A 115,343-nucleotide genomic window follows, 5' to 3' on the forward strand; every position below is an offset into this window, starting at 1 on the left:
TTCGACCTGCCAATTCTATCAAAAAACACTATATTTTAAGAGTTTTTCTACAGCCAGAACGCCCACGGCAGGGGCGGCTTACCTTATGCGCTTTTTGCGCGAAAATGGGAGCGGAGCGACCCGCGCAAAACGTGCATAAGGTAAGCCGTCCCGCGGAGGCCCGAAGGGCCGGAGCTTCACTGCCCGTGATTGTTATGAGTTTCACCGTGGGAGGTACCAGAAGTACACATAGTACATTATCGGCTTTGGTATGCGACGCCTTGCATATGACTTAGGGTTTTTCTGAAAATCAGCTCTGAAGCTCTTTAACTCCTTTTTGCCTTTCAGGGCTTGCATGAAAATTAAGCTAGAAAACAAAGCGACTAATACCGACTCAGTGTCTGGGGCAAACAATGATGTTGGCACCATGATGAGTGCTAAAAGGCCAAATAGGCCAGAAGAAATCTGATGGGCCAATAGCGACCGGTTTAACTCCTCGTACTTTCGACTCACTTCAGCAATACTTGCAGATCTTCTCATTGTTCTGACCTTGCTGACTCATAACGCCGCGCTCAGGCGCAGCTTACTTTGTGTGCCTTTTGCGCGAAAATGGGAGTGATAGCGACCTTGCAAAAGGTGCACAAAGTAAGCTGTCGGTCTGCAGTGCCTTGTTAACTAGGCCTACCTCAACAATTCTGATCGTACCAATCATAGATAGAGGTAGGTCTATTATTGAACACACCACCAGCCCTAGTGCCTGAACAAGTTTCACCCTGCCCCCAGCAATCCTCATGAATTAGGACATGCCCACCATCCCGGACTACCGCATCAATTGTCCTCACGCCATCAATTTCTCGGGCATAAATATCATATTCTCCATTCCTTGAGCCTTGAGCATAACCTGGCCCATTTCGTAGCAAACATTCGTAAACTTCATCAAATGATGGCACAACTTCTTTCCTCTCTTTATTTAGTTAACGCCGTGCGCAGCGGCTTGTAAAAATGGCGCTTGTTTTGCGGTCTTTTGCGAAACAAGTGACAGTTTTACAAGTCCGTTGCCGCACCTTGTTAGGCATTTAGTTCGCCTTCGAAATAAGCCACCATTTTTTTACACAAATTACTCATTGCTTGAGTATCAAGTGGAAAAGCATTTGAGGCTTTAGCTTCAAAAACTGATGACTCAATATAAAATTTTCTTCCAACCTCAACAAGAACCACAAAATGACCACTTGTATCGATAGGCATAATTTCCAGTAAGAACTCTCCTGGACTTTCTGAACAAAGGCTAGCTTTACCTTTCATTGTTTCGTCTAGGGATCTTAAGTCAGTTAAGAATCCTTTCATATCAGCGCCGTCTATCCAGCATGATTTTGTATGGCTTGAGACTTCCGACACTAGCTGAAACTCGATTGCACAATCATATGGAATTCCTACAGTACCTTTCTGTACTACAGAAATTTCTAGAATGTTGTCTTCTCCGAACTCAATACGCACTATCTATAATTCCCATGCCTAACAGTTTATTCAAAGGACGCGTCTTTATATCCAGACGTCGTGTATCTACAGAGCCGAGACGCCGAAAATTTATAGAATCACCCTTAATATCAAAGGGTTACAGCCTCCTCGGCAATAGAAAGCTACGGAATAGCACGACGCGTCGCTTGAACTAGCCTGCATCCCTGTCAATTGATCTTACGGGCCACTCCTTTCAAGTCAACGAGTTAGAGCGCTTTTTGCGCAGATAGGCGACGCGTCTCGTAATCCTGGCGCATCCGGGTCTCGTATCAGCAGCTACTTAATACCGCTCCCGTGCAAAAAACAACCGTGTATAAGCAGGCGGAGACAGTAATGGGCGTTGAGGCAGCTTTCAGGGCATCACTATCGGAGTGAGCGTGGCACCTTTGCTCGAACGAATCTTATTCAACAGCCACGAGGCCGGCTGTCGATTGCCGGAATGACATGGCTTTCTATCGGGCGGGCTCACCGGGTGCTGGTGACTGGGGACGGTGTCGGAATGGATAAGGGGGAGATACAGGGGGGATGACGCCAATAAAAAAGCCCCGCAAATGCGGGGCTCTTCTTGGGGTTTGGCCGGAAAGGCTGGCTTACATCATGCCGCCCATACCACCCATGCCACCCATGCCGCCCATGTCCGGGGCAGCCGGCTTCTCTTCCGGGATCTCGGCGATCATGGCCTCGGTGGTGATCATCAGGCCGGCGATAGAGGCAGCCGCCTGCAGTGCAGAGCGGGTTACCTTGGCCGGGTCCAGGATACCCATGTCCAGCATGTCACCGTACTCGCCGGTAGCAGCGTTGTAACCGTAGTTACCTTCACCCTGCTTGATCTTGTCGACGACTACAGAAGACTCGTCACCAGCGTTTTCGACGATCTGGCGCAGCGGCATTTCCATGGCGCGCAGCGCGGCGGCGATGCCGTGGTTCTGGTCTTCGTTGTCACCGGTCACGGAGATGGCCTGAACGGCGCGCACCAGGGCAGTACCACCGCCGGGTACCACACCCTCTTCCACTGCTGCGCGGGTAGCGTGCAGGGCGTCTTCAACGCGTGCCTTCTTCTCTTTCATCTCCACTTCGGTGGCAGCACCGACGCGGATTACCGCAACACCGCCAGCCAGCTTGGCTACGCGCTCCTGCAGCTTCTCCTTGTCGTAGTCGGAGGAAGACTCTTCGATCTGGGCGCGGATCTGCTTGACGCGCGCTTCGATGTCAGCGTTGGAGCCGGCACCGTCAACGATCACGGTGTTTTCCTTGGACAGGGTCACGCGCTTGGCGGTACCCAGGTGCTCCAGGGTAGTGGCTTCCAGTTCCAGGCCAACTTCTTCGGAAATCACGGTACCACCGGTGAGGATGGCGATGTCCTGCAGCATGGCCTTGCGGCGGTCACCGAAGCCCGGTGCCTTGACGGCGGCAACTTTCACGATACCGCGCATGCTGTTCACAACCAGGGTGGCCAGCGCTTCGCCTTCCACGTCCTCGGCAACGATCAGCAGCGGCTTGGAAGCCTTGGCTACCTGCTCCAGCAGCGGCAGCAGGTCGCGGATGTTGGAGATCTTCTTGTCTACCAGCAGGATGAACGGGTCGTCCAGCTCGGCGGTCATGTTCTCCTGGTTGGTGATGAAGTACGGGGACAGGTAGCCGCGGTCGAACTGCATGCCTTCAACCACGTCCAGCTCGTTCTCCAGGCCGGAACCTTCCTCGACGGTGATTACACCCTCTTTACCTACCTTCTCCATGGCCTCGGCGATGATGGTGCCGACGCTGGCGTCGCTGTTGGCAGAGATGGTGCCTACCTGGGCGATGGACTTGCTGTCTTCGCACGGGGTTGCCAGGCCGGCGATGTGGTCAACGGCGGCGATTACTGCCTTGTCGATACCGCGCTTCAGGTCCATCGGGTTGAAACCGGCGGCCACGGACTTGAGGCCCTCGGTTACGATGGCCTGGGCCAGTACGGTGGCAGTGGTGGTGCCGTCACCGGCGGTGTCGGAGGCCTTGGAAGCCACTTCCTTCACCATCTGGGCGCCCATGTTCTCGAACTTGTCTTTCAGCTCGATTTCCTTGGCTACGGATACACCGTCTTTGGTTACGGTCGGGGCGCCGAAGGACTTGTCCAGCACCACGTTGCGGCCTTTCGGGCCCAGGGTGGTTTTAACGGCGTCTGCCAGGATGTTTACACCGGCCAGCATCTTCTGGCGGGCGTCGTCACCGAATTTAACGTCTTTTGCTGCCATGATTCTTTTTCCTCAAATTCTTTGTGTGCGTATCGAGTGCGCTGGGCTTAGCCTTCCAGCACGCCGTAGATGTCGCCCTCGCTCATGATGATCAGCTCTTCGCCGTCCACCTTGAGGGTGTTGCTGTCGGCATAACGGCCGAATACCACAACGTCGCCTACTTTCACAGACAGTGCGCGCACGTCACCGTTGTCCAGCAGCTTGCCTTCGCCCACGGCGACCACTTCGCCCTGGTTCGGCTTTTCTTTGGCAGCGCCCGGCAGCACGATGCCACCGGCAGTCTTTTCTTCTTCTTCCTTACGGCGTACTACGACGCGGTCGTGTAAAGGACGAATTTTCATGGATAGGCTCTCCATTGAGTCGTTTTTAGGGTTTCCAGACCGGGGACCCTTGGTCCGCTCGACCTCCGGCCCCGGGTGCCCGCTCCTGTCGCCAGGATCGGGACAAATTCTCAGGGTGCTCCCTATCTATGGGCGGCAAGGGAGATTTCAACAGTCTGGGGTAAAAAAATTGCCGACAAGTGTCGGCAGGGAAACTCGCGAGGGCCGGCCTCGGTAGCGGGAGACCGGTCTGCTCATTTTTTATTCAAGGCGATCGCGATCACGAGTCCCGGGCTTCTCGCGAGATCCGTTTCCCGCGTCATCCCGGGAATAGTCCCCCTCGATGATGTCGTCATCCCCCGGCCGTCGGTAGGGTCCTGCGCCCGGGCCCCGGGGCCCGTAGGAGCGCACCACGATCACCCGGTTGAGGAAGCGGCCCAGTAACAACTGGCGCAGGCCCGGCACCAGGCAGGCAAAGCCCAGCGCATCGGTGAAGAACCCGGGGGTCAGCAGCAGTGCGCCCCCCACCGCCAGGAAGATTCCCTCGGCCATTTCCCGGGCGGGCAGTTCGCCGGCCTGCATCTTCTGCTGGGCGCGCATGACGGTGGAAAGGCCCTGGCGGCGCAGCATGGCCAGTCCCACCACCGCGGTGAGCAGCACCAGGCCGATGGTCGGCAGTGCGCCGATCTGCTGGCCAACGGTGATCAACAGCCACATCTCGATGATTGGGACGACAATAAACAGCAATAACAGCGGGCGCATAGGGCTCCTCCGGGCAGTTCGCTTGAGGGATTCGGCGAAACTGCTATTTTCGATAGAGTCAGGGTATCGCATACCCAACCGTTTAAATGCGGCCTGTCGCGTGATTTCTCAAGGCCTGCGGGTCCCGGGGGACCGATAATCGAATAACAACAGCAAGGAGGCACTGATGGGGAGCAACCAACAGGATATTGTGGAGGCGCCGGTGCTGGCACGCAGACGTCACCTACTGGATGAGGCCCTGGCAGGGGCCGGGGTGCGCATCAACGGCGACCGCCCCTGGGACCTGCAGCTGCATCGGGAGGAGGCGCTGGACGAGATCCTCGCCCGCGGCAGCCTGGGGCTGGGGGAGACCTATATGCTGGGGGACTGGGACGTCCAGGCACTGGACCAGTTCTTCTGCCGGATCCTGCGCGCCGACCTCACCCGCCTGGTGCGCCCCTGGCGCAACGCCCTGCGGCTGCTGCGCAGCTACGTGGTCAACCTGCAGAGCCGCCATCGCGCATTCGAGGTGGGCGAACGGCACTACGACCTGGGCAACGACTTCTACCAGGCCATGCTGGATCCGCGCATGGTCTACAGCTGTGGTTACTGGCGTGCCGGTGCGGAGAACCTGGAACAGGCCCAGGAGGCCAAGCTGGACCTGATCTGCCGCAAACTGGGGCTGGAACCGGGCATGCGCCTGCTGGATATCGGTTGTGGCTGGGGCAGCCTGGTCAGCTACGCCGCCCAGCATTACGGTGTGGAGTGTGTGGGGGTCACTGTGTCGCGGGAGCAGCAGGCCTGGATCCACCAGCAATACCCCGACCTGCCCATCAGCGTTCACCTGCAGGATTACCGCAGCCTAGACCTGAAGTTCGACCGCATCGCCAGTGTGGGGATGTTCGAGCACGTGGGCCACCGCAACCACCGCACCTTCATGAAGGTGGCAAAACGCTGCCTGAAGCCGGACGGCCTGCTGCTGTTGCACACCATCGGCAAGAACCAGCGGCACTCCGCCACCGACCCCTGGATCGAGCGCTATATCTTCCCCAACGGCGAGCTGCCTTCGGCGGGCCAGATCGGCGATGCGGCAGACCGGCTGCTGGTGACCGAGGACCTGCACAACTTCGGCAGTGACTACGACCACACCCTGATGGCCTGGCACACCAACTTCGAGCAGCACTGGGACCAGTTTGCCGATCGCTACGGCCAGCGTTTCTACCGTATGTGGCGCTACTACCTGCTGTCCTGCGCCGGCGCCTTCCGCGCGCGGCATATCCAGCTGTGGCAGTGGATGTTCTCTGACAGGGTGGAAGGGGGCGTCGCCAGGGTCTCCTGAGGGCCTCGCGGGCAACGAAAAGGGCGGATACAAGATCCGCCCCTACGGGTCCTGCCGCACCCTGCTCTACTGTAGGGGCGATCCCTGTGATCGCCCGGCCTGACGGGCAACGAGAAAGGGCGGACACAAGGTCCGCCCCTACGGGTGTCGTCGCTCCCCGGTTTCAGGGATCGTGCCTGTGGCAGTTACAGGCGTGCACCGCCGTCGATTTCCAGTACACGCCCGGTGATGTAGTCGTTCTCGAGGATGAAGGCCACAGTGGAGGCGATCTCCTCCTGCTCGCCGAGGCGGCGCAGGGGCACCTGCTTGACCAGGCCCTCGAGAATTTCGGGGCGCATCTGCGCAACCATATCGGTATTGATAAAGCCCGGCGCAATACCGGCCACCCGAATGCCGTGGCGGGCCAGCTCGCGGCCCCAGGAAACCGTCATGGTGGCCACGCCCGCCTTGCTGGCGGAGTAGTTGGTCTGGCCCATGTTGCCCGCGCGGGACAGGCTGGAGATATTCACGATAACACCGCCCTGCCCGCTCTCGGCCATGATGCCGGCGGCGGCGCGGCCACACAGGAACACACCGGTCAGGTTCACGTCGATCACCGACTGCCACTGGGACAGGGACATGCGGTCGGTCACCTTGCCGTCTTTCACCTTCAGCAGCATGCCGTCGCGCATGATACCGGCGTTGTTTACCAGCACGTGCAGCCCGCCGAAGTCATCGCGGATACGGGCAAAGCCCTGGTCCACCTCGGCTTCATCGGCCACGTTGATCACATAGGTGCGCACATCGGCACCAAGCTCACGGCAGGCCTCGGCACTCGCCTGCAGGGCGTCCTCGTTCACATCCACCAGCGCCAGCCGGGCATTCTGTTTTGCCAGGTGTTCTGCCATGGCACGGCCCAGGCCCTGGCCGCCACCGGTAATAACCACAACGCTGTTTGCGATCTGCATGGGTAATCCTCGTCTACTGTCTCGTTATTCTTGGTTGATTATTATTTGCCGCCCTACCACTGGTAGCCGACACCGATGGTCAGTTTGGTGTCTTCCTTTTCGCTTTCCAGTGAAGGTGTATTGTCGTACAACCAGTGCTGGGCGATCTCCATCATCAGGTTTTCCATCAGGGGCGTGCGCAGGCCAAGCTTGACGTTGGTCTGGTAGTCCTCGCTGCTGTTCACTGACTGCAGGATTTCCTGGTCGTAATAGATCTCCGGCCCCAGGGCGAACTTGTAGCGATAGTTGATCGCCGCCCGTGCCGCTGCGTAGCGGTCGTCCTGGGATTCACTCAGGTCGGTATTGATAAAGTTTTCCTGCAGGCTGCTCACACCGCCCTGGACGGAGAGCGCCGCTTTTTCGGTATCAAAGAACAGGTAACCCAGGCCCAGACCGACGGTGGTACCCAGGTCCAGGTTGCGGGCCTCTTCCTTCTCTGCGGCCGTGTTGGCGGCGGCGAACCATTTCTCGGAAAAAATCCAGCGCAGGTCGTAGCCCAACTGGTACTTTTCCAGTGAGTCCACCTCCTGGTTGCTCTGGCTCTGGTAGAGCGCATTCAGCAGGTGATGAAAGTCACCGTGGCGCAGGTCCAGGTTGATGTTGACGTCCAGGTCCTCGCGCTCGCGGTTGCCGTGCTCAAATACACCGCCGGCGCTGACGTTGCCATGCAGGGTGTAGGGCTTGCCGATGTAATTGATGTAAGGTTCAGCGCGGTTGATCGCGGGAAAATCCATGACCCAGCCGCTGCCGCTGTCACAGTAAAGCTCCCACTGTTCGCGGCGGTGGCCGGCAAGGGCACAGGGTTCATCGCGGCCGGCGATCTTCAGGTCCTGGTCAGTGTCGAGAGACAGCACCTTGGCTTTCTCAATCCGGATTTCACCGAAGTTCTCGGACTGCCAGACCACGTGGTCCTGTTCCACTACGACCAGCTGGCCGTGGATCCTGTCACCATTATCCAGTGTCAGCACGCCGGCCAGGGCTGTTGATGCGACCAGAGGTGCCAGGAACAGCAAAAATATGGGCAAGCGTTTTATTACTACAAGCACAAATAGACCTTGTTGTTAGATAGGTTGGTTTCGGGAGAATTTTTTAGTGGGGAACAAAGCGCAAAATCATGACTATGATGCCATATCGAGGATCTGCCGTGTACTGGCGGAGATTCCCCGGGGGCGGGTCATTACTTATGGGGACCTGGCAGAGATGGCCGGGTTCCCCCGCGCGGCGCGGTTTGCCGGCCAGGCCCTGCGCCGGCTGCCCCAGGGCAGCAAGCTGCCCTGGCACCGGGTCATCAATGCTCAGGGCCGGATCTCGCTGCCCGAACCCGCTGCGCAGCGCCAGCAGGAGCGGCTGGAGCGGGAGGGGGTAGTATTGATTGGTGGGCGGGTAGACCTGGGCAAATACCGCTGGAGTCCGTGAGCCGCGGCCCAGGGGACACCAGGGGTCTTTATCCCGCGCCGGTAGAGGGCTCGACCGACTGCAGGCGGGAGTCACGCCACCAGATATAAGTGGCCAGCAGGACGGCCGGTATGCCCAGGATTGCCGCGTAAACAAAGAACTCGGCATATCCCTGGGTGTCCACGACGATCCCGGAGAAGGCACTGATAAACTTGCCCGGCAGGGTCATTAGTGAACTGAACAGCGCATACTGGGTGGCGGTGTACTCCTGGTTCACCAGGCTTGAGAGGTAGGCAATAAAGACAGTGTTGGATATCCCGGCACTGACGTTATCCGCACTGATCACCAGCGCCAGCCACGCTTTCTCCGGGCCGATCAGGGCCAGGTTGGCGAACAGCAGGTTAGTTGCAGCCACCAGTATCGCACCCAGGATCAGCGGTCGCAGGATGCCGTAGTGCACCACCAGCAAGCCCCCCAGGTAGGCCCCCAGGATGGAGAAGAAGAAGCCGTATACCTTCACGATCTGGGCGATATCCGTCTTCGAGAACCCCAGGTCCAGGTAAAAGGGGTTGGCCATCACCCCCATGGCCAGGTCACTGACACGGTAGATGCCGATAAACAGCAGCAGCACCAGCGCAAAGCGGCCGTTGCGCTGGAAGAACTCCAGGAAGGGACATACCACCGCGCGGACAAACCACTCCTTGATCGGCCCGTGCGTGCCACTGCCCATGATCCGGTCGACCCAGGTGTGCTCGAACGGCTCGGCCAGGTTCTCCGCGCGGGTATGGTCCGGCTCGGCGATCAACAGGGTGGTGATGATGCCCACACCCATCAGGCCCGCCATGCTGATGTAGGAAGAAGACCAGTCCCAGATATCCGCCAGGAATAGCGCTCCGCCACCAGCCACAAGCAACGCCACCCGGTAACCGAATACATAATTGGCCGCCATGGCCCCCTGCAGCTCTTCCCGCACAGACTCGATCCGGTAGGCGTCGATCACCACATCCTGGGAAGCGGCGCAGAAGGCGATGACCACCGACACCACGGCAATCTTTACCAGGGCCAGCTGCGGATTGATCTGGGACAGCGCCAGTAAGCCCAGCGCGACCCCCAGTTGCGACACCACCATCCAGCTGCGGCGCTTGCCCATCCAGCGGGTAAGGAACGGCAGGCGGAGGTGGTCGATAACCGGTGCCCAGGCAAACTTGATCGAGTAAGTGAGGCCCACCAGGGCAAAGAAACCGATGGTGGTCTTGCTGACACCGTAATCGGTCAGCCAGGCAGAGAGGGTGGAAAATACCAGCAGGAACGGCAGCCCGGCAGAAAAGCCGAGGAAAAACATCGCCAGCACACGGGGTTTGAGGTAAACCCGCATTGCCTGTCCCCAAGAAAGCGTCTGTTCTGGCATGCCGCTGCGTTGTCCTTGTTATCCGTTAATTCCCGGTCGACTGTTTCCTGCAAACCAACTGATCCGGTGCCGGCACTAACCGTTAGCGCCCCCAGACCACTTCCAGCTCCGCCTCCGCCAGCTTGTTGGCGTTCACCTGGAAACCCACCTGCGCGGGCGTTGCATCCTGGTCGAGGGGCAACTGCTCCACCCCCAGCGCATAGATACGGAACTGGTAGCGGTGGTCGCCGTCGCCCTTGGGCGGACAGGCACCGCCGTAGCCCGGGCTGCCGTAATCATTGCGCACCTGGATTGCCTCCGGCACCAGCCCATTCTTGGGGGTACCCGCCCCCTCCGCCAGGCTGGTGGTGCCAGCGGGGATATTGAACATCACCCAGTGCCACCAGCCACTGCCAGTGGGCGCATCCGGGTCATACACCATCAGGGCATAACTCCGGGTTCCCTCGGGCGCACCACTCCAGCTCAGCTGCGGAGAGAGGTTCTCCCCACCACAGCCATGGTACACATGCTCCATGGGCATGCGTTCACCGGGACCGAGGCTGTCCGAAGACAGTACCAGCTCGGCGGCGGGTACTGATGCGGCAAACAACGCCAGGATGGCGGACGCCACCAGTTTAGCAGTCCGCACCGGCTGGATGCGGCGCTGCGATGAAACAGCTTGGCCAGGTTTCATGATTCTGTTGCCTCCTCTGCAAATAGGGACGCCGCGCGTTCCAGGTCCATATTGCCGCCACTCAGTACCAGCACCACATTTTTGTCCCTGAAGCGGGCAGGATGTTCCAGCACCGCTGCCAGTGGCACTGCCGCAGACGGCTCCACCAGTTGCTTGGTGCGTGTCCACAGCAGCTGCATGGCATCGACGATGCCCTGCTCGCTTACGGTAACTATATCCTTCACCGTTTCCCGGATCAGGGCAAAGTTGCGCTGCCCCAGGGTCGTGCGCAATCCATCGGCAATGGTATCCGCAGTCTGCGAAGTGACATGGGTGCCGCTGCGCAATGAGCGCTGGGCATCATCCGCGCCTGCGGGCTCGGCGCCCAGCACCAGCACTTCCGGTGCCATGGCTGCCATGGCCAGCCCGGTACCCGCCAGCAGGCCGCCACCGCCGACCGGCGTGAGGACGATATCCGGGTTGAAACCCCGGGCGCGACTCTGCTCAATTATTTCCAGTGCCACCGTGCCCTGCCCCGCGATGATGCGGCTGTCGTCGAAAGGCGGCACAACATGGGCGCCGGTACTTTCCACCACTTTGCGCAGCGCTGCCTCACGGTCCTGCAGGGTCGGGCCGCAGAGCACGATCTCGGCGCCGTAACCCGCAACCGCCGCGCGCTTGGCCAGCGGCGCCGTGTCCGGCATCACCACAGTACAGGCCAGGCCGCGCGCAGCCGCTGCCCAGGCCAGCGCGGCGCCGTGATTCCCGGAGGAATGGGTCGCCACCATACTGGTCCCCGCGGGCAAATGGCACAGGGCGTTACTGGCACCGCGGGCCTTGAAGGCACCGGTCTTCTGCAGGTGTTCACATTTGAAAAAGAGATGAGCGCCACAGATACGATCGATCTGCGCACTGGTGATCAGGGGCGTGCGGTGAATCCGCTCCGCAATCGCCTGGGCAGCGCTGAAAATGTCAGCGCTGCCCGGCAAGTCGAGATTTTCATCAGGCATAGCAGGTACGGGAAATCCAAGTCTCTGAATAGTTTACCGCACCCTGCCGCGGCCGGGCGCTCGGCGCAACCTTATCGAAACGTCAACGCAACCAGCGCAAGAGCTTGAACTTGCGGGCGGTGAACGGGGCATAGCGCAGGTCCAGGTCAAAGGCATAGCCGCGCTTCATTACCGCCTTGTAGTGGCTGAAAGTCCGGAAACCATGCTCGCCGTGATAGGCGCCCATGCCACTCTGGCCCACGCCGCCAAACGGCAGTTCGTGCACGGCCATAAACATCATGCAGTCATTCACACACGCGTTACCGGAACTACAACGCGCCAGGATGCGATCGGCAGTGGCACTGTCATCGGAGAACACATACAGGGCCAGCGGTTTCTCGCGCCGGTTGACGAAATCCTCCGCTTCACGGAAATCGTCCAGCTCGATCACCGGTAACACCGGGCCGAAAATTTCTTCCTGCATCACCTTGGCATCGATGCCGGTACCGCGCAGCAGTGTCGGCGCAACATAGCGGTCAGCGATATCGACCTGGCCGCCCCAGGCAACATTACCCTCCGCCACATACGCCGCCAGCCGCTCGGTATGGCGACGATTGACGATTCGCCCGTAGTCAGGGGACTGGCGCGGGTCTTCGCCAAACATGCTGCGTACTTCCGCCTCGATAGCCGGCACCAGTCGTTCCGCCGTGGCACGGGTACAGAGCACATAGTCCGGGGCGATACAGGTCTGCCCGGCATTGGTGAACTTGCCCCAGGCAATACGCCGGGCGGTAACCGTGATGTCCGCGTCGTCGGCGACAATACAGGGGCTCTTGCCCCCCAGTTCCAGGGTGACGGGAGTCAGGTGGCGGGCGGCCGCCTGCATGACGATCTTGCCCACGCGCCCGCCGCCGGTATAGAGAATATGGTCCCAGCGCTGCTCCAGCAGGTCAGTGGTTTCCGGCACGCCCCCCTCAACACAGGCGAAGGCATCGCTGTCGAGGTAGCGTGGCAGCAACCCTGCCACCAGCGCTGACGTGGCCGGCGCCATTTCGGAGGGCTTGATTACCGCGCAGTTTCCGGCGGCAATCGCGGGGACCAGCGGCGACAGCAACAGCTGCAGCGGATAATTCCAGGCCCCGATGATCAGCACCACTCCCAGTGGTTCGGGCTGCACATAACTGCGCCCCGGCTGTGCTACCAGTGGTGTCGATACCCGCCGCGGCTTCACCCAGTTTTTCAGGCGCTTGAGTGCATGGTCGATGTCCCCGCAGGTAGCGGAGACCTCGGTCATAAAGCCTTCCTGGGGAGCCTTGTTCAGGTCTTCCCGCAGTGCCTGCAGGAATCGGGATTCATTCTCCACCAGCATTTTGCGCAGCTGGCGCAGCTGCTGCCGGCGCCAGGACAGGCTGGATGTGGTGCCGCTGCTGAAATAGGTGCGCAGGCCCCCAACCAGCGCAGCGGAATTGGGGGATGGGCCCTGGCCGGATCCATCGTCAGAGCCCAGCCGGGGCTCAAGGGTTTCAGCTTCCATCTAGATTTGCTCGCCCTTCATCAGTGTTGTCATTGTTTTTCTATCGGTACAGAGCAGTTTGTGCACAGCCAACTGGTGTCCATTACGCTCGCCTTCAGGCGGCAATATCCGAGCCCGCCCGGGGGCAAGTCAAGGCACAAAAAGGAACAAAGTTCTAAACTAGGCACCAGTTCACCAAAACCTGTTCCAGCCTTGACAGGCCAAAATCAATAGCCGAACAGCACCGCCAGGGCCAGCACTGTCACCCACAGTAGCAGTGAGCGCGACAGCAGCGACTGCAGGCCCTCGAGCTGGGCTCCACAGAATCTCTGGGCCTCTGCCACTTCCCCGCCAACGCTGCACTGGCTGGCATCGATACCGCCGAGCGCACCTTCCAGATAGGCTTCGAGCACCTCTGCGGTATCACGCTCGCGGCAGGTCAGGCACTGTCGCCAGGCCTGGTAGCAACCGGCGAAGTTGCCCACGATGGCAAAACTGAACCCCATTACCCTGACCGGCAGCCACTCCAGCAGCCACAGCCAGCGTGACGCGGTGGCCTCGTCAGCGGTACCCCGCGTCTCGTCGGCGTAGAGCGCACTCAACCGGAACAGTAACGCCCCGGGAATCCCCAGCAGCAGGAACCAGAACAGCACGGCAAACAGTCGCTCGAACGCCAGGTAGGCGGAGCCACGGAAAACCTGTTCATGCAACTGCTGCGGGCCACCTGGCTCCTCGTGCAGGTCACGGATCAGGGGGGCCGCAGCCGCCCGGGCCTGCTCCAGGTCGCCGCGGTACCAGGCCCGCAGGTAATCGGACAGCATTTCGTTGAAGTTGCCCCGGCCGAGGCAGTAGAGAAGAAGGATTACGCCGAGTGCCAGCGTACCCAGCCAGCCCATGGCGACTTCTGCCAGTACCATCAGCACCGCCGCCAACAGAACCGCCGGATATACCGTCGCTGCGAGGCGCAGGCCCGCGTTCTGTTGCATGGCCTTGCGGCCGGCAATGTTTTGCCGCCAGCGCGCGAACCAGCCGTCATGGTGAACCGGCTTCCCGGAGCCCCAGAGTTGCACCAGGGCCAGGGTCAGTAAAACGATGATCAGTGCCATACGTTATTCTCAATATAAGCTCTCCCAGAGTCAGAGAATAACGCCATGGGCGAGCAGAAAAAACCTCCCCGGCCCGCCAGTGCCCAATCCGGGGGAGATCAGCCGGCTGTCTGGCGCAGCGTCTCCACCTCGGCCAGGTATCGCCGCCAGTCAAACCCCGGGCCCGGGTCGAGCTTGCGACCGGGAGCTATGTCGGAGTGGCCGGTGATGGTTTCCGGGGTAATTCCCGGGTAGGCACGCATGATCGCCACGGTGGCACGCGCAAGGGAGTGGTACTGGGCGTCGGTATAGGTATCCGTATCCAGGCCTTCCAGCTCGATACCAATGGAAAAGTCATTGCACCCTTCCCGGCCACAGAAACTGGATTGTCCTGCATGCCACGCACGCCGGTCGAATGGTACGTACTGGGTTACTTCGCCGGTACGGTTGATCAGCAGGTGCGCCGAGACTTTCAGCTCGCCGATCTCTTCAAAGTAGGGGTGGGCCGAGGTATCCAGGTGACCCTGGAAGAAGTCGTCGATCCAGGAGCCACCGTACTGCCCCGGGGGGAGGCTGATGCAGTGGATTACCAGCAGGTCTATGTCGCCCCCGGCGGGGCGCTCGTTACAGTGGGGGCTGGGTACCCGGCGGGCGCCGCTAAGCCAGCCGGATTCTACCTGTTGGTCCACGCCCTGCCCTCCTTCAAACACTGGCACTCCAATCGCGGTTGCAGGACATTCTAGGGAAGCCCCGGGAGCATTGCCACAAGGCTTGCCCGCGGGGCAGCGGATCCCTTTTAACTCACCGGCTCCGCGGCGGGCTCATCCACCTCGACCGCAATCTTTGTCTCGCCAATATTGCCCATCACATAACGCAGGGCCCGCTCGAACAACGGCCCATCCTCAAGGGGCTTGAGGTTACCGCTGCGCAGCGCATGGGCCAGCTCCAGGCGCGAGTACACCGCCACCTTCACGCCGCTGCGGTTTACAAACATAAACTGGTCCAGGTCGCGGATGATCGCCGCCAGGCGGCAGCGGGTTGGGTGGCTGTCCCCAGGCTGCAGCATGAACCAGCTGCCCTTCAGGTGGTAGGTCTGGCGCCAGTGCTCATCGGTGTTGGCGATGGCTGGCAGCTCCTGTTGCGGGGGAACCACCGCCTCGCGCGACAGGCGATCCAGCTCTTCCGGGGCCGGCAGGTCCGTCTCGCTGTCCTCCAGCTCAACATTGTCCGCACTGGCAGCGGCTTCAGCCCCAGGGTGCGAGTCCGGCTCACGGTCGGGCAAGGGAGCCTCTTCCCCCCCCGGCTGCACCGCCGGGATTTTCATTACGCTGTCGGCCTCGCGCAGCAGCTCTTGCACCAGGCGTTCGCGGGTACGGCGCTCCCGCTCGGACTCGACCCGGTCGGCCAGGCTCTGGCGCTCTCGGTAGAATGTATCCAGCCCACCCAGGAGACGCTCGAGCTCGGTCCGGTTAATGGACAGGGATTCCGCCCCGTCCTTCAACCTCTGCCGTAGCCCGGGCAGCAATTGCTGCATCTTGAAACTGCTTTCCGGCATCGGGGCGACGGCGCTCCAGACCAGGTCGCGGGCCGTCAGAACACTGCGGCGCCAGCTCTCGCTGTCAGTCCCCTCTTTCAGGCAGGCGCGGAACAACACATTATTCCAAACCCGGTTGAGCCAGATATGGACAATCCTGGGCAGCTGGCGCTCAGCAGTCAGCGCGTCGAATACTGCGGCGACACGCGCCTTGGCCGCCTCGATGCGGGCCTTGCCCTGCACTTCGTCGAGCGTGCGCTTTTCCATGATCCGCGCGCGCACGCGCTCGCGGGAAACAAAGGTATCGAAATCCTGGAGCAATTCCTGGAATACGCCCTCGTCATTCTCGAACTCCTGCAGGACCCGCTCGACAATCTGGCAGACCTCGCGATAGAAGCGGTCCTCGCGGTAATTATCCCGCGCCTGCCAGCCGATCGCCGCATCGGCCAGTGCGTTGAACAGCCGGCGCGCCGGGTGCCCGCCCTTGCTGAAAAAAGTCTTGTCGGCCACAGCCAGCTTGAGCAGGGGCAGCTGCAGGCGGATCAGCTGGACCTTGATCGGCTCCGCGAGGTTGCGGTCTTCCAGCATGAAGGAGAACAGCATGTCCACCATGCGGATGACTTCAGTGTCCAGTTCCTCCAGCGAGGCTTTCTGCTGCGCCTGCACCAGCCGCTGTTCCAGCAGCGTATTGACGTTGAGCACTGTGCCGAGGGAAGAGGCTTCCATCGGTACAGTTACCTGCAGCTCACCGAGATGCTGCAACAGGTCCGGGGTGGCCAGCGAGGCTACACCGGGGGCGGCAGGGACCAGGCCGTAGCCGCCAGCCCCCTGGGCTCCGGGAGCATGGCCGCCACCGACAGGGGCAGCACCAGTCCCATGCGCTCCGGATGCATGGCCGCCGGCGGCGGGGACACCCCCTGGAGAATTGGATTGGTAACCCGGGAAGCCCGGTGATTGCGCCCCGGCGACATCCCCCTGCCCATCGGGAACCGGGCCTGCTGAAGGCTGGGCCGGTGTGCTCCGGCTGCCCGGCGGCGCCACCGGAGTCCGCGAGCCGCGGGACTGCGCGCGCCGCATCAACAAGGGGTCTTTCAGGTCCGGCAGCACACCTTTCTCGACCAGTACCTGGTTACATTTCCCGTAAAGCTCACCCAGTCGCACGGCAAGCAGCTTCTCGAACTTTTTCAGGACGATCAGGCGCGCCCGCAGGTGGATATCCAGGGGCTTCAGGGTCTTGCGCAGGGCGCGACAGATGGCCACAGGGGCCAGCGGCATATTGCCGTCGTAGACTTTCACCGGCAGCAGGGTATCCAGCCGCAGCGACATTTCCGCAATGGGACTGGCGAAATCCCGCCGCGCCGCTGCGATAATGCCCTTGAGGGCCACCTGCTGCTCCAGGTCTTCATCTTCCACCAGCGCCAGCCCGGGCTCAGCCGGCTCTTCCGCCTCCTCCAGCGTACTGTCATCGGCCCCGGCCTCGGGGATCTCGGCGAAGCCCTGCCCCACCAGGTTGACAAAGCGGTCGATCAGGCGATGCCGTTCGAGCCTCAGGCTACGCAGGGCCTGGAAAATACCATCCTGCTCATCCTGGCGGTTCACCTTTTCCGCCGTTTCGAACAGGCTGTCGTCAACCGCCGCGAAAACTTCTTTCATACGCGCGAATAACCAGCTTACGGCGGTGTCCCGTACAGCGCTCACCTCACGGGGAAGCGTGACCGGGCGGGTATTGCTGGGGCCTGGGCGGCCGCGGGAAAAGCTGACTACGCGGGGAAATTCATCAGTGCTCATATAAGCCTCAAATCGTCGTCCTGACTCAGGCAAATTCCGTTTTATCGGCGATTCGGGGGGAATGCCGGCTTGTCTACATTTTGTTCATTCTGGTTATTTCGCACCGGTGAAATTCGCTTGGCCGTAGGTTATCGCATGACGTTTGTGCGAAAATTGCACGGTCAAAACCTGACGAACCTCACACTTTTTATGACTATTGGTGCGCTTTTGAAATATCCGCCACTGGCGTCTTGTTGGCAAGGTCCCGGGGCACACTTTTACGCCAAGTTAGTCGATTTTTTTCTAGGTATAGAATTAAAGTCAGTTTTGACAATCAACTGAAACGCCAACTTAGTACGTTAGCACCGATTAGACAGGGGGAATCAGGGGGTAAAAGGGTATCGGTCCGCCGCCGCCCGGGCGGGCCAGGCTACCGGAGCTGACTGCGGGATTGGGTACAGGGAGTCACCCCGCTACCGGGGAGGTAGCAGCCCCCGCGGATGCCTGGCCTGGCCAATGGGCCTTCAACATCAACCCTGGTCGTCACGCTTGCGCCGGGTACTGCCAATCACTGACTGCAGCGCGCGCTCAAATAACATACCGTCGTCCATGGGCATCAACTGGCTGCGTCGCAGTGCATAGGCCAGCTCCAGGCGCGTGAACTCGGCGACTTTGGCACCGTTGCGGTTGACGAAAATAAACTGGTCGATATCGCGGATCACTGCGGCCAACCGACAGCGAAACTGTTCACTTTCACCGCGCTGCAATTCAAACCAGCTGCCCTGGGACAGGCGGAAGGTCTGCTTCCAGTGGGCGTCATCTTCGGGCAGCGGGGCCATCTCTTCGCCGACCTGCTCCGCTACCGGATCGACAGCCGCGGCAGCCTGCTCGAGTTCCTCGACCTGGGGCAGGACATCACCACCACTTTCCTCCCGGGAATCCCTGACTTCGCTGCCCGCACTGCCCGGGGACTCGCCGGGCCCGGCCGTATCCTCCCGCTGCTCTACCGCTGCCCGCGCAACATCAAACTTCTGTCGGTAGACCTCCTTCAGGTCCGCGAACAGTCGCCGCGCCTCAAACGGGTTGAGGGACACCGCCTGCACGCTGTCGCGCAGGCGGACCTGCAGTGAGGGCAGTAATGCCTGTAACTGCCGGGCATACGCAGGCATCGGCACCTGCACACTCCACACCAGGTCGCGGACGGCGCGCACTTCGTTACTCCAGGCCTCGCTGTCAGGTCCCGAATTTACGCAGGTGAGAAACAATGCGCGGCGCCATACCTTATCCAGCCACTCCCCCACCACCGGTGGTAGTTCGCGGTCGGCGGTGAGGGCTTCCATCACCGCCTCCACCCGCGCCCTGGCGGCCTCTGCCCGGGCACGGCCGCCAGCCTCGTCAACGATACGTTTTTCCAGCACCTGCGCTCGCTTGCGCTGGTTGCGGACAAAACTGCGGAACTGGTCCAGCAATGTCTCGAACAGGCCAATATCCCGATCGAACTCGGCGATCACCCGCTCCACCACAGAACGCATCTCCCGGTACAGCGGGTCTTGCCCCACGTCGGAGGATGGATGCCAACCGGTGGCGGCATCGGCAAGTTCATTCAGCAGCTTGCGTGCCGGGTGCCCGGCTTTACTGAAGAACGTACGGTCGGCAATGGCGACTTTGAGCAACGGTAACTGCAGGCGTCCCAGCAGGGATTTTACCGGCGCAGCCAGATTGCGATCCTCGACAATAAACGAGAACAGCATCTCCATCAGCTTGATAACGTCGGTGTCAGCCTTGGCCAGCGAGGCGGCCTGGTCGGCGTCCTGTAATCGTTGCTGTAGCAATGCCGCCACGTCCAGCGGCTTGAGCTCTGCCCCGGCCTGGCCCGGCACCTGTTCCTGCAGGACGCCCAAATGAGTAAGCAGGTCGGGCACCGGCATTGGCGCGAGACCAGTGCCGGCAGGTACCAGTCCCGGCTGCAGCCCCATGGCGCTGGCGGAGACCATCCCCCCGCCGGCTGCCATATTGCCAGCCCCGGAAGCAGGCCCACCGGTACGGGGTTGTGGCGTCGGCGCCGACTCTTTCTTTACCCTTCGTTGCTGCTGCAGGTCCGGCAGTACGCCCTGCTCCACCAGCAGGCTATTACAGCTCTCGTACAGGGGGCCAAGCCGCTGCATCACTTCCAGTTCGAATTTCTTGAGCAGGGTAAGGCGGGCACGGATATGGATATCCAGTGGCCAGATGGCAGCGACAAAGGCATCACAAAGAGCTGCCGGGCCGATGGGCAGGTTCTTCTCGTAAACCTTGTCCCGGTACAGCGTATCGAGGCGCAGGCACAGCTCGGAAATCAGTGAGGAGTAATCGCGGCCGGCGTTGTTCACCATGGTGTCGACAGCGACCAGCTGTTCCAGCTCGTCGTTCTGCACCAGGGACAGCCCGCTGCGGGAATCGGGTTCGCGTTCCGGCGTAGTGACACTCTTGAGGCTGAAAGTATCGGCAAGGTTCTCGCCGAAACGCCGGGTGATGCTGCGCCGCTCCACCCGTAACAGCCGCAACGCCTGGAACAGGCCATCCTGCTCGGCCTGGCCATGCGCCCTCTCGGCCATTGCGAACAGCGAGTCATCCACGCGCCCGAACAGGCTCTTGAGCTGCTCAAGGAGCAATTCCCGCGCACGTTCATGCAGCGAATCGAGGATCGTCTCGGGGGGCCTGGATTTAGAGTCGCCCGGGCGCGGCTCTCCCGCCGCAGCGCGATTCCGGGCCAGCTCGAGAGAGAGCACCTTGTCCGGTTTTTCCATTGGCACGTCGCTTAACATCCCTGGCTCCCTCGCGGCCTCACGCCGGGGCGTGCGGGCCGGGGACCGGGCCAATCGTCAGTTTTCGGATTCCGGGTTTGTTTCGGGCGATGGCTGCCATAGGCCCAAACCACCGCGCGATGATTTAGCGGCCATTCTAGCGCGCGGCTTTGGGAATAAAACGGTCATTGACCTGCATTTGCGACCCCAGTCACAGTTGACGCCGATTAATTGTCGTACCCGGTAAGGCAGTGACAGGCGCCCCACGGCGACCGATTTTGTTAAACTTGCGCCGTCAAGATTGAGGTTCCGCCTATGCACCCGAAAGATACCGCCATCCCCAACCTCCTGGAGGATTTACAGCAGCTGGTTGCCTTTGCCCTGCGCGAGGACATCGGCGATGGGGATATAACGGCACAACTGATTCCGGCCGACCGGGACGCCCGTGCAAGGGTCATCACCCGCGAGGACTGCATCCTGGCGGGCCGCGCCTGGGTAGAGGAAGTTTTCCGCCAGATCGACCCGGCACTGGACCTGGACTGGCACTTCAATGACGGCGACCGCGTGCCGGCGGAGGCGGTGATCTTCGAATTGCAGGGCAATGCACGTTCTATCCTGACTGGTGAGCGGGCCGCACTGAATTTTCTCCAGACCCTTTCGGGCACCGCGACCACGGCAGCAACCTACGCGAAGCTTGCCGGAAATTCGGGAATCCGGATCCTCGATACCCGCAAGACTATTCCCGGCCTGCGCAGCGCGCAGAAATACGCAGTCCTGTGTGGCGGCTGCCACAATCACCGTATCGGGCTCTACGATGCCTTCCTGATCAAGGAGAACCATATCGCCGCTGCGGGCGGCATAGACCGGGCGGTGAGCCAGGCGCGAGTCATCAAGCCCGGTGCCCTGGTTGAAGTCGAAGTGGAAAACCTGGAGGAGCTGGAACAGGCGCTCGACAGTGGCGCCGACGTGGTGATGCTGGACGAGTTCTCGGATGCGGATACCCGCGCAGCCATCGAGCTTGCCCGTGGCCGGGCGAAGATAGAAATCTCCGGCAGTGTGGACAGCGAGCGCCTGGAAAAGCTCGCCGGGCTGGAGGTCGATTTTATTTCCTCGGGCAGCCTCACCAAGCACCTGAAGGCCGTCGACCTGTCCCTGCGCATCGATATGTAAAGACGATGCACACCGGGGCCGGCCTCGCAGGGCCGGCCCTTACTGCGATACGCTATTTCATCCGGTCGCGGGCGTGGTCGACTGACTTCTTCAATTCATCCCAGGCCTTCTCGACACCCCCTTTCACCTCGTCCCAGGCCGAACCACTCTTGCTTTTCATGTCATCCAGCTTGTGGCGAAGGTCGTCGCGTTTTTTGCGCACATCATCCAGCTGTTCGCGGTACTTGATTTTGGCATCCGCTTCCGCCTTGTCGGCCTTGGCCTCCAGCTCATCAATTTTCGCGTTCCACTCTTTCAGCTGTGCGGCGACCTTTTCCTCGAAAGCGCTTTTATCGTCTTCCTTGCTCATGGCAAACCCCATTTATCCCTGTTGACCAGCACAGTGTAAGACGGCTGCGGAGCGCTGACGCCCCCGGGGAGGAGAATGGCGCCGGAAATTGGCGCTGTCGAGCGCGCGGGAATACCGCCGGCACGGGGTATCTTTCCTACCATTTACCCATACCCGGTCAACTCATGATCAATGTAACTGCGGCCGTTCCCGGACGGGACCAACCCACCTAATCCATCGGAGACTACAAAGTGAGCCAGTGTGAAACCTGCGGCAACGAGTACGACAAAGCCATGAAGATCACGATCGGCAATGAGGATCACACCTTCGACAGCTTCGAGTGCGCCATTCAGGCCCTGGCGCCCCGCTGTGCCCAGTGCAGCTGTCGTATTCTCGGCCATGGTATGGAGGCAGGAGGGGATTTCTTCTGTTGCGCCCACTGCGCCGCGCGCGCGGGGCACGACGAAATTGTCGACCGGGCCTGAGAATCAGCTGGCGGGCACAGTACAGTCAGCGCGGCCGGGTGCTATTGAGACGACTCAGTGATGATGGTGGTGTCCGCCACCATCCTCCTTGGAAGGGGCCGGGGATTCCATATTGGCGTGGGCGCCGTGCCCTCCGTGGGGCAGGCCACCCCAGATGGTCCAGACGCCAAACAGCAGGATCAGGCCGGCAAATACCAGGCGCACCGACGGCCGCTGCACCAGCCCCCGCACCCGTGCCGCCGCCGCACCACTCGCCACCACCGCCGGCACTGTACCCAGCCCGAAGGCAAACATTGCCAATGCCGCGCGCAGGGCACTGCCCTGGGCCAGGGCAAATGTGAGCGCGCTGTAGACCAGCCCGCAGGGCAACCAGCCCCACAGGGATCCCAGGGCCATTGCCTGGGGCGTGGAGCGCACCGGCAGCAGGCGTGCGGACAGCGGCTGGACATGGCGCCAAAGGCGCGCACCACCCTTTTCCAGCCACACAAGCCCGCGCCACCAGCCGGCCACGTACAGCGCCATGGCAATCAGCATTATCCCCGCGAACACCCGCAGCGGTCCCAGTGCAGGCAGCACCACTGCGCCCAGTGCCCCTGCCAGCGCCCCCATCAGCGCATAACTGGCCAGGCGACCTGCCGAGTAGCCCAGCAGCCGGCTCCAGGCTGGCTGGCCACCGGGTACGGCCATCCCCAGCGCACCGGAAATACCGCCACACATGCCAATGCAGTGGCTGCTACCCAGGAAACCGATTGCCAGGGCCGCCGCCAGGAACCCCCATTCTCCCGTCAACGTCCGGACTCCTTATCGCTTTCCGGCTGCCTGTCGGGCTCTGCGGGCACCCGGTTCGGGTCGAGCGGGTCGTCGTCATCAAACAGGATGCGTCGCCCCTCGGTCTCCAGGTCGTCGTACTGGCCATTGTTGACCGCCCAGAAATACAGTTTTACCGCGACAGTCACGAATACGATGGCGATGGGAATCAGGTAGTACAGGCTGTCCATTGGTTTACCTCGCGCTGTCCATCACAGCTTCAGGCCCAACCCGGGCGCCCACCGCCGGGGGTTGCCACCCGGACAGGCGCAGCGCGTTGAGCACCACAATCAGCGAGCTGGCCGACATGCCCAGGGCCGCCACCCAGGGCGGCACCAGGCCACAGACGGCCAGCGGCAATGCCAGGGCATTGTAACCCAGCGCCCATGCCAGGTTCTGGCGCACAATGCGCCGGCATTGGAGTGCCAGCTCCAGTGCCTGTGGCAGCACCTGCAGGTCGCCCCGCAGCAGGATGGCATCGGCACGGGACTGGGCCAGGTCGGCGGCGGACATCAGCGCCACCGAGGCATCCGCGCCGGAGAGTACTGGCACATCATTGAGCCCGTCCCCAACCATGAGTACGCGCTCGCCGGCGCGTTGCAATTCATGCACCCGCTCCAGCTTGTCCTCGGGGGCAGCACCCGCACGGTGCTCATCGATACCTGCCGCACCGGCCACGCGGGCCACCTCTGCCGACTGGTCGCCACTCAGTAACTCCACATCCAGGCCCCGGCTTCCCAGTGCCGCCACAGCCGGCGCAGCCGAGGCGCGCAGGCGATCGCCGATGGCGATCCAGGCGATGGCGCCAGTGTTATCCCCAAGCAACAACCACTGGCCCTCTCTCCCCGGCGGTTCCTCACCCCGTCCGGCAAAATCGGCGCGCCCCAGGCGCAGCCGCTGGCCGCCCACAATGCCCTCCAGGCCGCGCCCGGTGTGAACCTGTACACCAGAGGCCACAGCGTTGCCCCGCCAGGCACGAAATGCCCGGGCCAGCGGGTGATTACTGTGGGATTCCAGTGCCGCCGCCACATCCCGCACCCGCTGCGCATCCCAGTCGTCGCGCCGGCATTGGATATCCAGCACGCGGGGCTCCCCGCGGGTCAGGGTACCGGTCTTGTCGAAGACCACCCGGCTGATGCGCGGCAGCGTCTCCAGCAGCCCGCCGCCCGCTACCAGCAGTCCCAGCTGCTGCAACCGCAGAGTCGCCGCGGCCAGCGCCGCCGGCGTGGCCAGGGACAGCGCACAGGGACAGGTCACCACCAGTACCGACAGGGCAATCCAGAATGCCCGCTCCGGTTCCACCTGCCACCAGAACAGGAAGGCGCCGCCGGCTGCCAGCAACACTGCTGCCACGAACCAGCCCGCAACCCGGTCTGCCAACGCCACCTGGTGCGGCTTTTCCAGCTGGGCCCGCTCCACCAGTCGCTCGATCGCCGACAGGCGCGTCGACTCCCCGGCGGCAGTGACCCGCACCACCAGTGAGGAGTCGCCATTCACACTGCCGGCGTATACGCGGCTGCCGGCCTGTTTCGCCTGTAACGCGGACTCGCCGCTGAGCAGGGATTCATCCACGCCGCTGCAGCCCTCCAGCACCTCTCCGTCAGCCGGGATGGTATCGCCCGGGCGCAGCAGGATGCGGTCATCCGGGTGCAGCGCGGTAACTGGAACCTGGATCTCGGTATCACCATCGAGCCGGGTGGCGGTAATCGGCAGTAGCTGCGCCAGGCCACCGCTGGCGAGCCCGGCACGGTGGCGCGCACGCATCTCGATCGTGCGCCCCAGCAGCAGGAAGAAGGTAAACATCGAGATGGACTCGAAGTACACCTCTCCCGTATTGAATACGGTGGCATAAAGGCTGGAGACGTAGGCGAGGCCGATAGCCAGGGACACCGGTACGTCCATGCTCAGGTGGCGGTTGCGCAGGCTGCGCCAGGCGCCACGGAAAAAAGGTTGTGCGGCAAACAGGACCACCGGGGTCGCCACCAGCAGTGACACCCAGCGGAAATACCGTTCCATCTCCGCCTCGATCCCGGAGCTGCCACCGAAATAGAGGGCGATGGCGAACATCATCACCTGCATGGTGCCCAGCCCCGCAACGCCCAGGCGCCGCAGGGCGGTGCGGCGTTCACGCAGGAGTAACTGCTCACTGCCGGCAGCGGTGGCCGGTGCCGGCCGGTAGCCGATATCCGCCAGTGCCGCAAAAAGCGATGAGGGAGTCACCTGGCCAGGGTCGAAAACCAGCTGCGCGCGATGGGTACTGGCATTGACCGACACCTTCTCCACGCCGGGAATGGCACCCAGGTGCTGTTCGATCAACCACACGCAGGCCGCACAAGTGATTCCACCCACCAGCAGGCTGGCCACCCGGCGGCCGTCCTCCCAGTCGCGTACAAACTCACGCTGTACTTCGGGCAGGTCATAGGCGGACCAGCGATCTGCCGGGGGCGCGGTTTCGGGGCGCTCACTGCTGGCATCGCGGTAGCGATAGAAATTATCCAGTCCCCCGGCGGCGATGGCGCCGGCCACGGCCTCACAGCCGGGGCAGCACATGGGCTGTTCGCTGCCGTTGATCACCACCGAGTGACGGCTGCCGGCGGGCACCGGCAGGCCGCAATGGAAGCAGGATCGGGCGGTCATCAGCGGGCGGGAGTCAGGGGGGCGGCATCCCCGAGGTCAAAATTGATCTCCCCCTTCAGGCGCCACTCCGCCTGCAGGTGCTGGCCGGGATCGGTTTCGGGCATCAGGCGCAGGTACCAGCGGTGTTTCAGCGGCTCTGGCAGGCTGGCGCGGTAGCGCCCCGGCGAGACAGCCTCCAGTAGGATGTGGCGGTCCATATCCGCTTCCACCGGATGGCTCAGGGTAAGCAGCAACTGTTCCGGATACTCCAGGTCACCGTTCAGCTCCAGAGTCACCAGCTGATCGCCACTGGCAAATTTCACCAGGCCGGCCAGGCCCAGCGCTTGCGCGCGGCGATCCTGCTCCTCGCTGAAGTGATACATGCGGCTGTCTTTGTAGTAGGTATCGCTGACAGTGTCGTCAGCGAACCGCACCGCAATGGAAACGAAAACAGTGGAGGCAATCACCACCAGGATCAGGGGCGCCAGGACCATCCACGCCCACGGCTCGCGATACCAGGGACGGGGAGAGGATTTCGGGGAATGTTCAGTCACGTTCACGCTCATGTTGAATCAGGAAATACTGCCGGTCTTCCCGACCTGGGCCCGCAATATCAGGGTTTACTGCTTGGGGCCGATAAAGACAGTGCGGTGCCGGTCAACCAGTTCCGGCTTGTCCACCGCCTGCACGATAATCGAGATACTGTGCTTGGTTTCGGTGAGCTGCTCCTTGGGGACGCTCACGCGGATAGGCACCGAATAGATCTCGCCTTCCTGCAGGTAAATCTCCCGCGGCATCCGCAGGGAGTAATCGTACCCTTCCTCGCCCTCGACGCGAATGGTGAATTCGTGACCGGCGCGGTCCATGTTGTTGATTTTGACCGTATAGACATTCTGGATATCGCCGCGGTATTCACGGTACATCCGGGCACCGCGATCGCGCAGGACTTCCGCCTCGATCGGGCTGCGGGTCACCACCTGCTGGGTAAAGAGGCCGATCATGGCCAGCAGGACAAAGGCATAGCCGAACAGCCGCGGGCGGAAGTAATTGGTCTTGCCGGTCTCCAGCTCATCCTCGGAAGTGAAGCGGATCAGCCCCCTGGGATAGCCCATCTTGTCCATCACGCTGTTGCAGGCATCCACACACAGGCCGCAGTTGATGCACTCGTACTGCATGCCATCGCGGATATCGATATCCACCGGGCAGACCTGGACACACCAGTAGCAGTCAATGCAGTCGCCCATACCCTCGGCCTTGTAGTCGACGCCCTTCTTGCGCGGGCCACGGACCTCGCCGCGGTCGGCATCGTAGTACACCGCCAGGGTGTCCTTGTCGTACATCACCGACTGGAAACGGGCATAGGGGCACATGTATTTGCACACCTGCTCGCGCATAAAACCGGCATTGAAATAGGTAGCCAGGGTAAAGAAGGCGGTCCAGAACACGCCCTGTGGATGGGCACTGAAATTGGCCAGGTCCACAACCAGGTCGCGGATACCGTAGAAATACCCCACAAATGCCAGCGCCGTGGCAAACGAGATCAACAGCCAGATAAGGTGGGTCCCGCCCTTGCGCAGCACCTTCTCCACCCCCCAGGGAGCGGCATCCAGTTTCATCCGCTTGCTGCGGTCGCCCTGGCAGATCCGCTCGCCCCACATGAACATCATGGTCCAGACCGTCTGCGGGCAGGTGAAACCGCACCACACCCGGCCGAGCCAGGTTGTGACCGCAAACAATGCAAACGCGGCAATGATCAGCAGCCAGGCCAGCAGGAAGCCGTCCTGGGGACCGAATGTGCTCCAGAGAATATGGAACTTTCGCTCTGGCAGGTCAAAGTGGACCGCCTGGCGCCCCTCGATGTTCAGCCACGGGATAAAGAAGAACGCGGCCAGCAACGGCAGGCCGGTATATTTGCGCACGCGGGTAAAGAAACCGCGGATATGGCGGGTGTAAACTTTGTCTTCGGACTCGTAGAGCATGCGATAGCGGACTTCGCCATCACCTTCCTGCTCTTCCCTGGTCGGTATCAGATCGCTCACGGAACCTCACTTATACCCGGATGCCTGGGTGGACTGGCACTCTGGTCTGGTAACAAACGATGAGGCTTTTCTTTTTCGTCCCTGTGGCGCCCGAGTCCTGAATATGCCCCGCGCGGAGGCGGGGCTGGATTATGGTTACTTGGTAGTTATTGCGCCGCTTCCTGCTGGCGTGACAGGCTGTAGACATAGGCCGCCACCAGGCGGATCTTGTCTTCGCGCAGCTTGTCTTTCTGGGCGGGCATCTGGTTGCTGCGGCCACCCCGGACAGTGTGCTGGATCTGCTCGCGGCTGCTGCCGTAGAGCCAGATATTGTCGGTCAGGTTGGGAGCGCCCAGGGCCTGGTTGCCCTTGCCGTCCATACCGTGACAGGCCATGCAGACGGTGCCGAACACCTGCTTGCCAGCCGCTGCCATTTCGGCGTTGTGCTCGAGACCATTCATGGACAGAACATACTCGGTCACATTCTTGACGCCCTCTTCGCCGATGATCGGGCCCTGCGGCGGCATCATGCCCTGGCGCCCCTTGTACAGGGTCTCCAGGATTTTCTCGGGCGTACCGCCATACAGCCAGGCTTCGTCAGTCAGGTTGGGGAAACCGTAGTTACCGCCACCGTCCGCGCCATGGCAGACCGCGCAGTTGTTGGCAAAAATACGGGCGCCCATTTTCAGCGCCTCGCGGTTGTCGGCGATCTGCTCGATGGGCATTTCAGCGTACTTGCCGAAGGTCTCGTCAAACCGCTCGAGGGCTTTTTCCTGGCTGTTTTCCAGTTCGCCCACGGAAGTCCAGCCGCTTACGCCCTTGAAGTTACCCATGCCCGGGTAAACCACCAGGTACAGGGCAGAGAACACCAGGGTGCCCACAAACATCAGGAACCACCAGCGCGGCAGCGGGTTATCGTACTCCTCGATGCCGTCATAGACGTGGCCGGTAGTCTGGTTACCCGGCTCCTGCTGGTCATCCACCGCCACCTTGCGGTTGGCAAACAGTACCCAGATCACCAGTGCCAGGTTGGCGAGCGTGAGCACAATTACCCAAATACTCCAGAAAGTACTCATTTTTCGTCCTGCCCCTTGTTCTTGTCTGCGGGTGCTGAACCGGCATCGCCCCGGTTCACAGCCGCCGAATTCTCTTCAGTGTCTTTATCGTCTGCCGCCTCAGCCGAGCGCTGCGACAGCTCTTCGTCAGCAAACGGTAGCTTGGCATCCTCCTCGAAGCGCTTGCGACGCTTCGGGGAGAAGGCCCACCAGCACACTGCCAGGAAGGCCACCGCGCCCAGTACAACAGCAATCTGACGCAAAATATCCATAGCAATTACCGCCCTTCCGTTAGCGCTTCTGCTGTACCAGCACCCCGAGTTGCTGCAGGTAAGCCACAAGGGCATCGATTTCCTTCACGCGACCGCCAACAAACGGCTCGCTTGCCTTGGCGATGTCCTCATCGGTGTAGGGCACGCCCACGGCGCGCATGGCACGCATCTTGGCAGCGGTCTGGTCACCGGTGACGACATTGTCGAACAGCCAGGGGAAGGCCGGCATATTGGACTCGGGCACCACGTTGCGCGGGTTGTACAGGTGCGCGCGGTGCCATTCGTCGGAATAACGGCCGCCCACGCGCGCCAGGTCCGGCCCGGTGCGCTTGGAGCCCCACAGGAACGGGTGCTCGTAGACGTACTCCTGTGACATGGAGTAGTGGCCGTAACGCTCAACCTCGGCGCGCAGCGGCCGCACCATCTGGGTGTGGCAGACGTGGCAGCCCTCACGGATATAGATGTCGCGCCCTTCCAGCACTACCGGGCTCCAGGGCTCCAGGCCCTCGATCGGCTCGTTGTTGGCCTTGATAAAGAACTGCGGGACGATCTCAACAAGCGCGCCGAAACTGATGGCGACACAAATGAGGACCACCATCAGACCGATATTTTTTTCTACGATGTCATGGTTTTTCACGATCTGGCCTCCTTATGCTGTCTGCGCGTGCGGCACGATGTTGTCTTCACGGGCGGCGTTCTCTTTGTCCGTCACCGTGCGGAACACGTTGTAGGCCATCAGCAGCATGCCAAGCAGGAAGAAGCCACCACCGATAAAGCGCACCACATAGCCCGGGTAGCTGGCGATCACGCTCTCGACAAAGCTGTAGGTCAGGGTGCCGTCGGCATTGAAGGCGCGCCACATCAGGCCCTGGGTGATGCCGTTTACCCACATGGCGGCGATGTACAGCACGGTGCCCACAGTGGCCAGCCAGAAGTGCGCGTTGATCAGCTTCACGCTGTACATCTGCTTGCGCCCGAACAGCACCGGCACCAGGTGGTACAGGGCACCGATGGAGATCATGGCAACCCAGCCCAGGGCGCCGGAATGTACGTGGCCCACGGTCCAGTCGGTATTGTGGGACAGGGCATTCACGGTCTTGATGGACATCATGGGGCCTTCGAAGGTGGACATGCCGTAGAAGGACAGGGATACCACCAGGAAGCGCAGGGTCGGGTCAGTGCGCAATTTATGCCAGGCACCGGACAGGGTCATGATGCCGTTGATCATGCCGCCCCAGGAGGGCGCCAGCAGGATCACGGACATGATCATCGCCAGGCTCTGGGTCCAGTCAGGCAGCGCCGAGTAATGCAGGTGGTGACCACCGGCCCAGACGTAAATGGAGATCAGTGCCCAGAAGTGCACGATGGACAGCTGGTAGGAATATACCGGGCGGCCCGCCTGCTTGGGCACGAAGTAATACATGATGCCGAGGAAAGCCGCGGTCAGGAAGAAGCCCACCGCGTTATGGCCGTACCACCACTGGATCATCGCGTCGGTCGTGCCGGAGAACATCGAATAAGCCATGAACGGCGCATAGGGAATCGCCAGGTTATTGATGATGTGCAGCACGGCGATTGTGATGATGTAGGCGCCGAAGAACCAGTTGGCCACGTAGATGTGCGAGGTGCGGCGCTTGGCGATGGTGCCGAAGAATACCAGCGCGTAGGCGACCCAGATCAATGCAATGAGGATGTCCAGCGGCCACTGCAGCTCGGCATACTCCTTCGCGGAAGTCAGCCCCATCGGCAGGGTAATCGCAGCCCCGACGATCACAACCTGCCAGCCCCAGAAGGTAAACGGCACCAGCCAGCCACCCCACAGCGGGGTCTGGCAGGTGCGCTGTACCACGTAATAGGAGGTTGCGAACAATACACTGCCGCCGAAGGCGAAGATCACCGCGTTGGTGTGCAGGGGACGCAGGCGCCCGAAGTGGGTGAACGGCTGGAACAGGTCGTTCAGCGCCGGCCATGCCAGCTGGGCAGCAATGAGCACACCCACCCCCATTCCAACGATACCCCAGACCACCGACATGATGGTGAACTGGCGCACGATCTTGTAGTCATAGGCTGGCACCGGGCCAGTCCTTACCACGCTTGTCGTCATTGTGTTACTTCCATTGCTTTATTGAATTAAATTCCAATAAACGAGCGCAGGCCCGCCCCTCGGTTACTCGGCTCCATCCCTACACGATAGACAGAGCCCGCCAGCAGGCGACGATTTAAACGCATCATTCGCCCGCCAAACTTGATTTAGATCAAGTCGCGCCCCTTGCCCGCGGCAATCCGCAACCGCAGGGCATTGAGTTTGATGAAGCCTTCGGCATCTTTCTGGTCGTAGGCCCCGGCGTCATCCTCGAAAGTGGCAATGCGCTCATCGAACAGGCTGTCGGCAGAGCGCCGGCCCACGGCGGACACACTGCCCTTGTACAGTTTCAGGCGCACTTCGCCATTCACCACCGCCTGCGACTCGTCGATAGCCGCCTGCAGCATGCGCCGTTCCGGGGACCACCAGTAGCCGTTGTAGATCAGCTTGGCATAGCGCGGCATCAGCTCGTCTTTCATATGCGCCACCTCCCGGTCCAGGGTGATGGACTCAATGGCGCGGTGCGCCTTGAGCAGGATGGTGCCGCCGGGAGTCTCGTAGCAGCCGCGGGATTTCATGCCCACATAGCGGTTCTCAACGATGTCCAGCCGGCCGATGCCGTTGGCGCCGCCCAGCTTGTTCAGGCGCTCGAGCATGGTCGCCGGGCTCAGGCGCTCGCCGTCGATCGCGACCGGGTCGCCGTTCTCGAACTCCAGGGTGATGTAAGTCGGGATATCCGGCGCCGCTTCCGGGCTGACACTCCAGCGCCACATGTCCTCTTCCGCCTCGGCCCACGGGTCCTCGAGGATGCCGCCCTCGTAAGAGATATGCAGCAGGTTGGCGTCCATGGAGTAAGGGGACTTTTTCTTCTTGCCGGAAAAATCCACGGGAATATTGTGCTGCTCGCAATACTGCATCAGCTTGTCGCGGGAATTGAGGTCCCACTCGCGCCACGGGGCAATCACCTGGATGCCGGGCTTGAGTGCGTAGGCGCCGAGCTCGAAGCGAACCTGGTCGTTGCCCTTGCCGGTGGCGCCGTGGGAGATGGCATCGGCGCCGGTCTCATTGGCGATCTCGATCAGGCGCTTGGCAATCAGCGGGCGGGCGATGGAGGTACCCAGTAGGTACTCACCCTCATAGATAGTGTTGGCGCGAAACATGGGGAAGACGAAATCCCGCACATACTCCTCGCGCAGGTCGTCGATATAGATTTCCTTGACGCCCAGCGCCTCAGCCTTGGCCCGCGCCGGCTCGACCTCTTCCCCCTGGCCGATATCGGCAGTGAAGGTCACCACCTCGCAATCGTAGGTCTCCTGCAGCCATCGAACGATTACCGATGTATCCAGTCCGCCGGAATATGCCAGTACAACCTTATCGATCTTGCTCATTGCGTTCCTCAGCCAGGAGTGATGCCAGCACCATAAACAGGCCCGCAGGGCAGCAATCCGCGCCGCGAAAACGTGTTGATGGTGTGTTTCTGGGGGGAGTTGTTATTAGAAGTGCGCCCAGGTACGACGGTCCCGCCGCCGTATTCGGGGCGCGATTGTAGCGCCTCAGGCCGCGATCGACTAGCACCTATGCTGATCTCACTGCATTAAGATACAACACTGATTATTTTTTAAGCAGGCGGCGCCGTCGCAATTTCCCGGCGGTTCGGTTAGCATCGGCGCCCCAACAGCCCTGAGACAGATATCCCGCGGTACAGCCCCATGGAAAAACTCACTCTTCGCGCCCCCGATGACTGGCATATCCACCTGCGCGATGGCGACGCCCTGGAGCGCACTGTCGGCGACGCCGCGCGCCAGTTCCGCCGCGCCATCGTGATGCCCAACCTGGTGCCGCCGGTGGTCGATGCCGAGGACGCCCTCTTCTACCAGCTCCGTATCCGCGAGCAGATACCGGCAGGCAACCCGTTCGAGCCGCTGATGGTGATCTACCTCACCGACAAGACCGATGCGGAAGTCATCCAGCTGGCGCACAAGGCGGGCGTGGTTGCCGCCAAGCTGTACCCGGCCGGGGCAACCACCAACTCGGACTCCGGCGTGACCGATATCACCAATATCTACCCGGCGCTGGAAGCCATGCAGGAATGCGGTATGAAGCTGCTGCTGCACGGCGAGGTCACCACCAGTGATATCGATATCTTCGACCGCGAGCAGGTCTTTATCGAGAAGATCCTCTCCCGGGTAGTGGAGGACTTCCCCGCCCTGCGCATCGTGCTGGAACATATCACCACGGCCAATGCGGCGGAGTTCGTGGGCAAGGCGCGCGACGGTGTCGCCGCCACCATCACCGCCCATCACCTGTTGTATAACCGCAATCATATGCTGGTGGGCGGCATCCGTCCCCACTACTATTGCCTGCCAATCCTCAAGCGCGGCTACCACCAGTCCGCGCTGATCGAGGCGGCCACCAGCGGCAACCCGAAGTTTTTCCTCGGCACCGACTCCGCCCCCCACGCCCAGGACAAGAAAGAGACTGCCTGTGGCTGTGCCGGTTGCTACACCGCTTTCAGCGCCATCGAGCTCTACGCCGAGGTATTCGAGCGGGCCGGGAAGCTCGACCGGCTCGAGGCCTTTGCCAGCGAGTTCGGCCCCGACTTCTACGGCCTGCCGCGCAACCAGGACACCATCACGCTGGTCCGCGAACCCTGGCAGCTGCCGGCGAGCCTGGCGATGGGCAGTGAGCAGCTGATCCCATTGGCCGCGGGCGAGACCCTGAACTGGCGGCTGGCGTAATCGCCCGGCCACCGGAAAGGCATCCGTACCGTCACAACAATATATGAAGGCCCGGGTGCCGGGGGGCCAATTGTGAGACGATTGCCGGTGAGGCCGTCGAGCAAACGGCCACCGACACCCGGGCCAGCCCAGAAAACCAAGTAATAGCGATTAAGGAGTCCCAGTGACCCCCGCCGAAGAACCCACCGGACCAAAAAGCCTGCTGGCCCAGCGATTCCGCGGATTCCTGCCCGTTGTGGTGGATCTGGAAAGCGGTGGATTCAACAACAGTACCGATGCCCTGCTGGAGATCTCGGCAGTCATCCTGGACATGGATGAGGATGGTCACCTGTTCGCCGAAGAGACCCACAGCTTCCACCTGGAGCCCTTCGAGGGCGCCAATGTCGAGCAGTCGGCGCTGGACTTTATCGGTATCGACCTGGAATCCCCGGACCGGGATGCCTGGCCCGAGGAGATCGCCCTCCCCGAGCTGTTCCGCAAGATCCGCAAGGCGATCAAGAAACACAGCTGTACCCGCGCAGTGATGGTGGCGCACAACGCCCACTTCGACCTGGGCTTCCTTAACGCAGCGGTGGACCGCTGCGGTATCAAGCGCAACCCTTTCCACCCCTTCTCCTGTTTCGACACCGCCACCCTGGCCGGGCTTGCCTATGGCCAGACCGTGCTGGCCAAGGCCTGCCAGGTGGCAAAGATCGAGTTCGACAACAGTAGCGCCCACTCTGCCGAGTACGACGCCGAGAAAACCGCCGAACTGTTCTGCGGTATCGTCAACAAGTGGCGCGAACTGGGCGGCTGGCCGCTGCCCGATAGAGCGGCTGGCGAACCGGAGGAAGACTGATCGCGACTGCCCCCGCCCCTGTCCGCAGCCGGCGGGGGCACTCAGGGCCCCGCCTGACACTTCTTTTCGTTTCTAAACACCGCCACTCCCCCGCCCCGCATAGACTGCCCCGCTCAAGTACAAGCCAGATAGGGCAACGGGGAAGTCACCATGCGATCACTTATTCCGCTGATAGTTACCACCGCAATTCTGGGCGCAACGGGCTGCACCACCAGTTCCACTGCAAACGACCGCGCAATGCGGGAGTTCTTCAACACCCAAATCAGTGACAACGGCTCCAAGCAGTTCGAGTACACCATGCATATAAAGCCCCCGGAACGCCGGGATCGGGGCAAGGGGAAAGGCATGGGTGGCGGCAACCGGGCCGGCATGCAGGCGCGCGCTGGGGAAATCAGGGAAAAGTACGAAGAGCAGATGAACCTGACACTGCAGGAGGGCGCGCGGGCGAAACTGGCCGAGACCGGCTACTGCCCCGAGGGTTATATGGAACTGGAGCGGACCGTAACCCGGGGACGCCTGTCCCTGCGCGGGGAATGCCGGGACGGGGCCCCCGCTGAAGGCCGGGAGCAGCTCCCCAACCCGGCTGTCCCCGACCCCGGCGGCCTGCCCGAATTTGAAGCCGCCGACTGATCTTCCCGCGGCCGCAGCCTTCCGCCCCGGCGCCCCTCCGGCCTACAACCAAAGTCCCATTCCCCCCGCGACTGGACCGACCTAGTCTGGCCGGTGCACAACTCCAACAATAACGGTGAATGCGATGATGACCCCCAATCCCCGGCGCGGCACAGGCCGCGCGCTGGCGCTCGCCGCTGCGCTCTGCGCACCGGCAGCCGCGTCAGCCGGCAGCTGGCAGGAAGATGCAGCTGTCGGTGGTTTCAACAATGTCCATATCTATACCCCGGACAGCCGCTCCAGCATCGGTGATGGCAAGGCGCTGCTGATCGTGTTGCACGGCTGCGTACAGCCGATCGACAATTACCTGACCGCCAACCTCGAGGAAGCGGCCGAGGAGTTCGGCATGGTTGTAGCGGTGCCGGATGCCATGAACAAGGCGGGCTACAGCTGCTGGTCCTACTGGGAAGGTACGAAATCCCGCGGCGCCGGTGACTACAGCAACCTGATCCAGCTCGCCAACACCCTGTCTGGCGACACCGGCCGGGACATCGACCCCGACCAGGTCTATATCGCCGGCCTCTCCTCCGGCGCCAGCTTTGCCAATACCACCGCCTGCCTGGCGCCGGATGTGTTTGCCGGCGTCGGCGTCAGCGCCGGTCCCAGTATCGGCACCAGCTCCAATGGCGCGCTGGGTCCCTGCGAATCCGCCGACGTGACCAGCCGCTGCCGCACCTATGCCGGCAGCTATGCCAGCCACTTCGAAACCCAGGTGGCCTCCGTTGCCCACGGTACCGAGGACACCACTGTCAACGCCTGCTACAACGAGCAGAACGCCAGCGGCATGGCCGGCGTCTACGGCGTGGCCCAGCTGCCGGGCACCAATTCCGTGACCGAAGGTAGCCGCACCGCAGACGAGACCCTGTGGCAGGACGGGCGCGTCTCCATGCTGTGGCTGGACGGGGTGGATCACTCCTGGTCCGGTGGCGAGGGCGCCAGTGGCAGTTACATCAGTGGTGCCGGTATCAATTATGCCCGCTACCTGGGCCAGTTCTTTCTCGATAACAACCAGCGGGCCGACCGCAACCAGCCGCCGGTGGTCAGCGAGGTGGATATCTCCACCAGTGGCGACCAGGTCCTGGTCAGCGGCAACGCCAGTGACACCGACGGCATGGTAAGCGAAGTCACTGCCTCCTTCTCCACGGACTCCACCACCAGCAGTACCAGTGGCGGGGTCGATAGCAACGGTTTTTTTAGCCTGGCCAGCGCCGCGCTGACGGACGGCCTTTACCTGGTCTCCGTTACCGCCACCGACGACAGCGGCGCTGGCAGTGAACCCTATGAGGAAACCGTGCGCGTTGGCCCCGAGCCCCCGTCCGCCCCGCCCGTACTGAGCGGACTGGCGGCGGAAGTCGCCGGCCAGTGCGTCACTGTCTCGGGACAGGTGGTGGATGACAACCTGGACCTGGACACCGTGGTGGTGGCTTACTCCACCGGCGACAGCCCGGCCGCCATCACCGGCACCAGCTTCAGTGCCGAGCGCTGTGACCTGCCTGGAGGGGATGGCAGCGCTACTGTGACCGCCACCGATCTCGCCGGCCAGAGCAGCAGCGCGACAGTCAGCTTTACCGTGGATGTCGGTGTTACCGCGGACCTGGATGCCCATATCGCCGCCGGGCGCCTCGACTACACCGGCTACTCCACCTGCTACCTGGAATACAGCACGGCCCCCTTCCGGCTCGACGAGTATCCGGCAAGCGGCGGGCAATGCCAGTGGCGGGACGACGACGCCAGCTGTGTCGGCCCGCAGGTGGCCTGCTCCGGCAGCGAGACTGGTGGTGGCGGTGGGGACGATAGCGGCGACGGGCCGGACCCTTCTGCCTGCGTGGAGGAAAGCACCTATAACTACTACCACAAGACTGCGGGCCGCGCGTACAGCAGCGGGAATTACTTCTCCCCGGACTACTACGCCAATGGCACCGACGAGCCGATGCCCGGCTCCACCTGGGGCCTGAATACCCTGTCCAGTAGTGATGGCACCAGCTGGTCAGTGGGTGGCTGCCCCGGCGGCTGACCTGACCCACAAGCCAGAAAAAGCCCCGCTCAAAAGCCCGGTATTCAGCCGGGCTTTTTTATGTTGCCAATGGAAAACATCGGGGCAGGAAATGCTGCGATCTGCGCGCAACGGAGTGGCATTTGGCGAAAAGGTGATTTTTTGTGCAAACTGCTGTAGAATAGCCCGCTCACGCAGAAACCGGATAATGATTGTGGCCAAGAAATCGACTTCTGCTGCCAAGCGCAAGCAGCCAAACGCCCTTGAAACCAGCGAGAGTATCGAAGCACAGGTACAGGCCTTTCTCGCTTCCGGCGGAGAAATCCAGCAGGTCCCCAAGGGGGTAAGCGGGCAGACCAACACCTCCGGCCCCAAGCACATTACCCTGGGCAACAAGAAGCCCCGCGCCTGATTCCATCCCGCCAGGATCCCCACACAGGGATCCATTGCAGATCCTGTTGAGAAGCTTGCACGGGCGGCCGCCGGCCGCCCCGCTACAGGACCTGGTGCCTCAGGGCATTTCCTCCAGCTCAGCCCCCTCCTTCACCGGCGGCATCATGTCTTCCTTGGTGATACCCAGCGCCATCAGGATATTCGCCGACACGTAGATGGACGAGTAGGTACCCACCAGCACCCCGACCACCAGCGCCAGGGAGAAGTTGTGGATCAGCTCACCACCGAAGAACTGCAGGGCAAACAGCACCAGCAGGGTCGTCAATGATGTCATCAAGGTACGGCCCAGGGTCTGGCTCAGGGAGATGTTGATAATCTCCTCGGAATCGGCCTTGCGCACCTTGCGGAAGTTCTCGCGGATCCGGTCTGCCACCACGATGGTGTCGTTCAGCGAGTAACCGATCACCGCCAGCACCGCAGCCAGCACCGTCAGGTCGAAATCGAGCTGCAACAGCGCGAAGAAGCCCAGCACCAACACCACGTCATGGATCAGGGCTGCCACGGCACCGATCGAGAACTTGTACTGGAAGCGCAGGGCTACATAGCCCATCACCACCGCCAGTGCGAACAGCATACCCAGGCCGCCGTCGTCACGAAGCTCTTCACCGATCTGCGGCCCCACCACTTCCACGCGGCGCAGGTCAACATCACCCTCGGTATTCTGGCGCAATACGGTTACCACCTTGTCGCCAATGGACTGGGTGGCCTCCTCGTCACGGGCACTGGTCTGCACCTGCTTTTCGGTCACTTCCGGCGGCAGCTTGATCAGCAGCTCGTTGTCGGAGCCGAAACGGACCACCGTGGCGCCTTCATAGCCGGCATCGGCCAGCTGGCCGCGCACATCCTCGATCTGCGGGGCAATCTCGTAACCAACCTCCACCTGGGTACCACCGGTGAAGTCCAGGCCAAACTTGAGGCCGTTCATCGCCAGGGCGGCAATGGAGGCGACTATTGCCACGATCGACAGCGCCGCGGCCAGCTTGCGCCAGCGCATGAATTCAAACACGCGCTTGCCCATATACTCGGTAATCTTGCCTTCTTTTACTTTTGTCTCGCTCATGGTCGCCTCGTCTCCTAGATCCACAGCTTCTGTACACGGCGACCGCCGTAAAACAGGTTAATGAGTGCGCGGGTGCCCATGATGGCGCTGAACATGGAAGTCAGGATGCCGATGGACAGGGTGACCGCGAAGCCCTGTACCGGGCCGGAACCAATGGCGTACAGGATCACCGCCACGATCAGGGTGGTGATATTGGCATCCACGATGGTGCTGTAGGCGTTGTCGAAGCCGGCGCTGATTGCGGTCTGTGGTGGCATGCCATTGCGTAACTCCTCCCTTATTCGCGAGAAGATCAGCACGTTGGCGTCCACCGCCATACCCACGGTCAGCACGATACCGGCGATACCGGGCAGCGTCAGGGTGGCGCCGAGGATCGACATCACCGCCACCAGCAGTACCAGGTTAACTGCCAGGGCGATATTCGCCGCCAGGCCGAAGACCCGGTAGAAAATCAGCATAAAGATCAGCACGCCGATCAGGCCGATCTGCACCGATTTCACACCCACCTTGATGTTGTCGGCACCCAGGGACGGGCCGATTACCCGCTCCTCGACGAAATACATGGGTGCCGCCAGGGCACCGGCACGCAGCAACAGCGCCAGCTCCTGGGCCTCGGCCGGGCTGTCCAGGCCGGTGATGCGGAACTGCCGGCCCAGGGCACTCTGTACCGTGGCCAGGCTGATGATCTTCTTCACGTCGGTGCGCTTCTGCACCACGGTCTCGTTGCCCTCTGCATCCACCACCGTCTCGGGGGTGAAGCGGCTCTCGATAAACAGGGTGCCCATGCGGCGACCCACGTTCTTCCAGGTGGCACGGTGCATCAGTTCACCACCGCGGGCATCCAGGGTGATGTTCACCTGCGGGAAGCCGCTCTCGTCATAGCCCACGCGGGCATCGGTGACCCGGTCACCCTTGATGATCACCTTGCGCTCCAGCCAGGCACCACCGTAGGCCTGCCGCTGTTGCTCGCTGCGGTACTCGAAGTATTCCTTATTGGTGACCAGGGTGTCGGGCCGGGCCTCCATGCGGTATTCCAGGTTGGCGGTCTTGCCGATGATGCGCTTGGCCTCGGCAGTGTCCTGCACGCCCGGCAGCTCCACCACGATGCGGTTGCGCCCCTGGCGCTGCACGATCGGTTCCGCCACACCCAGCTCGTTCACCCGGTTACGGAGGGTGGTGAGGTTCTGGCTGACGGCGTAATCTTCCAGCTGCTTGATCTCCTGGTCCCCCAGGGTCGCCCGCACCTCCAGGTTGTCACCGCTGCCTGCCTCGGTCAGCTGCAGCTGCGGGAATTCCTTGCGCATGGTGGAAACCGCCTTGTCTCGCAGCTCCTCGGTGCGGAAGCGGGCCACGATCTCACGTTCATCCACCAGGTCAACACCGCGATAGCGGGCGTCAGCGGCCCGCAGCTTGGCCTTCACATCCTGCTCATAACCTTCCATGTTGGTGCGCACGATCGTGTTGGTATCCACTTCCATCAGGAAGTGCACACCACCGGCAAGGTCCAGGCCCAGTTTCATCGGGCTGGCACCCAGGTCGCTCAGCCAGTCCGGGGTGGTGGAGGCCAGGTTCAGGGCCACCACGAAGTCGCTGTGCCCCAGGGACTCCTGGATGACACGCTTGGCGGGCAGCTGGTCTTCGACGGAATCGAGCCGCAGCAGTACTGCCTTGTCCCCCACTTCGCCACCGAAGTGCTCGATACCGGCCTCATCCAGGGCTTTCTGCGCCCTTTCCAGGACGCCCTCGCCTATCTCCATGGCGCTCGACTGGCCGGAGATCTGCACCGCCGGATCCGGTTTATAGAGGTTGGGCGCGGCGTACAGGAAGCCGAGCGCCACGACGATGAGAATCAGGAGGTACTTCCAGATGGGGTAGCGATTCATGCTGCTCTCGTTGTTGTAATGCGGCCTTGTGGGCCGGTAAAGCTGGCGATTTCGGCAGATATGCGGGCACATGCCGGGAATTGCAAGGCGGGCGTCACAACCGAATCGGGGGCTGATTATACGGGGATCGCCTGAGGGTACAAATCAGCCGGGACCCGACGGGGTCAAACCTCTTGCCCGGCCGGAAGGGGGATCTGCAGGGACGGGCGGATACAAGATCCGCCCCTATAGGTGCAAGGCTCAGGATTGGGCGGCCAGCGGTGGCACCTCCCGCCCCAGCCCTGCATAAAATTTGGCCACATAGTCCTCCAGCGCCCCGGCGGCAATGGCGTCGCGCAGGTATTGCATCAGGCGCTGGTAGTGGCGCAGGTTGTGGATGGTATTGAGCTGCGAGCCCAGGATCTCACCGCAGCGGTCCAGGTGGTGCAGGTAGCCGCGGGAGAAATTCTGGCAGGTATAGCAGTCACAATCGGGATCCAGCGGGCCTGTATCATGGCGGTGTTTGGCATTGCGGATCTTGACCACCCCCTCGAAGGTGAACAGGTGGCCATTGCGCGCATTGCGGGTGGGCATGACACAGTCGAACATATCCACGCCCCGGCGCACCGCTTCGACGATATCCTCCGGTTTACCCACGCCCATCAGGTAGCGCGGCCGGTCGGCGGGCATCTTGTGGGCCAGGTGGTCCAGCACCTTGATCATCTCTTCCTTGGGCTCCCCCACCGACAGGCCGCCGATGGCATAACCATCAAAGCCGATCTCCGTCAGGCCACGCAGGGACACATCCCGCAGCTCCGGGTACATGCCCCCTTGCACAATGCCGAACAGCGCCGACGGGCTGTCGCCGTGTGCCTGCTTAGAGCGCTCGGCCCAGCGCAGGGAGAGCTCCATGGACTTGCGCGCCTCATCCGGTGTCGCCGGGTACGGGGTGCATTCGTCGAAGATCATGACGATATCGGACCCCAGCGCCTTCTGCACACGCATGGACTCCTCAGGGTCCATAAATACCGGGCTGCCGTCCACCGGCGATTTGAAGGACACGCCCTCTTCGGTGATCTTGCGCATCTTGCCCAGGCTGAACACCTGGAAGCCGCCGGAATCGGTCAGAATGGGGCCCTGCCACTGCATGAAGTCGTGCAGGTCGCCATGCTCCTCGATCACCTGGGTACCGGGTCGCAGCATCAGGTGGAAGGTATTGCCGAGAATGATATGGGCCCCGATGGCCTCCACATCCCGCGGCAACATACCTTTCACGGTGCCGTAGGTACCCACCGGCATAAAGGCCGGGGTCTCCACCACCCCGCGCGGGAAGCGCAAGCGGCCCCGGCGCGCGTGGCCATCGGTGGTATCCAATTCAAACTGCATAAAGCACTGGCGGCTCAACGGAAGCTCCTGGATTTTCTCTGAAACGGGGTTCTGCCGGGCGGCGACAATATCCGCCCAGGACATAACCCGCTCGTAACGTAGGGGCGAACCTTGTGTTCGCCCGGCAAAGAGGCCCCGTGGCAAGGCAGACAGCAGGTCCACCCCTACCAGGGGTTAACGTCGGGATTACGCTCGATCAGCATGGCATCGCCATAACTAAAGAAACGATAGCGCTCCCGCACCGCCTCCCGGTAGGCGTTCATGGTCTGCTCGTAACCGGCAAAGGCGCTCACCAGCATCATCAGCGTCGACTCCGGCAGGTGGAAGTTGGTGATCAGCCGGTCCACCACCCGGAAGCGGTAGCCCGGATAAATGAAGATCGAGGTCTCACCTACCGTCGGGCGAAGCTCCCCTGAACCTGCCGCGCTCTCGAGCGCGCGCACGCTGGTGGTGCCCACGGCAATCACCCGGCCGCCACGGGCACGGCAGTCGGCCACTGCCCGACAGACAGACTCGGGTACATTGAGCACCTCGCTGTGCATCTGGTGGTCGTGTATATCGTCCACCCGTACGGGCTGGAAGGTCCCCGCCCCCACATGCAGGGTCACAAAGGCAGTCTCCACGCCCATATCCCGCAGCGTATCCAGCATGTCATCGTCAAAGTGCAACCCGGCGGTGGGGGCCGCCACGGCACCCGGCTCGCGGCTGTAGACTGTCTGATAACGCTCGCGGTCGGACGCCTCGTCGGGACGGTCGATATAGGGTGGCAGCGGCATATGCCCCAGCCGCTCCAGCACCGGCAGTACACCCTCACCGGGGAACTCCAGCTCGAACAGCGCCTCGTGGCGCGCCACCATCTCCAGCGGCGTATCGTCCTCCAGCAGCAGGCGGCTGCCGGGCTTGGGCGACTTACTGGAACGGACATGCGCCAGCACCCGGTACTCGTCGAGCACCCGCTCCACCAGGATCTCCAACCGGCCACCGGTCTCCTTGCGCGCATAGAGGCGCGCGGGAATCACCCGGGTATCATTGAATACCAACAGGTCCCCCGGCCTCACCAGCTGGGGCAGCTCGGCAAAGCGGCGGTGGCTCACCGCACCGGAGGGCCCGTCCAGGCACAACAGGCGGCTACCCCGCCGCTCCTCTGCAGGGGCGCGGGCAATCAGCTCATCGGGCAGATCGAAATGAAAATCCTGGCGACGCATGGTTTCAGTTTAGGTGGTTGGGAAGTGGCGCGAAGAGTACCGGAATCCCCCGCCACCGCCAAATCCGGTTGACCCCCAACCGGCCATCGCTATAATCAACACCCCTATCCGGGGCACCCCGCAAAGCGGGCACAACACGCCCCGAACCGCTGCCAGAGTGGTGAAATTGGTAGACACGACGGATTCAAAATCCGTTGGGGTAAAACCCGTGCCGGTTCGAGTCCGGCCTCTGGTACCAAACAAAAAAGGCCCGCAATAGCGGGCCTTTTTTGTTTGGAATCGGAGCGTCGGCGAGAACCGACACTCGGTTCGACCGATTGCGCCCCATGGCGCAATCAACGACGAGCGACAGCGAAGCCCGCAGGGGCGCATCGGCAACGCCGATGCGATCAGTCCGGCCGGTTGAAGAAAACTGAATCCTCTGCCCCCGCGAACTCTTTTCCTTTAGTACCACGGGCCGGTGAGAGCAGCCCCCCGGTTCGACCGGTTGCGCCTATCGCCTTCCACCCTGGGTGCGCAATCAATAACGAGCAACCGCAGGTTGCGAAGCCCGCAGGGCCAGAAAGCCACAGCTTTTCTGGTTAGTCCGGCCGAGGGTCTTCAGGATCCTCGCCCGACGACAAACCGTGGCTCTAGTCCCACTGAATATCGGCGAGAACCGCCCTCCGGTTCGACCAACCACTCCAGCGGCTGGGACACCCCAATGCGGTGCGCGCAGGGGTACACCCGCCATGCCAATGCAGTCAACTCTCCAGTCCACCTCCTCCACCGGGTGCCCCTTCCCTTTTGCGCCAACTTTGGCATAACCTCGTTACATCCATGCAGTAAAGAGAATAACAATGACAGACATACTGATTGTCGGCGGCGGGCACAACGGTCTGGTGTGCGCCTGCTACCTGGCCAGAGCAGGAAAACAAGTCACGATACTGGAGCGCCGCGACATCGTCGGCGGCGCCGCGGTCACCGAAGAATTCCACCCCGGTTTTCGCAACTCCGTGGCCAGCTACACGGTCAGCCTGCTGAACCCGAAAATCATCCGGGACCTGAACCTGCACGAACATGGACTGCAGGTGAAGCTGCGCCCCCAGTCCAACTTCTTTCCGCTTTCGAGCAGCGACAGCCTGTCGTTCTACAAGAGCCCGGCCGAAACGCGGGCGGAGATAGCCCGCTTCTCCCAGAGGGACGCCGACGCCCTGCCCGCTTTCTATGAGATGCTGGAAACGGTCGCCGACGTGCTGAGGGAAGAGCTGCTACGGACACCGCCCAACGTTGGTGGCGGGCTGGCTGACCTGGTCCGTGCCGGGAGCTTCGGCATGCGCGCGAAAAAACTCAGCATGGCCCAGCGCCGCGATGCCCTGGACCTGTTCACCAAGAGCGCCACCGACGTCCTCGACGCCTGGTTCGAGAACGATCATGTCAAAGCAGCATTCGCATTCGATTCCATTGTCGGCAACTACGCTGCGCCCAGTACACCGGGCTCGGCCTACGTATTGCTCCACCACGTATTCGGTGAAGTGAATGGCGAAAAGGGCGCGTGGGGCCATGCCATCGGCGGCATGGGGGCCATTACCCAGGCCATGCTGAAAGAGGCAGAGCGCCTCGGCGTCGAGGTGGTTACCGGAGCCGGAGTCGAGGAAGTGATTATCGATGGGGGACAGGCAAAAGGCGTCAGACTCGCCGACGGTGAGGTGCTGCATGCAAACAAAGTGGTTTCCAACGTGGGCCCGAAACTGTTGTTCGGCAAGCTTCTCGACCAGCAGCACCTGGAGCCGGAATTCCGCCGCCGGGTGCGGGGGTTCAAGGTGGGCTCGGGCACCTTCCGCATGAACGTGGCCCTGTCCGAACTGCCCGACTTCAGCTGCCGCCCCGGGACCCAACTCCAGCAACACCATCAGGCAGGTATCGTGATCGGCCCCTCCATGCAGCACCTGGAACAGGCCTACCTGGATGCGAAACAGTTCAGCTGGTCGAAAAAGCCCATCGTGGAAATGTTGATCCCCTCCACTGTCGACGACACCCTGGCGCCTGCAGGGCAGCACGTAGCCAGCCTGTTCTGCCAGCAATTCGCACCGGAGCTGCCGGACGGCAAGGACTGGGACGACTATCGCGAGCAGGCCGCGGACACCATCATCGACACGGTGACTGAGTATGCCCCCAACTTCCGCGATGCAATCATAGCCCGGCAGATCCACTCACCACTGGACCTGGAGCGCAAGTTCGGGCTGGTGGGCGGTGACATATTCCACGGTGCACTGGGCCTCGACCAGCTCTGGTGCAATCGCCCGTTTATGGGGTTCAGCGACTACCGCACCCCGATCAAGGGACTCTATCTGTGCGGTTCCGGTACTCACCCGGGCGGCGGCGTAACCGGGGTTCCGGGACATAATGCGGCCCGTGAAATATTGAAGGATTGATTGGCAAAATCCATCACAAAAGGGGGCTCCGGCAGTCATTCACCCGGTCTCCGGTACAACCAATTGCAGTGCCTGCCGGGGGCTTCAATGCCACACACAGGAACACTTGACTCTGCCACCAATTTGTCAAAGCTTTTCCATTTCGGCTTGTCGAGAGCTGCAATTACGAGCTACCCCAGGTTCCACCTTCCGCGATCAAGTCAGGTTCAGGCCATTTGTGGTACTGCCCGGCGGAGGGTTGTTACTGACAGGATAACCGCCAGCACAGAACATATGGCAATACTCGCCGCGAGCACCACCGGTGTGCCATCAAAAACCAGGCTGACCAGCACGATCGCCACCGCACCCAGCAACATCTGCAGGGCACCGCCCAGGGCTGCCGCAGTGCCGGCAATGGGGCCGTGGTCATCCAGGGCCAGCACCATGGACGTGGGTACCACGAGGCCCAGGAAGGTGTTGCCGGTCAGCAGCAGGGTCACCAGCAATACAAAGCTGTCGAACCCGGCACTGACCAGGCTGACCATTACCAGGGATGCCACCGCAAAACCGGCCACGGCAACCCTGACGACCGGCTGGGGCCCATAGCGCTCGCCAAGGGTGGCAGCGAACTGGCTGGAAGTGAAGAAGCCCAGGGCATTCAGGGCAAAGGCCAGGCTGAACTGGGTCGGCGTCAATCCGTAGAACTCCGTATACAGGAATGACGAGGTGGAGATAAAGATAAAGAAGCTCGACATCCCCAGCCCACCAATCAGTGTCAGGCCCATATAAGTTCGGTCACGGAACAGCACGCCAAAGGCTTCCAGCATCGACGACAACCGGAATGGCACCCGGCTCTCCGGTGCCAGGGTCTCCTCCAGGCTCCAGCGTGTCAGCAGCAGGCTCACCACCGCGGCCAGGGCTACGGCAATAAAGACCGATGGCCACCCGAGCCACCCGATTACCGCACTACCCGCCAGTGGCGCCAGCATCGGCGAGATGGAGATCACCAGCATCACCGTGGTCATCAGGCGGGTGCCCTCGTTGCCGGTGTACTGGTCACGGATAATCGCCCGCGGGATCGACATCACCGCCGCCGCACCCACACCCTGCAGGAAACGCAGCGCGATCAGCCAGTCGATCGTGGGCGCGAAGGCGCACCCCAGGGAGGCCAGCAGGAACAACCCCAGGCCAAAATACAGCGGCGGCTTGCGCCCGAACATGTCCGACGCCGGTCCGTAGAAAAGCTGGCAGACACCGAAGGCCACAAAGAAGGACATCAGTGTGTACTGCACCGCTTCCACCGGCGCATCGAGACTGGCCGCGATCTGCGGCAGCGCGGGCAGGTACATATCAATCGCAAACGGACCGACACAGCTGAGCAGGCCCAGGATCAGGGCCATCTTGATAAATCCGGGTTTCATAAACTCTCTTTGGCTCAACGGGACTGCGGACTGCGCCGGCAGCGGGAGGGAACTCGGTTGACGATGTTACGGCATCTAGCCCCGCTTGTGACCAGCCGGGGAATTGTCATCCTGGTGGACCCAGTACTTCTGCATCTTCAGGAACATGAAGGATGCGGTCCAGGTAATCATCACCAGGCCGGTCAATGCCTCCAGGCCGGCGGTAAAGCGCACGTAGCCGTGGGGTTCGATATCGCCGAACCCCAGGGATGTGTAGGTGGTGAAGGAAAAGTAGGCACAATCGAGCAGGGAACCGTCGAAATTGCCCTCCAGCATCTCAAAGCGGTCTGAATGCACCATGTAGTAGTATCCCAGTGCAAACAGCCACATCTCAATCACATGGGCGATCAGGGCGCCGAACACCCCGATCAGCAGGGCCAGGTTGCGGTGCACGGTGATTCTCTGGCCCAGGCGGAAGAGCCCGTTCAGCGCCTCGTGGTGAATCACCACCACCGTTGCCACCAGGGCACTATTGATAAACATGGCGTACAGCATGTCAGCGCCTGCCCCGGAAAAATTCCCGCACCAGCTGTGCGGCCTCCTCTGCCATCACGCCGCCCTCGACCGCGATGCGATGGTTGAAGAAACCCGCCTCACCGAGTTGCAGCTGGCTCTCCACCACACCCGCACGGGGCTCACTGGCGCCATACACCAGCCGCGCAACCCGGGCGTGCATCATGGCCCCGAAACACATGGTGCAGGGCTCGATGGTGACGTACAGGGTGGTTTTCGGCAGCCGGTAGTTCTGCTCTTTTTCCGCCGCCCGGCGCAGGGCGACAATTTCCGCGTGGGCGCTGGGGTCACAGTTACCGATGGGGCGGTTGCTGCCCTCACCGATGATCTGCCCATCCCGGACAAGTAGCGCGCCCACCGGCACCTCGCCGCGCTCCGCGGCAATGCGGGCGAGCTCCAGGGCGTGCTGCATAAATGTGTAGTCTTTCGGTGTCGCCATTGTCTCTCGATCAGGGTTTGGCAACCAGGCGGCGCAGGACGAAGTCGCCTTCCAGCTCCAGTCGTTCTTGCTGCTCCAGTGCCTCGCGGGCGCTGCTGTCACCTTTCCAGGCAAACGGCGTCATGGCGAGGAAGTCGGCCACGGCTGCAGTCCCATCCAGTACAAAGCGGAAGCTGCAGCGCATTTCCACTTCCGGCGCAAACCCCTCAACCGGTTTCGGTGGCGCATGCTCCCGCGGCTCTTCATACAGCGCGCGCTTCAACGACCAGAGATGCACCGGTCCCGGCGCCACATCGAGTAGCGTGCCGCCGGGATTCACAATCCGTTTCAGCTCGCTGTCCGCCGCCGGGGCAAACACCCGTAACAGCTGGTCCACACTATCGGTCTGCACCGGGATTGCATAGCTGCCGGCCACCACATACTGGATATCCGGTTGGGCTTTGGCGGCCATACGTGCACCCGCCTTGGAGATATCGAGCCCCCCGAGCGCCCCGGCGGGCCAGCCGGCCCGGAGCAGCTGGCGGGTGTAAAACCCCTCGCCGGAGCCAATGTCCAACAGCTGGCGCCCACTGCGATACGGCAGCAGCGCAGCGATGGCATCAACCAGTGGACGGTAGTGGCCCGCCTCCAGGAAGCGGCGACGCGCCCGCAGCATGTCCGCGGAGTCGCCCGGTTCCCGGCTGCGCTTGCGATTTGCCGGCAGCAGGTTCACGTAGCCTTCGCGGGCGCGATCAAAGCTGTGGCCGTTTGCGCAGCACCAGCTGTCTCGGGTGTTCTCAATAGCCGACTGGCAAACCGGGCACAACCAGATCATCCTGTCTCTTTTTCCTCACTTGGGTACGCCTGCGCGGGCTCCCGCTGCAGGATCATATCGGCGGCTTTCTCTGCAATTGCAATGACCGGCGCATTGGTGTTGCCGCTCACCAGCGTGGGCATCACCGATGCATCCACCACTCGCAGGCCGCCGACACCGCGTACCCGCAGCTCATTGTCCACCACGGCCATATCATCGCTGCCCATTTTACAGGTGCCGGCGGGGTGATAAATACTTTCCGCGTTTTCTCTAATAAATGCCTCGATCTTGCGCCGCGTCGCCAGCGCGCCCTCCGGGCTCCACCAGCGTTTCTGGTAACGTTGCAGGTCCGCCTGGGAGAGAATATCGCGCACCATTTCGAATCCCTCCACCAGCACATCGAGGTCCTCGCGCTCACTCAGGTAATTCGGCTGGATACGCGGCAGCGCCGCCGGGTCGCGGGAAACCAGTGAAATTGTGCCGCGGCTTGCCGGGCGCAGGCCGCACGCGTGCAGCGAGTACCCATAACCACCGGGCTTCTTCAGCCCGTGCTGGAACAGGGGCGCAGCACAAAAATGGAACTGGATATCCGGCTGCCCGCCGGCATGGCTGGAACTGGCGAAACCGCCCGCCTCGGCAACATTGCTGCTGAGCGGGCCCCGGTTGAGCAGTAACAGTTCCGGCAGGCGCAGTGCGTTTTTCACTATCGGCCAGAACGAATTGGAAAAAGTCACCGGCGCATTGGCTTCCACCACCTGGGTGATGTCCAGGTGATCCTGGAGGTTGCGACCCACGCCGGGCAGGTGCGCCTGCGGTGTGATACCCAGCCGTTTGCTCTCGGCCACATCCCCGATACCGGACAGCTGTAATATCTGCGGCGACTGGATGGCCCCGGCACTCAGGATTACCTCGCGGTTGGCAATGATGCGCCGGCCATCGAGCAGCTCCACACCGGTGACCCGGTCGCCGTGAAACAGCAGCCGCGCCACCTGGGCTCCCGTATGGACATTGAGATTGGGGCGGTTGATCACCGGGTGCAGGTAGGCAGCGGCTGCCGAGCAGCGCCGGCCGCGACGCTGGGTCACCTGGTAGAACCCCACCCCATTTTGCTGTGAGCCATTGAAATCGCTGTTCAGCCGGTGCCCGGCTTTCTGCGCCGCGCGCACGAAAGCACGACCGGACTCGGTCTTCCACTTGAGATCCGACACCGCCAGGGGGCCGTAGCCGCTGTGGTGTGCATCGCTGCCACGCTCGTTGCCCTCGGCCATCAGGAAATAAGGCAGCATATCGCGCCACCCCCAGCCGGGGTTGCCCGCCGCCTCCCAGGCATCGTAATCCGCGCCATTGCCGCGTATGTAGATCATGGCATTAATGGCACTGCTACCGCCCAGGGTACGTCCACGGGGCCACAGGAGGCGCCGTTCGTTCAGGTGTTCCTGGGGCTCCGTATGATGGTGCAGGTTATAACGCTGGCCCGGTACCAGGTAGCTGATGCCGGCGGGAATACTGATCATCAGGCTACGATCGCGACGGCCCGCCTCCAGCAGGCAGACCCGGTTCTGTTCCTGGGCACTGAGGCGGTTGGCGAGCACACAGCCGGCGGAACCGGCACCCACAATGACATAATCGAAAATCATCTGGCGGGGCATTTACTGTTTCTCTCTTATTCTCTGTTTTACCTTCAAGGTACACTTGGCGCGCTCCTTCTCCAAGGCGAATGGAAAGCTTGCCATGACCGATTCCGAATTCAGCGATAAAAAGATCCTGCAGAGCTGGGAGGTCAACGCCTCGCCCTGGGCCCGGGCTGTCGGTGCCGGTGAGATTGCCAGCCGCAGGCTGGTCACCGATGGAGAAATTGTAGCCGCCCTGCTCGAGGGCAAACCCGGGACAGTGCTCGACGTTGGCTGTGGCGAGGGCTGGCTGGGACGGGCGCTGGCCGCGCACGGGATAAGGGTTTGGGGGATCGATGCCACCGCGGAACTGGTGGAGGCGGCCCGCCGCCAGGCGGGGCCGCTGGAAAATTACCGGCAGGTCTCCTACGAAGGGCTGGAGCCCGGCTACCAGGGACGTCGATTCGACGCCCTGGCCTGTAACTTCTCCCTGCTGGGCAGGGAGTCGGTGGAACAGGTGTTTGCCAGCGCTCCCGGCCTGCTGAAGCAGCGCGGCCGGCTGGTGGTGCAGACCCTGCACCCGACTGTTACTACTGGTGGGGAACCCTACCGGGATGGCTGGCGCAGCGGGTCCTGGAAGGGGTTTGGCGCAGGGTTTTCTGATCCTGCGCCCTGGTACTTTCGCACAATCACAAGTTGGGTCGAGTTATTCCAGCGCAATGGGCTGGACCGGGTGGCGCTGCGCGAACCGCTACATCCCGAGACCGGCCAGCCCGCATCATTGATACTGGTGGGCAGTCGCAGCGAGTGACCGCCGCCCGGCCCACCAGCCGGGCTTCAGTCGGCCGCAGCAGCCTGTGGCCGGTCTTGTCCCTGTTGCCCGGCAGCTGCCAGGGTCGCAGCGCGCCCCTGGCGGCGCCCGTCGGCGCTGAGTGCGCGCACAGCCCGGACGCCCCCGGCGTCAACTGACTCGCCGGCAGCCAGTGGATACCACTGCTCGCCGTCAAAATACTCCAGCTGCAGGCCAGGGAAAGGCATCGCGGTACGCAGTTCACCGCCACTGACGACGGCACCCGGCACCGGAACCCGGTAACCCACACCGGCCAGGTCGAGTTTGGGTAGCTCGCGATGGCCAAGCACAGTTGCGAAGCCCCGCCAGTCCTCTTCCAGCGCCCGGCGATCGACGTGGGAGGATTCGGCGGAGAACTTTTGCCCGGCCTGCAGGGGCAACTCCCATTCCGCCCCGTGCCAGGCCCGTTCTGCCAGTGCCAGCAGCCTGGGGAACACCATGTACTCCACCAGCGCATCGGTGCGCACCACTTCACTCCACAGCTGTCCCTGCACACCGCGCACCCGCTCGGCGAAGGATGGCGCCGGCGCAGTGGCGGACCAGGAACCACCATCGCGGTTCAGCGAGATCTCCGCCAGCTGTGCGGTGTTGAGGGGTGCGTAGCTGAAGGTCTTGCGTGTATCGGTGCCCCGCGACGCCCAGTAGTAGCCACTCTCTTCCGGGTCCAGCTCGTAGGGCATATCAAAATAGAGAAAGTCAGAGTGTGACTGCACCACGTCGAACCCGGCCTCCGCCAAGTGTACGCTCTCGTCTCCGCCACCCCAGAACAACGGTGCCCAGGCATTGGCGTAATTATCATCCGTGGACAGGGTGCTACCGGCATCCTCGATGGTTTTGACGCCGTCATTCCACGCCGCAAAAGTCTCAATCCCCGCCTCTGCCACCAGGGCACTGACACGCTGTGCGTAATAGGCGCCCAGCTCATCGATGCTGTCCACCGCCCCGCTGGCAATCAGTTTTTCGCACCGCGGCGAGCCCGACCAGGGCTGGCGGCGTGACTCGGCGGGTACATCGCCCTTGCCCAGGTCATTTCCGGGGCCCGCCTCAAAGGCATCGCTGGCCAGGATGTTGACCGCCTCATCACCACCGAAGTGCCAGCTGCGCAGGGGCTGCCCGGCCTGCTCGTGCATGGCCTGCACCTCGCGCAAGACCTTGCCGACAAAGGCGTAGGTGGAATCGATGCACGGGTTGATATAACTGTCATCGTAGAACTGTACTGACAGGTAGCGGGTATTGTCCTCCGGGTCCACCAGCCGGTACTCGCCGGCCTCCTCAGGCGACTCATCCGCCAGGCGCTGGTAGCGAGCCTCCATCGACACGACAGCCGCACGGGCGTGGGCCGGCATATCAAATTCCGGGATGACCTCGATATGCCGCGCAGCCGCATAGCGAACAATCTCGATATAGTCGTCCACGGTGAAATGGCCGCTGCCATTATTGTCAGTACCTGGCCCGGAACCCAGCTGCGGCAGCAGGCAGCGGGTCTCGCCCGGATCGAAGCAGCGTCGCGCCCCCACCTCGGTAAGCTCCGGCAAGCCGGGAATTTCCAACCGCCAGCCCTCGTCGTCGGACAGGTGGAAGTGGAAGCGGTTGAGCTTGTACGCGGCCATCTGGTCCAGCAGTTTCAGCACCAGTGCCTTGCTGTGGAAGTTGCGCCCCACATCCAGGAACATACCGCGATGCGGGAACCGTGGCCCATCTGCAATTGATACAGTAGGCAAAGTTGCGCTGCGGGGATCTGCCAGTGCCAGGAGCGACTGCACGCCATAAAAAGCCCCCGTCACGTCAAAACCGACGATCTCGGCGCCATCCGCACGGGTCTCCAGCCGGTATGCGCCCGCGACACTCCCTGCACCACTTACGCCCTCTTCCCCGGCACCCTCACTAAACACGTCCGGGTCGACAGTCACTGCTACCGGGTAGGCGCCGCTATCGCCGGCGGCCAGTCCCAGCTGCTGCAGTCGCGCCTCGATCGCGGCGCGGGTTGCCGGAGCCAGTGCGTTTGCATCCAGGGTAATGCCCGCATCAATCGCCACGGCTGTACCGGTGACACGGGTCTCCTGCGCCCGGGGGATAATACGGTGGCGCCACTCTGCCGCGGCTCCATGCTCCTCGGCGGAAAATTCCTCGTAGCGACTGGCGGCGCTGGCCAGGGTATTGGCATCGTCGGCGGTGCGTTTCCAGTTGTCCTGGTGGTGGGCGTTGATGGGTGCCACCAGTGCATCAATCGCATCGCTATCAGTGGACTCGATCACCCTGGCCTGCCCTTGACCATCCACCACAAACATACGCGGCATCAGGTCTGACTCTGCCTGCAGCCAGTGCTCCGCCAGCAGGTCGATATCCAGTGTTTCCCCCGCACCCAGACCGGTGAATCCGTGTGTCGGTCGCAGCCGGTGCAGGTCTCCCTTTACGTGCTCCAGGGCCAGGTCGTCGCGATTCAACACAGCCAGTGCCCGGCGGACGCTGTGGAAGTAGAGGGTCCAGTCCCGCTCGCCGGGCGCAATGGCCGGACCATTATTGGTCAGCGAGATGCGATAGGTGGAACAGGTTGCGCCACTGCCCCCGGCCCGCTTGCAGCGCTCGCGCAGGTCGGCATCGATGGCCTGGAAGTTAACCAGCACCGCCTGCTGCACCTCGACATTGCCGGCTATGCGCGCCGCCGCCGAATCCGCGGCCGGGCCCCGGCCGGAATCGCTGCAGGAAGCGGCAAGCAGGCAGGTAAACAGCGTGGACAGGAGTCTGGCGGGTCGTTTTGTGGCCATGGGCTTCTCATTGCTTATTGTCTTTGTCGGCCAAGATAGCGAATAAGACAGCGCTGTCAATAGCGCTAAACTTTGATTGCTGTTTTCCTGTGGCCCTCTCAGGGCCGGGCTTTCAATTCAGCGGCCCCAGGATTGATCAATTTGCGAGCAACTTGATGAATTTAGCGTCTGGCGGCAATGATAACTAGATCAAGTTTTTATAAAAAAGGTCCGGACGCCATAGCCGCGCAATAAAAAACTTTGACGCTTTGCACCCCACCGCCAGGCAAGGCTGGTCAACAATGTGAGAGGTGAGTAGTGGCGCGGGCTGCAGAAAAAACTGACTGAAAACCCCCATTGGTCCACGCTTTTCCATTGCAACTGCTGACGGCTCTGTGAGATACATCTTGTTGTTCTGGGTGAGCCATAATAATTACAGCGGTTGTTCAGTAACCGTACAGGAAAACAGACACCCCCGGGGTAAATCCAATGGAACTCTGCAGTACTCGTTTCCGTAGCTCCAGGCACCTGACAGCGGTGCTCGGGCTGTTTTTGCTCCCAGCTACCTGCCTCGCCGACGATCTTTTCATTCCCGATTCCAGTCACGCTCTCAACCTCCAGGCCGATAACGCCTTTTTCGTCGACAGTGCCTTCGCGCTGGATAACACCGCTCTCTACCAGGCGGCCGACAACCTGCGCAACAACTCCATGAGCAACGTCCAGCGCCAGTTGAATTACCAGTGGCTGCAGATGCACACGCATCCGGACAAGTTCAAGCCCACCATGGGTGGCCGGGCGCTCAACCAGATCCTGAAAATGGGCTGGGATACGTACCGGGAGCAAAACAAGCGCAACTCGTCCAACCCGCTGCTGCGATACTCCAACGCCGGCCATGGTCGCATTGGCAAGTCGATGGATTACGATGTGCGCCTGTCGGACGACAAGTTCAAGGTGAGCTTCGAATACGAGTTCTGAAGCCAACCTGGAGCTCACGAAATTCCGCAACGCACACAGGCGTGGCAGTTTGTTAGAATCTCCGCCAGTCCAACCTGGCGGAGCCTCCCGTGAGCAATCCTACCCCCCCTGCAAGCTTTAATGACCTGCCCCTGGCCGGCGTCGGCCGTCGCCTGGCGGCCCTGCTCTATGACAGCCTGATCATTGCCGGCCTGTTGATGGTCTACGGCTTTATCGCCCTGATGGTGGCATCCGCTGTGGTGGGCCTAGACTGCCAGTCCGGGGCGCAGGATTACTCCACCCCCTGTGTCAGTGGCGACGAACCACTGTTCCGGCTGGGGGTACTGGCGGTAATCGCCGGTTACTTTATCTGGTCCTGGCGTGCCGCGGGACAGACCATTGGCATGCGCGCCTGGCGCCTACTGCTGGCAAGCCCCGAGGGCGTGCAGATGAGCTGGCGCCAGTGCGCTATCCGCGCTTTAGTGGGACCGCTGTCACTGGTGACCCTGGGGGCGGGTTTCTTCTGGTCCTGGACCCGGGCCGACCGCGCCAGCTGGCATGACCTGCTCTCCGGCACCCAGGTGCGCGTGCTGCCCAAGAAGAAAAAATAGGGATCGGGATAATACGGGTCGATTTCGGCCTCCCGGGGCCGCCCCCGGATCCAGGCGCCTGCGGCGCGGCCTTCCCGGGTAGCTGCTACAGGGCGCAGCGGGGCTAGCGCGCCCGCTTCAACAGCAACCAGCCGAGGCCGAAACAGAGCAGGATCGGCACCAGCACGGCGATAAACGGCGGGAAGCCAAACACCAGTGAAGACGGCCCGAGCATGTCCTGCAGGGTCTGGAAGACAATGCCCACCATCACCCCGGTGAACACTCGCAGACCGGTGGTAACCTCCCGCAGGGGACCGAAGATAAAGGAAATGGCCACCATCACCAGGCTGGCAATAGTCAGCGGCTGCAACAGTTTCTTCCAGAACTCCAGCCAGTAACGGCTGGCATCCTCACCCTTGTTGTCCAGGAAGTTGCCGTAGGACCACAGGTTGCGCGGTGACAGGTCCGATGGCAGCGGCACCACCAGCGAGAACAGCTCTGGCAGGATATCGGTTTCCCACCCCTGCTTCTCGCTGGTCTCCGCGATCGCCTCCTCCTCGGTGAAACGGGTCGAGCGATTATTGACCAACTGCCATTGATTGTCGGCAAACTGCCCCCGCTCGGAGAAAGTCACCCGCTCCAGGTCCCGGTCGCTACCGAAGCGGTAGCGGGTCACACCGTACAGGTCCCCACCGGGCATCGCGGCATTGAAATGCACAAACTCCCCGCCCTCGCGCAGCCACAGCCCCTGCTCCAGGCCACCCCGCTGCAACTCACCCAGGGCCACCGCCTTGCGTGTTTCCGCGGTCTGGCTGGTGTGCGGGATCACGAACTCTGCCAGCACCAGGCCCAGCAGGATCAGGACCAGCACCGGCTTCATCACCGCCCACGCCAGCCGGCCGATGGAGACACCGGCCGCGCGCATCACGGTGAGTTCACTGGTACCTGCCAGCGTACCCAGGCCGATCATGCATCCCACCAGGGCCGCAAAGCCCAGGTATTCGTAGGCCCGGTCGGGAATCGTCCACAGCAGGTACCGGACCACATCCGCCGGCTGGTAGTTGCCGTCGATATCCTGCAGCTCATCGATATAGGCGAAGATCATATCCAGCCCCAGGATGACCAGCAGTACGCCGGCAATCGCTGCGGCCACCGTGCGGCCAATATAGAGATCCAGCTTACCCATCATTGCTTGTCTCTCCCCGCGTTTCTCCACCGGATTCCCCCGGCTTCAGGCCACTGCGCCTGGGACAGCGGCGGAACCTGCCCCCGCCCAGTAGCAGCAGCCCCAGCACCAGGAAAGGCGGATGCACCAGCCACAGGGCTGCAGGATTGCTGATGTCTCCGTCCTCGACCGCGCCGCGCACCCAGATCAGGCTGTAGAGGTAGACCATGTACAGCAGCACTGCCGGGATCATCTTCAGGTAGCGGCCCTGGCGCGGATTGGTACGGCTCAGCGGCACCGCCAGGATCGCCACCACCAGCACCAGCACCGGCAGGCTGAAGCGCCAGTGCAGGTTGGCTCGCTCCTCCGGTTTATCACTGCGCCAGAGGTCCAGGGTGGAGGCACTTTCGATTCGATCGCTCTCGCGCTCCCGCAGCCGCGGCATCTCCAGCAGGGTTTCGTAGCTGGAGAATTCCATCAGGCGGTAATCGCGCTGCCCCGGCACACCCTCATAGCGATATCCGTCGCGCAGCACCAGGTAGCGCAGGCCGGTCTCCGGGTCGATCTGCTGTACTCCCTCGCGGGCAAGAATCACCACCTGGTAGTCGGATTCCGTCTGTGCCCGGGCGGAGCCCAGTTCCGCCAGGAACACCTCATTCATGGTGGAGCGGTCCTCGCTCAGGGAGTCGGCGTAATAGACCGCCCTGCCCCCCTCGGTAGCGACAAATTTCCTCGGCACCAGATGATCGAATTCATTGCGGGACTTGTCGGCGGTAAGCAGGCCGGAGGAGCGCTCCAGGCCGGTGGGCGTCAGGTACAGGCTCATGGAGGCCACCACCAGCGCCACCAGCAATGCGGGCGCCAGGGTGTAGGTAAGCAGGCGCCGCTCACTGAAACCACAGGCGTGCAGCACCGTCATCTCACTCTCGATATACAGACGCCCATAGGCGAGCAGGATGCCGAGGAAGAACCCCATCGGCAGCAGCACCTCCAGGAAACCCGGCAGGCGATAACCCATCACCGGGAAAAGAATACTGGCAGACAGGTCTCCGGCAGCCGCCTCAGCAAGGTACTTTACAAAACGACCACTCATCACCATCAGCAGCAGTACGGCGCTGACTGCCAGCGTGGCATAAAGCAGCTCGCGGCAGAGATAGCGGAAAATAATCACAGGACGAATGGCTTCCTTGGTAACAGCAGTGCGTACGGCCGGACAAAATTTGCACAAGTGCAAACCCAGTTAAGCATTACAATCGCTACCGGGTTAAACTTGAGCGGCGCATTATCACCAAAATCGCAAGCAATGTCTCGGTTCGGGGACATTGATCCAGTTTTCAGTAAAAGGAAAGGAATGATGCAGTTCACCGCCAAGGTCTCTGATATCACCAAGCAGCGCAGCGCCTGCGCAATTCTCCCCGCAGACAGCAAGAACCGCCTGACCGCCAGCGGCAGCAGCCTCGACGGTGAGACTGGTGGTTATATCAGCCGCATCCTCAAGCGCGGCGACCTCGGCAGCAAGCCCGGCAGCACCCTGCTGCTCACCCCGAGTGAGGGCAAGGCAGACCGCATCCTGCTGGTGCGCACTGGCGACGGTGTTCTTGACCAGGCAGAGTTCCGCAAACTCGCCCGCGCCGCCGCCGGCGCCGTGAAGGGCTTCAAGGACGCCACCAGCTACCTGACGGAAACAGAAGTAACCGACGCCGATATCGGCTGGCAGGCGCAGCAGCTCGCGCTGGCTGCCGGGCTCGCCGCTTACAAATTCACCCGCTGCCTGAGCGAGGCCAAACCCAATCCACTGGCCAAGTTCCAGGTGCATGTGCCCGACCGCAAGCAGCTCAAGGCCGCACAGCAGGGCGCAGCGCTGGGTGGAGCGCAGGCCTCCGGCAGCAACGTCGCGCGGGAACTCGGCAACCTGCCGGGCAATATCTGTACCCCCATGTACCTGGCCGGGCAGGCCAAGGAACTGGCGAAAAAACACGCAAAAATCACCACCAGTGTGGTGGATGCCAAAAAGATGCAGTCCCTGGGTATGGGCGCATTTATGAGCGTGGCCAAGGGCAGTGACGAACCACCAGCCTTGATCGCCATGAACTACAAAGGCGGCAAGGCCAGCGACAAGCCTGTCGTGCTGGTGGGCAAGGGCATTACCTTCGACACCGGCGGTATCAGCCTCAAGCCCGGCATGGCCATGGATGAAATGAAATTCGACATGTGCGGAGCGGCCAGTGTCTTCGGCGTGATGAATGCCCTCGCGGAGCTGCAGCCATCGATCAACGTGGTGGGCCTGGTGGCGGCGGCGGAGAATATGCCCAGCGGCCGCGCCAGCAAGCCCGGCGATGTGGTCACTTCCATGTCCGGAAAGACCATCGAGATCCTCAATACCGACGCCGAGGGACGCCTGGTCCTATGTGACGCGCTGACCTATGCGGCCAAGTTCAAGCCGGAAGTGGTCATCGACATCGCCACCCTGACCGGTGCCTGCGTTATCGCACTGGGCAACCACGCCACCGGCCTGTACGCCAACAAGGAAGAGCTGGCGGATGCCCTGGTCGCGGCCGGGGAGCGCGCCGGCGACCGCGCCTGGCAGATGCCCCTGTGGGACGAGTACCAGTCGATGCTGGATTCCAATTTCGCCGACATGCAGAATATCGGCGGCCGCGAGGCGGGCTCGGTAACCGCGGCCTGCTTCCTGTCCCGTTTCGCCGAGGACTACACCTGGGCGCACCTGGATATCGCCGGCAGCGCCTGGAACTCCGGCGCCAGCAAGGGGGCCACTGGCCGCCCGGTGCCACTGCTGCTGGAATACCTGCTGGGCAAGTAAGCCCGGCCCAGAAAGGCGGGAGCGTCCCCGGGCGGGACGCCCCCGCCTGTTGCCATAACCCCAGATCCTGCACCATCCCGACAACCGGAAAGTAATGACCCGCATCGATTTTTACGTCCTCTCTACCGACCGGCCCGGGCAGGGCGACCTGTTCGCCTGCCGCCTGGCGGAAAAAGCGTTCCGCGCAGGCATGCGGGTACTGCTTGCCGTGGATGACCGCACCCGGGCCGAACAGCTGGATGAACTGTTGTGGACCTTCCGCGAGGACAGTTTCCTGCCCCACGCACCACAGTCAGGTGAGCAGCAGGCCGCAGTGGAAATCAATTGCGGTGAGGACCCGGGCCTCCACCACGGCCTCCTGATCAATCTTTGTACAGAAGTGCCGGCCTGGTTCAGCCGCTTCGAACGCCTGGCAGAAATCGTTGTGCAGCAACCGGATTCACTGGCGCGCTCACGATCCCGATTCAGTCACTTTCGCGACCGTGGATATCCGTTACAATCCCACCGAATCGGCAGCAACTAACCAAAGCAACAGCGCCACACCATGTCCGGTCGAAAGAACAAAAACAGGCAGCGCGGGCAGCGACACCAGCATCAGCGCAACCAGGGGGAAGGCGGCAAGTCCACGGAACTGCTGGACGAGCTCAACTCCATCCGCGACCTGCTGGGTAGTGAAGAGCTCGGCGATATCCCGCTACTGGACCAGGTTGCAGACCCTGCACCTGTAGCTCCGGCACCGGTAACCCCACCAGCTGGGCCGGCGGCCAGTTCCCACGCCCGGATACAGCCTCTGGAAGATACGGACCTCCCCACCCTATTCTCTCCGGAGGACGAAGAACCGGCTGAAGATGATGCGCAGCCTGAAGGGCAGGAACCGGCCGGTAGTGCTGTGCCGCCCTCTCCGGTGCCGGGCATTTCAACCGAACTCAGCGAGACCGAGCGGGCCCTCCTGCGCCCCCTCGAGTCATTACCGTCCGGACTTGACACAACCCCGCCCCGGGCAAAGCCTGCCGGCAGCGAACAGCAGCAGGAGCTGTTCGGCGAGGATACCGCGACCCCGGCCAGGGAAAATCCTTTCCTGCCCGCGCATATCCGTGCCCGCCTGACCGGAGGCCGGGTGCCGCGATCGGAAGACACCGCCCCCGAGCCAGCCACCGACCAGCCTGTGGACGCAGCCAGCATCCCGGAGGACGAGCCGGCCGCGACTTCCGCATCTCTCGCCGACAGCACTGCCGTGCGACCCGTGGCAGATGAAGCCCCGGCAGACCCCGCCGAACCTGGCCAGCACGGGCCGGGTCCCGATGGCACTGCCGAACACCCAACGGGGCGTGAAACTGGCGCCGAGCGCCTGGCGCGGGAGGAGCAACGCCAGCAGCTGGTCGAAAAACTCGTGGCCCGGCAATTACCCGAGCTGGAGCGCCAACTGCGCGCGCGCATCGAGATAATGGTGGACGAATTGATGCGCCGGCGCTGAAGCCGCCTCACGAGTACCTGCTTTTCCGCTGCTGTTCCAAGCAGCACTCCACCGGTTTTATACGATCGGCGGGCCTGCAACTTTGCCGGCCCGGGCCCCAGCGGTATAATTCCCGCCTTTTTGGCGCCGCCCCCCTGTCTGCCACAATAACGGCCAGGGGCGGGACTATCCCGGCCCGGTACCGGCGCCCGCCGTCAGTCAACAGAAGGTTCCCCCTCGCGCATGGACAAGACATACCAGCCCAACGCCATCGAACAGCAGTGGTACCAGACCTGGGAGGAGAACGGCTACTTCAAGCCTTCCGGCGACACCAGCGCCGATCCCTACTGCATCATGATCCCGCCGCCCAACGTCACCGGCAGCCTGCATATGGGCCACGGCTTCCAGGAATCCATCATGGACGCGCTGATCCGCTATCACCGCATGCAGGGTGACAACACCCTGTGGCAGGTGGGCACCGACCATGCCGGTATTGCCACCCAGATGGTGGTCGAGCGCCTGCTGGCCGCCGAGGGTAAGAGCCGCCACGAGCTGGGCCGGGAGAAGTTCATCGAGAAAGTCTGGGAGTGGAAGGAGCAGTCCGGTGGCAATATCACCCGCCAGCTGCGCCGCCTGGGCGCCAGCCCGGACTGGTCGCGCGAGCGCTTTACCATGGATGACGGTTTCTACAAGGCGGTACAGGAGGTATTTATCCGCCTGTATGAGGACGACCTGATTTACCGCGGCAAACGCCTGGTGAACTGGGACCCGAAACTGCACACCGCCATCTCCGACCTGGAGGTCCTCAACGAGGAAGAACAGGGCCACCTGTGGCACTTCCGTTACCCGCTGGCAGACGGTTCCGGCCACCTGGTGGTGGCCACCACCCGCCCCGAGACCATGCTGGGCGATACCGCCGTGGCGGTGCACCCGGAAGACGAGCGCTACAGGGACCTGATCGGCAAGAGTATCCGACTACCGCTGGCGGAACGCGAAATCCCGATCATCGCCGATGACTATGTCGACCGGGAATTCGGCACCGGCTGTGTGAAGATCACCCCGGCCCACGACTTCAATGACTATGAGATGGGCCAGCGACACAATCTCGAGATGATCAACATCCTCGATGCCGACGCCAACCTCAACGACAGCGTGCCGGAAAAGTACCGCGGCATGGAGCGTTTCGCCGCGCGCCAGCAGGTGGTGGACGACCTGGACGCGCTGGGCCTGCTGGAAAAAGTCGAACCCCATACCCTGAAAGTACCTCGCGGCGACCGCTCCGGCGTGGTGATCGAGCCCTGGCTGACCGACCAGTGGTATGTGCGCACCCAGCCGCTGGCCGATGAAGCCATCAAGGCGGTAGAGGACGGCAGCGTCAATTTTGTGCCGAAAAACTACGAGAACATGTACTTCTCCTGGATGCGCGATATCCAGGACTGGTGCATCTCCCGGCAGCTGTGGTGGGGGCACCGTATCCCGGCCTGGTATGACAACGACGGCAAGGTTTACGTTGGCCGCGATGAAGCCGAAGTACGCCAGAAACACGGACTGGGCAGTGACGTAACCCTGCGCCAGGACGACGATGTGCTCGACACCTGGTTCTCTTCCGGCCTGTGGACCTTTGGCACCCTGGGCTGGCCGGAAGATACCGAGGAGCTGAAGACATTCCACCCCACCTCGGTGCTGGTAACCGGCTTCGACATCATCTTCTTCTGGGTGGCCCGGATGATGATGCTGACCCTGTATTTCAAGAAAGAGGTGCCCTTCCATACGGTGTATGTACACGGCCTGGTGCGGGACAGCCACGGGCAGAAGATGTCCAAGTCCAAGGGCAATGTGCTCGATCCCATCGACCTGATCGATGGCATTGACCTCGAGAGCCTGGTGCAGAAGCGCACCACCGGCATGATGCAGCCGCACTTGCGTGACAAGATCGAGAAGCAGACCCGCAAGGAGTTCCCCGAGGGCATCGCCGCCTACGGCACCGATGCCCTGCGCTACACCTACTACTCGCTCGCCTCCACCGGCCGCGATATCAAGTTTGATGTGGGCCGTATCGAGGGCTTCCGCAACTTCTGTAACAAAATCTGGAACGCATCGCGCTACGTGCTGCAAAACTGCGAGGGTTACGATTGCGGCCAGGACAACAGCAGCGATTTCGAGCTGTCCCTGGCGGATCGCTGGATCATCTCGCAGCTGCAGCGTACCGAACAGGCAGTGCGCGAGGCCATGGATACCTATCGCCTCGACCTGGCCTCACAGGCGCTCTACGACTTTACCTGGGGTGAGTACTGCAGCTGGTACCTGGAGCTGTCCAAGCCGGTCCTCTGGGATGACAATGCCTCGGATGCGATCAAGAAAGGCACCCGCCGGACCCTGATCCGAGTGCTGGAGACGATCCTGCGCCTGGCCCATCCGCTGATGCCGTTTATCACCGAGGAAATCTGGCAGCGGGTCAGGGACCTGGCCGGTAAAAGTGGTGAAACCATCATGCTGCAACCTTATCCCGAGGCGGAAGAAAACCGCATCGACAGTGAGGCGGAAGCAGCTATCGCGGCCCTCAAGCAGGTGATCGAGGGGGTACGCAACATTCGTGGCGAGATGAATATTTCCCCGGCCAAGAAGATCCCGCTGATCCTGCGCGGCGGCAGCAGCGATGACCGCGAACGCCTGGATTCCGCCCGCGCACTGCTGGCCAAGCTGGCCAGCCTGGAGTCCATCAGCTGGATCAACCCCGGCGAAACCGCACCGGCATCAGCCACTGCGCTGGCCGGCGATATTGAGCTGCTGGTGCCCATGGCCGGACTGATCGATGTGCAGGCAGAAAGTGCACGCCTGCAGAAGGAGATCGACAAGCTGGCAAAAGAACTGCAGCGTGTCGAGGGCAAGCTGAACAATCCCAAATTCGTCGACAAGGCACCGGCGGCCGTCGTCGAAAAGGAGCGCGGCAAGATGGAAGAGATGCAGGGCGCACGCCAGCGCCTGGAGCAGCAGCTGGAGGAAATCAGCAAGCTCTGACACGATTGAAAACGGCGCCAGCAGGCGCCGTTTTTTCTACCTCACCTGGAAAGCAACCTGCCCACCCTTCTTCGCCAGCCGGCTCCAGCGAACTGCTGATATTGTTCCACTGTGGCCAGTGGAAGCTCTGTACAGGCCCATGCGCCACAGCTTTTCAGGCGGACAGCGCAAGACGGTTGGCCTGCCCCGACGGCTCAGAATATCCTCTCGTTACAGCGAATCACATTCCTTTCTTCAAGCGTCAAACCACGGCCAATCGCCAGGCGGACAACCGCTGAGAACTGATTGTCACGTAAATATACAGAATCCAAATGTATAAAAAGCGAATCACTGATAATCAATCGTTCCAGCGTTTTACTGGCGCTAATCCTCTCCAGCATTTATATAACTGGCAGCGCTGAAAAAAAACAGCGACGAAAGGCGCCGTATCAGTCGGGATGCCCGTAAACAAACAATAATGGGCGCCCATACCTGGCAATGAACCGCCACTGGCAGCGCCATTTATTTCCACTTGTCTCCGAGGTTACGCAGTAGTCATCAGGTGGTCTCAGCGATGAACCGCGGGCCCAGTCGTGCCCGCCAGAGAAACGGGGAGAAATCAGTTGAACCCTGCAAACCAGACCGACCCCCAAATCTGGACACTGTTCGTTTATGGCTTCGCGGTCGTCGCCCTGATCGGGGTCATGCTGGGCCTTTCCCATGTGCTCGGCCAGCGACGCCGGGACAATGCCACTGACGAGCCCTACGAATCCGGCATCGTCTCCCAGGGCAGTGCCCGCCTGCGCATCTCGGTTTCCTATTACCTGGTCGCGATCCTGTTTATCGTCTTCGACCTGGAGGCAATCTATCTTTTCAGCTGGGCCATCGCTTTCCGGGAGACCGGCCTGACCGGGTTTATCGAGGCGGCGGTATTCATCCTGATCCTGGCGGTGGGCCTGGTCTACCTGTGGCGGCTGGGCGCGCTGGACTGGGGCGGCAAGCAACTCAGCCTGCAGCAACGTGAACCCCGGGACGCCACAAAACCTATCGTTTGAGGACGGGCTATGCGCTGGAAGCTGACCAAGGCACAACAGGATGGCGACCTGATCGCCGCCGACAGCGGGCGTACTGAGGGCGAGTTGATTTCTGAGGAGGTGCGCAAGAATGTACTCCTAACCCGTCTCGAGGACCTGGTGGCCTGGGGCCGGGCCAATTCACTCTGGCCATTCAATTTCGGGCTGTCCTGCTGCTATGTGGAAATGGCTACCGCCTTTACCAGCCGCCACGATATTTCACGCTTCGGCTCCGAGGTAATCCGCGCAACACCACGCCAGGCCGACCTGATCGTGATATCCGGCACGGTGTTTATCAAGATGGCACCAGTAATCCAACGTCTCTATGAGCAGATGATGGAACCCCGCTGGGTGATTTCCATGGGCTCCTGTGCAAATTCCGGCGGCATGTACGACATTTACAGTGTGGTGCAGGGTGTCGATCGCTTCCTTCCCGTGGATGTCTATGTGCCCGGCTGCCCACCTCGACCAGAGGCATTGATGCAGGGTCTGACCCTGTTACAGGAATCCATCAAGACCCAACGGCGCCCAGTCAGCTGGGTGATTGACGAACAGGGACCGCGTCCGGCCCCAAGGCCCAGCCAGCGGGACAAACACCGCGAGGAACGTATGCGGGCGGAAAAACTGAGGACACCGGATACCGTCTGAACCGCTATTGGCAGTAGCCGGGTTCAACTGGCTGGGGAGCAAGTGATCCTTGCCGCGAGGGCACGGAAAAACGATAACAACAGAGAGACCGTATGGACGGCGTAATAGCAAAAAGTGTTCACCGGGCCAGTCCCTACCGGGAGGCGGCGGAGGCATTTGTCGCCGACCTGGAGCGCGAACACAGCCTGCACAGCTACTGGTTGCAACCGGATTGCCCCGACCTGCCCACACTCTGGGTGGGTCAGGAAAACCTGCTGCCGTTCCTGCGCTTCCTGAAGCAGGAAATTTCCCGTCCTTTCGACATGCTCTACGATCTAAGCGCCATTGACGAACGCCTGCGGCGCCACAGGGGTGATGGCGGGAACAGGCAGCCGGAAAGTGATTTTACCGTTGTCTACCACCTGCTCTCTTTCTCCCGCGACCTGTTTATCCGGGTAAAGCTGGCACTGCCTGAATCGCGCCTGTGCGCACCCTCGGTGTCATCCATCTGGGCCAATGCCAACTGGTATGAGCGGGAAGCCTGGGACCTGTTCGGGATCGAGTTTGCCGGCCACCCCAACCTGCGACGCATCATGATGCCACAGACGTGGGAGGGGCACCCATTGCGCAAGGACCATTACGCGCGTGCCACTGAGGTTGACCCCTTCACCCTGTCGGCGGAGAAGCAGCGACGCGAGCAGGATGCATTGCTGTTCAAGCCTGAAGAGTGGGGAATGGCCCGCGCCAGCGACAGTTCGGAGTTCATGTTCCTTAACCTCGGCCCCAACCACCCGAGTGTCCACGGTGTTTTCCGCGTCGCCCTGCAATTGGATGGGGAAAAGATCGTCGATGCGGTACCGGACATCGGTTACCACCACCGCGGTGCCGAGAAAATGGCCGAGCGCCAGGCGTGGCATACCTACGTCCCCTACACCGACCGCGTCGACTACCTGGGCGGAGTGATGAACAACCTGCCCTATGTGCTGGCACTGGAGCAGCTGGCTGGTATCCAGGTCCCGCCACGGGCGCAGGTAATACGGGTCATGATGTGCGAGCTATTCCGTATTGCCAGTCACCTGGTTTTCTACGGCACTTTTGCCCAGGACGTGGGGCAGATGTCTCCGGTCTTCTACATGTTTGTCGACCGGGAAAAGTTGTTTGGCATTGTTGAAGCGATTACCGGTGGACGCATGCACCCCGCCTGGTTCCGTATCGGCGGCGTGGCCCAGGACCTGCCCGAGGGCTGGGACAAAATGATCCGCGAATTCCTCGACTACATGCCGGCACGCCTGCGTGAATACGACGGCATGGTGATCGACAACAAACTGCTACAGAAACGCACCAGGGGCATCGGTGTGTATAACCGCGAAGAGGCCATAGAGTGGGGTATTACCGGGCCAGGGTTGCGGGCCACAGGATATGAGTGGGACCTGCGCAAACAGCGCCCTTACTGCGGCTATGACCAGTTTGAATTCGATATCCCCACCTTTGACGGCGGCGACTGCTTCGACCGCTGCCGCGTGCGGGTGGAGGAGATACGCCAGAGCCTGCGTATCATCCGGCAATGCCTCGACAATATGCCCGGCGGCCCCTACAAGTCTGACCACCGGCTCACCACGCCGCCGGTCAAGGGACGCACCATGCAGGATATCGAGACCCTGATCCAGCACTTCGTCAATAACAGCTGGGGTCCGGTGATGCCGCCAGGGGAGACCTGCTTCCCGGTGGAGGCCACCAAGGGACTGAACAGTTACCAGATTATCAGCGACGGCGGCACCAACGCCTACCGTACGAGAATAAGAACGCCCTCGTTTCCGCACCTGCAGATGATCCCACTGATGTCGCGCGGATTGCTGGTGGCGGACCTGATTGCCATTATCGCCAGCATCGACTTTGTCATGGCGGATGTCGATCGTTAGAGACCGGTAGAGGAAACACAATGTCGAGCACCATCGCAGCGGACACAATTGAAGTAATGGAGCAACAAGATACCGGCCCTCGCTCTGCAGGGCGCAGCCTTAACGCCGAGGAAAAACGGGATATCGATCGCGAATTCTCCCATTACGAGGACCGGGGCTCGGTGGCCCTGGAGGCACTGCGGGTGGTGCAGAAACACCGTGGCTGGATCTCCGACGACACCCTGTACGCCATAGCCGATTACCTGGGTGTCTCCCCCACGCAACTGGAAAGTATTGCCACCTGTTACCAGTTGATATTCCGCCAGCCTGTGGGTGAGGAAGTGATACTCCTGTGCAAAAGCTCCAGCTGCTGGATCATGGGATGCGAAAAGCTGCAGCGCCACCTGGAGCAGCAACTCGGCATACGCCCCGGCCAGACCACCCCCGACGGGCTCTTCACCCTGCTGGAAACACCCTGCCTGGGCGATTGCGACAAGGCCCCGGTGATGCTGGTGGGCGAGGAGATGCACCGCCACCTATCGGCAGACAAGCTGGACGAGTTCATTCAGGAAAAGAAAAAACATCATGCTGACCAATCCGCTGACTAAGAATATCGGCGAACCGGGTATCGTCACCACGCTCGAGCGCTATCTCGAAAACGGTGGGTACCGTGGCTGGCGCAAGGCACTACATATGGCGCCTGACGAGATCATCCAGACGGTGAAGGATGCCGGCGTCCGGGGGCGCGGCGGTGCCGGCTTCAACACCGGGCTGAAATGGAGCTTCGTTCCCCGCGGGAAGGATGCCCCGCCAACCCGCTACCTGGTATGCAATGCCGATGAGATGGAACCGGGCACCTTCAAGGACCGGCTGTTGATGGAGCACGACCCCCACCTGCTGCTGGAGGGCATGGCCATTGCCGCATTTGCCATCGGTGCCCGCCGGGCTTACATATTTATCCGCGGAGAATATCACCTGGCGGCGGCGCGGCTGGAAACCGCGATAGAGGAAGCGCGCGGGGAAAACCTCATCGGCACACACATAACCGGCTCCGACTTCCAGCTCGATTTTCATGTGCACCGCAGCGCCGGCAACTATATCTGCGGCGAGGAGACCGCCCTGATCAATGCCCTGGAGGGCCAGCGCGCGATCCCCCGTGCCAAGCCGCCGTTTCCGCAGGTCAGTGGCCTGTGGGGGAAACCCACAGTGGTGAATAATGTCGAGACCCTCTGCAATATTCCGCACCTGATTGAGCTGGGTGTGGACTGGTACAAAAAGCTCGGACGCGGCGAAGACGGCGGCACCAAGATCTTTGGCGCCAGTGGCCGGGTGAAAAATCCCGGGGCCTGGGAACTGCCAATGGGCACACCCATCCGCGAAATCCTTGAGCAACACGCCGGCGGTATGCAGGACGGACTCAAACTGCGCGCATACCTGCCAGGTGGGGGCTCGACAGATTTCCTCGGCCCGGACCAGCTGGACCTGCCCATGGACTACGACGCCGTGGGCAAGGCCGGCAGCCGCATGGGCACCGGCACCATCACCGTACTCGATGACCACACCTGCCCGGTGGGGCTGGTGCTCAACCTCACCCGTTTCTTTGCCCGCGAGTCCTGTGGCTGGTGCACACCGTGCCGGGACGGCCTGCCCTGGGCGGTAAAACTCCTCATGCGGATCGAGTGTGGTGAGGCGCAACCCGAAGACCTGGAACTGCTGCGGGAGCAGGCCCGGAGGATGGGCCCGGGCAATACCTTCTGTGCCCTGGCACCGGGTGCGGCAGCGCCGATCCTGAGCGCGCTGAAGCTCTTCGAGCAGGACTTCAATGACCATATTACCCGCGGCTGCTGCCCTTACGACCAGGAGCGGCAGCACATTCCGCTGGCCGTCTAGGCCCAAACCGGGGAATTGCGATCCATGCCAACCATAACCATAGACGGCAGGCAGTATGAGGTGGAAGAGGGCCAGAACCTGCTGGCCAGCTGCCTGTCACAGGGGCTGAACCTGCCCTACTTCTGCTGGCATCCGGCCATGGGCTCGGTCGGTGCCTGCCGCCAGTGCGCCATCATCGAGTACAAGGACAGCGATGACGAGCAGGGCAAGCTGGTGATGGGCTGTATGACACAGGTTCGCGACGGAGGAATCTACAGCCTGGCTGCCCAGCCGGCGCAGGAATTCCGCGGTGCAGTCATCGAGGACCTGATGACCAACCACCCCCATGATTGCCCCGTCTGTGAGGAAGGTGGTGAGTGCCACCTGCAGGATATGACAGAGATGTCCGGGCATACCTATCGCCGCTTTCGCGGCCTCAAGCGTACCCATCGCAACCAGTACCTGGGTCCATTCATCAACCACGAAATGAACCGCTGCATTGCCTGCTATCGCTGCGTGCGCTTCTATCGCGATTATGCCGGTGGCGATGACCTGGAGGCTTTGGGACGCAACAACCAGGTCTATTTCGGGCGCCAGTGCGACGGCAAGCTGGAAAACGGCTTCAGTGGCAACCTGGTGGAGGTTTGCCCCACCGGCGTCTTTACCGACCAGACCTTCAGCCGTCACTTCGTGCGCAAGTGGGACCTGCAGACTGCACCGTCTGTGTGTGAGCACTGCGGTGTCGGCTGTAATACCGCGCCCGGAGCTCGCATGGATTTCAGCAGTCGCGACGAGAACCTGCGGCGGGTGGTCAACCTCTACAACCGCGATATTAATGGTTACTTTATCTGTGACCGCGGGCGCTTTGGCTACGAATATGCCAACAGCGACCTGCGCATCAAGAACGTGCTGATCGCCCGCCGCGAGCAGGTAATCGAGACCACCGGCAGGCGCAAAGACAAGCTGCACCGGGAAATAGAGCCGCCGGCGGCCCTGGAGCTGCTGGCCTCCGCCATCGTCGATGCCCAGCGGGGGCGTCGCCGCCTGGTCGGCGTCGGTTCCCCACGCACATCGCTGGAAAACAATTTTGCCCTGCGCCAGCTGGTGGGCCCCGGCAACTTCTTCGCCGGCCTGGGTGCGCGTGACCTGGAACTGCTTCACACCCTGGACCGCATCCAGCGCGACCCGAGAATCTCTATCCCTACAATGCCGGACATCGAGGACGCCGACGCGATACTGGTGCTCGATGAGGAAATCGGCCGTACCGCGCCGCGGGTTGCGCTCGCGGTGCGCCAGGCTGCCCGTAACAAGCAGCTCAATCATGCCCGGGAACTCAAGATCCCGCTGTGGCAGGATGCCTCGGTGCGACAGTTGCGCGGTGAAAACACCCCGATCTTTGTGCTCGGCTCAAGTGCATCCACATCGCTGGAGGATATCGCCAGAGAGCAACGACTAGCATCGCCGGCCGCAATCGCCAGCTTTGCCGGGCGTCTCGCCGAGTTGATCACTGCCGCAGACGGGCCCACAACCGGCGATGAAGCAGGTAGTGGGCGAACACCGCTGCCGGAAGACCTGGAGAAACTGCTTCGGGGCGTGGCGGATACCCTGCTCTCCGCCAGGCGGCCACTGGTAATTTCCGGCTGCGGTAGTGGGGAACCGGATATCCTGGCCGCAGCAGGGAAGCTGGCGACCGCGCTCGCCGACAAACAAGGCTCCCCCTGTGCCACCTATCTCGCCTGCCCGGAGGCCAACAGCCTGGGGCTGGCACAGTTCTTCGAGCCCGGTGAGGGCACCCTCGAGCAATTACTGGAGGACCTGCGCGAGCGCGATTCGATGGATCCACCGGTGACCCTGCTGGTACTGGAAAACGATCTGTACCGGCGACTGCCCACCGCTGCGGTGGAAGCACTTTTTGACCGCGCCGCAGAAGTTGTATTGTTCGACTCACTGTTACAGCCCTGCAGCCGTCGCGCCGACCTGGTTTTTCCCGCTGCCGCCACGCCCGAATCCCAGGGAACGCTGGTCAACAGCGCGGGCATGCTGCAACGTCATTACATGGTCTACGAAGGCAGCGGCTATATCCAGGAAAGCTGGCGCTGGCTGGTGGACGCCGTCAATGACCCCGCCTGCCGCGAAGCTGGTATGGATACTTCACCTGCGCTGCTGCGGCAATGGCAGCACTGCCACGAGGTAACAGCAGCGATCGCCGCTGCCCTGCCCTGTTTCCGGAACCTGACAGAGGCTGGCCCGGACGAGAATTTCCGCATCGAGGGCATGAAGCTGGCCCGGCAGAGCCACCGCGTCAGCGGCCGCACTGCCAACCGCGCCCACTTGCATGTCGCCGAGCAGGCGCCGCTGACAGATCCCGACTCGCCCTTCACTTTCACCATGGAGGGAGTGCAGTACGCTGGCGCCTCACCGCTGCAGGCCAATATCTGGTCGCCAGGCTGGAACTCCAACCAGGCAATCCACAAATTCCAGCAGGGTGTCGGCGGGCCGCGCAGGGGGCGCGAGCCGATCCCTCGCCTGCAGCGTGAGCCGGCACCCATGCCGGCCTGGCTCGCGCGAGAAAAACTGGTCCAGGAGCCCGGTCAAATGTACCTGGCGCCCACCTGGCAATTGTTCGGCTCGGGAGAGTTAAGCAATTACAGCGAAGCCATAGCCGGACTCACGGATGCCCCCTGTGCACAGCTCAGTGCCGCCGATGCCGGCGCCCTTGGCGTGGCGCCGGGCGCGCAGTTACAGCTACGCCTGCCCGGTGGCGAAATCACCCTGCCCGCGTCAGTTTCGGACCATATCGCACCAGGGGTAATCGCTGTCCCGGTGGGTCTACGGGAAGCTCCGGACCTGGCTGCCCTGCTACCGGCAGCGGCGGAAATCGCGCGCATCGAAAATCCTGAGCCGGTCGAACCTGGAGAGAGTGTATGAGCACCACGGTCTGGATATCGCTGGCCAATATCTTCGGCGTGCTGGTCGCGGCAGTCTTGCTGGCCGCATTGCTGACCTGGGGCGAACGCCGCCTGCTGGGCTTCTGGCAGGACCGCCCGGGACCCAACCGGGTGGGACCGTTCGGCCTGTTCCAGGTAGTGGCGGATATGATCAAGCTGTTCTTCAAGGAGGACTTCATCCCGCGTTTCGCGGACCGGCCGGTGTTCATCCTCGCCCCCACGATCGTTATGGCATCGATGTTACTGGGCTTTGCAGTGATTCCCGTGGCACCCATGGTGGGCGTGATCGACCTCAATGTGGGCCTGCTGTTTTTCCTCGCCATGTCATCGATGGCGGTATACAGCGTCATCCTCGGCGCTTACGCCTCCAACAACAAGTATGCCCTGCTGGGCGGCCTGCGTGCGGCAGCGCAGACGGTTTCCTATGAAGTATTCATGGGCCTCTCCCTGATGGGCGTGGTGATGATGGCCGGTAGCTTTAACCTGCGGGAGATCGTGCTGGCCCAACAGGGCGGCTGGTTTATCCTGCCCCAGGCTATTGGCTTCCTGGTTTTCTTCATTGCCGGTATCGCCGAGAGCCATCGCCTGCCCTTCGACCTGCCCGAGGCCGAGCACGAGCTGACAGCGGGTTTCCATACCGAGTACTCCAGCATGAAGTTCGGTATGTTCTTCGTCGGGGAGTATCTCTCGGTGATCCTGATTTCCGCCCTGATCACCACCCTGTTCCTGGGCGGGTGGCTCGGGCCGTGGCTGCCGCCAATGGTCTGGTTCTTCCTCAAGACCGGTTTCCTGGTAATGATCTTTGTCCTGCTGCGCGCTGCTATACCGCGGCCGCGCTATGACCAGCTGATGCAGTTTGGCTGGAAAATCATGCTGCCACTGGCACTGGCAAACCTGCTGGCAACCGGGGGCGTTTTGCTATGGCTCGGATAATTCACCACTACAGGTCGCTGGAGCAGGCCGCGGCAAGGAGGCAGGAGCGATGATTGCAAGTCAACTACGCAGCATGTGGCTGGTCTTCCGTCACCTGTTCAGCCGCAATGCCACGGTCCAGTACCCGGATGAAAAACCCTACCTGGCACCGCGCTATCGCGGGCGCATTGTCCTGACCCGGGACCCGGATGGTGAAGAACGCTGTGTCGCTTGCAACCTCTGCGCCGTCGCCTGTCCACCGGACTGCATATCGTTACAGAAAACCGAAGATGATGACGGGCGCTGGCGACCGGAATATTTTCGCATCAATTTTTCCCGCTGCATTATGTGCGGCCTCTGTGAAGACGCCTGCCCCACCTACGCGATCCAGCTCACACCGGATTTCGAGATGTGCGAGTACGACCGGCAAAGCATGGTGTATGAAAAAGAGGACCTGCTGATCAGCGGTCCGGGCAAGTACCATGATTACAGCTTTTACCGGGTCGCCGGCATGTCCATTTCCGGCAAGGACAAGGGCGAGGCGATCAATGAGGCGGACCCCGTGGATGTGCGCAGCCTGAACCTTTGACAGTCACTGGCGGTGAACTTCCCGTTGGGAAGGCCGATAAAGATAACAACCCTAACCGAGGGAAAAGACATGTATCCAGTCTATTTTTACCTCACTGCCGCAGTTGCCATTATCGCTACCGCGATGGTGATCTTCAGCCGCAATGCTGTGCACGCGCTGCTGCACCTGATTGTTTCCCTCCTCGCCGTCGCAGTGATTTTTTTCCAGCTGGGCGCGCCACTGGCGGCGGCGCTGGAGGTGATTGTCTACGCCGGGGCAATCATGGTGCTGATGGTTTTCGTCATCATGATGCTCAACCAGGGTGACGCTGCCGTGGAACAGGAGAACACCTGGCTGCAGCCCGGGAGCTGGGTGGCACCCGGCATCCTGTCGGGCGTGCTACTGCTACAGCTGATACTGATGCTGGGCGGCCAGGGTGTAAGTACAGCTGGGGGCGGGGCCGCCGAAATCAGCTATGTGGGTGCCAGGGAGGTGGGTATTTCACTGTTCAGCCGCTACCTGCTGGCGGTGGAACTGGCCTCCATGCTGCTGCTGGCAGGTCTTGTAGGCGCCTTCCACCTGGCGCGGCAAAAATCCACCGCAGACCTGGAGGCGGGCCATGATGAGTGAAATGCTCTCACAGGGCGGCATGTATCACGGCCTGGCACTGGCTGCCATCCTGTTCTGCCTGGGACTGGCCGGGATGCTGGTACGGCGTAACATCCTGTTCATGCTGATGTGCATTGAAATCTGCACCAACGCTGCGGCGCTGGCATTTGTAGTCGCCGGTGCCCACTGGGGAATCGCGGACGGCCAGGTCATGTTTATCTTCGTGATCACCCTGGCGGCGGCCGAGGTCGCCATCGCCCTGTCCCTGGTGTTGCAGCTTTATCGTCGCCGGCACACGGTGGATATCGACCAGCTTAACTGGATGCGGGGTTAACCATGACTGAGACCGTCGGCCTGATCCCGCTGTTTCCCCTGCTGGGCTTCCTGGTTCTGGTACTGGCTCCGCTGGTCGTGCGCCAGGAAATGCCCGCGGGGCTCGTTGCCAGTATTGGCGTTGGCAGTGTGGGAATCGCCGCGCTGCTATCCCTGGCCCTCCTGTTTACGGTGTTTATCGGCAATCCCGCCGCAAGCATACAGGTAACCGGGTGGACCTGGATGGCCACCGGGGGACTCTCACTGGGGTTTAACTTCCATGTGGACTGGCTAACGCAGGTCATGTTGCTGGTGATTACCGGTGTCGGTTTCCTGATTCATCTTTATTCCGCCGGCTATATGCGAGGTGACGCCGGCTATCGACGCTATTTCGCCTACCTGAACCTGTTTGTCTGCGCCATGTTGCTGCTGGTGTTGGCGGACAACCTGGTGTTGCTCTACCTCGGCTGGGAGGGGGTGGGCCTGTGCAGCTACCTGTTGATTGGCTTCTGGTATCGGAACCCGGAAAATGGCGCGGCAGCGCGCAAGGCATTTGTCGTTACCCGCGTGGGTGATACCGCAATGGCCCTGGGGCTTTTCCTCTTGTTCCGGGAATTCGCCACCCTGGATATCGCGAGCCTGAATACCTCTGCCGGAAGTGCGGGTGATAGCTATCTACTGACTCTGGCAGCCCTGCTGCTGCTCGGCGGCGCCGTGGGGAAATCGGCGCAGGTACCACTGCAGACCTGGTTGCCCGATGCCATGGCGGGCCCCACCCCGGTGAGTGCGTTGATCCATGCCGCCACCATGGTCACCGCCGGGGTTTACCTGGTCGCGCGCATGCATCCCCTGTTCGCGGTCTCTGACACCGCTATGCTGGCGGTGGGCTGGGTCGGCGCGCTGACATTGCTGATAGCCGGTTTCAGTGCACTGGTACAGACCGACATCAAGCGGGTCCTGGCCTACTCCACCATCAGCCAGATCGGCTACATGTTCCTGGCCCTGGGCGTGGGGGCCTGGTCCGGGGCCATCTTCCACCTGATGACCCACGCCTTCTTCAAGGCGCTGCTGTTCCTCGCTGCCGGCTCGGTGATTCTCAGCCTGCATCACGAACAGGATATTTCCGCAATGGGCGGGCTGCGCCGGAAAATTCCGCTGACATTTGCCTGCTTCGCCGTCGGCAGCGCTTGCCTCGCTGCACTGCCATTTACTTCCGGCTTCTACAGCAAGGACCAGATTCTCCTGCAGGCGTGGGAGGCCTCCGACGGTTTCAACCTGCTGTGGCTGGCGGGAATTATTGGGGCACTGGTGACCGGCATTTACAGTTTCCGCCTGTTGTTCCTGGTATTTTTCGGCGACGAAGGCCGGGCCTCTGCCCATTGTGGCGATGCCAATTCCCGCGTCATGAGCATACCACTGGTCGCGCTGGCGCTGCTGGCACTCGGTGGCGGCCTGCTGGCACCGCCACTGCAGGATGTTTTCCCGACAGCAGAGGGTGGACACCCGTCGATGCTTATTGAAGCGGTCGCCATTGCCATGCCGCTGCTGGGTATCCTGGTGGCCTGGACCATGTTCTCCCGTGGCCAGCGTGCGGAAGCGCCCATTACCCCGGTGGAGCGCTTCCTGTTCAGCGGCTGGGGGTTCGACTGGCTTTACGACCGGTTGCTGGTAAAACCGCTGGTAACGCTGGCAAACATCAACCGCAATGACATCGTCGATGCCGCCTACCGCGGCTCGGCGTCCCTCAGCCGCCAATTACACCTGCTCGCAAGCCAGACACAGAATGGCCAGGTGCGCTGGTATATGGCTTCCCTGGTGGGCGGATCCATCCTGTTCCTCGCAATCCTGGTGGCGCTATGACTCTCGCAGCAATCATCGCGGTACTTTTTCTCGGTGGGGTGGCGGCCTGGCTGGTAGAGCGATACCGGCCGGGAGCCAGCCGCTGGGCGACACTGGCGAGCCTGGTTGTCAGCCTGGTACTACTGGCACAGTTGTGGGCCAGCGCCACGCCGGGTTCCGCACACCATTGGTGGCAGAGCGTGGAAGTCGCCTGGATCCCCAGGTTTGGTATCAGCTTCTTCCTGGCGGTGGACGGGCTGGGGTTCCTGATGCTGGCGCTGACCCTCTTCATGGGACTGTTCGGGCTGGTGATGACATGGAGCGATATCCGCTTTCGCCGCGGCTTCTTCTATTTCAATTACCTGTGGACCCTGGCCGGCGTGGTCGGAGTCTTCACCGCACTGGACCTGTTCCTGTTTTTCTTTTTCTGGGAAGTGATGTTGATTCCCATGCTGATGCTGATCGCAGTGTGGGGTCACGAGGAACGCACCTTCGCTGCAATCAAGTTCTTTATTTTTACCCAGGCAAGCAGTCTGCTGATGCTGATTGCCATCGTCGCACTGGTGTATATCCACTTTAATGCCAGTGGCCAGGTGACTTTCAATTACCTGGAGCTGCTCGATGCGCAGCTGTCACCGGTCAGTGCCTGGTGGCTGATGCTCGGGTTCTTTGTCGCTTTCGCGGTCAAACTGCCCGCGGTTCCGCTGCACACCTGGCTGCCCGATGCCCACACCCAGGCGCCCACTGCCGGTAGTATCCTGCTGGCCGCCATCCTGTTGAAAACCGGGGCTTACGGGTTGCTCCGTTTCACCCTGCCCCTGTTCCCAGACGCCTCGATCCAGTTTGCTCCGGTCGCCATGGCCATCGGTGCCATCAGTGTTGTTTACGGTGCGATACTGGCTTTCGCCCAACGGGATATGAAACGCCTGGTAGCCTATTCCAGTGTGAGCCATATGGGATTTGTGCTGTTGGGCCTGTACGCGCTGAATACCGTCGCCATCCAGGGTGCGGTCATGCAGATGGTTGCCCACGGACTCAGCACAGCCGCCCTGTTCGCGATTGTCGGTGCACTGCAACATCGGTTGCACACGCGCAATATGGAGCAAATGGGAGGCCTCTGGACCGAACTGCCCCGGCTGTCCGCCATTGCCCTGTTCTTTGCCGTGGCATCGCTGGGGCTACCCGGGCTGGGCAATTTCGTTGCCGAGTTCCTGGTGCTGCTCGGCAGCTTCGGCGTGGATCACTGGATCACTGCGTTCGCGGCCCTGGGCATGGTCGGCGCCGCGCTCTATGCGCTGGCAATGATGCAGCGGGCCTTTTTTGGCGAATCGCGCCGTACCACCACGGCAGCGGACCAGAAGGGCCTGGTTGACCTGGACCTGCGCGAAACACTGGCAATGCTGGTTTTGGCCGCTTTCCTGGTTTTCCTGGGGCTGCGGCCACAGCCGGTCTTCGATACTGCAGCACCGGCCATCGCCCGCTCGCTGGCCCCGGTCACCGCGGTGGAAGCTGCCGTCACAAGCAACAGTACCGACCGCCCCACTACCGCCGCCAACTGGCCTGCCGCCACGCACAGAGGTGAGACGCCATGACCAGAGAGGAACTCTTCGCCATCCTGCCACTGCTGGTGCTGACCGCCGGTATCGTCCTGCTGATGCTGCAGGTTTCTTTTCACCGCGGGCACCGCGCCGCGCTGGTGACGACGCTGGCAATACTGGCGGCAACACTCTGGGCCTGCTTCTCGGTCGGCGCAGCCCTGCCAACCAGCGGCACAGTGGCCGCAACCGGGCTGTTCAGTGTCGACCACACAGCGCTGTTCTTCTGTGTGCTGATGGTAATGGCCGCCCTGGCGGTGGCAATCCTGGCATTTCACCACCTGGAGTCGCGCGGTGCCAGCCGGGCTGTGGGCAGTTATCCGGAAGAGTTTTACATCCTGCTGTTACTGGTAATACTGGGCGCCTGCTGCCTGGTCACTGCCAGTCATTTCGCCAGCCTGTTCCTGTCCCTGGAATTGATGGGGCTGGCACTGTATCCGCTGCTGGGATTTACGGTCGTGGGCGACCAGTCGCCGCAGCGCGACCAGCTATTGTCACTGGAATCGGCAATGAAATACCTGTTGCTGTCGGCCCTCTCCACAGCCCTCAGCCTGTTTGGTATTGCACTGGTATTTGCCGCCAGTGGAGCGCTGGACTTCAGTGCCGCGGCAGCGGCTCTGCGGTCAACCGGTCCCAGCGCAGGAATACTGACTGCCGGGCTGACCCTGCTGCTGATCGGGGTGGCGTTCAAGCTGTCCCTTGTCCCCTTCCATATCTGGACCCCGGACGTTTACCAGGGTGCGCCCACGCCGGTGACAACACTGATCGCGACGGTCAGCAAGGGCGCCGTCGTGGCACTGACCCTGAGGTTTTTCACCCAGGTCGACCTGTTTTCACTACCGGTCCTGTCCACGATGCTGGCGGTGATGGCTGCAGCCAGTATGCTGGTGGGCAACCTGCTTGCTTTGCAGCAGGGTAACGTAAAACGGCTGCTTGCCTACTCGTCCATCGCCCACATCGGCTACCTGATAGTGGCCTTCCTGATCGGTGCCAGTGCCTTCGGCCAGGAGGCCGTTATTTACTACCTGGTTGCATATGTACTCACAACTACCGGGGCCTTTGCTGTGGTCAGCCTGGTGGCCGACGCCGCACAGCCTTCGATCCCGGGTGGGCCCCAGCCAATCGGTAACGCAGGTGAAGACCCGTTCCAGGTCGAATTTTATCGCGGCCTGTTCTGGCGCTCTCCCGGGCTTGCCTGCTGCTTTGGCCTGATGCTGTTATCACTGGCCGGAATTCCCCTGACCATCGGCTTTATTGGGAAATTTTACGTGTTTGCCGCCGGTGTACAGGGACAGATGTGGCTACTGCTGGCAGCGGTGGTCATTGGTAGTGCGCTCGGCCTCTACTATTACCTGCGCCTGTTGCTGACCATGTTGCAACGCGACAGCGAATCCCGAGACCTGGAGCCCGGGGCAATCCAGGTGGCTGTGTCAGGACAAGTGCTGGTGGGGACCCTGACCGCGATACTGCTTCTGTTCGGCATTTTTCCCCAGCTCTTGATCAACTGGATAAATGCACTATAAAGGTACATGAGGAGAAAGGTTCAGGGACGGGCAGGCCAGGAGGGTCAGCTGCAACCTGATGTTGCCGTAAACCGATAACAATACCAAGATTGACGAAGGCGAGCCTATGAAAACATTCAAACAGGCGTACGAAGTACTCAAGGACGCCGAGAAGTTCCACCTGGAGATGGCCGACCTCTATCGCAGTATGCTGGAGAAAGCCGAAGATAACCGCACCCAGCTGCTGCTGAAGCACATGCTCGAGCACGAGCAGCGCATGGCAAAGAACCTGGCCAATTACGGCGAAGTTGCCAAGCACAAAGTGATGAAGACCTGGCTGCAATACACGCATGAGGAAACTGCCCGGGATTTTGTCAGGAGCCTGAACCTGAGCGACCCGCCGGATATCCGTGAGATCAACAACCTGGGGCGCGAAGTGGACCGCTACTTTTCCGAGCTATACCAGGCGGTTTACGGTGCTATCGAGTCTGCAGAGGTCAAGGAAGTATTTGAAGACCTGAAGCAGATCCAGGACAAGGAACGTATCACACTCTCCATGGCAACCAATTCACTCTGGGATATGTAATTAACCCCGGTACCGCTGAACCAAAAAACCCGCTGCAAGCAGCGGGTTTTTTATATGCGGGCTAATAATGGCTATCAGAACTCATAGCGTGTCCGCAGGTAGTAGAAACCACCCTCAAACCCGAACGGTGAGAACTGGCTGTACTGGTTGCCAACGCCACCTGCTGCACCGGGGTTCTCCTCCGGGTACTGGTCAAGCAGGTTCTGGGCACCAAGTATGACGGAAGCCTGGTCGGTAAAGGCGTAGGATACCTCGGCATCCATCAGCACCTCGCCACTGTAAACCTGTCCGTCCTCGGAATCGAACCAGTCGTCATACGAACTCACCCGCGCAAGGAAGCCCCAGCTACCCACAGCGGTATTGCTAGACAGTGTCCAGCGGCTTTCCGGCAGGCCCTCCTCAAGTTCACGGATGCGTGTTGCATCAATGGTTTCAGGAGAGAACTGGTCCACCTCGGTCTGGGTCTGGTTGTAGGCCAGGCTGATATCGGTATTGTCACCAACCATGTCAGTGCTGTAGGTCGCGACAATGTCCACACCAGTGGTGGTGGTATCGAAATCATTGGTGAAGAAACGGAAGTTCTGCAGGTTGGCTGCACTGGTCACACCGGATGCCACCAGGCTATCCACTTCTGCCTCAGTCAGGGAGTACAACTGGGACGGGGCAATGCGGTCCTCAACCTCAATGTTGAAGTAATCCACCGTGATATCGATGGCCCCGACCGTAAAGACGGCGCCCAGTGTCCAGTTGGTGGACTTCTCCGGATCCAGCGCCTCACCACCACGCAGCAGTGCCACCGGGTTGGTGGAGGGGATGGTGCCGTTGTTCACCAGGTCATTCAGGGCCAGGTCGAACTCTGTGGAAACATTGAACGCGTTTGACTGCCCCGGCGTGGGCGCCCGGAAACCTGTGCTCCAGGAACCGCGCAGGGCAAAGCTGTCGGTGATATCAAGGTTGGTCGCCAGCTTGCCGTTGGTAGTGGTGCCGAAGTCCTCGAAGTCCTCGACCCGCAGCGCCAAGCCCACCAGCCAGCCCTCGGTAACATCTGCTTCCAGGTCAACATAAGTGGCGTAGTTGGAGCGGCTCCACTGCCCGCCGGCCAGCGGACCAAAGCCGGGGAAGCCGTTGGATGCAGCACTGAAGCCCTGTGATGCCAGCGGACCGATTTCATAAGAAGCCTGGTCACCGGTGGTAATTTCAAAGGTCTCATCGCGCCATTCGAGGCCGGTGGCCACACTCAGCTCGGAGGCGAAGCCCACGTCATACCCCTTGACGAAGTCCAGGTTAAAGTTCTTTTCCAGCTGGGTATAGGCACCCGGATTGAAAGCCGTCGGTGTCTGCGGACCCAGGGAAGCATTTACCGTGTTGTAGATAAAGAAGTCCACATCGTTATAACCGAGGCCGGCGCTGACATCGTACGCCCAGCCATTGGCCAGTTCACCGCGCACGCCGGTAACCCCGGACAGGTCAGTCACTTCACCGCCAAAACGCGGGGTGAAGCCGCCCGGGAAAATCTCCTGGAAGGAGAAGCACTCGGCGCTGGAGAGCGCATCCGCATGACTGAAGCCCGCACAGCTGTCCAGGCCGTTACTGGGATCCAGGTCACCGATCAACGGGTCAGCACCATTGGCGAAGACCGCGCTACGGGTCTCGGGGTTCCGGAAATAGAAGCCGCCGTCAACTGTCTTGGTGCCATAATTACCGAACGCATAGAATTCCTTGCCACCGCCCAGCTCGACACCCATGTTGACTACGGTTTTCAGGTCATCGCTGATTTCCGGGCGACCCCAAACCTGTGCCGGGTCTGCCACCTCCGTATTACCTGCGGCGATCAAGGCCGCGGCGTCATCGCGCTGGACACTGCGATCGGTATCCTCCTGGGCACCGAACTCGAAACTCACATTGGCAAAACCCTGGGATGTAAACGGCATACCGTAATTGCCGGAGACCGTATACTGGCGGCCATCGCCCTCATAGAACTGGCCCGCCTTGACCTCGACGCTGCCCCCATCGGGCGAATCCTTGAGCTCGAAGTTGATCACACCGGCAATGGCATCCGAGCCATACTGGGCGGCTGCGCCGTCACGCAGTACTTCTACCTGCTGCAGGGCAATGGCGGGAATCTGGGAGATATCCGGGCCCTGGGCACCATCGGAAACACCGTTGCCCAGCCAGGCGATCACGGCTGCACGGTGACGGCGTTTGCCGTTTACCAGGACCAGGGTGTGGTCGGGAGCCAGTCCACGCAGGTTGGCCGGGCGTACCAGGCTGGCGGCGTCACTGATGGGCTGGGTATTGACGTTGTATGAGGGAACCACGTTGCGGAGCAGCGAATTCAGGTCTGAATCACCCTGCTTCATAAAGTCATCGCCACTGATGATATCGATGGGTACCGCCGAGTCGGTCGCGGTGCGCCCCTCTACACGGGTACCGATGGTAATCACCTCTTCCATCACCCGCGTGTCCGATTGCTGGGCGAAAACGGGACTGCTCGCGGCGGCAATGGCGGCTGCCAGCAGGGTAGGGGTACTCAGGTTTGTGGTCTTGTTCATAGGAGCTTCCGTAAGTTTTTATTGTGGACAATGCGCCCCGGCGCATCGCGTGAGAGTCCGCCAATGGCAAATGCAAAAAGCATGACAATTCATCACAGTTGCGCACATCCGATATGCCTCTGGAAAGCGCCCCCTGCTCTCTGTTGCCATCGGTTTTATCCCGGTTCAACTCTTTCAGTTCCGTCACCGATCCCTTTCCTTGGGGACCCGATGGATACCCATCCGATAGTGCCTGTTTCTTTTGTACCTCCCGGTTCAACTAATGGAGTTTCCGAGGCTGGCCGGCAACTGTTGCCTGCACCCGGCTTCGCTAGGGTCCAGGCCTCTGTACCGAACACCCGCCACGCTCCAGGTCAGGGCGCCCGGCCAATTACCCAGGCCAGCTTGCACATCAATGGATCATTGTATTGACCAACGCGCCTAATCTGGTCCGCCCGGGTGTGACCCAACTCTCATTAAGATCCATAAGGCGGCAGAATCCGCGACTATTGCAGTTATCTGACAATTCATCGTTGCCACTCGCGGTTGCGATTGTTATTTTGACAGCGGTGTCATTCGGCGGCAGCAGCATCGACCAGCCAGTGATTCATTGGAAGAAGTAATAAAAATAAGATCTCAAGGTGAAAATCATGCACAAGCCAATCGCGCTCGGCGCCCTCGCCGCAGCCATGCTCGGGGCGGGACACGCCCATGCCGTGGACTGTTCCAGCCTCCCCGACTGGGATGCCGCCACTGCCTACGTGGGTGGCGACCAGGTTCAGCACAACAGCAATGCCTACGAGGCCAACTGGTGGACCCGGAACCAGGATCCCGAACTCTTCTCTGACGCCTACCAGGAATGGTCGCTGCTCGGGGCCTGTGACGGCACCATCGATCCCCTGCCGGTGGGTTCGATAACCTCGCCGACGACCGGTTCTGTCTTCAGCGAAAATGACAGCGTTATCATTTCCGTGGATGCCAGCGATGACCAACAGGTGGTCGTGGTGGAGTTCTATGTGGATGGCAGCCTGGTGGCATCGGATACCAGCGCCCCCTACTCCACCACCTGGTCCGCGGTGGCAGGCTCGCCGGTACTCAGCGCCCGCATCGAGGACAATGCCGGGCAGGGCATTCTCACCGACGATGTCGTCATCACAGTCGAGAGCGGCGACCCGCAACCGCCCTCAGTCAGCCTGAGTGAGCCGCTGGATGGCAGCAGCTTTACCACCGGCGACAGCGTCACCATTGCCGCCTCGGCCTCAGACAGCGATGGTTCCGTCAGTGCCGTGGAGTTCTTCGTCGATGGCAACAGCATCGGCAGCGACACCAGCGCCCCATTCTCCGCCAGCTGGACCGCCACTGCCGGCAGCCACACCATTACGGCTACCGCCACCGATAATGATGGCCAGTCCAGCGACTCGGCGCCGGTCACCATCAGCGCAACCGACGCAGACAACAAGCCCACCGTCACGCTGGACTCGCCCGCCGCGGGCAGTACGTTTGATGAAGGGGTGACAGTTAGCCTGGCTGCTACCGCCAGTGACGCCGAGGGCGATGTTGCGCGGGTGGAGTTCTTTGTCGCCGGCCAGGAAGTGGGCGAGGACAGCAGCGCTCCCTTCGCCGTGGAATGGACCGCAGTTGCCGGCACCGCGTCGGTCTATGCCCGGGCATACGACAGCGCCGGCCAGTGGACCGATTCCGCCCCGGTCTCCATTACCGTCAACGGCGAGCCGGTGGTTACTGACCATCCCTGCCGACCCGATGGGCTATTCACCACTCCCGGCACCGCACCGGACTACTGCGATGTTTACACCGCAACCGGCCACGAAGCCATGGGTACCGATCACCCGCGCCGGATCATCGGCTACTTCACCAGCTGGCGAAACGGCGCCAATGGCCAGCCCAGCTACCTGGTGGACGATATCCCATGGGACAAGATCACCCATATCAACTATGCGTTCGCCCACATCGATGACAATAACCAGGTATCCGTGGGCAACACAGCCAACCCGGACAATCCCGCGACCGGCATGACCTGGCCGGGTGTCGAGGGCGCTGAGATGGATCCGGAGTTTGCCTACCAGGGCCATTTCAACCTGCTGAGCAAGTTCAAGAAGCAGCACCCGCAGGTGAAAACCCTGATCTCCGTCGGTGGCTGGGCCGAGACCGGTGGCTATTTCAATGAGTTCGGCGACCGGGTCGACAACGGTGGATTCTATACCATGACCACCAATGCGGACGGGACCATCAACCACGCCGGTATTGAGACCTTTGCCAACTCGGCGGTGGAGTTTATCCGCGAGTATGGCTTCGACGGCGTGGATATCGATTACGAGTATCCCACATCCATGAACGACGCCGGCAACCCGCTGGATTTCGGCGTGGCCAACCCCCTGCGCGGCTCACTGATGGAATCCTATGTGGAGCTGATGCGTGTACTCAGGCAGAAGCTGGATATCGCCGGAGAACAGGATGACACCCACTACCTGCTAACTATCGCCTCACCCTCGTCCGGCTACCTGCTGCGCGGTATGGAAACCATGCCGATCACCCAGTACCTGGATTACGTCAATATCATGACCTATGACCTGCACGGGGCCTGGAACGAGTACGTGGGCCACAATTCTGCGCTGTTCGATAACGGCAATGACCCGGAACTGGCCGCTGCCAGTGTATACAGTACCTCGCAGTATGGCGGGATCGGCTACCTGAATATCGACTGGGCGGTGAAATACTTCCGCGGCTCCATGTCGCCGGGACGGATCAATATCGGTATCCCCTACTACACCCGTGGCTGGCAGGGTGTCACCGGTGGCAACAATGGCCTGGGCGGCACAGCGGCACTGCCCGACCAGACGCAATGTCCCGAGGGAACCGGTGGTGCGGCCGATTGCGGTTACGGTGCACTGGGTATCGATAACCTCTGGCATGACCTGGACGAGAACGGCAACGAGATGGGCGCCGGCTCCAACCCCATGTGGCATGCCAGGAACCTGGAAAACGGTATCCAGGGCAGTTACCTCGACGACTACGGCCTGGATCCCGCCAACAATCCGGCAGACGCGCTGGTGGGCACCTACGTGCGCAATTATGACAGTGTGTCCGAGGCACCCTGGCTGTGGAACGACACCAAGGATGTATTCCTCTCCACCGAGGACGAGGAATCCATGGAAGCCAAGGTGCAGTATGTGATCGACCAGGGTGTCGGCGGCATAATGTTCTGGGAGCTGGCTGGTGACTATGACTGGGATGCGGCCACTGGCGAGTACTTTATGGGCGACACCCTCACCACCCTCGCCTACGACCGCTTTGCCAACGCGGCTCCCTACCGGGAACTGCGCAGCGATCGCCCGCTGCCTGCGGAAGCACTGGATATCAGTATGGAAGTCACCGGCTTCAAGCTGGGTGACCAGAACTACCCGCTGAACCCACAGCTGGTGATCACCAACAACACGGGCGGAACCCTTCCAGGTGGCACCGTATTCGAGTTCGATATGCCCACGGCAACCTCCAACATCATCACCGACCAGAGTGGTGCCGGCCTGGAGGTTATCGAGGACGGCGCGAACCCCGGCGGCGGTAATGTCGGCGGGCTGGAAAACGAGTTCCACCGTGTGCGTTTCTCGCTGCCCAGCTGGCAGAGCCTGGCCGATGGTGAGAGCTGGGAGCTCACCCTGAATTATTACCTGCCGGTATCCGGGCCCCAGGCGTACACCGCGACGGTCAACGGCACTACCTACGCACTGGCCTTCGAGTACCCGGACCTGCCGCTGGGCACTGTCAGTAGCGGTGGCAGTAGTGACGATGGCGGCAGTGGCGGTGACAGCTGCGCCGATGCCGGTGTGGCCACCAGCGGGCTGGTGACCTACCCGGTTTGGCCGGACAGTGACCATGCCAATGGCGGTGACCGGATCATTCATAACGACAGTGTTTACGAGGCAAACTGGTGGACTAATTCCGAACCCGGCACGGCGGACGGAAGCTGGACTTACCTCTGTAACCTGAACTGATTGGCAGGGGGCGACTCACCGCCCCAATAAAGGGCCGTGTGGGAAGTTCGGTCACAGGGGAGCCCGGCGTATTGCGGACGCGAACTGTGACATAACTTCCCCAATGGCCGACTGATATTCTCTCTGTGGTTGTTGTATAGGACTCATCTCCTATCTTTGCCCCGGCCAGCCGGGGCTTTTTTCATTGCGCTGATCGATGCTCGTTCCTGGAGCGCGGGACGCGCAGTAGAAAGCTGGATAAAACGATAAACAGAATGGAAGGAAAGAAAATAAAGATGAAGCTGCGTTATCTTCCACTACTAGCCCTGCTGACTGCGTGTACACCGGAACCTCCCCGGGAACCCGGGATTCTTTTCGACGACTTTAGTTACGATACTGTAGACAGCCTGCTCGAAAACGGATGGCGTTTCCGCACCCAGCGCGGTCACCCGGGTGTGAACGGCGCACGCTGGTCCGGCGACGGAATCTCATTCTTTGCCGATCCCGACAACGCCGACAACACATTACTGCGCATGACTTCCTTTACCGATGGCACCGGCGAGAATACCCGGCACACCCAGTTCTGCCACCAGCGCAAATACCGCGAGGGTACTTACGCTGCCAGGGTTTTCTTCCGTGATGAGCCAACCAGCGGGCCGGATGGAGACCAGATTATCGAGACTTTCTACACCATCAGCCCCCTCGAAGCCCCCATGGACCCCGACTACAGTGAAATGGACTTCGAGTACCTGGCCAACGGTGGCTGGGGGGAGGAGGACCACGGCCTGTTCGCCACCAGCTGGGAGACCTTCAAGCTGGATCCCTTCGTCAAGGACAATGAGTACACGGTAAAACAGGGCAGCTTTGCCGGCTGGCATACCCTGGTGTTGCAGGTAGCAGATGAGCGCGTACGCTATTTTGTCGACGGCAGGCAATTCGCAGAGCACAGCGAGCACGTGTACCCGGAAGAACCCATGTCGGTCAATTTCAATCTCTGGTTCACCCAGGAAGGCCTGATCGATTCCAGCGAATGGCGGGTTTACCAGCAGGACGTGGACTGGGTCTACCATATCGCCGACCGGGTCCTGAGCCCGGCAGAAGTGGAACAGGCAGTGGGCGAGATGCGCTCACAGCAGGTCGCCTACCGGGATACCGTACCGCCATGGACACCGGAGCTGGATTCCCCCTGCGGACTGTAAAAATTTCTATCACACCCTGTAGGGTCAGTGCATCGCGGCGAGATTCGACCTGGTATTTTCCGGTATATTCGCGGCCATGGGCCGCTCCTACAGAAAAATGAAGTAACTTTCGAAGCAGTACCCATGACAACCAAAAAACAACGCCTCGCCTCGGTGGATGCCCTGCGCGGATTTGACATGTTCTGGATTATCGGTGGCGAGGCCCTGTTCCTGCCACTGCTGGCCATCACCGGCTGGTCGCTGTTCGCTTTTGGTGATGCCCAGATGAAGCACTCCCAGTGGCACGGCTTTACCTTTTATGACCTGATCTTTCCCCTGTTTATCTTCCTGTCCGGCGTTACGCTGGGCCTGGCCGGGAAGTCCCTGCGAGGGCTTCCACTGCATGAGCGCCGCCCGCTGTACCGCAAGGCGCTAAAGCGCCTGCTAGTGCTGGTAATACTGGGCGTTATCTACAACCACGGCTGGGGCACTGGCATTCCCGCCGATCCGGGAGAAATCCGCTATGCCAGCGTGCTGGCCCGGATCGGTTTTGCCTGGTTTTTTGCCGCCATTATCGCCTGGCACTGTATACCACGGACCCAGTACGTTGTGGCTGCGGCCATATTACTGGGTTACTGGCTGCTCCAGGCCACCTCTGGTTCCATGACCCCGGAAGGTTCCATCAATGCATGGATTGACCAGTGCTGCCTGCCCGGCATTACCTACCAGAATCGCGCTTATGACCCGGAGGGCCTGCTGTCCACGATTCCCGCAGTGGTCAATGCCCTCGCCGGTGTTTTCGCCGGGCGCTGGCTGAAAAAGCATGCCGGTAATCACCGCCAGATCCTGAAAGGGCTGGTCATCGGAGGTGTTGCCCTGCTGCTGGCAGGCTATCTCTGGCACTGGATATACCCGGTAAACAAGGAACTCTGGACCGGCTCCTTCGTGTTCATCACCGTCGGCTGCAGCCTGCTACTGCTGGCAATCTTTTACCTGCTGGTGGATGTTTTACGGTGGCACGCATTTACGGTCTTTTTTTCCGTAATCGGTATGAATGCAATCCTGGTTTACCTGGGCACCAGCCTGGTGAACTGGGGGTATACCAGCGAGGGTCTGCTTGGTGGTATTGCCAGAGTGCTGCCAGAGGCATGGGGCACTCTGGTCATCGCCTCTGGTGTGATCCTGCTGCAGTGGCTGGTCCTGCGATGGCTCTACAAACGGGCCATCTTTATCAGCCCGTAATAAGAGAGACCCGGCACAGGTGGTGGTACAGCAGTTATGGTGCCAGTCTCTCGCGGCGTTGCCGTTGTCCCTCCAGGTAGGCCTGGCGCGCTTCCGGATCACAGTGCTTTGCCCTCCCCTGCCGCTGGTTCGCACCCACCGATGCTGATGAGTAGTGCTCGGCACACCAGGCTGAACTTTCCTTCTGGGGATACTGTTCTGTCGAAGCGTACAGGTTGCTGGGCTTCACCGTGCCGGTGCAGCCCAGCAGCAATACAGATGTAACGGCAACTGGAAACATTGATACCAGTATTTTCATCGTCCTCTCCCTGACTTTTGCTTGTGAGTACAGGCCAAGATGAACACAGAGGACACAGGCATTTCAACCATTGAACGGGAGCTCGCTCACACTTCCGGACCTGCCAGTCAATGGTAAAGGTCCAGGTCAACCTCGAGCGCAGAGGCAACCAGGTTGCGCTTGCTGAAATTGTAGCGGCTGATGATACCCACCAGGCTTTCCTCGCCCAGCAACTCACTGGTAATGGCATCCAGCGCCAAACCTTTTGCCTGTAAACGCTGCGCGTCCGCGGCCAGGTCAAGCAGGTACTGGTATTTTTCCCGCAATCGCTGCCTGCCGTTTTCCACCACGCCGCGATGCGGGCAGAGAATGACATCGAACTGCTGCGCCAGGACATGGTGAATACTGGCCAGCAAAGTAGGGATATGCTCGTCGCTGCGCAAGAATTTCAGGTAATTTGCAATATAGAGGTCGGCACTGAAGAGCCAGCCACGCTCGGGTAACAGGTAACAGACCATGTCCCGGGCGTGACCCGGCGTGTACAACGTTTCTACCGTCTCACCGTTGATGGAGAGATTGTCCGGCAGCTGGCGAGCCTGTACCCGACCCGCCGAGCCCCAGAATAGTTTCTGGATTGGCGGGATACGGAAACCACGCTGCAGGATTTCCACCGTTGCTGCCGGGGCCAGCGGCTGCACGCCGGTGAGTTGCTGGATCGCACCGGCATTGCCGCTGTGATCCTCATGGTGGTGGGTAAGCAGTAGCTGCTCCAGCGGCCGCTGGCGGATAAAGGGCCGTACATGGCGCCACTGGTTACTGGGGCCGGTATCGATCACCGTGCCCCCCAGCCGGTACACCACAAAGGTGGTATTCACCCCCAGGTTGAAACGCCCCACGCGAATGGCATCGAGATCGCAATAGCGGAAACTTTCTCTGACGGACACCGGGCACCCTTTCCTGCTTCTGTGTCTTTTTGCCGGCCGGCACCAGATGGCCCCAACAGGGCCAATGAATCAGGGGCCAGGCCAGCACAACGACCTCCATTCTGGACGCCAATACACATGCCCGGAAGTGCCGATCCCGCTAACCGCATTGACATTTCCTGGTGCGAGACGCGAAACGTTACATGACGTTCACAAGGTCCATTGCCTAGTCAGTCATCGCCAGGCGCCACTGCAAGCCCCATTTGGTGGTAGTGCCGGATGTCACCCAGGCCACCTCGCCGCGGCTGTCGACAATCACGATGGTGGGTGTGACGCGCACCCCCCACGCTGCGCTGATTGTGCCAGAGGGGTCATTGATGGTGGGAAACTGCAGGTCATTCTCCCGCAGGTAGTGAGAGACCGTTTCCGCGGAGCCGGACTGCAATGCCACAGTGATTACCCGGTGTTCACCGGCCAGGTCGGCAATGGCCGGCGACACTACACGGCAATAGCCGCACCAGGTGGCCCAGAAATACACCAGCACCGGGCCATCGGAAGCCATTTGCTGCAGGTCCAGTACCTGCCCGCCAATGGATTGCCCCGCCAGTGGCGGCGCCTGCTCCCGGGGAATATCGCGCTGCTGGTACAGGCCGACTGCAGACACCGCAAGTATCGCCAGCAGTGCAAACCCCGCCAGGCCGCGAAAGGCTGTAACAATCCGGGTGAAAGCGCCCTTCACAAGCTGCACGCCAAAATTATCAAAGGCCAGCCCTTCAGTACTTCACCGAGCAGCCGTAGGCGCGGGAGGAAGCAACCTCGACCCCCTCTCCCTTCATCGATGCATCGAGTGCTGCAGCCACAAAATTCTTCGATTGCGGGATCACGGCCGGGTTTGCGGAATCGTTGTCGTCAATGGCCCCGGCGTAAACCACTTCGCCCTCGGGATTGATGATAAACATATGCGGCGTGGTCTTGGCACCGTAGGCACGGCCCATGCTGCCGTCACTGTCCAGCAGGAAGGGGGCGGAGGCATTGAGGTTGTGGCTCTCCGCTACCTCCAGTGCCGCCGCGGGCTCCAGGTAACCCTGCTTGCCCCTTGCCGACGAGATTACCGTAAGCCACTTGATTTCCTCACCGGTATATTTTTTCTGCAGGGCCTGCATGTTGCCACTGCCATAGTGCTTGCGGACATAAGGGCAGTCCTTGTTGAACCACTCGATCACCAGCCATTCACCCTTGTAATCCGCCAGTGAATGCTTCGTGCCACTGGCATCCATTTCGGAAAAATCCGGTGCTTTCTCGCCCGGTACGGCTACTGCCAGGGCCAGTGCCGGGGCCGCCAGGAACATCGACAACAGTGCCTTGCCAAACGTCTTACCGCCAATGCGCTTACCGTTCATGGTGTGTCGTCCTCTTTGGTTTGGGTCAGTGATTCACCATTATTGAAGAGCGCCGTGATCATGCGCTCCTGCAGAATCTGTGGTAACAGCTCCGGCTCGCTTGCGCCGGGGGTATACCAGGCGTAGACCGGCACCGAATTGCGGCCCAGTTCACCCAGTGCCGCGGTGATTTCCGGATCGTGGTTGGTCCAGTCGGCGCGCACCAGCATCACACCATTGGTGCGGAACAGCTCCATGACACTTTCCGACTCCAGTACCAGCTTCTTGTTCACCTGGCAGGTAATACACCAGGCGGCGGTATAGTCGATAAACACCGGGCGGTTGTCGGCACGCGCTTCCTCGATGGCTGCGCGATCATAGGGCTGCCATTCACTCCCGGCGAGTTCCGGTGTGGCGTGCTGCGGGGCCCGCAGGGCCGCGAAGGCGATGATTGTAGCCACGGCAAATATTGCATAGCCGGCGAACCGTCCGGTGCCCGGGCCGAACAGTGTAAAACGCCGCCCCAGCCACAGGGCGAAAACCACCGCCACCAGCAGCAGCGAGCCGATCAGCCAGCCGCTGTCTCCCAGCAGCCGCCCCAGGACCCAGAGCAGCCAGATCACCGTGAGGTAGAGCGGAAAAGCCAGGAACTGTCGCAACGTGTCCATCCACGGGCCGGGTCCCGGCAGGCACCTCAACAGCGCAGGACTGGCACAGAGCAGCAGGAACGGTGCCGCCAGCCCGGCGCCCAGGCCGAGGAAGATTGCCATGGCGGACACGGCTGGCAGCACCGACGCGGCGCCCAGCGCCGCTCCCATAAAGGGCCCGGTGCAGGGCGCAGCGACGAATACCGCCAGCACGCCGGTGGCAAAGGAGCCGCCGCGGGTACTCCCGGCCAGGTCCATCAGCCGGTGACCAAATTCAAGCACGCCGCTGAATGACAGCGCCATGAGCCAGAACAGCAGGATCAGGCCCAGTACCACCGTCGGGGACTGCAACTGGAAGCCCCAGCCAATTGCCGCACCTCCGGCGCGCAGTGCCAGCAGCAGGGCCCCCAGGGCGGCGAATGTCACCATCACGCCGGCACTGTACAGCAGTCCCTCGCGCAGCCGGTGGGGCGCACCGGCGCCGGCATTCACCAGCCCAAACAGCTTGATCGACAGCACCGGGAAAACACACGGCATCAGGTTCAGGACTACCCCGCCGGCAAACGCCGCCAGCACCAACAGCCACAGGGCCTGTGGCGGGGCCGCGGGCACCGCGGCCCCCAGCGGCACACGGTTAAACTGCCAGGCGCGCTTACCGTCCGCGACCACGAATCCGGTCGCCTCCGGCAGCGGGGCACCGGGAACCCGGGCAAAGCGGTAGTGCACCCGGTTGCCATCGGCCTCCACCTGAGGCGCCCGGGCGGTCAACAAACCACCGTCCAGGGGGAACACAGCCGGTGGCGGCGCCTCCCCGCCACGGGTATCGCGCAGTGTCAGCTGAAGCCCACCCGCGGGTAACTCGGCCAGTCGTTCTGCGCGCCAGGGGCTAAGGGCGGCGTTGGCGGGCACCCGGTCCAGGAACTGGTCGCGCAGGGCCAGGTCCCGCTCGTCCCATTGCGCGTATTCGGCCACCGGCCGGTCCAGGGTCATGGAACCGAAACCGGGTATGCAATCGATTTTGCACACCAGCCATTCGAGGTCCGCACGGAGATCCACACGCCCAGCGTCCGCGACGGGCGTCACTTCAAAGAGATAGGCTACATCACCCGCATAGCCGAGGTTGGTGAGGTGTTCAATGGGGAGCCGGACCGGGAAGGGCCACTGGATCGGGCCGAGAGTCGCACGCTCGGAGCGGGTATCGAAGCGCGGTGCGGCGCCGGAGTCCCCGGCATTGCGCCAGTAGACATGCCACTCGGGGTCCACTTCAAAGTAGAAACCGATGGTAGTGGTCTCACCGGCGGCGAAGGTATCGGGCGCCAGCCAGCGCACGCGTACGTGATCGCCACTGGCGGTATCCTGGGCGAACGCGGGGGAAGCGATTGCTGACAGGGCAACCGATACAAGAATTATTGCGATACTGCGCAGGAATCGCACGGGCGACGCTCTCCCGATCGACGGACCGCTTAACGCGGATTTCATGGGTTTTACCTACGGCAACCCCATTGAAATGGATTGGCCCAAGAGCTGCAAGTCAGCTGTCGCCACCGGGCTCCAGGGCAAGCACTTCAATCTTCCCTTCCCCCGAGTAGCGCCAGCGCAGGTCAAAGCCACACAATTTCATTCCGTAGATGCGATCCGGTTCCGGTTTCTGGTAAGCCGGTTTGGGATCCTGCGCCAGCACCTGCCGAATCAGCAGTGGCAGGTCGGTACCCCAGCAATCCCGGTAATCACTGGCTACCTGGAGAACCTCCCGGGGAATATCCACCGTCACCGGAGCGGGGGCATCACCGGCAAAGGCGCTCTGCGCCTCTACCAGTACATCGGCATAGGGAATGTAGGGTTTGATATCCAGTATCGGGGTACCGTCCACCAGGTCGGCACCGCCGACGATCAACTCCACTTTCGGCGAGGTACGCACTTCCAGCAGCCGCACCACCGACAGGCCGATATTATTCGGGCGAAACGGCGAGCGAGTGGCGAGTACACCGAGTTTTTTGTTGCCCCCCAGGCGCGGCGGGCGCACCTTGGTCGACCATTGCCCGGCGGCCTGGTGGAACTGGAATACCACCCAGATATGGGTATTATCCTCCAGCCCTGCCACGGCATCGGGAGTGTTTAAGGGCGGCAACAGCTCGATGGCCGCACGGCTGGCATCAGCGAGCAGGGGCTGGCGTGGCACACCGAATTTCTCGCCGAAACAGGAGTGGACAGTGGCGATGGGATTGAGCTGGATGGACGCGTCGATTGCGGTATTCCCTTGCAGTCGGCTACCGTCGGCTCCCCTGCCCTATCCGCACGGATTGAATCCACCCGCGGAACAGGGACAGGGGAATGCCTGGATGATTACTGGTCAATGCCGCCCATGCACAGGTACTTGATCTCGATATAGTCATCAATACCGTACTTGGAGCCCTCGCGGCCCATGCCGGACTCCTTGACGCCACCGAAGGGGGCCATCTCGTTGGAGATAATCCCCTCATTGATGCCTACCATGCCGTATTCAAGCCCTTCACTGACACGCCAGATGCGGCCGATGTCGCGGGAGTAGAAGTAGGAGGCGAGGCCGAACTCGGTGTCATTGGCAAGCTTGATGGCCTCCTCCTCGGTGGAGAACTTGAACAGTGGTGCCACCGGGCCGAAGATCTCCTCCTTGAAAAGCTTCATCTCGTCATTGGCGCCCGTAAGCACGGTGGGCGCATAGAAGCAGGCACCCATTTCGCTGGGCCCGCCCTCGACGACCGCCTGGGCGCCCTTGGCAGTGGCATCCTCCACCAGCGCCTGGACATCCTTGACTGCCTTGGGATTGATCATCGGGCCGACATCAACGCCCTCTTCCGCTCCATCCCCCATTTTCAGGGCCTGCACGGCGGCGGCAAATTTTTCCGCAAAGGCATCATAAACGCCTTCCTGCACGAAAATACGGTTGGCACAGACGCAGGTCTGGCCGGCATTGCGGTACTTGCAGATGATCGCACCCTTGACCGCGGCATCCAGGTCGGCGTCGTCAAAAACGATAAACGGCGCGTTGCCGCCCAGCTCCATGGATGTCTTCTTGATAGTCTCGGCGCACTGCGCCTGCAATTTCTTGCCTACCGCCGTGGAGCCGGTGAAGGTGAACTTGCGCACCAGCGGGTTGGACGTCATCTCCGCGCCGATTTCCCGCGAGCTCTTGCCCACTACCACGTTGAATACACCCGCGGGTACCCCGGCCTCTTCCGCCAGCACCGCCAGCGCGAGGGCAGAGAGGGGGGTCTCCGAAGCGGGCTTGGCCACAAACGGGCAGCCCGCGGCCAGCGCCGGGGCCATCTTGCGGGCGATCATGGCGCTGGGGAAGTTCCATGGGGTGACCGAAGCAGTGACACCGACTGATTGCTTGATCACCACGATTCGCTTGTCGTTGGCAGGTGGCGCGATTACGTCGCCATAGATCCGCTTGGCCTCCTCGGAGAACCACTCCAGGTAGTTGGCTCCATAAATGACTTCGGTACGGGCCTCAGCCAGGGGCTTGCCCTGTTCGGTGGTGAGGATCTTTGCCAGGTCGTCCGCGTTATCCACAATCAGGTCGTACCAGCGGCGCAGGACCTTTGCCCGCTCCTTGACCGTGGTATCGCGCCATGAGGGCCAGGCATCACTGGCAGCCTCGATGGCCCGGCGGGTTTCTGCGGCGCCGCAATCGGCGATGCTGGCGACAACCTCGCCGTTGGCCGGGTTGGTGACGTCGAGGGTCGAGCCGGAATCCGCATCGATCCACTCGCCGCCCACAAAGGACTTCTTGCGCAACAGTGCGGGGTTCTTCAGGTCCAGCATGGTGTTCTCCTTATCGATTGCCCTATCCGTATCTAAACCTGCGGCCGGCGGGCGTTATTTCAACTGCATTGCGGCCACCCTGCGATGGCCTATTTCTTCTTTTTCACAAACTTCATCAGGCGGCGCTTCTTGGCTTTCTGGCGATCGGTCAGCTTGTTCTTCTTGCCGGCGTAGGGATTATCGCCGGTGCGGAACTCGATCTTGACCGGAGTACCGTGCAGGTCCAGTGCCTTGCGGAAAGTCTTCTCAAGGTAGCGCACATAGTGTGACGGTACATGCTCGGTCTGGTTGCCGTGAATCACGATCACTGGTGGGTTCTGCCCGCCTGCGTGGGCATAGCGTAACTTGATGCGATGGCCGTGCACCAGCGGGGGTTGGTGCTCACTAACAGCCCACTGCAGGATTCGTGTCAGGTGATTGGTGGACAGCTTGTCCGTGGCGGACTGGTAGGCGGCCTCGATGGACTCGTAGAGGTGACCCACACCAGTGCCGTGCAGTGCAGAAATAAAATGGATGTCGGCAAAGTCCACAAAACGCAGGCGCCGCTCCAGTTCCGTCTTGATAAAGTCGCGATGCTCCGGTTCCAGCCCGTCCCACTTGTTCAGTGCCACAACCAAGGCCCGCCCGGCCTGGATCACGCTGCCCATCAGGTGCAGGTCCTGGTCCACCAGTCCCTCGCGGGCATCCACCACCAGTACCACTACGTTGGCATCTTCCACTGCCTGCAGGGTCTTGACGATCGAGAACTTCTCCACCGATTCGCGGATATTCTTGCGCCGGCGGATACCTGCGGTGTCGATCAGGGTGTAGGGCCGGTCGTCACGCTCGTAATTGATATAAACACTGTCTCGGGTGGTGCCGGGCTGGTCGTAGACCACCACCCGGTCCTCACCCAGCAGGCGATTGACCAGGGTCGACTTGCCCACGTTCGGGCGGCCCACAATGGCAATCTTGATCCCCTTCGCCTCGTCTTCCTCCTCCGGCGCTTCCTGCTCGGGCAGCCCCTCGACCACGCGCTCCATCAGGCTGCGCACACCGCGGCCATGGGTGGCGGTGGTAGGGAAGAGCTCACCGATCCCCAGCTCGTAGAACGGCGCCAGGGCGATATCCGGATTGACGCCATCGACCTTGTTGGCCACCAGCAGGGTGGGCTTGGATCGCGTACGCAGCTGTTCCGCAATCATTTCGTCCGCGGGTGTCAGCCCGGCCCGGCAGTCCACCAGGAACAGCACGAAGTCCGCTTCCTCGATGGCCTGCATGGACTGCTCTGCCATTGCCGCATCGATGCCCTCCTCATCACCGCTGATACCGCCGGTGTCGACCAGGATCATCTTGTGGCCATCGAACTCCGCCTCACCGTACTTGCGATCGCGCGTCAGGCCGGCGTAGTTCGCCACCAGGGCATCGCGGCTCTTGGTGAGCCGATTGAAAAGGGTGGATTTGCCCACATTGGGGCGCCCGACCAGGGCAATTACTGGCAGCATACTGATTCCGGCTTCAGCCTGATATGAAAATGCAAACGCCCGCGGGACGCGGGCGAGGATCGGTTCGCCCGCATGCAGGCGTGTTCAAAACCCGGGGCAGAGACCGGGCGGACCCGGCCAGAACTCCCCTGGCGATTAGCGGCGCTCGAGACGCAGGGCCACCAGCTCGCCGCCATCGGAGAGGGCGAAAAGGAGGTCACCATCCACCAGCAACGGGATGCGCACGGCGTCACCGTCAATTTCTTCGCGCCCGATCAGCTCACCGCTGGTGGGTTCCAGCACATGGAGGTAGCCCTCCAGGTCACCGACCACCACCGTGTCGCCGAAATACGCTGGTCCACTCAGCTCGCGTCGCAGCAGCTTGTCATTGCCCCAGGCAATCTGCCCATTGCCCACATTGTAGGCGTAGACACTGCCGGAGGCATCGCTCAAGTATACATTGCCCGCCCCGACGTCGACGCTGTGGTGGGTGGAGGCATCGCGCGCCCAGAGACCGCGGCCGTCCTGGCGCGACAGGGCCACAACCCGCCCCTGGTAACTGGCGGCGAATACCAGGTCGCCGCGAACCAGCGGCGAACCATCGATGTCCACTACCCGGTCCAGTTCCGCGGAGCCCTGCGGGATCGCTACCCGCTGCTCCCAGCGGGGAATACCGTCACGGGCATCCAGGGCGATCATCTTGCCGTTGTCCAGGCCGGCATAGACCAGGCCGCCGGAGATGACCGGGGCTGCGGTGCCACGCAACGTCAGCACCGGCAGGGAGGTACTGTGCTGCCAGATCTCATCACCACTGCCAGCATCGAGGCCATACAGTTTGCCATCCACAGTCTGCAGCACCACCGCACCGGAGCCAACCGCCGGCGCGGCCACTACTTCCCCGGAAAGCTGGCGCTCCCAGAGGGCCGAGCCGTCATTGAGGTTCAGGGCCACAACGCGGCCGCGGTAGTCGGAGACCACCGCCAGGCCCAGGCCCACACCCACGCCGCCGCTCAGCGGGACATCGAGGTCGGCCTCCCACAGGCGGTCGCCCGTCTCGCGGGTGAACGCGCTCACTTCACCGTCACTGCTGGCTGCAACGATGCGGCCGTCGCCGATGGCGGGCTTCAGCATTGCATAGCGCTTGACGTCGATATCGCCAATATTGCGGGACCAGACCTCGCGCAGCTCCACCGTTTCATTGATCTCGGTGAGTTCCAGCGGATCGGTGTCCTCTTTCTCTTCATTGGAGGCGCAGGCGGCCAGGGTAGCGGCCAGCGCCACCGCTGCTGCGCGGTTCAGTGCGCGGGAAAGGTGTCTCATTGCTCGTCACTCTCCTGTGCCGGCTGGGTGTCAGTCGCTTCCGGTGCAGCTGCGTCATCTTCCGCGGTCTCCGCGGGGGCCGCGGCGCCAATGCTGTCGGCCTTGAGGCGTAGCAACTGGGCGCTGCTCGCCTGCTCCGGCAACAGCTGGGCCAGGGCCGACTCATAGGCGGCTTTGGCACCCGCTTCGTCGCCCTGCTGGAGCAGGATGTCACCGCGGGTCTCGGCATAGAGTGCAGCGAAAGCCTCGGGCACCTTGCCCTCCAGCAGCTTCATGGCCTCATCCGGTGTGCCACGGGCAGCCTTGACCGCTGCCAGGCGGCGCTTGGCGACCAGTTCCAGCGAAGTGTCCGGGGTGTTGTCGAGGACCCACTGCAGCTGCTTTTCCGCCGCTTCCAGGTCATTGCCCTGGGCCGCGATGGCAGCCAGGTGCAGTGCCGCCTGGGAGGCATAGATACGGTTGCCGAATTCGTCCTGCAGCTGGCGACCCAGGCTCCTGGCCGTGGTCAGCTGCTTGTTGTCCGGATTGCCGTCATTGGCTGTGGCAGCCTGCAGGAAGCTCTGGTAGAGGTTGGAAGCTTCCTCGGCAGTGGTGCGCTCATTGCTCTGCCAGAACTGGTAACCGAAGTAACCCGCCAGGGCCAGCACCACGCCGGTGACAATGCCCTTGCCGTTCTCTGCCCACCAGCGTTTCAGCGATTCTATTTGTTCTTCTTCGGTAATATGGTCAGCCATCGGGTAACTCGTCTTTCCTGTGATTGTTAGGGTCTTCCTGCAGGAGTGGCCCCGGGGCCTTCCTGCTAAATTCTGCCTGGTTCGTTCACTCAGCCCTGCAGCACGGACGCCAGTTCAGCAACCGGTACCGTCTGCTGTGGCTCCTCGGCGCGCAGGAACTTCACCGTCACCTGCCCTGCCGCGGCCTCGTCCTCACCGATGATCAGGGCAAAATCCGCATTGCTGCGATCCGCCTTTTTCATCTGGCTCTTGAAGCTGCCACCGCCGCAGTGGGTCTGCAGGCGCAACCACGGGAGGCTGTCACGCACCTGCTCTGCCGCCGCCAGGGCGGCCGATTGTACATCACCCACCGCAACCAGGTACGCATCCACCTGTTGCGCCAGGGCATCGGGCAGGGCCTCCAGCGTCTGCAGCAACAGCACCAGGCGCTCGACGCCCAGGCCAAAGCCAATCGCCGGGGTGGGCTTGCCACCCATCTGCTCCACGAGCCCATCGTAACGGCCGCCGGCACAGACGGTGCCCTGGGCCCCGAGGCTGTCGGTCACCCACTCGAACACGGTCTTGCCGTAGTAGTCCAGCCCCCGCACCAGCTTCGGGTTGACCTCATAGGTCACGCCGGCAGCATCGAGCATGGCCCGCAGGCTGTCAAAATGCGCCGCGGATTCCTCGTCAAGGAAGTCCAGTAGACACGGCGCGCCTGCCAGCAGTTCCTGCGTCTGGGCGTTCTTGCTGTCCAGGATACGCAGGGGATTGCGCTCCAGGCGGCGCAGGCTGTCTTCATCGAGCTGGTCGCGGTGGCGGCCCAGGTAGGCCACCAGGGCCTCGCGATAGGCGGCACGGCTATCGCTGTTACCCAGCGAATTCAGCTGCAGCGTCACCTGGTCGGCGACTCCCAGCTGGCGCCACAGGCGCGCAGTCATGATCAGGATCTCGGCATCGATATCCGGTCCCTCGATGCCAAACACCTCCACGCCAAACTGGTGGAACTGCCGCAGGCGGCCCTTCTGCGGACGCTCATAGCGGAACATGGGGCCGAAATACCACAGGCGCTGGGGCGTGGTCAGCAGGTTGTTCTGGATTGCCGCGCGAACGGTGCCGGCGGTGCCCTCCGGGCGCAGGGTTACGCTGTCCCCGCTCTTGTCGTCAAAGGTGTACATTTCCTTCTCGACAATGTCGGTGGCCTCACCCACCGCGCGGCTGAACAGCTGGGTCACTTCCAGCAATGGCGTGCGGATTTCGCTGTAGCCGTAACGGCCGAACAGCTCACTCAGGGTTGATTCCACGTACTGCCAGGTGGGCGAATCCACCGGCAAAAGGTCGTTCATGCCGCGAATTGCGCGAAGCTGTTTCAACGGTATTCCTTAACTGGTTATCTCGGGTTTGTCTTTTCTGGCGGCGGGAGCGCACCGTGCCCGTTCCCGCGGGCCAATTGCCGGCCTCTGTCAGGACTTGGCGATGATGTCCGCCTCGCGCGCTTCCTTGGCCGCGGCTTTTTCCCGGATCAGGCGCTCCAGGTCATCCACCAGGTTGTCATTCTTGAACTTGCGGTCCGGCTGGCCGTCCACGTAGATGGCATGGCTCGGGGTGCCGCCGGTGAGGCCGATATCCGCCTCCTTGGCCTCGCCCGGCCCGTTGACGATACAGCCGATCACCGCCACGTCCAGCGGTGTGGTGATATCCTCCAGGCGCGTCTCCAGCTCATTCATGGTCTTCACCACGTCGAAATTCTGGCGGGAGCAGCTGGGACAGGCGATAAAGTTGATCCCCTTGGTGCGCAGGCGCAGGCTCTTCAGCAGGTCCCAGCCCACCTTGACCTCTTCCACCGGGTCCGCCGCAAGCGAAACCCGCAGGGTATCGCCGATACCGTCCAGCAGCAGCGCCCCCAGGCCGATTGCCGACTTGACCGTGCCGGAGCGCAAGCCACCGGCCTCGGTAATGCCCAGGTGCAGGGGCTGCTCAATCTGCTGCGCCAGCTTGCGGTAGGCGGCAGTGGCCATAAAGATATCGGAGGCCTTGACGCTCACCTTGAAATCCTGGAAATCCAGGCTGTCGAGGATGTCTACATGGCGCAGCGCGGACTCCACCAGCGCATCGGGGGTCGGCTCGCCGTATTTCTTCTGCAGGTCCTTCTCCAGGGAACCGGCGTTCACACCGATCCGGATCGGGATGTTGAGGTCACGAGCCTTGTCCACCACCGCGCGGATCCGCTTCTCGCGGCCGATATTGCCCGGGTTGATACGCAGGCAGTCCACGCCCAGGTCCGCCACCCGCAGGGCAATGCGGTAGTCGAAGTGGATATCCGCCACCAGCGGCACGCCCACCTGCTTCTTGATCTCACCAAAAGCCTCCGCGGCGTCCATGCTGGGCACGGAGACCCGCACGATATCCGCCCCGGCCTGCTCCAGCCGTTGCACCTGCGCCACTGTGGCATCGACATCACAGGTATCGGTATTGGTCATGCTCTGTACGGATATTGGCGCTCCGCCCCCGACGGGCACATTGCCGACCATGATCTGGCGTGACACGCGGCGGACAATGGATGACTCGAATTGCATAGGGCTGACCTGCCAGTTTCGCAGAGTAAAAAACAGAGGGGGGAATTATAGGGCCTGTTCACGCGAAATTCGATGGCAGCGTCGGGGCGCTCATGTGACCGCAACGCAGTGACCTGGAACAGCGTAGACTCGCCCGGCGTGGACTCACACCGCAAGGCGCAAGCCTGGCGGCTGCGCGTATACGGTGCGTTTGAACTTACTCGCCGACGGTGATCCGGCGGGTGCGGCGGTTGCCCAGCGGATCGCTGTTGACCAGCTCCCCCTGGAAACGGACTTCCGTGGCTGCGGCATTGCCCAGCATCAGTCGGAATGGCGGCTCGCCCCGCAGGTCCACATCAGCCCCGGCAGGCTGCAATTTAGCCATCAGCACGCTGCCGCTGCCATCCTTCACTTCAATCCAGGCTTCCTCGGCAAACTTGAGCTGCAGGCGCGCTTGCGCGGCCGCCGCTTCGACAGCTGCCGTCTCGGCGGCCCGGGCAGCAGGAGTCGGGGCAGTTTCTGCCGCTGGGCCCTCGACTGACGCCGCAGCGGGCGTCGCATCGGCCACTTCTTCCCGCACGGGCTCTGCGGTCGGCTCGGGCATTCCCCCTGCCTGTGACTCTGCAGTCCGGGGATCGGGCCCTGCGGCCAGTCCCGATGGCCCCGCATCACCTTCCACCACTGCCGGCGCAGCCTCATCGACCGCACCGCCCATTGCTTCACCAGCCTCAAGGACCGGCTCATCGACCGCTGTCATATCGGCAGCCGCTTCCGCGCCCGTACCGGCCTTCCCGGCACTCTCCTCTCCGCCAACGGCCGCCCCGGCCGTCGACTGCACATCGGCCACCGGGTCCATGTCGGCGATTTCGGCCGCAGTGTCATCCGCCGGTGCGACCACCGCGGCGGTCTCGGCTGCGGAACTGGACATGCCACCTGACATCATGGCCGGTGGAGTAAAGTCCCGGCCGTTCATCCACCAGAAGACCCCGGCAACAGCGATCAGCGGCAACACTGCCAGGCCTGGCAACCTGCTGCGACCACCGCCCTCCGAAAGGGAATCACGCTGCACATGATCCAGGATCGCCCGGCTCTCCTCTTCCTCACCGTAGTAACCGGCATAGGCCTTCAGGATCGGAGCCTCATCGATCTTCAGCTCTTTGGCGATATTGCGGATATAGCCCTTGACGTAAAGTGCCGCCGGCAGGCGATCGTAATCATCGTTTTCGAGCAGGGAAAGCTTGTCGCCGATAAAGCACATGCGCTCGGAGAGCTCATCGCGCGTGAGACCCGCCTCCTCGCGGGCGCGGCGAATCAGGGTGCCCGGTGTATCACCGGACACCTGCTGGGCGCCACCGGATACCTCGGTGGTGTTATCAGTTTCGGGCTGGTTAACCGTCATTGGCCTTCATCTTCTGGTATTTGAGCGTTTCCGCCGAATAAGGATAGAGGTTCTTCAGGGCAAGGGCGTAACTGCGTTCCTTGTCGCGGTTGCCAAATATCTTTTCCAGGCGGATACCGAGCCACAGGGACTGGGGTATCTGCCGGTTATCCGCACTGTAACGATCCAGGTAGTGCTTTGCCTCTGTATAGGCACCAGCGTCAAACCTGAGTTCCGCCATCTCCAGCAGCGCCTGGGGCAGGTCGTCATTCAGTGCCAGCGCGCGGGTGTAGGCCTTCTCCGCCTCTTCCTCGTGGCCGAGCTTGCGGGCACAGAGGCCCAGGTTTGCCAGGGCGTAGGAGCGACGGCGGTAGGTGAGGTCCTCAGAGGCGATGCGGAATTGCTCCAGGGCCTCCTCATAGCGCTCCTGCTGGTAGAGGAATACACCGTAATTGGTGTGGGCCATGGAGAAGCTGTCGCCGTATCTCAGCGCCTTGCGGAAATGGTCCTCCGCCACCTCCAGTTCCTGATCGGCCTGGTAGAGCAGTGCCAGGCCGTGATGGGCGCGGGGATCGCGGCGCCCCAGTTCCAGGGCCTTGTTGAAGTGATAGCGGGCCAGGTCCCGGTTTTCCCCGGTCTTCAGGTAGCGCAGCCCCAGCTGCACGTGCGTTTCCAGCGCCTTGTCCAGGTTTACCTCACTGCGGTCAGGCAGGCCGGTAGTAACGCAGCCGCTGAGCCAGACACTGAGGATCATCCCCGCCAAAGGCAGGGCAAAGGATTTAGACAACACAACATCACCTGTAGTTTTTATAGTGTTCGCGCCGGGATCCGCCGGTTAGCCGGGCGCAGGAGCCGACAGCTCCCATCAACCCACGATGCGTACGGCCTGCGCAGCGTTGCGATAGCGTTCGGCGCGACGGGTACGGTCGTTTACCGTGCCGGCCAGCTGGCCGCAGGCTGCCGCAATATCGTCGCCACGGGTCGTGCGCACGGTAACGGTAAAGCCTTTGTCGAGCAAAATCTGCTGAAAGCGTCGCAAAGCGTTGTTGCTCACGCGCTGGTAGTCAGACAGCTCAAACGGGTTAAAGGGTATCAGATTTATCTTGACCGGCACATCGCGCAGCAGCTCCGCCAGCTGTTCGGCGTGCTCGGGGCGGTCATTGACCTCCCGCATCAGGGTGTACTCGATGGTCATTTTCCGGTGGGTATCCGGCATCCGCTCGATATAGCGCTTGGCGCTGTCGAGCAGCATGGCGATGGGATATTTCCTGTTGATGGGGACCAGCTCGTTGCGGAGCTCATCGTTGGGCGCATGGAGGGAAATCGCCAGGCTCACGTCAGTCACGTCTGCCAGCTTATCCAGTGCAGGCACCACGCCGGAGGTACTCAGGGTGACGCGACGCTTGGAGATGCCATAGGCATTGTCCTCCATCATCAGGTTCATTGCGTCCACCACGTTATCGAAGTTGAGCAGCGGTTCACCCATGCCCATCATCACGACGTTGGTCACCTTGCGCGGCCCCCTGGGCTCCAACTGGCCGAAAGACTTACAGGCGATCCAGACCTGGGCGATGATCTCCGCCGCAGTCAGGTCCCGATTGAAGCCCTGCTTGCCCGTGGCGCAGAAGCTGCAGTCCAGTGAGCAACCCACCTGGCTGGACACACACAGGGTGCCACGCTCGCCGTCGGGGATATAAACCGTCTCAATGGCGCTGCCACCATCCACCTTGATCAGCCACTTGCGCGTGCCGTCCGACGAGTCCCACTGCCCCAGCACCTCCGGTGCGCGAATCTCGGCCACCTCGGCCAGTTTCTCGCGCAGGGCCTTGCTGACATTGGTCATCTGGGAAAAGTCATCCACGCCACTCTGGTGAATCCACTTCAGCACCTGCACGGCGCGAAAGCGCTTTTCACCCAGCGACTCGAAGAACGCGGTCAGCTTTTCGACCGATAGGCCGAGCAGATTCACTTTTTCGGTTTGTGCCTGGGTCATGGGTTCACCTCGGGGAGTGGATTGCGCCGGCCCGGACGGGCCGGCGCGAGTGCGGCCTTAGGCGCGCGGGCAGATTTCGTCGTCGGCGAAAAAGTAGCTTACTTCGCGGGCGGCGGACTCGGTGGAGTCGGAGCCGTGCACGGCGTTGGCGTCGATGCTGTTGGCAAAATCCGCACGGATGGTGCCGGCTTCGGCTTCCTTCGGGTTGGTGGCACCCATCAGGTCGCGGTTGGCCAGTACGGCGTTCTCACCTTCCAGTACCTGAACGACAACCGGACCGGAAGTCATGAAGTCCACCAGATCCTTGAAGAAGGGACGCTCCTTGTGCTCGGCGTAGAAGCCCTCGGCCTTTTCGCGGCTCAGGTGCAGCATTTTCATCGCGACAATGCGCAGGCCGGCCTTCTCGAAACGGCTTTCGATTTCGCCGATAACATTCTTTGCTACCGCGTCCGGCTTGATGATGGAAAGAGTGCGCTCCAGGGCCATGTTGTTCTCCAGTTAACAGTGTTTAAAAAGCAAAAAGAGCAACCGCAGCTGCTCTTCCCTGAATTCCTTACAGTCGCGACCGGGCCAGTGGCCGGCCGCCGACGCCGCGAACCGGGGCCCGGCAATGCCGACCCCACCTATCGCGGCGGGCGGATTATACGCGTAACTGCATGAAGTTTGTACTATTTCTATGTGCCAGCGGGGCCGAAACCCGGCCAGGTAGACTGCTCAGTCGGCTTCCTCGATCCAGGCGGCCTGGATGGCCTCGAGGATCTTCTCACCGCAGCGCGCCGGATCGTCATCGAAACCCGGCAGCTCGATTACCCAGTTACGCAGGTCGACAAAGTTCACCCGCAGGGGGTCCACCTCCGGATGGGCCTCGACCAGCTCGATGGCGATGTCATTGATATCCGTCCACTTCATGTGCGCGTCTCCGCTCCTGTATTCAAAGACCGACCTCGGGGTCAGTGCTTCTCAGATACCTGGTTGATAGTGTACTTGGGAATCTCGACCACGAGATCCTCGTCGTCGACGATGGCCTGGCAGGACAGGCGCGACTCGGGCTCCAGGCCCCAGGCCTTGTCCAGCAGGTCCTCTTCCAGCTCGTCCGGCTCACCCAGGGAGTCGAAGCCCTCACGGACAATGACGTGGCAGGTAGTGCAGGCACAGGATTTTTCGCAGGCGTGCTCGATTTCCACACCGTTGGCCAGCGCCGCATCGCAGACACTGACACCACTTTCCACTTCCACCACCTTGCCCTCCGGACAGATCTCCTCGTGGGGCAAAAATACGATTTTCGGCATAGTTGGATAACTCGCTATGGTCTCAATTCCGGGCGGTCTCGCCCGCCCCGCCCGATCGCCGGCTCCTCTTACTGAGAACCGGGTCAAAGGCTGTTATTGATCGAATTCGTCCAGGGTATGGCCCTGCATGGCGCGCCGGATGGAAGCATCCATCCGCCGGGCCGCAAACGGTCCGGAAACCTCGTTGAGGGTCTCGATCCTCCGGCGTATCTCGTCGGCGTCACCACCGTTATGGGCCAGCCGCAGGGCCTCCATGGCCTTCTCCAGTTCGTTCAGCTCACCCTCGTCCAGGAGTTCGGCGCCATTTTCCTGCAGCGCCACCAGCAGCGCCTCCAGGCTGCGCTCTGCCTCGACCCGCGCCTCGCGCACTGCGCGCGCGGCAACATCCTCTTCGGCGTGCTCGTAGGAGTCCTGCAGCATACGGGTGATATCAGCGTCCTCGAGGCCGTATGACGGCTTGACGGTGATATCGGCACTCACGCCACTACTCTTTTCCATCGCCGTAACCGACAGCAGCCCATCCGCATCCACCTGGAAGGTCACCCGGATATGGGCCGCGCCGGCGGTCATGGGAGGGATTCCCCGCAGCTCGAAGCGGGCCAGCGAGCGGCAGTCCTGCACCAGCTCCCGCTCGCCCTGTACCACATGAATCGCCATCGCGGTCTGGCCATCCCGGAAGGTGGTGAACTCCTGCGCCTTGGCCACCGGTATGGTGGTGTTACGGGCAATCAGCTTCTCCGTTAGACCGCCCATGGTCTCGATGCCCAGCGACAACGGAATCACATCCAGCAACAACAGGTCGTCGCCGGACTTGTTGCCCACCAGCACGTCCGCCTGCAGGGCGGCACCGATCGCAACCACCTGGTCCGGGTCGATGTCCGCGTGGGGAGCGCGACCAAAAAATGACTCGACCCGCTCGCGGACCCGCAGGGTACGGGTGGAACCGCCCACCAGCACCACTTCCTGCACGTCCTCGGCTGTCACACCGGCGTCACGCAGGGCGCGCTTGCAAGCGCGCAGGGTCTTGTCGATCATCGGGTCCAGCAGTGCCGCCATTCCCTCGCGATCGAGAGTGCCACGCCAGTCGCCGTACTCCACCTCGACCGCATCCTGTGCGGACAGCGCCTCCTTGGCGGCGCAGGCGCGATCGAGCAGTGCCCGCTGGGTCGCCACATCGTGATTGGTCCCCAGTCCGGCCTGCTCTGCAATCCAGCCGGCAATGGCCCGGTCGAAATCGTCGCCGCCCAGGGCGGAGTCGCCGCCGGTGGACAGCACTTCAAACACGCCACGGGACAGGCGCAGGATGGATATATCAAAGGTACCGCCACCCAGGTCGTAGACGGCGATGACGCCCTCCTCTCCCTGGTCCAGGCCGTAGGCAACGGCCGCCGCAGTAGGCTCGTTGAGCAGCCGCAGCACGTGCAGGCCCGCCAGTTGCGCGGCATCCTTGGTGGCCTGTCGCTGGGCGTCGTCAAAATAGGCAGGCACGGTGATCACCGCGCCATCGAGTTCGCCGCCCAGCGCCCCGCTGCCCCGGGATGCCAGCACTTTCAGGATTTCGGCGGAGACCTGTACCGGGTTGACCGGACCGGCAACTGTCTCGATCGATACCATACCGCCCTTGTCCGCCTCATCACTGGACTGGACAAAATGATATGGCAGCTGCTCACCGAAGCTCTTCACGTCCCCGATGCCACGGCCCATAAAGCGCTTGATGGACAGCATGGTGTTGTAGGGGTCGGCACCCGCGCATTGCCGCGCCGCAGAGCCCACCGTAACTGCACCGCCCTCACTGTAGTGGACCGCCGACGGCAGGATGACACTGCCATCCTCACCCTCTATCGCCGCAGCACTGCCACTGCGGACAGTCGCAACCAGCGAGTTGGTGGTACCCAGGTCGATACCCACCGCACGCTTGCGCTGGTGGGGCTCGGGAGTCTGTCCGGGCTCGGATATCTGCAGTAATGCCATCAGCTAACTCGTTCTCGCTATCGGTCACTTCATCTGGTGTGGGCGCCAACCCGGCTTCCAGCCCGGGGAAAAGCATTCCTGCCGGGACAGCCGGCCGAATTGCAGCCGCTCACCAGTCTTCGAATTCTCAGCAATCCGCCGGGATCAGAAATCGCCCAGCAGATCCTCTTCCAGTTCCTCAACCTGATGCTGCAATTTGCGCAGGAACTGCAGCTTGAGCAGGGAGTCTTTCGCCGGTTCCAGCTCGCCATCGGCAAATCGCTGGGCAAAACGCTCCTGCTCCGAGGAGAACAACCGGGAAACCTCGTCTTCCAGCGCATCCAGTGCGGCGGCCGGGTCCGCCTCACTGCGCACCTCCTCGAGGCGCTCGCGCAGCATCATCTGCTGCATCAGGAATTCCGCATCTGCCGTGGTCTGCTCGGGGCTGATCTCTACTCCGGCCAACTCCAGCAGGTAGCCGGCACGGGCAACCGGTTCGCGCAGGGTGTTGTGCGCCTCGTTGATCTGCGCCGCGTACTGCATGGCCAGCATCTGCTCGCGGTCAGAGCGGGCAGCGTACTTGTCCGGGTGGAATTCCCGCTGCAGCTCGCGGTAGCGCTGCGCCAGCGCCTCGCGGTCCACGCTGAACCCCGGTTTCAGGCCAAAAATCTCGAAATAATTGTGTTGCTCACTCATCGAATTTCCGGTTCCCACCCTGTCCTTACAAAAAAGGCCGGCGTGCAGTGACGCACCCGGCCTCCCAACCCGGCCATGCCAGGCTCACACGTGAAAACTTTCGCCGCAACCGCACTCGTTCTTCACATTCGGGTTGGAAAAGGCAAAGCCCTCATTCAACCCTTCCTTGACGAAGTCCAGCTCGGTGCCGTCGAGGTACACCAGGCTTTTGGGATCCACGACCAGCTTTACCCCACCGTGGTCAAAAACCTCATCCTCGGCACTGGCCTCATCCACGAACTCGAGTACGTACTGCATACCCGAGCAGCCGGCAGTCCTGACACCCACGCGGATGCCGATGCCCTTGCCGCGGCTGGCGAGCTGGCGCTCGATGTGCGCCCGGGCCGCCTCTGTCATGGTAATTGCCATAAAATCGCCTTACTGCTTAGCTGGCCGCGCTCTCATTCACCTTGCTGGTACGCTTTTCACGGATATCGCGCACCGCGGCCTTGATTGCGTCTTCGGCCAGTACGGAACAGTGAATTTTTACCGGCGGCAGGGCCAGCTCTTCAGCGATGGCAGTGTTTTTGATCTGCTCCGCCTCATCGATGCTCTTGCCTTTCACCCACTCGGTCAGCAGGGAGCTGGAGGCAATGGCTGAACCACAGCCGTAGGTCTTGAACTTGGCATCCTCGATAATGCCGTCGTCATTCACCTGGATCTGCAGGCGCATCACGTCGCCACAGGCGGGCGCACCGACCATGCCGGTACCGACATTGTCAGACTTGTCGTCCATACGGCCGACGTTACGCGGATGCTCATAGTGATCGATTACTTTGTCGCTATAGGCCATGACTATTCTCCTGGATCATTCACGTGCGTTAATGGGCGGCCCATTCAATAGAATTGAGGTCGATACCGTCTTTATACATATCCCACAGCGGTGACAGCTCACGCAGTTTCTCCACCGCCTTGCGGACCTCGGCCGCGGCGTTGTCCACGTCCTGCTCGCTGGTAAAACGTCCAAAACTGAACCGCAGGGAGCTGTGGGCCAGCTCGTCGTTCACGCCCAGGGCACGCAGCACGTAACTGGGCTCCAGGCTCGCGGAGGTACAGGCAGAGCCGGAGGAAATTGCCAGGTCTTTCAGTGACATGATCAGGCTCTCACCCTCGACAAAGGCAAAACTGACATTCAGGTTGCCCGGAATCCGCTGCTCGAAAGATCCGTTGACGTGGACTTCCTCCATGTCCTTGATGGCGTCCCAGAACCGGTTGCGCAACATCAGCAGGCGCTCGTTCTCTGCCGCCATCTCTTCTTTGGCGATGCGGAACGCCTCACCCATGCCCACGATCTGGTGGGTCGGCAGGGTACCGGAACGCATGCCGCGCTCGTGACCGCCACCGTGGATCTGAGCCTCAATCCGCACACGCGGCTTGCGGCGCACAAAGAGGGCACCGATACCCTTGGGTCCGTATATCTTGTGGCCGGAGAAGGACATCAGGTCCACTTTCATCTCGCCCAGGTCAATCGGCAGCTTGCCGGCGCTCTGGGCCGCATCCACATGGAAAATCACCTTACGCGCCCGGCATATTTCACCGATTGCGGCGATGTCATTGATCACGCCAATCTCGTTGTTGACATGCATCAGGCTCACCAGGATGGTGTCCTCACGCAGTGCCTCCTCGACCTGCTCCGGGTAGACAATGCCGTCTGCACGGGGATTCAGGTAGGTCACTTCAAAACCCTCGCGCTCCAGCTGGCGGCAGGCATCCAGCACCGCTTTGTGTTCGATCTTGGAGGTGATGATGTGTTTACCGCGCCCTTGGTAGAAGTGCGCAGCGCCCTTGATGGCCAGGTTGTCTGACTCGGTGGCGCCGCTGGTCCAAACAATTTCACGGGGGTCTGCATTCACCAGTTCGGCGACATGGCGACGTGCGTCTTCCACCGCCTCTTCCGCTTTCCAGCCGAACAGGTGCGAGCGGGAGGCCGGGTTACCGAAGTTACCCTCCATCGTCAGCTGCTCCGCCATCTTGGCGGCGACCCGCGGGTCCACCGGGCAGGTAGCGGCATAATCCAGGTAAATGGGAAGCTTCATATTCAATTCTCTCCGCGCACTGGTCTGTCTATTCGCGTGTGCTCTCGGGTTTAAATCCGGGGGCCTGGCAGGCTGCTGTCACTGCAGGCTGCCAATAACCGCCACTTTCTCTTCCGGCGCCGCCTCCCGCATATCCTGGCGGCGCGCCACTTCCTGAACTTCGGCCCGCGCCACCAGGTGCGCCAGGCTGATACCGCTCAGGAAGCCGTGAATCTGTTCGCTCAGGTCACACCACAGATAGTGGGTGAGACACTGTTCGCCACCGGCACAATCACTGTTGCCACCACAACTGGTGGCATCCACCGACTCGTTGACCGCGTCGACGATCTGGGCGACATAAATGTCGTCACCGGTGCGCGCAAGGCGATAGCCGCCGCCCGGGCCGCGCACGCTGGAAACCAGCCCCGACTGGCGCAGCCGGGAGAAGAGCTGTTCAAGGTATGACAGGGAAATCCCCTGGCGCTTGGATATGTCTGCCAGGCTGATCGGGCCACGATCGGCGTGTAACGCCAGATCCAGCATCGCTGTGACCGCGTAGCGGCCTTTGGTTGTCAAACGCATGTCAGCTCCTGACTGGTCCATCGCCCTATCGACGGGGCGCGAGTATGGAATAACCAACTATCTCAGTCAAGTATATAACCCCGCATGCCAGTCGGGTATTCAGCGACAGCCCGCCCGCGGGCTCCGGCCCTATTTTTCCGTCGATTCGCTGTCGGACTGGCTGTCCGGGCGCCCTTTGCCACCGGTGCGGTAAATATAGTTCTGGATTGCCGTCAGCATGCCCCGCAATATGCCCAGCTCCATATCATCCGGACGGACCCGACTGAACAGTCGACGCAACCGGGTCATGGTCTGGCGGGGATTGTCGGGGTCGATAAAGCCAAGCTCTCCCAGGGACTGCTGCAGGTGCTCGAAATAAAGCTCCATATCGCTCGCCTTGGCCGGCGGCCGGTCCCAGTCGGCATAGCTGAGGGGCTCCCCTTTCTCCGCCTCCAGTGCTGCCACACGTACCTCGTAAGCGAGCACCTGCACCGCGGTGGCCAGGTTGAGGGAGCTGTATTCCGGGTTGGCAGGGATATGCACATGGAAGTTACAGGCCTGCAGTTCCTCGTTGGTGAGGCCACGGTCCTCGCGCCCGAATACCAGCGCCACCGGGTGGGTGGCCGCTTCCGCCACCGTCCGCTCACCACACTGCCGCGGGGTCAGCAGGGGCCAGGGAATCCGGCGTTCACGGGCGCTGGTAGCCACCACCAGGCCACAGTCCGCCACTGCCTCCTCGAGGGTATCCACCACCACCGCGGTTCCCAGCAGGTCGGCGGCGCCGGCGGCGCGCCAGATGGCATTGGCGGCGGGAAACTCGCGCGGCGCCACCAGGTACAACTGCTTCAGCCCCATGTTCTTGAGGGCACGCGCGGCACCGCCAATATTGCCCGGGTGGGCGCTATTCACCAGCACCACGCGCACGTTGTCGAGCGCACTGGGCGGAGCGGTATCGATAGGAGACTTGGCCATACTGTAGAAATAGTCCGGGCGATTGCGGGCGCGCGAGTGTAGCAAATCTGGCCAAGAATCCCTACAATCGCCGCGGCCGGCCAGCCCGGCCCCGGAGATCCTGGGACTTCCCAGTCATGCATCTCCCGCTTTTTAACCTCTCAACCACTTAGTGCGGACAAGTTATGGAACCCATGCTGAATATCGCCCTGCGCGCGGCGCGCAAGGCCGGTGAACTGATCGAGCGCGCCTGGGAGCGCGACGTGACCAGGTTCGAGGAAAAGGGGCGCAACGATTTCGTCACTGAAGTGGACCGCGCCAGCGAGCAGGAAATCATCTATCACCTGCGCAAGGCTTACCCCAAGCACAGCATCCGCGCTGAAGAGAGCGGCTTTCACGAGGGCGCCGAACCCGAGTACGAGTGGATCATCGACCCGCTCGACGGCACCACCAATTTCATTCACGGTATCCCTCAGTTTGCGGTCTCCATTGCCTGCCGTTACCGCGGGCGCATCGAGCACGCAGTGGTCCTGGACCCGATCAAGCGCGAGGAATTCACTGCCAGCCGTGGTCGCGGCGCAGCGCTGAATGGACGCCGTATCCGCGTCACCAACCGCCAGAACCTGCGCGGCGCACTGATCGGCACCGGTATCCCCTTTAACGGTCCGGCACTCGACAATATCGACCCCTACCTTGCCGCCCTGAAGGAAATTGCCGGCCAGACTTCCGGTATTCGCCGCCCCGGCGCTGCCGCACTCGACCTGGCCTATGTGGCCGCGGGCCGGTTTGACGGCTTCTGGGAAATGTACCTGAACACCTGGGATATCGCCGCAGGCTCACTCCTGGTCAAGGAAGCCGGCGGACTGATCAGCGATTTCCGCGGTGGTGATGATTACCTGGACAGCGGTCACCTGGTGTGCGCCAGCCCCAAGGTGTTCAAGCCCCTGCTGCAGATCGTGGGGCGTCACCTGGGCGGGGTTCGCTGATCACTTCCCCGGGGGCCCGGTAGTCCCACACCAGCCCCCGAAACTCAGGCTGTTTCTGTCGTGTACCCTTCCCTGCCGGGAAGGCGATCGCGCAGGAACTCCTCGAGCGGCCGGGGGTGGCCGACATGGTAGCCCTGCACCAGGTTCACACCCAGCGATGCCATGCGCCGCAGTGTCGCCTCATCCTCCACATACTCCGCCACCGTCCGCGCGCCGAGACGCTGGGCAATCTGGTGAATGGACTCGACGATAATCAGGTCGACAAAGTTCTCCTCCACCTGGCGGACAAAGCTGCCATCGATCTTGATGTAATCAATCGTGAAAGATTTCAGGTAGCCGAACGAACTCAATCCGTTACCGAAGTCATCCAGGGCGATGCGGCAACCGAGCCTACGCAACTCGGTTACAAAGCGGCTGGCGCTGTCCATATGGCTGATAATCGCCGTCTCTGTAATTTCGAAACTGATCCTGCCGCGCGGCACCGGCGTTCGCTCCAGCACCCCGAGCAGGTAGAACTGGAAGCCCTCATCGCCGAGGGCATCAGCCGAGATATTTAACGCAAAACTGAAGCCCGCAGTGGCTATTGCCCCGCCGTTCTTTACCAGTGTCTCATCCACCACCCAGCGATCAATTGCCAGCATCAGTCCATAACGCTCGGCCGCCGGCACGAATGAATCGGGCATCAACAACTGCCCCGAGTCGTCATACATCCTCAATAAGAACTCGTAATGACTGACGCGACCGGTATTTGCGGCCTCGGCAATCGGTTGCATGTGGAGGGAGAACCGCCCACTGTCGATGGCATCCCGGATTACCGAAGCCATCATGATTTCCCGGTGCTGGTCGGCGGCAGCGCTCTTGCCCAGGTCATAGGTCATGACAGAACCGCGCCTGGCTCGCTTGGCGGAGAAGCAAGCCACGTCAGCCTGGCTTAGCAGGTCCCCGGGGTGGTGGTTGCGGCTGTTGATTTCGGTAATACCGGCACTCGCGCCGACATCGTACACCCGGTTGTTCCACGGGAACCGCAGGGCGGCAATCTGGCCCAGCAGGGCCTGGCAACGCTCCC

Annotated in this window: 99 protein-coding genes and 1 tRNA gene (1 of these 100 running past the window's edge); 36 read left to right on the forward strand and 64 right to left on the reverse strand. The window is 61.6% G+C overall.

Going from position 1 to position 115,343, the window contains the following annotated elements:
• Positions 1 to 1,047: 1,047 nt before the first annotated feature.
• The 4 genes from LVD10_RS13085 to LVD10_RS13100 all read right to left on the reverse strand — a co-directional run bounded on the left by LVD10_RS13085 (position 1,048) and on the right by LVD10_RS13100 (position 4,807).
• Entirely contained in the window at positions 1,048 to 1,473 is a 426-nt protein-coding gene (locus LVD10_RS13085) for a hypothetical protein (protein WP_237063938.1), read from the reverse strand.
• A 611-nt stretch (positions 1,474 to 2,084) separates the two neighbouring features.
• Complete coding sequence (gene groL / locus LVD10_RS13090) at positions 2,085 to 3,725, reverse strand: chaperonin GroEL (RefSeq protein WP_233005853.1); 1,641 nt, start codon at positions 3,723 to 3,725, stop codon at positions 2,085 to 2,087.
• Positions 3,726 to 3,772: 47 nt separating this feature from the next.
• Positions 3,773 to 4,066: a co-chaperone GroES gene (locus LVD10_RS13095; RefSeq protein WP_091508891.1), complete on the reverse strand. Its 294-nt coding sequence runs from the start codon at positions 4,064 to 4,066 to the stop codon at positions 3,773 to 3,775.
• 240 nt (positions 4,067 to 4,306) lie between these two features.
• Complete coding sequence (locus LVD10_RS13100) at positions 4,307 to 4,807, reverse strand: FxsA family protein (protein WP_233005854.1); 501 nt, start codon at positions 4,805 to 4,807, stop codon at positions 4,307 to 4,309.
• Between the two features lie 166 nt (positions 4,808 to 4,973).
• Between LVD10_RS13100 and cfa the strand changes: the two genes are divergently transcribed.
• Positions 4,974 to 6,125: a cyclopropane fatty acyl phospholipid synthase gene (cfa, locus tag LVD10_RS13105; RefSeq protein WP_237063940.1), complete on the forward strand. Its 1,152-nt coding sequence runs from the start codon at positions 4,974 to 4,976 to the stop codon at positions 6,123 to 6,125.
• 185 nt (positions 6,126 to 6,310) lie between these two features.
• Here cfa and LVD10_RS13110 read toward each other — a convergent pair whose 3' ends face one another.
• On the reverse strand, positions 6,311 to 7,072 hold the full coding sequence (locus LVD10_RS13110) for an SDR family oxidoreductase (protein ID WP_233005856.1): 762 nt from the start codon (positions 7,070 to 7,072) through the stop codon (positions 6,311 to 6,313).
• A gap of 53 nt (positions 7,073 to 7,125) precedes the next feature.
• Positions 7,126 to 8,136, reverse strand: a complete 1,011-nt coding sequence (locus LVD10_RS13115) for a DUF481 domain-containing protein (protein WP_233005857.1) — start codon at positions 8,134 to 8,136, stop codon at positions 7,126 to 7,128.
• A gap of 67 nt (positions 8,137 to 8,203) precedes the next feature.
• Between LVD10_RS13115 and LVD10_RS13120 the strand changes: the two genes are divergently transcribed.
• Complete coding sequence (locus tag LVD10_RS13120) at positions 8,204 to 8,527, forward strand: MGMT family protein (protein WP_233005858.1); 324 nt, start codon at positions 8,204 to 8,206, stop codon at positions 8,525 to 8,527.
• A gap of 28 nt (positions 8,528 to 8,555) precedes the next feature.
• Here the strand turns inward: LVD10_RS13120 and LVD10_RS13125 are convergent, their stop codons facing one another.
• From LVD10_RS13125 to LVD10_RS13160, 8 genes are all read right to left on the reverse strand, one after another.
• Positions 8,556 to 9,881, reverse strand: a complete 1,326-nt coding sequence (locus LVD10_RS13125; RefSeq protein ID WP_233005859.1) for an AmpG family muropeptide MFS transporter — start codon at positions 9,879 to 9,881, stop codon at positions 8,556 to 8,558.
• 115 nt (positions 9,882 to 9,996) lie between these two features.
• A complete protein-coding gene (locus LVD10_RS13130) occupies positions 9,997 to 10,587 on the reverse strand; it encodes a YbhB/YbcL family Raf kinase inhibitor-like protein (RefSeq protein WP_237063942.1) in 591 nt (196 codons plus the stop codon).
• Entirely contained in the window at positions 10,584 to 11,576 is a 993-nt protein-coding gene (locus LVD10_RS13135; RefSeq protein WP_233005861.1) for a threonine ammonia-lyase, read from the reverse strand. Before LVD10_RS13135 ends, LVD10_RS13130 begins: the two co-directional genes overlap by 4 nt.
• 82 nt (positions 11,577 to 11,658) lie before the next feature.
• The gene (locus LVD10_RS13140) at positions 11,659 to 13,089 is read right to left on the reverse strand and encodes an aldehyde dehydrogenase family protein (RefSeq protein WP_237063943.1); all 1,431 of its coding nucleotides are present in this window, start codon (positions 13,087 to 13,089) and stop codon (positions 11,659 to 11,661) included.
• A 206-nt stretch (positions 13,090 to 13,295) separates the two neighbouring features.
• On the reverse strand, positions 13,296 to 14,174 hold the full coding sequence (gene ampE, locus LVD10_RS13145; protein ID WP_233005863.1) for a regulatory signaling modulator protein AmpE: 879 nt from the start codon (positions 14,172 to 14,174) through the stop codon (positions 13,296 to 13,298).
• A 98-nt stretch (positions 14,175 to 14,272) separates the two neighbouring features.
• On the reverse strand, positions 14,273 to 14,842 hold the full coding sequence (ampD, locus tag LVD10_RS13150; RefSeq protein ID WP_233005864.1) for a 1,6-anhydro-N-acetylmuramyl-L-alanine amidase AmpD: 570 nt from the start codon (positions 14,840 to 14,842) through the stop codon (positions 14,273 to 14,275).
• 107 nt (positions 14,843 to 14,949) lie between these two features.
• A complete protein-coding gene (locus tag LVD10_RS13155; protein WP_255774724.1) occupies positions 14,950 to 17,475 on the reverse strand; it encodes a DUF1631 domain-containing protein in 2,526 nt (841 codons plus the stop codon).
• Between the two features lie 509 nt (positions 17,476 to 17,984).
• Positions 17,985 to 20,258 (reverse strand): DUF1631 domain-containing protein, encoded by a 2,274-nt coding sequence (locus LVD10_RS13160; RefSeq protein WP_233005866.1) that lies wholly within the window; start codon positions 20,256 to 20,258, stop codon positions 17,985 to 17,987.
• A gap of 294 nt (positions 20,259 to 20,552) precedes the next feature.
• Here LVD10_RS13160 and nadC point away from each other — a divergent pair, with 294 nt between their 5' ends.
• Positions 20,553 to 21,407: a carboxylating nicotinate-nucleotide diphosphorylase gene (gene nadC / locus LVD10_RS13165; RefSeq protein ID WP_233005867.1), complete on the forward strand. Its 855-nt coding sequence runs from the start codon at positions 20,553 to 20,555 to the stop codon at positions 21,405 to 21,407.
• 52 nt (positions 21,408 to 21,459) lie between these two features.
• On the opposite strand, the gene LVD10_RS13170 is transcribed toward nadC, so the two are convergent.
• Positions 21,460 to 21,756, reverse strand: a complete 297-nt coding sequence (locus tag LVD10_RS13170; protein WP_233005868.1) for a sll1863 family stress response protein — start codon at positions 21,754 to 21,756, stop codon at positions 21,460 to 21,462.
• A gap of 230 nt (positions 21,757 to 21,986) precedes the next feature.
• Here LVD10_RS13170 and LVD10_RS13175 point away from each other — a divergent pair, with 230 nt between their 5' ends.
• Positions 21,987 to 22,220 (forward strand): metallothionein, encoded by a 234-nt coding sequence (locus LVD10_RS13175; RefSeq protein ID WP_233005869.1) that lies wholly within the window; start codon positions 21,987 to 21,989, stop codon positions 22,218 to 22,220.
• Positions 22,221 to 22,274: 54 nt separating this feature from the next.
• On the opposite strand, the gene LVD10_RS13180 is transcribed toward LVD10_RS13175, so the two are convergent.
• The 10 genes from LVD10_RS13180 to LVD10_RS13225 form a co-directional block, all read right to left on the reverse strand.
• On the reverse strand, positions 22,275 to 23,009 hold the full coding sequence (locus LVD10_RS13180; protein WP_233005870.1) for a sulfite exporter TauE/SafE family protein: 735 nt from the start codon (positions 23,007 to 23,009) through the stop codon (positions 22,275 to 22,277).
• Positions 23,006 to 23,218, reverse strand: coding sequence for a cbb3-type cytochrome oxidase assembly protein CcoS (ccoS, locus tag LVD10_RS13185; RefSeq protein ID WP_233005871.1), 213 nt, complete (start codon positions 23,216 to 23,218; stop codon positions 23,006 to 23,008). The genes LVD10_RS13180 and ccoS overlap by 4 nt, the downstream gene beginning before the upstream one ends.
• Before the next feature lie 4 nt (positions 23,219 to 23,222).
• On the reverse strand, positions 23,223 to 25,664 hold the full coding sequence (locus tag LVD10_RS13190; RefSeq protein ID WP_233005872.1) for a heavy metal translocating P-type ATPase: 2,442 nt from the start codon (positions 25,662 to 25,664) through the stop codon (positions 23,223 to 23,225).
• On the reverse strand, positions 25,664 to 26,197 hold the full coding sequence (locus LVD10_RS13195; RefSeq protein WP_233005873.1) for a FixH family protein: 534 nt from the start codon (positions 26,195 to 26,197) through the stop codon (positions 25,664 to 25,666). Before LVD10_RS13195 ends, LVD10_RS13190 begins: the two co-directional genes overlap by 1 nt.
• Before the next feature lie 66 nt (positions 26,198 to 26,263).
• Complete coding sequence (ccoG, locus tag LVD10_RS13200) at positions 26,264 to 27,682, reverse strand: cytochrome c oxidase accessory protein CcoG (protein ID WP_233005874.1); 1,419 nt, start codon at positions 27,680 to 27,682, stop codon at positions 26,264 to 26,266.
• Positions 27,683 to 27,828: 146 nt separating this feature from the next.
• Positions 27,829 to 28,737 (reverse strand): cytochrome-c oxidase, cbb3-type subunit III, encoded by a 909-nt coding sequence (gene ccoP / locus LVD10_RS13205; RefSeq protein WP_233005875.1) that lies wholly within the window; start codon positions 28,735 to 28,737, stop codon positions 27,829 to 27,831.
• Positions 28,734 to 28,988 carry a cbb3-type cytochrome oxidase subunit 3 gene (locus tag LVD10_RS13210; RefSeq protein ID WP_233005876.1) on the reverse strand — a complete coding sequence of 85 codons (255 nt, stop codon included), beginning with the start codon at positions 28,986 to 28,988 and terminating at the stop codon, positions 28,734 to 28,736. The genes ccoP and LVD10_RS13210 overlap by 4 nt, the downstream gene beginning before the upstream one ends.
• Positions 28,989 to 29,007: 19 nt before the next feature.
• Entirely contained in the window at positions 29,008 to 29,625 is a 618-nt protein-coding gene (gene ccoO / locus LVD10_RS13215; protein WP_233005877.1) for a cytochrome-c oxidase, cbb3-type subunit II, read from the reverse strand.
• A gap of 12 nt (positions 29,626 to 29,637) precedes the next feature.
• Positions 29,638 to 31,092: a cytochrome-c oxidase, cbb3-type subunit I gene (gene ccoN / locus LVD10_RS13220; protein WP_233005878.1), complete on the reverse strand. Its 1,455-nt coding sequence runs from the start codon at positions 31,090 to 31,092 to the stop codon at positions 29,638 to 29,640.
• A 146-nt stretch (positions 31,093 to 31,238) separates the two neighbouring features.
• Entirely contained in the window at positions 31,239 to 32,459 is a 1,221-nt protein-coding gene (locus LVD10_RS13225; protein ID WP_233005879.1) for an argininosuccinate synthase, read from the reverse strand.
• A gap of 321 nt (positions 32,460 to 32,780) precedes the next feature.
• Between LVD10_RS13225 and pyrC the strand changes: the two genes are divergently transcribed.
• The 5 genes from pyrC to LVD10_RS13250 all read left to right on the forward strand — a co-directional run bounded on the left by pyrC (position 32,781) and on the right by LVD10_RS13250 (position 37,721).
• Positions 32,781 to 33,809, forward strand: a complete 1,029-nt coding sequence (gene pyrC, locus LVD10_RS13230; protein ID WP_237063945.1) for a dihydroorotase — start codon at positions 32,781 to 32,783, stop codon at positions 33,807 to 33,809.
• Between the two features lie 163 nt (positions 33,810 to 33,972).
• Complete coding sequence (gene rnt, locus LVD10_RS13235; protein ID WP_233005881.1) at positions 33,973 to 34,647, forward strand: ribonuclease T; 675 nt, start codon at positions 33,973 to 33,975, stop codon at positions 34,645 to 34,647.
• 150 nt (positions 34,648 to 34,797) lie between these two features.
• Entirely contained in the window at positions 34,798 to 35,277 is a 480-nt protein-coding gene (locus LVD10_RS13240) for a hypothetical protein (RefSeq protein WP_237063946.1), read from the forward strand.
• A gap of 124 nt (positions 35,278 to 35,401) precedes the next feature.
• Positions 35,402 to 37,330: an extracellular catalytic domain type 1 short-chain-length polyhydroxyalkanoate depolymerase gene (locus tag LVD10_RS13245; RefSeq protein ID WP_233005883.1), complete on the forward strand. Its 1,929-nt coding sequence runs from the start codon at positions 35,402 to 35,404 to the stop codon at positions 37,328 to 37,330.
• A 187-nt stretch (positions 37,331 to 37,517) separates the two neighbouring features.
• The gene (locus LVD10_RS13250; RefSeq protein WP_233005884.1) at positions 37,518 to 37,721 is read left to right on the forward strand and encodes a PFL_1563 family small protein; all 204 of its coding nucleotides are present in this window, start codon (positions 37,518 to 37,520) and stop codon (positions 37,719 to 37,721) included.
• Positions 37,722 to 37,820: 99 nt separating this feature from the next.
• On the opposite strand, the gene secF is transcribed toward LVD10_RS13250, so the two are convergent.
• From secF to queA, 4 genes are all read right to left on the reverse strand, one after another.
• The gene (secF, locus tag LVD10_RS13255; RefSeq protein ID WP_233005885.1) at positions 37,821 to 38,822 is read right to left on the reverse strand and encodes a protein translocase subunit SecF; all 1,002 of its coding nucleotides are present in this window, start codon (positions 38,820 to 38,822) and stop codon (positions 37,821 to 37,823) included.
• A 14-nt stretch (positions 38,823 to 38,836) separates the two neighbouring features.
• On the reverse strand, positions 38,837 to 40,705 hold the full coding sequence (gene secD, locus LVD10_RS13260) for a protein translocase subunit SecD (RefSeq protein WP_233005886.1): 1,869 nt from the start codon (positions 40,703 to 40,705) through the stop codon (positions 38,837 to 38,839).
• A 240-nt stretch (positions 40,706 to 40,945) separates the two neighbouring features.
• Positions 40,946 to 42,070, reverse strand: coding sequence for a tRNA guanosine(34) transglycosylase Tgt (gene tgt / locus LVD10_RS13265; protein ID WP_305080423.1), 1,125 nt, complete (start codon positions 42,068 to 42,070; stop codon positions 40,946 to 40,948).
• Between the two features lie 164 nt (positions 42,071 to 42,234).
• The gene (queA, locus tag LVD10_RS13270; RefSeq protein ID WP_233005887.1) at positions 42,235 to 43,275 is read right to left on the reverse strand and encodes a tRNA preQ1(34) S-adenosylmethionine ribosyltransferase-isomerase QueA; all 1,041 of its coding nucleotides are present in this window, start codon (positions 43,273 to 43,275) and stop codon (positions 42,235 to 42,237) included.
• Between the two features lie 151 nt (positions 43,276 to 43,426).
• Here queA and LVD10_RS13275 point away from each other — a divergent pair.
• Together LVD10_RS13275 and LVD10_RS13280 are read left to right on the forward strand one after the other, a co-directional pair.
• Positions 43,427 to 43,513 (forward strand) — tRNA-Leu (locus tag LVD10_RS13275).
• 577 nt (positions 43,514 to 44,090) lie between these two features.
• Complete coding sequence (locus LVD10_RS13280; protein ID WP_305080424.1) at positions 44,091 to 45,689, forward strand: phytoene desaturase family protein; 1,599 nt, start codon at positions 44,091 to 44,093, stop codon at positions 45,687 to 45,689.
• A 206-nt stretch (positions 45,690 to 45,895) separates the two neighbouring features.
• On the opposite strand, the gene LVD10_RS13285 is transcribed toward LVD10_RS13280, so the two are convergent.
• The 5 genes from LVD10_RS13285 to LVD10_RS13305 all read right to left on the reverse strand — a co-directional run bounded on the left by LVD10_RS13285 (position 45,896) and on the right by LVD10_RS13305 (position 50,522).
• Entirely contained in the window at positions 45,896 to 47,089 is a 1,194-nt protein-coding gene (locus tag LVD10_RS13285; protein ID WP_233005889.1) for a multidrug effflux MFS transporter, read from the reverse strand.
• A gap of 75 nt (positions 47,090 to 47,164) precedes the next feature.
• Entirely contained in the window at positions 47,165 to 47,623 is a 459-nt protein-coding gene (locus LVD10_RS13290; RefSeq protein ID WP_233005890.1) for a potassium channel family protein, read from the reverse strand.
• Position 47,624: 1 nt separating this feature from the next.
• Positions 47,625 to 48,080 (reverse strand): tRNA adenosine(34) deaminase TadA, encoded by a 456-nt coding sequence (tadA, locus tag LVD10_RS13295; RefSeq protein WP_233005891.1) that lies wholly within the window; start codon positions 48,078 to 48,080, stop codon positions 47,625 to 47,627.
• Between the two features lie 10 nt (positions 48,081 to 48,090).
• Positions 48,091 to 48,894, reverse strand: coding sequence for a putative RNA methyltransferase (locus LVD10_RS13300; RefSeq protein ID WP_237063947.1), 804 nt, complete (start codon positions 48,892 to 48,894; stop codon positions 48,091 to 48,093).
• Positions 48,891 to 50,522 (reverse strand): GMC family oxidoreductase, encoded by a 1,632-nt coding sequence (locus LVD10_RS13305; RefSeq protein ID WP_233005893.1) that lies wholly within the window; start codon positions 50,520 to 50,522, stop codon positions 48,891 to 48,893. Before LVD10_RS13305 ends, LVD10_RS13300 begins: the two co-directional genes overlap by 4 nt.
• An 82-nt stretch (positions 50,523 to 50,604) precedes the next feature.
• On the opposite strand from LVD10_RS13305, the gene LVD10_RS13310 reads away from it, so the two are divergent.
• Complete coding sequence (locus LVD10_RS13310; RefSeq protein WP_233005894.1) at positions 50,605 to 51,294, forward strand: class I SAM-dependent methyltransferase; 690 nt, start codon at positions 50,605 to 50,607, stop codon at positions 51,292 to 51,294.
• A 26-nt stretch (positions 51,295 to 51,320) separates the two neighbouring features.
• Here LVD10_RS13310 and LVD10_RS13315 read toward each other — a convergent pair whose 3' ends face one another.
• Positions 51,321 to 54,098, reverse strand: coding sequence for a family 20 glycosylhydrolase (locus tag LVD10_RS13315; RefSeq protein ID WP_237063948.1), 2,778 nt, complete (start codon positions 54,096 to 54,098; stop codon positions 51,321 to 51,323).
• A 468-nt stretch (positions 54,099 to 54,566) separates the two neighbouring features.
• On the opposite strand from LVD10_RS13315, the gene LVD10_RS13320 reads away from it, so the two are divergent.
• Both LVD10_RS13320 and LVD10_RS13325 read left to right on the forward strand, forming a co-directional pair.
• On the forward strand, positions 54,567 to 55,052 hold the full coding sequence (locus LVD10_RS13320; RefSeq protein ID WP_237063949.1) for a hypothetical protein: 486 nt from the start codon (positions 54,567 to 54,569) through the stop codon (positions 55,050 to 55,052).
• An 89-nt stretch (positions 55,053 to 55,141) separates the two neighbouring features.
• Positions 55,142 to 55,642 (forward strand): RDD family protein, encoded by a 501-nt coding sequence (locus tag LVD10_RS13325; RefSeq protein WP_233005897.1) that lies wholly within the window; start codon positions 55,142 to 55,144, stop codon positions 55,640 to 55,642.
• 103 nt (positions 55,643 to 55,745) lie between these two features.
• Here the strand turns inward: LVD10_RS13325 and lptG are convergent, their stop codons facing one another.
• A complete protein-coding gene (gene lptG, locus LVD10_RS13330; RefSeq protein WP_237063950.1) occupies positions 55,746 to 56,810 on the reverse strand; it encodes an LPS export ABC transporter permease LptG in 1,065 nt (354 codons plus the stop codon).
• Positions 56,800 to 57,957 (reverse strand): LPS export ABC transporter permease LptF, encoded by a 1,158-nt coding sequence (gene lptF / locus LVD10_RS13335; RefSeq protein WP_233005899.1) that lies wholly within the window; start codon positions 57,955 to 57,957, stop codon positions 56,800 to 56,802. The genes lptG and lptF overlap by 11 nt, the downstream gene beginning before the upstream one ends.
• Positions 57,958 to 58,140: 183 nt before the next feature.
• Between lptF and LVD10_RS13340 the strand changes: the two genes are divergently transcribed.
• The 18 genes from LVD10_RS13340 to LVD10_RS13425 all read left to right on the forward strand — a co-directional run bounded on the left by LVD10_RS13340 (position 58,141) and on the right by LVD10_RS13425 (position 80,395).
• Entirely contained in the window at positions 58,141 to 59,607 is a 1,467-nt protein-coding gene (locus tag LVD10_RS13340; RefSeq protein ID WP_233006671.1) for a leucyl aminopeptidase, read from the forward strand.
• 94 nt (positions 59,608 to 59,701) lie between these two features.
• Positions 59,702 to 60,130: a DNA polymerase III subunit chi gene (locus LVD10_RS13345; RefSeq protein WP_233005900.1), complete on the forward strand. Its 429-nt coding sequence runs from the start codon at positions 59,702 to 59,704 to the stop codon at positions 60,128 to 60,130.
• Positions 60,131 to 60,151: 21 nt separating this feature from the next.
• Positions 60,152 to 61,081: a hypothetical protein gene (locus LVD10_RS13350; protein WP_237063951.1), complete on the forward strand. Its 930-nt coding sequence runs from the start codon at positions 60,152 to 60,154 to the stop codon at positions 61,079 to 61,081.
• Between the two features lie 222 nt (positions 61,082 to 61,303).
• The gene (locus LVD10_RS13355) at positions 61,304 to 64,078 is read left to right on the forward strand and encodes a valine--tRNA ligase (RefSeq protein WP_237063952.1); all 2,775 of its coding nucleotides are present in this window, start codon (positions 61,304 to 61,306) and stop codon (positions 64,076 to 64,078) included.
• A gap of 602 nt (positions 64,079 to 64,680) precedes the next feature.
• The gene (locus LVD10_RS13360) at positions 64,681 to 65,112 is read left to right on the forward strand and encodes an NADH-quinone oxidoreductase subunit A (protein ID WP_233005903.1); all 432 of its coding nucleotides are present in this window, start codon (positions 64,681 to 64,683) and stop codon (positions 65,110 to 65,112) included.
• A 9-nt stretch (positions 65,113 to 65,121) separates the two neighbouring features.
• On the forward strand, positions 65,122 to 65,778 hold the full coding sequence (locus tag LVD10_RS13365; protein WP_305080406.1) for an NADH-quinone oxidoreductase subunit B: 657 nt from the start codon (positions 65,122 to 65,124) through the stop codon (positions 65,776 to 65,778).
• A 92-nt stretch (positions 65,779 to 65,870) separates the two neighbouring features.
• Positions 65,871 to 67,676 carry an NADH-quinone oxidoreductase subunit C/D gene (nuoC, locus tag LVD10_RS13370; RefSeq protein WP_233005904.1) on the forward strand — a complete coding sequence of 602 codons (1,806 nt, stop codon included), beginning with the start codon at positions 65,871 to 65,873 and terminating at the stop codon, positions 67,674 to 67,676.
• A 20-nt stretch (positions 67,677 to 67,696) separates the two neighbouring features.
• A complete protein-coding gene (gene nuoE, locus LVD10_RS13375; RefSeq protein WP_233005905.1) occupies positions 67,697 to 68,263 on the forward strand; it encodes an NADH-quinone oxidoreductase subunit NuoE in 567 nt (188 codons plus the stop codon).
• Positions 68,241 to 69,545 carry an NADH-quinone oxidoreductase subunit NuoF gene (nuoF, locus tag LVD10_RS13380; protein ID WP_237063953.1) on the forward strand — a complete coding sequence of 435 codons (1,305 nt, stop codon included), beginning with the start codon at positions 68,241 to 68,243 and terminating at the stop codon, positions 69,543 to 69,545. Before nuoE ends, nuoF begins: the two co-directional genes overlap by 23 nt.
• A 24-nt stretch (positions 69,546 to 69,569) precedes the next feature.
• A complete protein-coding gene (gene nuoG / locus LVD10_RS13385) occupies positions 69,570 to 72,452 on the forward strand; it encodes an NADH-quinone oxidoreductase subunit NuoG (RefSeq protein ID WP_237063954.1) in 2,883 nt (960 codons plus the stop codon).
• Positions 72,449 to 73,405: an NADH-quinone oxidoreductase subunit NuoH gene (gene nuoH / locus LVD10_RS13390; protein WP_237063955.1), complete on the forward strand. Its 957-nt coding sequence runs from the start codon at positions 72,449 to 72,451 to the stop codon at positions 73,403 to 73,405. The genes nuoG and nuoH overlap by 4 nt, the downstream gene beginning before the upstream one ends.
• A 49-nt stretch (positions 73,406 to 73,454) precedes the next feature.
• Positions 73,455 to 73,973 (forward strand): NADH-quinone oxidoreductase subunit NuoI, encoded by a 519-nt coding sequence (gene nuoI, locus LVD10_RS13395; protein ID WP_237063956.1) that lies wholly within the window; start codon positions 73,455 to 73,457, stop codon positions 73,971 to 73,973.
• A 69-nt stretch (positions 73,974 to 74,042) separates the two neighbouring features.
• The gene (gene nuoJ, locus LVD10_RS13400; protein ID WP_237063957.1) at positions 74,043 to 74,582 is read left to right on the forward strand and encodes an NADH-quinone oxidoreductase subunit J; all 540 of its coding nucleotides are present in this window, start codon (positions 74,043 to 74,045) and stop codon (positions 74,580 to 74,582) included.
• Complete coding sequence (gene nuoK / locus LVD10_RS13405; RefSeq protein ID WP_439651239.1) at positions 74,572 to 74,895, forward strand: NADH-quinone oxidoreductase subunit NuoK; 324 nt, start codon at positions 74,572 to 74,574, stop codon at positions 74,893 to 74,895. The genes nuoJ and nuoK overlap by 11 nt, the downstream gene beginning before the upstream one ends.
• A 2-nt stretch (positions 74,896 to 74,897) precedes the next feature.
• On the forward strand, positions 74,898 to 76,733 hold the full coding sequence (gene nuoL, locus LVD10_RS13410) for an NADH-quinone oxidoreductase subunit L (protein WP_237063958.1): 1,836 nt from the start codon (positions 74,898 to 74,900) through the stop codon (positions 76,731 to 76,733).
• Positions 76,730 to 78,304 (forward strand): NADH-quinone oxidoreductase subunit M, encoded by a 1,575-nt coding sequence (gene nuoM, locus LVD10_RS13415; RefSeq protein WP_237063959.1) that lies wholly within the window; start codon positions 76,730 to 76,732, stop codon positions 78,302 to 78,304. The genes nuoL and nuoM overlap by 4 nt, the downstream gene beginning before the upstream one ends.
• Positions 78,301 to 79,830, forward strand: a complete 1,530-nt coding sequence (locus tag LVD10_RS13420) for an NADH-quinone oxidoreductase subunit N (RefSeq protein WP_233005913.1) — start codon at positions 78,301 to 78,303, stop codon at positions 79,828 to 79,830. Before nuoM ends, LVD10_RS13420 begins: the two co-directional genes overlap by 4 nt.
• 106 nt (positions 79,831 to 79,936) lie before the next feature.
• Positions 79,937 to 80,395 (forward strand): hypothetical protein, encoded by a 459-nt coding sequence (locus LVD10_RS13425; RefSeq protein ID WP_233005914.1) that lies wholly within the window; start codon positions 79,937 to 79,939, stop codon positions 80,393 to 80,395.
• Positions 80,396 to 80,469: 74 nt separating this feature from the next.
• Here the strand turns inward: LVD10_RS13425 and LVD10_RS13430 are convergent, their stop codons facing one another.
• Positions 80,470 to 82,947, reverse strand: coding sequence for a TonB-dependent receptor plug domain-containing protein (locus tag LVD10_RS13430; protein WP_237063960.1), 2,478 nt, complete (start codon positions 82,945 to 82,947; stop codon positions 80,470 to 80,472).
• Between the two features lie 629 nt (positions 82,948 to 83,576).
• Here LVD10_RS13430 and LVD10_RS13435 point away from each other — a divergent pair.
• From LVD10_RS13435 to nagX, 3 genes are all read left to right on the forward strand, one after another.
• Entirely contained in the window at positions 83,577 to 86,936 is a 3,360-nt protein-coding gene (locus LVD10_RS13435) for a chitinase C-terminal domain-containing protein (protein ID WP_237063961.1), read from the forward strand.
• A 275-nt stretch (positions 86,937 to 87,211) separates the two neighbouring features.
• Entirely contained in the window at positions 87,212 to 88,114 is a 903-nt protein-coding gene (locus tag LVD10_RS13440; protein WP_233005917.1) for a glycoside hydrolase family 16 protein, read from the forward strand.
• A gap of 123 nt (positions 88,115 to 88,237) precedes the next feature.
• Entirely contained in the window at positions 88,238 to 89,335 is a 1,098-nt protein-coding gene (nagX, locus tag LVD10_RS13445; RefSeq protein WP_233005918.1) for a transmembrane glucosamine N-acetyltransferase NagX, read from the forward strand.
• Positions 89,336 to 89,369: 34 nt separating this feature from the next.
• On the opposite strand, the gene LVD10_RS13450 is transcribed toward nagX, so the two are convergent.
• The 25 genes from LVD10_RS13450 to trmJ all read right to left on the reverse strand — a co-directional run bounded on the left by LVD10_RS13450 (position 89,370) and on the right by trmJ (position 113,312).
• Complete coding sequence (locus tag LVD10_RS13450; protein WP_233005919.1) at positions 89,370 to 89,633, reverse strand: hypothetical protein; 264 nt, start codon at positions 89,631 to 89,633, stop codon at positions 89,370 to 89,372.
• A gap of 107 nt (positions 89,634 to 89,740) precedes the next feature.
• Positions 89,741 to 90,556, reverse strand: coding sequence for an MBL fold metallo-hydrolase (locus LVD10_RS13455; RefSeq protein WP_233005920.1), 816 nt, complete (start codon positions 90,554 to 90,556; stop codon positions 89,741 to 89,743).
• Positions 90,557 to 90,761: 205 nt separating this feature from the next.
• Positions 90,762 to 91,283, reverse strand: a complete 522-nt coding sequence (locus LVD10_RS13460; RefSeq protein WP_233005921.1) for a protein disulfide oxidoreductase — start codon at positions 91,281 to 91,283, stop codon at positions 90,762 to 90,764.
• A gap of 25 nt (positions 91,284 to 91,308) precedes the next feature.
• Positions 91,309 to 91,935, reverse strand: coding sequence for a thioredoxin family protein (locus LVD10_RS13465; protein WP_233005922.1), 627 nt, complete (start codon positions 91,933 to 91,935; stop codon positions 91,309 to 91,311).
• Positions 91,932 to 94,040 (reverse strand): protein-disulfide reductase DsbD family protein, encoded by a 2,109-nt coding sequence (locus LVD10_RS13470; protein WP_237063962.1) that lies wholly within the window; start codon positions 94,038 to 94,040, stop codon positions 91,932 to 91,934. The genes LVD10_RS13465 and LVD10_RS13470 overlap by 4 nt, the downstream gene beginning before the upstream one ends.
• Positions 94,041 to 94,092: 52 nt before the next feature.
• Entirely contained in the window at positions 94,093 to 94,824 is a 732-nt protein-coding gene (tsaA, locus tag LVD10_RS13475; RefSeq protein ID WP_255774739.1) for a tRNA (N6-threonylcarbamoyladenosine(37)-N6)-methyltransferase TrmO, read from the reverse strand.
• A gap of 80 nt (positions 94,825 to 94,904) precedes the next feature.
• Positions 94,905 to 96,368 carry an NAD-dependent succinate-semialdehyde dehydrogenase gene (locus LVD10_RS13480; RefSeq protein ID WP_255774727.1) on the reverse strand — a complete coding sequence of 488 codons (1,464 nt, stop codon included), beginning with the start codon at positions 96,366 to 96,368 and terminating at the stop codon, positions 94,905 to 94,907.
• 89 nt (positions 96,369 to 96,457) lie between these two features.
• The gene (gene der, locus LVD10_RS13485; protein WP_233005925.1) at positions 96,458 to 97,852 is read right to left on the reverse strand and encodes a ribosome biogenesis GTPase Der; all 1,395 of its coding nucleotides are present in this window, start codon (positions 97,850 to 97,852) and stop codon (positions 96,458 to 96,460) included.
• Positions 97,853 to 97,987: 135 nt separating this feature from the next.
• Entirely contained in the window at positions 97,988 to 99,151 is a 1,164-nt protein-coding gene (bamB, locus tag LVD10_RS13490; RefSeq protein WP_233005926.1) for an outer membrane protein assembly factor BamB, read from the reverse strand.
• On the reverse strand, positions 99,148 to 99,885 hold the full coding sequence (locus tag LVD10_RS13495) for a YfgM family protein (protein ID WP_233005927.1): 738 nt from the start codon (positions 99,883 to 99,885) through the stop codon (positions 99,148 to 99,150). Before LVD10_RS13495 ends, bamB begins: the two co-directional genes overlap by 4 nt.
• An 89-nt stretch (positions 99,886 to 99,974) precedes the next feature.
• A complete protein-coding gene (hisS, locus tag LVD10_RS13500) occupies positions 99,975 to 101,237 on the reverse strand; it encodes a histidine--tRNA ligase (RefSeq protein ID WP_233005928.1) in 1,263 nt (420 codons plus the stop codon).
• 90 nt (positions 101,238 to 101,327) lie between these two features.
• Positions 101,328 to 102,440, reverse strand: coding sequence for a flavodoxin-dependent (E)-4-hydroxy-3-methylbut-2-enyl-diphosphate synthase (gene ispG, locus LVD10_RS13505; protein WP_233005929.1), 1,113 nt, complete (start codon positions 102,438 to 102,440; stop codon positions 101,328 to 101,330).
• A 196-nt stretch (positions 102,441 to 102,636) separates the two neighbouring features.
• On the reverse strand, positions 102,637 to 103,818 hold the full coding sequence (locus LVD10_RS13510; protein WP_233005930.1) for a RodZ domain-containing protein: 1,182 nt from the start codon (positions 103,816 to 103,818) through the stop codon (positions 102,637 to 102,639).
• A complete protein-coding gene (gene pilW / locus LVD10_RS13515) occupies positions 103,808 to 104,587 on the reverse strand; it encodes a type IV pilus biogenesis/stability protein PilW (RefSeq protein WP_233005931.1) in 780 nt (259 codons plus the stop codon). The genes LVD10_RS13510 and pilW overlap by 11 nt, the downstream gene beginning before the upstream one ends.
• Positions 104,588 to 104,662: 75 nt before the next feature.
• Positions 104,663 to 105,790, reverse strand: coding sequence for a dual-specificity RNA methyltransferase RlmN (rlmN, locus tag LVD10_RS13520; RefSeq protein ID WP_233005932.1), 1,128 nt, complete (start codon positions 105,788 to 105,790; stop codon positions 104,663 to 104,665).
• 57 nt (positions 105,791 to 105,847) lie between these two features.
• Positions 105,848 to 106,276, reverse strand: coding sequence for a nucleoside-diphosphate kinase (gene ndk, locus LVD10_RS13525; RefSeq protein ID WP_233005933.1), 429 nt, complete (start codon positions 106,274 to 106,276; stop codon positions 105,848 to 105,850).
• Between the two features lie 228 nt (positions 106,277 to 106,504).
• On the reverse strand, positions 106,505 to 106,699 hold the full coding sequence (iscX, locus tag LVD10_RS13530; RefSeq protein WP_237063963.1) for a Fe-S cluster assembly protein IscX: 195 nt from the start codon (positions 106,697 to 106,699) through the stop codon (positions 106,505 to 106,507).
• Between the two features lie 41 nt (positions 106,700 to 106,740).
• On the reverse strand, positions 106,741 to 107,079 hold the full coding sequence (gene fdx, locus LVD10_RS13535; protein WP_091509122.1) for an ISC system 2Fe-2S type ferredoxin: 339 nt from the start codon (positions 107,077 to 107,079) through the stop codon (positions 106,741 to 106,743).
• A 93-nt stretch (positions 107,080 to 107,172) separates the two neighbouring features.
• A complete protein-coding gene (gene hscA, locus LVD10_RS13540) occupies positions 107,173 to 109,050 on the reverse strand; it encodes a Fe-S protein assembly chaperone HscA (protein ID WP_233005935.1) in 1,878 nt (625 codons plus the stop codon).
• Positions 109,051 to 109,194: 144 nt separating this feature from the next.
• On the reverse strand, positions 109,195 to 109,725 hold the full coding sequence (gene hscB / locus LVD10_RS13545) for a co-chaperone HscB (protein WP_237063964.1): 531 nt from the start codon (positions 109,723 to 109,725) through the stop codon (positions 109,195 to 109,197).
• A gap of 84 nt (positions 109,726 to 109,809) precedes the next feature.
• The gene (iscA, locus tag LVD10_RS13550; protein ID WP_233005937.1) at positions 109,810 to 110,133 is read right to left on the reverse strand and encodes an iron-sulfur cluster assembly protein IscA; all 324 of its coding nucleotides are present in this window, start codon (positions 110,131 to 110,133) and stop codon (positions 109,810 to 109,812) included.
• Between the two features lie 16 nt (positions 110,134 to 110,149).
• Positions 110,150 to 110,557 (reverse strand): Fe-S cluster assembly scaffold IscU, encoded by a 408-nt coding sequence (iscU, locus tag LVD10_RS13555; RefSeq protein ID WP_233005938.1) that lies wholly within the window; start codon positions 110,555 to 110,557, stop codon positions 110,150 to 110,152.
• Positions 110,558 to 110,585: 28 nt separating this feature from the next.
• Complete coding sequence (locus LVD10_RS13560) at positions 110,586 to 111,800, reverse strand: IscS subfamily cysteine desulfurase (RefSeq protein WP_233005939.1); 1,215 nt, start codon at positions 111,798 to 111,800, stop codon at positions 110,586 to 110,588.
• Positions 111,801 to 111,878: 78 nt separating this feature from the next.
• Complete coding sequence (gene iscR / locus LVD10_RS13565) at positions 111,879 to 112,361, reverse strand: Fe-S cluster assembly transcriptional regulator IscR (protein ID WP_233005940.1); 483 nt, start codon at positions 112,359 to 112,361, stop codon at positions 111,879 to 111,881.
• 129 nt (positions 112,362 to 112,490) lie between these two features.
• The gene (gene trmJ, locus LVD10_RS13570; RefSeq protein ID WP_237063965.1) at positions 112,491 to 113,312 is read right to left on the reverse strand and encodes a tRNA (cytosine(32)/uridine(32)-2'-O)-methyltransferase TrmJ; all 822 of its coding nucleotides are present in this window, start codon (positions 113,310 to 113,312) and stop codon (positions 112,491 to 112,493) included.
• Between the two features lie 164 nt (positions 113,313 to 113,476).
• On the opposite strand from trmJ, the gene LVD10_RS13575 reads away from it, so the two are divergent.
• Positions 113,477 to 114,277, forward strand: a complete 801-nt coding sequence (locus LVD10_RS13575) for an inositol monophosphatase family protein (RefSeq protein ID WP_233005942.1) — start codon at positions 113,477 to 113,479, stop codon at positions 114,275 to 114,277.
• 44 nt (positions 114,278 to 114,321) lie between these two features.
• On the opposite strand, the gene LVD10_RS13580 is transcribed toward LVD10_RS13575, so the two are convergent.
• Positions 114,322 to 115,343: the end of an EAL domain-containing protein gene (locus LVD10_RS13580; RefSeq protein WP_237063966.1), read on the reverse strand. The gene runs 1,906 nt beyond the window's last position; the window shows 1,022 of its 2,928 coding nt (coding positions 1,907-2,928); its start codon lies off the right edge, out of view — the gene reads right to left on this strand; it ends in the stop codon at positions 114,322 to 114,324.

It is taken from the genome of Microbulbifer zhoushanensis, from assembly GCF_021729055.1.
Classification (GTDB): Bacteria; Pseudomonadota; Gammaproteobacteria; order Pseudomonadales; family Cellvibrionaceae; genus Microbulbifer; species Microbulbifer zhoushanensis.

What these genes read in the sequence shown, in the direction of transcription:
- groL (WP_233005853.1), bottom strand. Translation starts at nt 3,725, where the DNA reads ATGGCAGCAAAAGACGTTAAATTCGGTGACGACGCCCGCCAGAAGATG.
- LVD10_RS13095 (WP_091508891.1), bottom strand. Translation starts at nt 4,066, where the DNA reads ATGAAAATTCGTCCTTTACACGACCGCGTCGTAGTACGCCGTAAGGAA.
- LVD10_RS13100 (WP_233005854.1), bottom strand. Translation starts at nt 4,807, where the DNA reads ATGCGCCCGCTGTTATTGCTGTTTATTGTCGTCCCAATCATCGAGATG.
- cfa (WP_237063940.1), top strand. Translation starts at nt 4,974, where the DNA reads ATGGGGAGCAACCAACAGGATATTGTGGAGGCGCCGGTGCTGGCACGC.
- LVD10_RS13110 (WP_233005856.1), bottom strand. Translation starts at nt 7,072, where the DNA reads ATGCAGATCGCAAACAGCGTTGTGGTTATTACCGGTGGCGGCCAGGGC.
- LVD10_RS13125 (WP_233005859.1), bottom strand. Translation starts at nt 9,881, where the DNA reads ATGCGGGTTTACCTCAAACCCCGTGTGCTGGCGATGTTTTTCCTCGGC.
- LVD10_RS13130 (WP_237063942.1), bottom strand. Translation starts at nt 10,587, where the DNA reads ATGAAACCTGGCCAAGCTGTTTCATCGCAGCGCCGCATCCAGCCGGTG.
- LVD10_RS13135 (WP_233005861.1), bottom strand. Translation starts at nt 11,576, where the DNA reads ATGCCTGATGAAAATCTCGACTTGCCGGGCAGCGCTGACATTTTCAGC.
- LVD10_RS13140 (WP_237063943.1), bottom strand. Translation starts at nt 13,089, where the DNA reads ATGGAAGCTGAAACCCTTGAGCCCCGGCTGGGCTCTGACGATGGATCC.
- ampE (WP_233005863.1), bottom strand. Translation starts at nt 14,174, where the DNA reads ATGGCACTGATCATCGTTTTACTGACCCTGGCCCTGGTGCAACTCTGG.
- LVD10_RS13155 (WP_255774724.1), bottom strand. Translation starts at nt 17,475, where the DNA reads ATGAGCACTGATGAATTTCCCCGCGTAGTCAGCTTTTCCCGCGGCCGC.
- LVD10_RS13160 (WP_233005866.1), bottom strand. Translation starts at nt 20,258, where the DNA reads ATGTTAAGCGACGTGCCAATGGAAAAACCGGACAAGGTGCTCTCTCTC.
- nadC (WP_233005867.1), top strand. Translation starts at nt 20,553, where the DNA reads ATGCACCCGAAAGATACCGCCATCCCCAACCTCCTGGAGGATTTACAG.
- LVD10_RS13170 (WP_233005868.1), bottom strand. Translation starts at nt 21,756, where the DNA reads ATGAGCAAGGAAGACGATAAAAGCGCTTTCGAGGAAAAGGTCGCCGCA.
- ccoS (WP_233005871.1), bottom strand. Translation starts at nt 23,218, where the DNA reads ATGGACAGCCTGTACTACCTGATTCCCATCGCCATCGTATTCGTGACT.
- LVD10_RS13190 (WP_233005872.1), bottom strand. Translation starts at nt 25,664, where the DNA reads ATGACCGCCCGATCCTGCTTCCATTGCGGCCTGCCGGTGCCCGCCGGC.
- ccoP (WP_233005875.1), bottom strand. Translation starts at nt 28,737, where the DNA reads ATGAGTACTTTCTGGAGTATTTGGGTAATTGTGCTCACGCTCGCCAAC.
- LVD10_RS13210 (WP_233005876.1), bottom strand. Translation starts at nt 28,988, where the DNA reads ATGGATATTTTGCGTCAGATTGCTGTTGTACTGGGCGCGGTGGCCTTC.
- ccoN (WP_233005878.1), bottom strand. Translation starts at nt 31,092, where the DNA reads ATGACGACAAGCGTGGTAAGGACTGGCCCGGTGCCAGCCTATGACTAC.
- LVD10_RS13225 (WP_233005879.1), bottom strand. Translation starts at nt 32,459, where the DNA reads ATGAGCAAGATCGATAAGGTTGTACTGGCATATTCCGGCGGACTGGAT.
- pyrC (WP_237063945.1), top strand. Translation starts at nt 32,781, where the DNA reads ATGGAAAAACTCACTCTTCGCGCCCCCGATGACTGGCATATCCACCTG.
- LVD10_RS13240 (WP_237063946.1), top strand. Translation starts at nt 34,798, where the DNA reads ATGCGATCACTTATTCCGCTGATAGTTACCACCGCAATTCTGGGCGCA.
- LVD10_RS13245 (WP_233005883.1), top strand. Translation starts at nt 35,402, where the DNA reads ATGATGACCCCCAATCCCCGGCGCGGCACAGGCCGCGCGCTGGCGCTC.
- LVD10_RS13250 (WP_233005884.1), top strand. Translation starts at nt 37,518, where the DNA reads ATGATTGTGGCCAAGAAATCGACTTCTGCTGCCAAGCGCAAGCAGCCA.
- secF (WP_233005885.1), bottom strand. Translation starts at nt 38,822, where the DNA reads ATGAGCGAGACAAAAGTAAAAGAAGGCAAGATTACCGAGTATATGGGC.
- secD (WP_233005886.1), bottom strand. Translation starts at nt 40,705, where the DNA reads ATGAATCGCTACCCCATCTGGAAGTACCTCCTGATTCTCATCGTCGTG.
- tgt (WP_305080423.1), bottom strand. Translation starts at nt 42,070, where the DNA reads ATGCAGTTTGAATTGGATACCACCGATGGCCACGCGCGCCGGGGCCGC.
- queA (WP_233005887.1), bottom strand. Translation starts at nt 43,275, where the DNA reads ATGCGTCGCCAGGATTTTCATTTCGATCTGCCCGATGAGCTGATTGCC.
- LVD10_RS13285 (WP_233005889.1), bottom strand. Translation starts at nt 47,089, where the DNA reads ATGAAACCCGGATTTATCAAGATGGCCCTGATCCTGGGCCTGCTCAGC.
- LVD10_RS13290 (WP_233005890.1), bottom strand. Translation starts at nt 47,623, where the DNA reads ATGCTGTACGCCATGTTTATCAATAGTGCCCTGGTGGCAACGGTGGTG.
- tadA (WP_233005891.1), bottom strand. Translation starts at nt 48,080, where the DNA reads ATGGCGACACCGAAAGACTACACATTTATGCAGCACGCCCTGGAGCTC.
- LVD10_RS13300 (WP_237063947.1), bottom strand. Translation starts at nt 48,894, where the DNA reads ATGATCTGGTTGTGCCCGGTTTGCCAGTCGGCTATTGAGAACACCCGA.
- LVD10_RS13305 (WP_233005893.1), bottom strand. Translation starts at nt 50,522, where the DNA reads ATGCCCCGCCAGATGATTTTCGATTATGTCATTGTGGGTGCCGGTTCC.
- LVD10_RS13310 (WP_233005894.1), top strand. Translation starts at nt 50,605, where the DNA reads ATGACCGATTCCGAATTCAGCGATAAAAAGATCCTGCAGAGCTGGGAG.
- LVD10_RS13315 (WP_237063948.1), bottom strand. Translation starts at nt 54,098, where the DNA reads ATGGCCACAAAACGACCCGCCAGACTCCTGTCCACGCTGTTTACCTGC.
- LVD10_RS13320 (WP_237063949.1), top strand. Translation starts at nt 54,567, where the DNA reads ATGGAACTCTGCAGTACTCGTTTCCGTAGCTCCAGGCACCTGACAGCG.
- lptG (WP_237063950.1), bottom strand. Translation starts at nt 56,810, where the DNA reads ATGATGGGTAAGCTGGATCTCTATATTGGCCGCACGGTGGCCGCAGCG.
- LVD10_RS13340 (WP_233006671.1), top strand. Translation starts at nt 58,141, where the DNA reads ATGCAGTTCACCGCCAAGGTCTCTGATATCACCAAGCAGCGCAGCGCC.
- LVD10_RS13345 (WP_233005900.1), top strand. Translation starts at nt 59,702, where the DNA reads ATGACCCGCATCGATTTTTACGTCCTCTCTACCGACCGGCCCGGGCAG.
- LVD10_RS13350 (WP_237063951.1), top strand. Translation starts at nt 60,152, where the DNA reads ATGTCCGGTCGAAAGAACAAAAACAGGCAGCGCGGGCAGCGACACCAG.
- LVD10_RS13355 (WP_237063952.1), top strand. Translation starts at nt 61,304, where the DNA reads ATGGACAAGACATACCAGCCCAACGCCATCGAACAGCAGTGGTACCAG.
- LVD10_RS13365 (WP_305080406.1), top strand. Translation starts at nt 65,122, where the DNA reads ATGCGCTGGAAGCTGACCAAGGCACAACAGGATGGCGACCTGATCGCC.
- nuoC (WP_233005904.1), top strand. Translation starts at nt 65,871, where the DNA reads ATGGACGGCGTAATAGCAAAAAGTGTTCACCGGGCCAGTCCCTACCGG.
- nuoE (WP_233005905.1), top strand. Translation starts at nt 67,697, where the DNA reads ATGTCGAGCACCATCGCAGCGGACACAATTGAAGTAATGGAGCAACAA.
- nuoF (WP_237063953.1), top strand. Translation starts at nt 68,241, where the DNA reads ATGCTGACCAATCCGCTGACTAAGAATATCGGCGAACCGGGTATCGTC.
- nuoG (WP_237063954.1), top strand. Translation starts at nt 69,570, where the DNA reads ATGCCAACCATAACCATAGACGGCAGGCAGTATGAGGTGGAAGAGGGC.
- nuoH (WP_237063955.1), top strand. Translation starts at nt 72,449, where the DNA reads ATGAGCACCACGGTCTGGATATCGCTGGCCAATATCTTCGGCGTGCTG.
- nuoI (WP_237063956.1), top strand. Translation starts at nt 73,455, where the DNA reads ATGATTGCAAGTCAACTACGCAGCATGTGGCTGGTCTTCCGTCACCTG.
- nuoJ (WP_237063957.1), top strand. Translation starts at nt 74,043, where the DNA reads ATGTATCCAGTCTATTTTTACCTCACTGCCGCAGTTGCCATTATCGCT.
- nuoK (WP_439651239.1), top strand. Translation starts at nt 74,572, where the DNA reads ATGATGAGTGAAATGCTCTCACAGGGCGGCATGTATCACGGCCTGGCA.
- nuoL (WP_237063958.1), top strand. Translation starts at nt 74,898, where the DNA reads ATGACTGAGACCGTCGGCCTGATCCCGCTGTTTCCCCTGCTGGGCTTC.
- nuoM (WP_237063959.1), top strand. Translation starts at nt 76,730, where the DNA reads ATGACTCTCGCAGCAATCATCGCGGTACTTTTTCTCGGTGGGGTGGCG.
- LVD10_RS13420 (WP_233005913.1), top strand. Translation starts at nt 78,301, where the DNA reads ATGACCAGAGAGGAACTCTTCGCCATCCTGCCACTGCTGGTGCTGACC.
- LVD10_RS13425 (WP_233005914.1), top strand. Translation starts at nt 79,937, where the DNA reads ATGAAAACATTCAAACAGGCGTACGAAGTACTCAAGGACGCCGAGAAG.
- LVD10_RS13430 (WP_237063960.1), bottom strand. Translation starts at nt 82,947, where the DNA reads ATGAACAAGACCACAAACCTGAGTACCCCTACCCTGCTGGCAGCCGCC.
- LVD10_RS13435 (WP_237063961.1), top strand. Translation starts at nt 83,577, where the DNA reads ATGCACAAGCCAATCGCGCTCGGCGCCCTCGCCGCAGCCATGCTCGGG.
- LVD10_RS13440 (WP_233005917.1), top strand. Translation starts at nt 87,212, where the DNA reads ATGAAGCTGCGTTATCTTCCACTACTAGCCCTGCTGACTGCGTGTACA.
- nagX (WP_233005918.1), top strand. Translation starts at nt 88,238, where the DNA reads ATGACAACCAAAAAACAACGCCTCGCCTCGGTGGATGCCCTGCGCGGA.
- LVD10_RS13450 (WP_233005919.1), bottom strand. Translation starts at nt 89,633, where the DNA reads ATGAAAATACTGGTATCAATGTTTCCAGTTGCCGTTACATCTGTATTG.
- LVD10_RS13465 (WP_233005922.1), bottom strand. Translation starts at nt 91,935, where the DNA reads ATGAACGGTAAGCGCATTGGCGGTAAGACGTTTGGCAAGGCACTGTTG.
- LVD10_RS13470 (WP_237063962.1), bottom strand. Translation starts at nt 94,040, where the DNA reads ATGAAATCCGCGTTAAGCGGTCCGTCGATCGGGAGAGCGTCGCCCGTG.
- LVD10_RS13480 (WP_255774727.1), bottom strand. Translation starts at nt 96,368, where the DNA reads ATGCTGGACCTGAAGAACCCCGCACTGTTGCGCAAGAAGTCCTTTGTG.
- der (WP_233005925.1), bottom strand. Translation starts at nt 97,852, where the DNA reads ATGCTGCCAGTAATTGCCCTGGTCGGGCGCCCCAATGTGGGCAAATCC.
- bamB (WP_233005926.1), bottom strand. Translation starts at nt 99,151, where the DNA reads ATGAGACACCTTTCCCGCGCACTGAACCGCGCAGCAGCGGTGGCGCTG.
- LVD10_RS13495 (WP_233005927.1), bottom strand. Translation starts at nt 99,885, where the DNA reads ATGGCTGACCATATTACCGAAGAAGAACAAATAGAATCGCTGAAACGC.
- ispG (WP_233005929.1), bottom strand. Translation starts at nt 102,440, where the DNA reads ATGCAATTCGAGTCATCCATTGTCCGCCGCGTGTCACGCCAGATCATG.
- LVD10_RS13510 (WP_233005930.1), bottom strand. Translation starts at nt 103,818, where the DNA reads ATGACGGTTAACCAGCCCGAAACTGATAACACCACCGAGGTATCCGGT.
- rlmN (WP_233005932.1), bottom strand. Translation starts at nt 105,790, where the DNA reads ATGACCCAGGCACAAACCGAAAAAGTGAATCTGCTCGGCCTATCGGTC.
- ndk (WP_233005933.1), bottom strand. Translation starts at nt 106,276, where the DNA reads ATGGCCCTGGAGCGCACTCTTTCCATCATCAAGCCGGACGCGGTAGCA.
- iscX (WP_237063963.1), bottom strand. Translation starts at nt 106,699, where the DNA reads ATGAAGTGGACGGATATCAATGACATCGCCATCGAGCTGGTCGAGGCC.
- fdx (WP_091509122.1), bottom strand. Translation starts at nt 107,079, where the DNA reads ATGCCGAAAATCGTATTTTTGCCCCACGAGGAGATCTGTCCGGAGGGC.
- hscA (WP_233005935.1), bottom strand. Translation starts at nt 109,050, where the DNA reads ATGGCATTACTGCAGATATCCGAGCCCGGACAGACTCCCGAGCCCCAC.
- hscB (WP_237063964.1), bottom strand. Translation starts at nt 109,725, where the DNA reads ATGAGTGAGCAACACAATTATTTCGAGATTTTTGGCCTGAAACCGGGG.
- iscA (WP_233005937.1), bottom strand. Translation starts at nt 110,133, where the DNA reads ATGGCAATTACCATGACAGAGGCGGCCCGGGCGCACATCGAGCGCCAG.
- iscU (WP_233005938.1), bottom strand. Translation starts at nt 110,557, where the DNA reads ATGGCCTATAGCGACAAAGTAATCGATCACTATGAGCATCCGCGTAAC.
- LVD10_RS13560 (WP_233005939.1), bottom strand. Translation starts at nt 111,800, where the DNA reads ATGAAGCTTCCCATTTACCTGGATTATGCCGCTACCTGCCCGGTGGAC.
- iscR (WP_233005940.1), bottom strand. Translation starts at nt 112,361, where the DNA reads ATGCGTTTGACAACCAAAGGCCGCTACGCGGTCACAGCGATGCTGGAT.
- trmJ (WP_237063965.1), bottom strand. Translation starts at nt 113,312, where the DNA reads ATGGCCAAGTCTCCTATCGATACCGCTCCGCCCAGTGCGCTCGACAAC.
- LVD10_RS13575 (WP_233005942.1), top strand. Translation starts at nt 113,477, where the DNA reads ATGGAACCCATGCTGAATATCGCCCTGCGCGCGGCGCGCAAGGCCGGT.